Annotated in this window: 96 protein-coding genes, 1 tRNA gene and 1 riboswitch (2 of these 98 running past the window's edge); of the genes, 39 read left to right on the plus strand and 58 right to left on the minus strand. The window is 75.4% G+C overall.

Translation table 11 applies throughout. From position 1 onward, the window contains the following. The 4 genes from purL to GJV82_RS01235 form a co-directional block, all read right to left on the minus strand. Nucleotides 1-1969 carry the 5' portion of a phosphoribosylformylglycinamidine synthase subunit PurL gene (gene purL / locus GJV82_RS01220; RefSeq protein ID WP_155097954.1) on the minus strand. Its footprint begins 383 nt before the window's first position, so the window shows 1969 of its 2352 coding nt (coding positions 1-1969); the start codon lies at nucleotides 1967-1969; the stop codon falls past the left edge of the window. A 136-nt stretch (nucleotides 1970-2105) separates the two neighbouring features. Then, complete coding sequence (locus GJV82_RS01225; protein WP_155097955.1) at nucleotides 2106-2492, minus strand: DUF1304 domain-containing protein; 387 nt, start codon at nucleotides 2490-2492, stop codon at nucleotides 2106-2108. 67 nt (nucleotides 2493-2559) lie between these two features. Further along, entirely contained in the window at nucleotides 2560-3153 is a 594-nt protein-coding gene (locus tag GJV82_RS01230; protein ID WP_155097956.1) for a hypothetical protein, read from the minus strand. Between the two features lie 90 nt (nucleotides 3154-3243). Further along, nucleotides 3244-4140: a LysR family transcriptional regulator gene (locus tag GJV82_RS01235; RefSeq protein WP_155097957.1), complete on the minus strand. Its 897-nt coding sequence runs from the start codon at nucleotides 4138-4140 to the stop codon at nucleotides 3244-3246. A 90-nt stretch (nucleotides 4141-4230) separates the two neighbouring features. Here GJV82_RS01235 and GJV82_RS01240 point away from each other — a divergent pair, with 90 nt between their 5' ends. From GJV82_RS01240 to GJV82_RS01250, 3 genes are all read left to right on the plus strand, one after another. Further along, entirely contained in the window at nucleotides 4231-5286 is a 1056-nt protein-coding gene (locus tag GJV82_RS01240) for an EamA family transporter (RefSeq protein ID WP_155097958.1), read from the plus strand. Between the two features lie 63 nt (nucleotides 5287-5349). Next, complete coding sequence (locus GJV82_RS01245) at nucleotides 5350-6834, plus strand: APC family permease (RefSeq protein WP_155097959.1); 1485 nt, start codon at nucleotides 5350-5352, stop codon at nucleotides 6832-6834. Continuing rightward, on the plus strand, nucleotides 6831-7223 hold the full coding sequence (locus tag GJV82_RS01250) for a YrdB family protein (protein WP_024839058.1): 393 nt from the start codon (nucleotides 6831-6833) through the stop codon (nucleotides 7221-7223). Before GJV82_RS01245 ends, GJV82_RS01250 begins: the two co-directional genes overlap by 4 nt. A gap of 42 nt (nucleotides 7224-7265) precedes the next feature. Here the strand turns inward: GJV82_RS01250 and GJV82_RS01255 are convergent, their stop codons facing one another. The 4 genes from GJV82_RS01255 to GJV82_RS01270 form a co-directional block, all read right to left on the minus strand. Continuing rightward, the gene (locus tag GJV82_RS01255; protein WP_024839059.1) at nucleotides 7266-8054 is read right to left on the minus strand and encodes an ABC transporter permease; all 789 of its coding nucleotides are present in this window, start codon (nucleotides 8052-8054) and stop codon (nucleotides 7266-7268) included. Further along, nucleotides 8051-9115 (minus strand): ATP-binding cassette domain-containing protein, encoded by a 1065-nt coding sequence (locus tag GJV82_RS01260; RefSeq protein WP_318657145.1) that lies wholly within the window; start codon nucleotides 9113-9115, stop codon nucleotides 8051-8053. The genes GJV82_RS01255 and GJV82_RS01260 overlap by 4 nt, the downstream gene beginning before the upstream one ends. A 195-nt stretch (nucleotides 9116-9310) precedes the next feature. Then, entirely contained in the window at nucleotides 9311-9964 is a 654-nt protein-coding gene (locus GJV82_RS01265) for a PadR family transcriptional regulator (RefSeq protein ID WP_312028696.1), read from the minus strand. A 193-nt stretch (nucleotides 9965-10157) separates the two neighbouring features. Next, a complete protein-coding gene (locus GJV82_RS01270; protein ID WP_318657146.1) occupies nucleotides 10158-11666 on the minus strand; it encodes an MFS transporter in 1509 nt (502 codons plus the stop codon). A 181-nt stretch (nucleotides 11667-11847) separates the two neighbouring features. Here GJV82_RS01270 and GJV82_RS19325 point away from each other — a divergent pair, with 181 nt between their 5' ends. Continuing rightward, nucleotides 11848-12960, plus strand: a complete 1113-nt coding sequence (locus GJV82_RS19325) for a DUF2599 domain-containing protein (RefSeq protein WP_196217163.1) — start codon at nucleotides 11848-11850, stop codon at nucleotides 12958-12960. A gap of 237 nt (nucleotides 12961-13197) precedes the next feature. On the opposite strand, the gene GJV82_RS01280 is transcribed toward GJV82_RS19325, so the two are convergent. Beyond that, nucleotides 13198-15324 (minus strand): acyl-CoA dehydrogenase family protein, encoded by a 2127-nt coding sequence (locus tag GJV82_RS01280; protein ID WP_115941867.1) that lies wholly within the window; start codon nucleotides 15322-15324, stop codon nucleotides 13198-13200. Then, the gene (locus tag GJV82_RS01285) at nucleotides 15321-16127 is read right to left on the minus strand and encodes a TetR/AcrR family transcriptional regulator (protein ID WP_162289617.1); all 807 of its coding nucleotides are present in this window, start codon (nucleotides 16125-16127) and stop codon (nucleotides 15321-15323) included. Before GJV82_RS01285 ends, GJV82_RS01280 begins: the two co-directional genes overlap by 4 nt. Nucleotides 16128-16389: 262 nt before the next feature. Between GJV82_RS01285 and GJV82_RS01290 the strand changes: the two genes are divergently transcribed. From GJV82_RS01290 to GJV82_RS01300, 3 genes are read left to right on the plus strand one after another with little or no spacing between them, the layout of a single operon-like run. After that, nucleotides 16390-17790, plus strand: coding sequence for an acetyl-CoA C-acetyltransferase (locus GJV82_RS01290; protein WP_318657147.1), 1401 nt, complete (start codon nucleotides 16390-16392; stop codon nucleotides 17788-17790). A gap of 28 nt (nucleotides 17791-17818) precedes the next feature. Beyond that, nucleotides 17819-19180: a 3-oxoacyl-ACP reductase gene (locus GJV82_RS01295; RefSeq protein ID WP_115941865.1), complete on the plus strand. Its 1362-nt coding sequence runs from the start codon at nucleotides 17819-17821 to the stop codon at nucleotides 19178-19180. Next, on the plus strand, nucleotides 19177-20265 hold the full coding sequence (locus GJV82_RS01300) for a MaoC/PaaZ C-terminal domain-containing protein (RefSeq protein ID WP_318657148.1): 1089 nt from the start codon (nucleotides 19177-19179) through the stop codon (nucleotides 20263-20265). Before GJV82_RS01295 ends, GJV82_RS01300 begins: the two co-directional genes overlap by 4 nt. Before the next feature lie 110 nt (nucleotides 20266-20375). Here the strand turns inward: GJV82_RS01300 and GJV82_RS01305 are convergent, their stop codons facing one another. Further along, nucleotides 20376-20987, minus strand: coding sequence for a GNAT family N-acetyltransferase (locus GJV82_RS01305; protein WP_024839069.1), 612 nt, complete (start codon nucleotides 20985-20987; stop codon nucleotides 20376-20378). 91 nt (nucleotides 20988-21078) lie between these two features. Between GJV82_RS01305 and GJV82_RS01310 the strand changes: the two genes are divergently transcribed. Beyond that, nucleotides 21079-21252: a CsbD family protein gene (locus tag GJV82_RS01310; RefSeq protein WP_034603127.1), complete on the plus strand. Its 174-nt coding sequence runs from the start codon at nucleotides 21079-21081 to the stop codon at nucleotides 21250-21252. Between the two features lie 71 nt (nucleotides 21253-21323). On the opposite strand, the gene GJV82_RS01315 is transcribed toward GJV82_RS01310, so the two are convergent. The 3 genes from GJV82_RS01315 to GJV82_RS01325 all read right to left on the minus strand — a co-directional run bounded on the left by GJV82_RS01315 (nucleotide 21324) and on the right by GJV82_RS01325 (nucleotide 24181). Beyond that, complete coding sequence (locus tag GJV82_RS01315) at nucleotides 21324-21971, minus strand: GNAT family N-acetyltransferase (protein ID WP_318657149.1); 648 nt, start codon at nucleotides 21969-21971, stop codon at nucleotides 21324-21326. Between the two features lie 112 nt (nucleotides 21972-22083). Further along, complete coding sequence (locus GJV82_RS01320; protein WP_155097961.1) at nucleotides 22084-23517, minus strand: aminotransferase class V-fold PLP-dependent enzyme; 1434 nt, start codon at nucleotides 23515-23517, stop codon at nucleotides 22084-22086. A gap of 35 nt (nucleotides 23518-23552) precedes the next feature. Beyond that, a riboswitch (SAM riboswitch) is annotated at nucleotides 23553-23668 on the minus strand. A gap of 45 nt (nucleotides 23669-23713) precedes the next feature. Next, a complete protein-coding gene (locus GJV82_RS01325; protein WP_155097962.1) occupies nucleotides 23714-24181 on the minus strand; it encodes a hypothetical protein in 468 nt (155 codons plus the stop codon). 368 nt (nucleotides 24182-24549) lie between these two features. On the opposite strand from GJV82_RS01325, the gene GJV82_RS01330 reads away from it, so the two are divergent. The 10 genes from GJV82_RS01330 to GJV82_RS01375 all read left to right on the plus strand — a co-directional run bounded on the left by GJV82_RS01330 (nucleotide 24550) and on the right by GJV82_RS01375 (nucleotide 40088). Continuing rightward, nucleotides 24550-25041: a rhodanese-like domain-containing protein gene (locus tag GJV82_RS01330; protein WP_115941860.1), complete on the plus strand. Its 492-nt coding sequence runs from the start codon at nucleotides 24550-24552 to the stop codon at nucleotides 25039-25041. After that, the gene (locus GJV82_RS01335; RefSeq protein ID WP_162289624.1) at nucleotides 25038-26288 is read left to right on the plus strand and encodes an O-succinylhomoserine sulfhydrylase; all 1251 of its coding nucleotides are present in this window, start codon (nucleotides 25038-25040) and stop codon (nucleotides 26286-26288) included. Before GJV82_RS01330 ends, GJV82_RS01335 begins: the two co-directional genes overlap by 4 nt. A 117-nt stretch (nucleotides 26289-26405) precedes the next feature. Continuing rightward, nucleotides 26406-27113, plus strand: a complete 708-nt coding sequence (locus tag GJV82_RS01340) for a DUF6226 family protein (protein ID WP_155097963.1) — start codon at nucleotides 26406-26408, stop codon at nucleotides 27111-27113. A gap of 231 nt (nucleotides 27114-27344) precedes the next feature. Beyond that, nucleotides 27345-30773, plus strand: coding sequence for an exodeoxyribonuclease V subunit gamma (gene recC / locus GJV82_RS01345; RefSeq protein ID WP_318657150.1), 3429 nt, complete (start codon nucleotides 27345-27347; stop codon nucleotides 30771-30773). Next, complete coding sequence (locus GJV82_RS01350) at nucleotides 30770-34312, plus strand: UvrD-helicase domain-containing protein (protein WP_318657151.1); 3543 nt, start codon at nucleotides 30770-30772, stop codon at nucleotides 34310-34312. Before recC ends, GJV82_RS01350 begins: the two co-directional genes overlap by 4 nt. After that, nucleotides 34309-36423, plus strand: a complete 2115-nt coding sequence (recD, locus tag GJV82_RS01355; RefSeq protein ID WP_155097964.1) for an exodeoxyribonuclease V subunit alpha — start codon at nucleotides 34309-34311, stop codon at nucleotides 36421-36423. Before GJV82_RS01350 ends, recD begins: the two co-directional genes overlap by 4 nt. Nucleotides 36424-36652: 229 nt before the next feature. Then, on the plus strand, nucleotides 36653-37717 hold the full coding sequence (locus GJV82_RS01360) for an LLM class flavin-dependent oxidoreductase (RefSeq protein WP_115941856.1): 1065 nt from the start codon (nucleotides 36653-36655) through the stop codon (nucleotides 37715-37717). 150 nt (nucleotides 37718-37867) lie between these two features. Continuing rightward, a complete protein-coding gene (locus GJV82_RS01365) occupies nucleotides 37868-38350 on the plus strand; it encodes a DUF7832 domain-containing protein (RefSeq protein WP_024839080.1) in 483 nt (160 codons plus the stop codon). Then, nucleotides 38347-39186 carry an MBL fold metallo-hydrolase gene (locus GJV82_RS01370; RefSeq protein WP_155097965.1) on the plus strand — a complete coding sequence of 280 codons (840 nt, stop codon included), beginning with the start codon at nucleotides 38347-38349 and terminating at the stop codon, nucleotides 39184-39186. The genes GJV82_RS01365 and GJV82_RS01370 overlap by 4 nt, the downstream gene beginning before the upstream one ends. A gap of 29 nt (nucleotides 39187-39215) precedes the next feature. After that, the gene (locus tag GJV82_RS01375) at nucleotides 39216-40088 is read left to right on the plus strand and encodes an LLM class flavin-dependent oxidoreductase (RefSeq protein WP_024839082.1); all 873 of its coding nucleotides are present in this window, start codon (nucleotides 39216-39218) and stop codon (nucleotides 40086-40088) included. Here the strand turns inward: GJV82_RS01375 and GJV82_RS01380 are convergent. The 6 genes from GJV82_RS01380 to GJV82_RS01405 form a co-directional block, all read right to left on the minus strand. Then, entirely contained in the window at nucleotides 40075-40389 is a 315-nt protein-coding gene (locus tag GJV82_RS01380; RefSeq protein WP_155097966.1) for a hypothetical protein, read from the minus strand. The two genes, GJV82_RS01375 and GJV82_RS01380, sit on opposite strands and share 14 nt — an antisense overlap. Before the next feature lie 59 nt (nucleotides 40390-40448). Further along, nucleotides 40449-41531 (minus strand): GNAT family N-acetyltransferase, encoded by a 1083-nt coding sequence (locus tag GJV82_RS01385; protein ID WP_155097967.1) that lies wholly within the window; start codon nucleotides 41529-41531, stop codon nucleotides 40449-40451. Continuing rightward, nucleotides 41528-42247 (minus strand): phosphoribosylformylglycinamidine synthase subunit PurQ, encoded by a 720-nt coding sequence (gene purQ, locus GJV82_RS01390; RefSeq protein WP_155097968.1) that lies wholly within the window; start codon nucleotides 42245-42247, stop codon nucleotides 41528-41530. Before purQ ends, GJV82_RS01385 begins: the two co-directional genes overlap by 4 nt. Then, complete coding sequence (gene purS, locus GJV82_RS01395; RefSeq protein ID WP_024839086.1) at nucleotides 42247-42534, minus strand: phosphoribosylformylglycinamidine synthase subunit PurS; 288 nt, start codon at nucleotides 42532-42534, stop codon at nucleotides 42247-42249. Before purS ends, purQ begins: the two co-directional genes overlap by 1 nt. Before the next feature lie 177 nt (nucleotides 42535-42711). Further along, on the minus strand, nucleotides 42712-43281 hold the full coding sequence (locus tag GJV82_RS01400; RefSeq protein ID WP_115941851.1) for a hypothetical protein: 570 nt from the start codon (nucleotides 43279-43281) through the stop codon (nucleotides 42712-42714). After that, a complete protein-coding gene (locus GJV82_RS01405) occupies nucleotides 43278-43649 on the minus strand; it encodes a PadR family transcriptional regulator (RefSeq protein ID WP_225872992.1) in 372 nt (123 codons plus the stop codon). Before GJV82_RS01405 ends, GJV82_RS01400 begins: the two co-directional genes overlap by 4 nt. Before the next feature lie 170 nt (nucleotides 43650-43819). On the opposite strand from GJV82_RS01405, the gene GJV82_RS01410 reads away from it, so the two are divergent. Further along, a complete protein-coding gene (locus GJV82_RS01410; RefSeq protein ID WP_155097969.1) occupies nucleotides 43820-44167 on the plus strand; it encodes an HNH endonuclease signature motif containing protein in 348 nt (115 codons plus the stop codon). A gap of 3 nt (nucleotides 44168-44170) precedes the next feature. Here GJV82_RS01410 and GJV82_RS01415 read toward each other — a convergent pair whose 3' ends face one another. Further along, nucleotides 44171-45085 carry a phosphoribosylaminoimidazolesuccinocarboxamide synthase gene (locus GJV82_RS01415; protein WP_155098022.1) on the minus strand — a complete coding sequence of 305 codons (915 nt, stop codon included), beginning with the start codon at nucleotides 45083-45085 and terminating at the stop codon, nucleotides 44171-44173. A 437-nt stretch (nucleotides 45086-45522) separates the two neighbouring features. On the opposite strand from GJV82_RS01415, the gene GJV82_RS01420 reads away from it, so the two are divergent. Beyond that, complete coding sequence (locus GJV82_RS01420; protein ID WP_225872993.1) at nucleotides 45523-47118, plus strand: ricin-type beta-trefoil lectin domain protein; 1596 nt, start codon at nucleotides 45523-45525, stop codon at nucleotides 47116-47118. A gap of 143 nt (nucleotides 47119-47261) precedes the next feature. Here GJV82_RS01420 and purD read toward each other — a convergent pair whose 3' ends face one another. Next, nucleotides 47262-48584: a phosphoribosylamine--glycine ligase gene (gene purD / locus GJV82_RS01425; protein WP_318657152.1), complete on the minus strand. Its 1323-nt coding sequence runs from the start codon at nucleotides 48582-48584 to the stop codon at nucleotides 47262-47264. Between the two features lie 137 nt (nucleotides 48585-48721). Next, nucleotides 48722-50008 carry an adenylosuccinate synthase gene (locus GJV82_RS01430; RefSeq protein WP_115941848.1) on the minus strand — a complete coding sequence of 429 codons (1287 nt, stop codon included), beginning with the start codon at nucleotides 50006-50008 and terminating at the stop codon, nucleotides 48722-48724. A 269-nt stretch (nucleotides 50009-50277) separates the two neighbouring features. On the opposite strand from GJV82_RS01430, the gene GJV82_RS01435 reads away from it, so the two are divergent. Further along, on the plus strand, nucleotides 50278-50712 hold the full coding sequence (locus GJV82_RS01435) for a DUF3151 domain-containing protein (protein WP_024839093.1): 435 nt from the start codon (nucleotides 50278-50280) through the stop codon (nucleotides 50710-50712). A gap of 97 nt (nucleotides 50713-50809) precedes the next feature. Further along, nucleotides 50810-51172, plus strand: a complete 363-nt coding sequence (locus tag GJV82_RS01440) for an STAS domain-containing protein (protein ID WP_024839094.1) — start codon at nucleotides 50810-50812, stop codon at nucleotides 51170-51172. A 6-nt stretch (nucleotides 51173-51178) separates the two neighbouring features. On the opposite strand, the gene GJV82_RS01445 is transcribed toward GJV82_RS01440, so the two are convergent. Beyond that, on the minus strand, nucleotides 51179-53401 hold the full coding sequence (locus tag GJV82_RS01445) for a SpoIIE family protein phosphatase (RefSeq protein WP_155097971.1): 2223 nt from the start codon (nucleotides 53399-53401) through the stop codon (nucleotides 51179-51181). A 139-nt stretch (nucleotides 53402-53540) separates the two neighbouring features. Here GJV82_RS01445 and GJV82_RS01450 point away from each other — a divergent pair, with 139 nt between their 5' ends. Further along, a complete protein-coding gene (locus tag GJV82_RS01450; protein WP_404812908.1) occupies nucleotides 53541-53966 on the plus strand; it encodes an STAS domain-containing protein in 426 nt (141 codons plus the stop codon). Between the two features lie 159 nt (nucleotides 53967-54125). On the opposite strand, the gene fbaA is transcribed toward GJV82_RS01450, so the two are convergent. The 3 genes from fbaA to GJV82_RS01465 all read right to left on the minus strand — a co-directional run bounded on the left by fbaA (nucleotide 54126) and on the right by GJV82_RS01465 (nucleotide 56982). Next, nucleotides 54126-55148, minus strand: coding sequence for a class II fructose-bisphosphate aldolase (gene fbaA / locus GJV82_RS01455; RefSeq protein WP_024839096.1), 1023 nt, complete (start codon nucleotides 55146-55148; stop codon nucleotides 54126-54128). A 110-nt stretch (nucleotides 55149-55258) separates the two neighbouring features. Further along, nucleotides 55259-55972, minus strand: a complete 714-nt coding sequence (locus tag GJV82_RS01460; protein WP_318657153.1) for a TrmH family RNA methyltransferase — start codon at nucleotides 55970-55972, stop codon at nucleotides 55259-55261. Between the two features lie 2 nt (nucleotides 55973-55974). Next, on the minus strand, nucleotides 55975-56982 hold the full coding sequence (locus GJV82_RS01465) for a DUF368 domain-containing protein (protein WP_318657154.1): 1008 nt from the start codon (nucleotides 56980-56982) through the stop codon (nucleotides 55975-55977). Nucleotides 56983-57083: 101 nt separating this feature from the next. On the opposite strand from GJV82_RS01465, the gene GJV82_RS01470 reads away from it, so the two are divergent. Continuing rightward, a complete protein-coding gene (locus GJV82_RS01470; protein ID WP_051471372.1) occupies nucleotides 57084-57824 on the plus strand; it encodes an HAD-IIA family hydrolase in 741 nt (246 codons plus the stop codon). Between the two features lie 142 nt (nucleotides 57825-57966). Here GJV82_RS01470 and GJV82_RS01475 read toward each other — a convergent pair whose 3' ends face one another. From GJV82_RS01475 to GJV82_RS01485, 3 genes are all read right to left on the minus strand, one after another. Continuing rightward, nucleotides 57967-62439 carry an HtaA domain-containing protein gene (locus tag GJV82_RS01475; protein ID WP_155097972.1) on the minus strand — a complete coding sequence of 1491 codons (4473 nt, stop codon included), beginning with the start codon at nucleotides 62437-62439 and terminating at the stop codon, nucleotides 57967-57969. Nucleotides 62440-62608: 169 nt separating this feature from the next. Beyond that, the gene (pyrE, locus tag GJV82_RS01480; protein ID WP_318657155.1) at nucleotides 62609-63184 is read right to left on the minus strand and encodes an orotate phosphoribosyltransferase; all 576 of its coding nucleotides are present in this window, start codon (nucleotides 63182-63184) and stop codon (nucleotides 62609-62611) included. 34 nt (nucleotides 63185-63218) lie between these two features. Beyond that, a complete protein-coding gene (locus GJV82_RS01485) occupies nucleotides 63219-63983 on the minus strand; it encodes an SDR family NAD(P)-dependent oxidoreductase (RefSeq protein WP_155097974.1) in 765 nt (254 codons plus the stop codon). Nucleotides 63984-64032: 49 nt separating this feature from the next. On the opposite strand from GJV82_RS01485, the gene GJV82_RS01490 reads away from it, so the two are divergent. Then, entirely contained in the window at nucleotides 64033-64818 is a 786-nt protein-coding gene (locus GJV82_RS01490) for an exodeoxyribonuclease III (protein WP_318657170.1), read from the plus strand. A gap of 57 nt (nucleotides 64819-64875) precedes the next feature. On the opposite strand, the gene GJV82_RS01495 is transcribed toward GJV82_RS01490, so the two are convergent. Then, nucleotides 64876-67929, minus strand: a complete 3054-nt coding sequence (locus tag GJV82_RS01495) for a carbohydrate binding domain-containing protein (protein ID WP_155097976.1) — start codon at nucleotides 67927-67929, stop codon at nucleotides 64876-64878. 185 nt (nucleotides 67930-68114) lie between these two features. Here GJV82_RS01495 and GJV82_RS20580 point away from each other — a divergent pair, with 185 nt between their 5' ends. Next, entirely contained in the window at nucleotides 68115-68729 is a 615-nt protein-coding gene (locus tag GJV82_RS20580) for a DUF4190 domain-containing protein (RefSeq protein ID WP_155097977.1), read from the plus strand. A 2-nt stretch (nucleotides 68730-68731) separates the two neighbouring features. Beyond that, the gene (locus GJV82_RS20585) at nucleotides 68732-69505 is read left to right on the plus strand and encodes a septum formation family protein (protein ID WP_318657156.1); all 774 of its coding nucleotides are present in this window, start codon (nucleotides 68732-68734) and stop codon (nucleotides 69503-69505) included. 23 nt (nucleotides 69506-69528) lie between these two features. On the opposite strand, the gene GJV82_RS01510 is transcribed toward GJV82_RS20585, so the two are convergent. After that, a complete protein-coding gene (locus GJV82_RS01510; protein WP_047233540.1) occupies nucleotides 69529-70206 on the minus strand; it encodes a TetR/AcrR family transcriptional regulator in 678 nt (225 codons plus the stop codon). Nucleotides 70207-70310: 104 nt separating this feature from the next. Next, complete coding sequence (locus GJV82_RS20375) at nucleotides 70311-71117, minus strand: peptidoglycan-binding protein (protein ID WP_064316246.1); 807 nt, start codon at nucleotides 71115-71117, stop codon at nucleotides 70311-70313. A 296-nt stretch (nucleotides 71118-71413) separates the two neighbouring features. Between GJV82_RS20375 and GJV82_RS01520 the strand changes: the two genes are divergently transcribed. The 4 genes from GJV82_RS01520 to GJV82_RS01535 all read left to right on the plus strand — a co-directional run bounded on the left by GJV82_RS01520 (nucleotide 71414) and on the right by GJV82_RS01535 (nucleotide 75181). Further along, nucleotides 71414-72127, plus strand: a complete 714-nt coding sequence (locus tag GJV82_RS01520) for an ABC transporter ATP-binding protein (protein ID WP_053369348.1) — start codon at nucleotides 71414-71416, stop codon at nucleotides 72125-72127. After that, complete coding sequence (locus GJV82_RS01525; protein WP_155097978.1) at nucleotides 72127-73020, plus strand: hypothetical protein; 894 nt, start codon at nucleotides 72127-72129, stop codon at nucleotides 73018-73020. The genes GJV82_RS01520 and GJV82_RS01525 overlap by 1 nt, the downstream gene beginning before the upstream one ends. A 194-nt stretch (nucleotides 73021-73214) precedes the next feature. Continuing rightward, a complete protein-coding gene (locus GJV82_RS20590; protein ID WP_155097979.1) occupies nucleotides 73215-74525 on the plus strand; it encodes a sensor histidine kinase in 1311 nt (436 codons plus the stop codon). Further along, nucleotides 74522-75181: a response regulator transcription factor gene (locus tag GJV82_RS01535; RefSeq protein WP_318657158.1), complete on the plus strand. Its 660-nt coding sequence runs from the start codon at nucleotides 74522-74524 to the stop codon at nucleotides 75179-75181. The genes GJV82_RS20590 and GJV82_RS01535 overlap by 4 nt, the downstream gene beginning before the upstream one ends. Nucleotides 75182-75208: 27 nt before the next feature. Here GJV82_RS01535 and GJV82_RS01540 read toward each other — a convergent pair whose 3' ends face one another. From GJV82_RS01540 to clpB, 5 genes are all read right to left on the minus strand, one after another. Next, on the minus strand, nucleotides 75209-75955 hold the full coding sequence (locus GJV82_RS01540; protein ID WP_155097980.1) for a YqjF family protein: 747 nt from the start codon (nucleotides 75953-75955) through the stop codon (nucleotides 75209-75211). Beyond that, nucleotides 75952-76746, minus strand: coding sequence for a UdgX family uracil-DNA binding protein (locus tag GJV82_RS01545; protein WP_318657159.1), 795 nt, complete (start codon nucleotides 76744-76746; stop codon nucleotides 75952-75954). The genes GJV82_RS01540 and GJV82_RS01545 overlap by 4 nt, the downstream gene beginning before the upstream one ends. Nucleotides 76747-76760: 14 nt before the next feature. Then, nucleotides 76761-77162: a hypothetical protein gene (locus tag GJV82_RS01550; RefSeq protein ID WP_155097982.1), complete on the minus strand. Its 402-nt coding sequence runs from the start codon at nucleotides 77160-77162 to the stop codon at nucleotides 76761-76763. Nucleotides 77163-77231: 69 nt separating this feature from the next. Then, nucleotides 77232-78212: a diacylglycerol/lipid kinase family protein gene (locus tag GJV82_RS20595; RefSeq protein WP_318657160.1), complete on the minus strand. Its 981-nt coding sequence runs from the start codon at nucleotides 78210-78212 to the stop codon at nucleotides 77232-77234. 118 nt (nucleotides 78213-78330) lie between these two features. Further along, nucleotides 78331-80952 carry an ATP-dependent chaperone ClpB gene (clpB, locus tag GJV82_RS01560; protein ID WP_155097983.1) on the minus strand — a complete coding sequence of 874 codons (2622 nt, stop codon included), beginning with the start codon at nucleotides 80950-80952 and terminating at the stop codon, nucleotides 78331-78333. A 206-nt stretch (nucleotides 80953-81158) separates the two neighbouring features. Between clpB and GJV82_RS01565 the strand changes: the two genes are divergently transcribed. Beyond that, nucleotides 81159-82622, plus strand: a complete 1464-nt coding sequence (locus GJV82_RS01565) for an LppM family (lipo)protein (RefSeq protein ID WP_155097984.1) — start codon at nucleotides 81159-81161, stop codon at nucleotides 82620-82622. A 101-nt stretch (nucleotides 82623-82723) separates the two neighbouring features. On the opposite strand, the gene GJV82_RS01570 is transcribed toward GJV82_RS01565, so the two are convergent. Then, complete coding sequence (locus tag GJV82_RS01570) at nucleotides 82724-83371, minus strand: GntR family transcriptional regulator (protein WP_318657163.1); 648 nt, start codon at nucleotides 83369-83371, stop codon at nucleotides 82724-82726. Between the two features lie 117 nt (nucleotides 83372-83488). Between GJV82_RS01570 and GJV82_RS01575 the strand changes: the two genes are divergently transcribed. Both GJV82_RS01575 and GJV82_RS01580 read left to right on the plus strand, forming a co-directional pair. Next, nucleotides 83489-84214: an alpha/beta fold hydrolase gene (locus GJV82_RS01575; protein WP_155097985.1), complete on the plus strand. Its 726-nt coding sequence runs from the start codon at nucleotides 83489-83491 to the stop codon at nucleotides 84212-84214. A 260-nt stretch (nucleotides 84215-84474) separates the two neighbouring features. Beyond that, nucleotides 84475-85557, plus strand: a complete 1083-nt coding sequence (locus GJV82_RS01580; protein WP_155097986.1) for a ThuA domain-containing protein — start codon at nucleotides 84475-84477, stop codon at nucleotides 85555-85557. Nucleotides 85558-85643: 86 nt separating this feature from the next. Here GJV82_RS01580 and GJV82_RS01585 read toward each other — a convergent pair whose 3' ends face one another. Continuing rightward, entirely contained in the window at nucleotides 85644-86975 is a 1332-nt protein-coding gene (locus GJV82_RS01585) for an enoyl-CoA hydratase/isomerase family protein (RefSeq protein WP_318657164.1), read from the minus strand. 99 nt (nucleotides 86976-87074) lie between these two features. On the opposite strand from GJV82_RS01585, the gene GJV82_RS01590 reads away from it, so the two are divergent. The 3 genes from GJV82_RS01590 (at nucleotide 87075) to GJV82_RS01600 (ending at nucleotide 90394) form a co-directional block, all read left to right on the plus strand. Further along, on the plus strand, nucleotides 87075-88046 hold the full coding sequence (locus GJV82_RS01590) for an alpha/beta hydrolase (RefSeq protein ID WP_318657165.1): 972 nt from the start codon (nucleotides 87075-87077) through the stop codon (nucleotides 88044-88046). Nucleotides 88047-88178: 132 nt separating this feature from the next. Beyond that, on the plus strand, nucleotides 88179-89813 hold the full coding sequence (locus GJV82_RS01595; protein WP_155097987.1) for an AlkA N-terminal domain-containing protein: 1635 nt from the start codon (nucleotides 88179-88181) through the stop codon (nucleotides 89811-89813). After that, complete coding sequence (locus tag GJV82_RS01600) at nucleotides 89810-90394, plus strand: methylated-DNA--[protein]-cysteine S-methyltransferase (RefSeq protein ID WP_318657166.1); 585 nt, start codon at nucleotides 89810-89812, stop codon at nucleotides 90392-90394. The genes GJV82_RS01595 and GJV82_RS01600 overlap by 4 nt, the downstream gene beginning before the upstream one ends. 4 nt (nucleotides 90395-90398) lie before the next feature. On the opposite strand, the gene GJV82_RS19800 is transcribed toward GJV82_RS01600, so the two are convergent. From GJV82_RS19800 to GJV82_RS01655, 11 genes are all read right to left on the minus strand, one after another. Next, on the minus strand, nucleotides 90399-91388 hold the full coding sequence (locus tag GJV82_RS19800) for a CAP domain-containing protein (RefSeq protein WP_225872994.1): 990 nt from the start codon (nucleotides 91386-91388) through the stop codon (nucleotides 90399-90401). A 60-nt stretch (nucleotides 91389-91448) separates the two neighbouring features. Then, nucleotides 91449-92432 carry a cation diffusion facilitator family transporter gene (locus GJV82_RS01610; protein WP_115941825.1) on the minus strand — a complete coding sequence of 328 codons (984 nt, stop codon included), beginning with the start codon at nucleotides 92430-92432 and terminating at the stop codon, nucleotides 91449-91451. A gap of 63 nt (nucleotides 92433-92495) precedes the next feature. Continuing rightward, a complete protein-coding gene (gene mnhG / locus GJV82_RS19805; protein ID WP_081772149.1) occupies nucleotides 92496-93038 on the minus strand; it encodes a monovalent cation/H(+) antiporter subunit G in 543 nt (180 codons plus the stop codon). Continuing rightward, complete coding sequence (locus GJV82_RS01620; RefSeq protein WP_155097988.1) at nucleotides 93038-93445, minus strand: monovalent cation/H+ antiporter complex subunit F; 408 nt, start codon at nucleotides 93443-93445, stop codon at nucleotides 93038-93040. Before GJV82_RS01620 ends, mnhG begins: the two co-directional genes overlap by 1 nt. Then, nucleotides 93442-94041: a Na+/H+ antiporter subunit E gene (locus GJV82_RS01625; RefSeq protein ID WP_155097989.1), complete on the minus strand. Its 600-nt coding sequence runs from the start codon at nucleotides 94039-94041 to the stop codon at nucleotides 93442-93444. The genes GJV82_RS01620 and GJV82_RS01625 overlap by 4 nt, the downstream gene beginning before the upstream one ends. Then, on the minus strand, nucleotides 94038-95627 hold the full coding sequence (locus GJV82_RS01630; protein WP_155097990.1) for a Na+/H+ antiporter subunit D: 1590 nt from the start codon (nucleotides 95625-95627) through the stop codon (nucleotides 94038-94040). Before GJV82_RS01630 ends, GJV82_RS01625 begins: the two co-directional genes overlap by 4 nt. Continuing rightward, nucleotides 95624-96211 carry a Na(+)/H(+) antiporter subunit C gene (locus GJV82_RS01635; RefSeq protein ID WP_162289788.1) on the minus strand — a complete coding sequence of 196 codons (588 nt, stop codon included), beginning with the start codon at nucleotides 96209-96211 and terminating at the stop codon, nucleotides 95624-95626. The genes GJV82_RS01630 and GJV82_RS01635 overlap by 4 nt, the downstream gene beginning before the upstream one ends. Beyond that, on the minus strand, nucleotides 96208-99234 hold the full coding sequence (locus tag GJV82_RS01640) for a Na+/H+ antiporter subunit A (protein ID WP_155097991.1): 3027 nt from the start codon (nucleotides 99232-99234) through the stop codon (nucleotides 96208-96210). Before GJV82_RS01640 ends, GJV82_RS01635 begins: the two co-directional genes overlap by 4 nt. Nucleotides 99235-99453: 219 nt before the next feature. After that, a complete protein-coding gene (locus tag GJV82_RS01645) occupies nucleotides 99454-100527 on the minus strand; it encodes a hypothetical protein (protein ID WP_155097992.1) in 1074 nt (357 codons plus the stop codon). Between the two features lie 65 nt (nucleotides 100528-100592). Then, on the minus strand, nucleotides 100593-101168 hold the full coding sequence (gene dcd, locus GJV82_RS01650; protein ID WP_024839134.1) for a dCTP deaminase: 576 nt from the start codon (nucleotides 101166-101168) through the stop codon (nucleotides 100593-100595). Between the two features lie 127 nt (nucleotides 101169-101295). Beyond that, a complete protein-coding gene (locus GJV82_RS01655) occupies nucleotides 101296-101835 on the minus strand; it encodes a TM2 domain-containing protein (RefSeq protein ID WP_155097993.1) in 540 nt (179 codons plus the stop codon). A 148-nt stretch (nucleotides 101836-101983) separates the two neighbouring features. Here GJV82_RS01655 and GJV82_RS01660 point away from each other — a divergent pair. After that, a tRNA-Gly gene (locus tag GJV82_RS01660) sits at nucleotides 101984-102054 on the plus strand. A gap of 178 nt (nucleotides 102055-102232) precedes the next feature. Here the strand turns inward: GJV82_RS01660 and GJV82_RS01665 are convergent. The 7 genes from GJV82_RS01665 to GJV82_RS01695 all read right to left on the minus strand — a co-directional run bounded on the left by GJV82_RS01665 (nucleotide 102233) and on the right by GJV82_RS01695 (nucleotide 114696). Continuing rightward, nucleotides 102233-103525, minus strand: a complete 1293-nt coding sequence (locus GJV82_RS01665; protein ID WP_115941811.1) for an AGE family epimerase/isomerase — start codon at nucleotides 103523-103525, stop codon at nucleotides 102233-102235. Nucleotides 103526-103678: 153 nt separating this feature from the next. After that, complete coding sequence (locus GJV82_RS01670; RefSeq protein WP_196217164.1) at nucleotides 103679-109099, minus strand: GH92 family glycosyl hydrolase; 5421 nt, start codon at nucleotides 109097-109099, stop codon at nucleotides 103679-103681. Nucleotides 109100-109315: 216 nt separating this feature from the next. After that, nucleotides 109316-110464, minus strand: coding sequence for a LacI family DNA-binding transcriptional regulator (locus GJV82_RS01675; RefSeq protein WP_225872995.1), 1149 nt, complete (start codon nucleotides 110462-110464; stop codon nucleotides 109316-109318). Continuing rightward, nucleotides 110464-111678 carry a sugar ABC transporter permease gene (locus tag GJV82_RS01680; protein WP_024839148.1) on the minus strand — a complete coding sequence of 405 codons (1215 nt, stop codon included), beginning with the start codon at nucleotides 111676-111678 and terminating at the stop codon, nucleotides 110464-110466. The genes GJV82_RS01675 and GJV82_RS01680 overlap by 1 nt, the downstream gene beginning before the upstream one ends. After that, nucleotides 111675-112490 (minus strand): ATP-binding cassette domain-containing protein, encoded by an 816-nt coding sequence (locus tag GJV82_RS01685; protein ID WP_024839149.1) that lies wholly within the window; start codon nucleotides 112488-112490, stop codon nucleotides 111675-111677. The genes GJV82_RS01680 and GJV82_RS01685 overlap by 4 nt, the downstream gene beginning before the upstream one ends. Beyond that, nucleotides 112487-113581, minus strand: coding sequence for a substrate-binding domain-containing protein (locus tag GJV82_RS01690; RefSeq protein WP_115941809.1), 1095 nt, complete (start codon nucleotides 113579-113581; stop codon nucleotides 112487-112489). The genes GJV82_RS01685 and GJV82_RS01690 overlap by 4 nt, the downstream gene beginning before the upstream one ends. Beyond that, a complete protein-coding gene (locus tag GJV82_RS01695) occupies nucleotides 113578-114696 on the minus strand; it encodes an ROK family transcriptional regulator (protein WP_024839151.1) in 1119 nt (372 codons plus the stop codon). The genes GJV82_RS01690 and GJV82_RS01695 overlap by 4 nt, the downstream gene beginning before the upstream one ends. 371 nt (nucleotides 114697-115067) lie before the next feature. Between GJV82_RS01695 and GJV82_RS01700 the strand changes: the two genes are divergently transcribed. After that, nucleotides 115068-115343, plus strand: partial view of an ABC transporter substrate-binding protein gene (locus GJV82_RS01700; RefSeq protein WP_024839152.1) — the beginning only. 1023 nt of this gene lie beyond the right edge of the window; the window shows 276 of its 1299 coding nt (coding positions 1-276); the start codon lies at nucleotides 115068-115070; its stop codon lies off the right edge, out of view.

Consider the following 115343-nt stretch of genomic DNA (forward strand, 5'->3'; position numbering starts at 1 on the left):
GGCTCGCGTTGACGAGCACGCCGGCGAGCGCCTTCTCCGCCGCGAGGTCGACCTGGGGCGGGAGGCCGCCGAGGTGACCGTGCTCGACGTCGGCCCACGCCGAGCCGTCGAGCTCGGCGCGCGTGGTGCCGAGCAGGTAGATGCTCTCGCCCGTCTCGCGCCAGCCGGACGGGGTCGCGTGCGCGACGTCGTCGAGCACGCCGAGCACGCCCACGACCGGGGTCGGGTGGATCGACGAGTCGATCTGCCCCGGCTCGCCCGTGCCGTTGTAGAGCGACACGTTGCCGCCCGTCACGGGCACGCCGAGCTCGCGGCACGCGTCCGCGAGGCCCTCGATCGCCTCGACGAGCTGCCACATCGAGTCCGGGTCCTCGGGCGATCCGAAGTTGAGGCAGTCGGTCACGGCGAGCGGGCGGGCGCCCGTCGTCGCGACGTTGCGGTAGGCCTCGGCGAGCGCGAGGCGCGCGCCCGTGCGCGGGTCGAGCTTGCCGTAGCGACCGTTCGCGTCCGTCGCGAGCGCGACGCCGAGGCCGGTGCTCTCGTCGACGCGGATCACGCCCGAGTCGTCGGGCTGCGCGAGCGCCGTGTTGCCCTGGACGAACCGGTCGTACTGGTTGGTCACCCACTCCTTGGACGCGAGGTTCGGCGACGCGAGGAGGCGCAGGGCCGTCGCGCGCAGCTCGTCGCCCGTCCCCGGGCGGGCGAGCGCGTCGGCCTCGACCGTGCGGGCGTTGAGCCCGTCCTGCCACGCGGGTCGCGCGTACGGGCGGTGGTACACCGGGCCCTCGTGCGCGACGGTCCGCGGGTCGACGTCGACGATGCGCTCGCCGTGGTGGTCGATCGTCAGGCGGCCGGAGTCGTTGACCTCGCCGATGACGGCGGTCTCGACGTCCCACTTGCGCGTGATCGCGAGGAACGCGTCGAGCTTGTCCGGCGCGACGACCGCCATCATGCGCTCCTGCGACTCCGACATGAGGATCTCGCCCGCGTTGAGCGTCGGGTCGCGCAGCAGGACGTCGTCGAGCCACACGTGCATGCCGCCGTCGCCGTTGGAGGCGAGCTCCGACGTCGCGCACGAGATGCCGGCGGCGCCGAGGTCCTGGATGCCCTCGACGACCTTCGCCGCGTAGAGCTCGAGGCAGCACTCGATGAGGACCTTCTCCATGAAGGGGTCGCCCACCTGGACGCTCGGGCGCTTCGCGGGCACGCCGTCCTCGAACGTCTCGGACGCCAGGATCGAGGCGCCGCCGATGCCGTCGCCGCCCGTGCGGGCGCCGAACAGCACGACCTTGTTGCCGACGCCCGAGGCGTTGGCGAGGTGGATGTCCTCGTGGCGCAGCACGCCGAGGCACAGCGCGTTGACGAGCGGGTTGCCCTGGTACGACGGGTCGAAGACGAGCTCGCCGCCGATGTTCGGCAGGCCGAGGCTGTTGCCGTACCCGCCGACGCCGCTCACGACGCCGTGCACGACGCGCGCCGTGTCCGGGTGGTCGACGGCGCCGAAGCGGAGCTGGTCCATGACGGCGACGGGGCGCGCGCCCATGGAGATGATGTCGCGCACGATGCCGCCGACGCCCGTCGCGGCGCCCTGGTAGGGCTCGACGAACGACGGGTGGTTGTGCGACTCGACCTTGAACGTCACGGCCCAGCCGTCGCCGATGTCGACGACGCCGGCGTTCTCGCCGATGCCGACGAGCAGGTGCTTCCTCATCTCGTCGGTGGTGGCCGCGCCGAACTTCGACAGGTGCACCTTGGACGACTTGTAGGAGCAGTGCTCGGACCACATGACGGAGTACATGGCGAGCTCCGCGGCCGTGGGGCGGCGCCCCAGGATGTCGCGGATGCGCTGGTACTCGTCGGGCTTGAGGCCGAGCTCGGCGTACGGCTGGACCTCGTCGGGGGTCGCGGCGGCGTGCTCGACCGTATCGAGCGCGGGGCGTGCAGAAGCCTGGGATGCGGGGGCGGTCATCGGTTCCCTCGGGTGGGCGCTGAGCGGGGAGCGCACGACGGCGCACGGCCAGTCTACCGGCGCGACGGCACGGCCCGGCCGCGCGTCTCGCCCAGGGGGCACGCGCGGCGGGGCGCGGCGGTCGACGCCCGCACGCTCAGGCGGTCAGCCCGACGACGACGGCGAGCACGCCGAGCGCGGGCGGCACGAGCTGGACGAGGGCCGCGCGCGCCTTCGACGGCGACGACACGAGCAGCACGACGCCGGCCGCGGCCATCGACCCCGCCCCCGCGACCACGAGGGTGAGGCCCACGTCCTGCCGGTCCGCGGCGTACAGGACGATGCCGAGCACGACGAGCACCGCGAGGAACAGGTTGTAGAAGCCCTGGTTGAACGCGAGCTCCTTGGTCGCCGCCGCCTCGTCGGGGGACGTGCCGAAGGTCGCGCGCGTGCGCGGGCTCGTCCAGGTCAGCGACTCCATGACGAAGACGTACCCGTGGATCGCCGCGGCGACCCCTGCCAGCACCAGCCCGACCACGATCATCGTCGGCCCCTCCCGGTCCGCGAGGCCGCACGGTGCCGGACCCGGCGCACCGCGCGGGACCGCTGCCTCAGCGCTCCTCAGCGTTCCACAGCAGGGGCTCCGCCGCCGCGAGCGCCACGGCGAGCGCGCCGAGCACGAGCCCGACGCGCGTGTGCGGCAGGCGCGTGCCGCGCGCCCGGAGCCGCTCGCCGCGCCGGTAGGCCCACCGCTCCCCCGCGACGACGGCGGCCGTGGCGAGCGCGAGCCCGGTCGCGACGCCCGCGACGGCGACGCCGGTCGGCACCGGGGCGACCTCCTCGGCGTCCGCCGCCCACGAGTTGTCCTCCTCGGGGCGCCCCGCGACGGCGGACGTCGCGGCGTCCGCACGGTCCCCGATCGGCGCGCCGTCCACGCCGGTCCCGACGTCCGCACCGGTCGTGCCGCCACCGGCCGCGCGGACCGCCTCGCGCAGCGAGCGGACGCCCTCGCGCGCCTGCTCGCCCTCGTCGGTGGACGTGAGCGTGAGCGCGACGCCGGCCGTGGCGACGGCGGTCTTGGCGAGCGCGCGCGCCCAGCGCGGCCCCACGACGTCCGGGACGGCGTACCACGCGAGGGTGGACAGCCCGGCGATCGCCGCGGTGCGCGGGTCGACGGCGCGGCGGGTCGGCGCGTGCTCGGTCATCGTGCCCCTTCGTCGGGTGGCGGGTGCGTCCCTCGGTGCCAACGCCCCGGCGCGGCCGGGAGTTCCGACGTCGTCGCGGGCCCGGGCCGGTCAGCGCCCGGCGGTGCGCAGACGCTCGCGCAGGTAGCGGACCGCGGGCGCGTCGGTCATCGTCGCGCGCCACACGACCGTCACGGGGCGGGTCGGGACGGGCTCGCGCACCGGCACCGCCACGACGTCGGCGGGCAGGGGCCCGCGCCCGAGCCGTGGGACGAGCGCGACGGCGAGGCCCTGGGCCACGACCTCGACCTGCGACGCGAACTCGAGGCACCGGAAGTCGATGCGCGGGACGCGCGGCTCGCGCGCGAACATGTGGCAGAACCACTCGTAGCAGATCGTGCCGTCCGGGGTGCAGACCCAGGTCTCGTCGACGAGGTCCGCGGGCGTGAGCGCCGACCGGCCCGCGAGCGGGCTCGACCGGTGCACGAGCACGTCGGCCTCGTCGCGGAACAGCTCCTCCGCGCGCAGGCTCGGCGGGAGCGCGAGCCCCACGCCCTCCCAGTGGTGCACGAGCGCGAGGTCGAGCGTGCCCGCCGCGACGGCGGCCACGGCGTCCCACGGCTCGGCCTCCTCGACGACGAGCCGCAGGTCGGGCACGTCCTGCCGGACGGCGGCGACGAGCGGCGCGACGACGCCGCGCACCGCCGTCGAGAACGACCCGAGGCGCACGGTCCCGGTGGGGCGGGCGCCGGCGTCGTGGAGGCGGGCCCGCAGGGACTCGACCTGCTCGCGCAGGAGGCGCCCCTCCTCGACGACGCGCCGCCCCGCGGCGGTGAGGACGACGCCGCGGCCCTCGCGGTCGAGCAGGCGCGCGCCGAGGTCGCGCTCGAGGCGCTTGACCTGCTGCGAGACGGCGGACGGCGTGTACCCGAGGTCGCGGGCGGCGGCGTGCACCGTCCCGGTCCGCTCGACGGCGAGCAGCGCGTCCACGGCGGCGAGGTCGATCATGCGTCCAGGCTAACGGGAAGCGGCGCTACCGGGAACCGTGCACGACCGTGCGATGGACGTGCACGGTGCGCAGAGCGCACGCTCGGAGGCATGCCCCTGCGCTCGTCCCTGCTCGCCGTCCTCGTCGCCGTCCTGTGGGGCGTGAACTTCGTCGTCATCGACCTCGGCCTCGGCGACCTGCCGCCCACGCTGTTCGTTGCGCTGCGGTTCGTCGTCGTGCTCGTCCCCGCGATCTTCCTCGTGCCCCGGCCGCGGGCCCGCCCGCGCGACGTCGTGCTCGTCGGCGCGTTCATGAGCCTCGGCCAGTTCGGCCTGCTGTACACCGCGCTCGCGCTGGGCATGCCCGCGGGCCTCGCGTCGCTCGTGCTCCAGGCGCAGGTCGGGCTCACCGTGCTGTTCGCCGCCGCGGCGCTGCGCGAGGTCCCCACGCACTCCCAGCTCGTCGGCGTCCTCGTCGGCGCGGCCGGGCTCGTCGTCGTCGGCGCCGGGCGCAGCGCGTCGACGCCGGCGCTCGCGTTCCTCGTGACGCTCGCCGCCGCCGCGTCGTGGGCCGTGGGGAACGTCGTCGCGCGCCGGGCGGGCAGCCGAGACGCGAGGGTCACCGCGCCGGCCGCGCGCACGGACCGCCCCGCCCGCCCGCCGCGGCCCGGGCTGGACGGCCTGTCGATGACCGTGTGGTCCGCGCTCGTCGTCCCCGGCCCGCTCCTCGCGCTGTCCCTCGTGGTCGACGGGCCGGACGTCGTCGGGCACGCGCTCACCCACCTCACGCCCGCCCCCGTGCTGTCCACGCTCTACACGGCGTGGCTCGCGAGCCTTGTGGGCTACGGGATCTGGAACACCCTCCTCGCGCGGCACCCCGCGTCGGCGGTCGTCCCGTTCACGATGCTCGTGCCCGTCGTCGGGATGCTCTCCGCGTGGATCGTGCTCGACGAGGTGCCGAACCCGGCCGAGCTCGTGGGCGGCGGCGTCCTGCTGCTCGGCGTCGCGACCACGACGGGCGTCCTGCGGCGCCGGGCCACGCCCGCGCGTGCCGCGGCCCTCGCGGCCTCCGCCGTGCCGGACCCGGTGCGTGACGCGGCGGACCGTCCCGCGGCGAACCCCCGGCCCGGCCCGCCCGAGGCGGCGACACGCGCCCGTTCGCGCTGACAGGACGGTCGCGCGGGGGTTCCATGGAGGGCAGGGGACGTCCGGGACGCGAGGGAGCTTCTCATGAGCCAGACCGCGGGTCGCACGGAGGAACGGCAGCCGGAGCTCAAGCGCGTCATGGGGCCCAGGCTGCTCCTGCTGTTCATCGTCGGGGACATCCTCGGCACGGGCGTGTACGCGCTCACCGGCCAGGTCGCGGGCGAGGTCGGCGGCGCGGCGTGGCTGCCGTTCCTGCTCGCGTTCGTCGTCGCGACGATCACCGCGTTCTCCTACCTCGAGCTCGTCACGAAGTACCCGAGCGCGGCCGGCGCGGCCCTGTACACGCACAAGGCGTTCGGCATCCACCTGGTGACGTTCGTCGTCGCGTTCATGGTCATGAGCTCGGGCATCACGTCGGCCTCGACCGCGTCGAACGCGTTCGCGGGCTTCGTCTCCGACGGGTTCGGGCTCGAGCTGCCGACGGGCGGGGACGGCCGCCTGCTCATCGCCCTCGGCTTCATGGCCCTCGTCGCGCTCGTCAACCTGCGCGGCGTCGGGGAGAGCGTCAAGGCGAACGTCGTGCTGTCGCTCGTCGAGCTGTCCGGCCTGCTGCTCGTCATCTTCGTGGGCCTGTGGGCCACGACGCAGGGCCGCGCCGACTTCTCGCGCGTCGTCGTGTTCGAGAGCGCGGACGACAAGAGCGTGTTCCTCGCCGTGACCGCCGCGACGACGCTCGCGTTCTTCGCGATGGTCGGCTTCGAGGACTCGGTGAACATGGCCGAGGAGTGCACCCACCCCGTGCGCGACTTCCCCCGCATGATGCTCACCGGGCTGTCGATCACGGGCGCGATCTACGTGCTCGTCGCGATCACGGCCGTCGCGCTCGTCCCGGTCGGGGACCTCGTCGACGACTCGAAGGGGTCCGCGCTCACGCAGGTGGTCGCCGCGGGCGCGCCGAACCTGCCGTTCGACACGATCTTCCCGTTCATCGGGATGTTCGCCGTCGCGAACTCGGCGCTCATCAACATGCTCATGGCGTCCCGCCTGCTCTACGGCATGGCGAACCAGGGCGTGCTGCCGCGCGCGTTCGGCCAGGTGCACCCGTTCCGCCGCACGCCGTGGGTGTCGATCCTCGTGACGTCGGCGATCGCGTTCGCGCTCATCGTCTACGTCGTGCGGCAGTCGGCGACCCCGGGCGGGGCCAACGCGGTCGCGCTCCTCGGTGGCACGACGTCGCTGCTCCTGCTCGTCGTGTTCACCGTCGTCAACGTGGCCCTCCTCGTGCTGCGTCGCGACGAGGTCGACCACGAGCACTTCCGCACCCGCACCTGGCTCGCGGTGCTCGGCGCGCTCACGTGCGCCTACCTCGCCGGGCCGTGGGCGCGCAGCCCCGAGCAGCAGGAGCAGTACCTCATCGCGGGCGCGCTCGTCGGGCTCGGCGTCTTGCTCTCGTTCGTCACGTGGCTGTACAACCGTGCGGTGCGCCACCGCCAGATCGCCTTCTCCGACGTCTCCCGGCTCGAGGGCGAGATCGACGACCGCTCCGGCGACGACGGCGCGGCCCGGTGAGCGACCCCGCGCCGGGCGGCCCGCCCCGGCCCACCCCGGACCGCGTCGGCCCGGTCGACGCCCTCGCCTTCCTCTGCGAGATCGCGCTCCTCGTCCTGCTGGCCGTGGCCGGTTGGCGGCTCGGCGCGGCGGCCGACGTCCCGGGCGCGGCGCGCGCCGCGCTGTCCGTCGTCCTCGCGCTCGCGCTGCCCGGTCTCGCCGTCGTCGTGTGGGCCCGCTGGCTGGCGCGCACCGCCGCGCGGCGGCTCCCGCAGCCGTGGCGCCTCGACGTGCAGATCGCCCTGTTCGTCGCGGCGGGCCTCGCGATCGCGGGCGTCGGGCTCGTGTGGTGGGGCGTCGGGCTCGCGCTCGTCGGCACGACGGCGTTCGCCCTCACCCGGGACCGCTGACCCCGGACGGGGGGAACGCCGTCGCGCCCGTGCGGACGGGCGTCAGGCCGAGCGCTGCCGCGTCCGGAACGCCTGGGTCGCGACCCAGCCCATGACGACGGCGGCGAGCGCGAGGAGGCCGAGCCGGCCCCACACCACGCCCCAGTCGGGCGACGCGGCGAGCGCCTCGCGCCCGGCCACGACGGCCCAGTCGAACGGGTTGTAGCGCGCGACGTCCGCGACCCACGCCGGGGACAGGCGTGTGTCCATCACGGCCGACGACAGGAACATGAGCGGTAGCGTGATGAGCTGCGAGATGCCGATGAGCGCCTCCTGCTGGCCGGTGAGCAGGGCCGTCGCGTTGCTCAGCGCGGAGAACAGCGCGGTGAGCAGCACGACCGCGAGGAGCAGCGCGAGGACGCCGAGCGTCGTCTCGCCGGGCGTGCTGCCGAACCGGGCCCCGCGCAGCCATGCGACGGCGAGCACGACGAGCGCCTGCCCGACGGCGACGACGGCCTGGTAGCTCATGGTCGACGCCACGAGCGCGCCGCGCGACGTCGGCGACGTGAGGAACCGGTCCATGACGCCGCGGTCCATGTCCTGCACGAACGACGAGCCCGCCCACGCGGCGCCGAACATCGCCGTCATCATGACGACGCCCGGCGTGATGAACTCCAGGTACGTGCCCCCGGTCGAGAACCCGGGGATCTCGACGACGGACCGGAAGAGCTGGCCGAACAGGAGCAGCCAGATCATCGGCTGCACGAGGTTCATGACCATGAACACGGGGATGCGCGCGCCCTGGCGCAGCGCCCGGGCGGTGAGCAGCCCGGTGTGCACGACGGCGGTCATGCGGCCACCTCCTCGGCCGCGGCACCCGCGTGGTCCCCGGCGGCGGACCGGCTGCCGGCCTGGGCCGCGGTGAGACTCCGGCCCGTGTGCCGCAGGTAGACGTCGTCGAGGCTGGGCCGCGCGAGCGTCGCCGACGCGACGGGCAGGCCCGCGGCGTCGAGCCCGGCGAGGACGGCGGGCAGCGCGACCGCGCCGGCGTCGGCCCGGGCGCGCAGGGTCCGGCCCTCGACCCGCACGTCCCGGACGCCGCTCGCGCGGACCGCGTCGGCGACGCGCCCGGCGAGGGAGGCGCCGTCGTCGGGCACGCCCGGGGCGAGCTCGACGACGATCCCGTCGCCGCGGAGCTCGTCCTTGAGCGCGTCGGGCGTCCCGGCGACCACGACGCGGCCCTCGTCGACGATCGCGACGTTCGCGGCGAGGCGGTCCGCCTCCTCCAGGTAGTGCGTGGTGAGGAGGATCGTCATGCTTTCGACCGCCGTCATGCGCTCGATCTCCGCCCACATCTCCGCGCGCGCCTCGGGGTCGAGGCCCGTCGTCGGCTCGTCGAGGAACAGCACCTGCGGGCGGTGGACGAGGCCCATCGCGACGTCGAGCTTGCGGGCCATGCCGCCGCTGTACGTCGTCACGAGGCGGTCGGCCGCGTCCGTGAGGGAGAACCGGTCGAGCAGCTCGGCGGCGCGCGCTCGCGCGTCGCGCGCGCCGAGGCCCTGGAGGCGGCCCGCGAGGACCAGGTTCTCGCGCCCCGTGTCCATGGGGTCGGTCACGGGCTTCTGCGCGACGTACCCGATCGCGCGCCGCACGCGCTCCGGGTGCCGCGCGACGTCGGTGCCCGCGACGTGGGCTGTGCCCGAGTCGGCGCGGCTCAGCGTCGCGAGGATCTTGGTCGTCGTCGACTTGCCGGCCCCGTTGGGGCCGAGCAGGGCGAAGACGGTGCCGGTCGGCACGGCGAACGACAGTCCGTCGAGCGCGCGCACGGGCGGGCGGCCGCGGCCCCCGGGGTAGGTCTTGCGCAGCGCGACGGCGTCGATCGCCGTCCCGGGCGCACGGGTAGCAGGTGGCACGGTAGGGCTCCTTCTGTCAGGAGCCGTCTCGCCGGGGCCGGTCCCTCCCGCGCGGATAGCATGGGAGGGCCCTGGGTGACTGTTGACGCAGCAGTTCCGTCGGTCCGGCGGGACGACTCGGGCTCGGTGGCCCGGATGTTGGCGCATCCGGGCCACCACTCGTCCGGCGACGTCCGGGAGGACGCCGCCGGTGGCTCAGGGTGTGGTGGCTTCGGCCGGCAGGTGCCGGCGCAGGACCTCCTCGATCTGCTCGGGCGACGCCCCGGCGGCACGCAGGCGGGCCATCTCGGCCCAGCCGTCCTGGCCGCCCACCTCGCCGCGCTCGAGCCGGCCCGCGAACCGGTCGATCCACACGCGCTCGGCGCGCAGCATCTCCAGGCGGTAGTCCGCCTCCACGAGGAAGATCTCGGGCAGGCCCGCCCCCGCGGCGCCCGCGAGGCCGCTCGCGCGCGTGCCGATCTCGGCGTCGAGGGACGCGAGGCGCGCGCGCAGGAGCGCCGCCACCTCGTCGGGCGAGAGCATCGCGATGAGCGACAGGCCCGCCTCGACGTCCGGGTACTCCTTCGACGGCACCGCGAGGAGCTCGCGCAGCCATGCGGCCGCCTCGACCTTGCCCGCCTCCGTGATCTCGTAGACGACGCGCTCGGGCCGGTTGCCCTCGCGCTCGGAGTGCGACGGCGTGATGAACCCGTGCTTCTCGAGCGACTTGATCACCGAGTACAGCGAGCCGAAGTTGAGCCGGATGCTGTCGTCCTTGCCCCGCTCGCGCAGGGTCGTCGTGATCTCGTACGGGTACATGGGGCGCTCGGCGAGGCACGCGAGCACCGCGAGCGCCAGCGGGTTCGACACGGGTCGACGGGACATCACTCACCTCCGAATACTTTGCTCAGAGTATTCGTCCGAGGATGCTCGCGCAAGGGGTGTGCGGGAGCCGGCACGGGCGAGATGCACGACGCTCCGCCGGCCGGAGGCTCCGCGGGGCGGGGCGGCGCAGGGACGCCGTCACAGCGGCAGGCCACGTGCGCGCCCGAGGGACAGCGCCTCAGGCGGGGGTCAGGACCCGCTCCTCCTCCCGCGCCGACGCCACGGCGTGCTCCGGCACGAGGGGTTCGTCGGCGCCCACGGGCGCAGGCACGGGCGACGGCGTCGCGGATGCGTCTGGCCCGAGAACCGGGGCAGCGGGCGCGGGGACGCCGGGCGCCCGCCCCGCCGGGCGGGCGCTCCGCCGCGCGAGCAGGTGGTGCCGCAGCCATCCCGCGCCCACGGCCACCACGACGACGGCGCCGCCCACGACGAGCGCGCCCCGCGGGCCGAGGACCTCCAAGAGCAGGCCGAGCAGGGGCGGCCCGGCGAGACCCCACGCGGTGCTCGCGCTGCGCCAGACGCCGAGGACGCGCCCACGCATGTGCGGCGGCGGGTCGGTCTGGAGCACCGTGGTCCCCGCCGTGTCGGAGACCGACTCGACCACGGCCATCGGGCCGACCACGAGCAGGAGGACGGCGAGCGTCGGCGCGAGCCCGGCCACGACCTGCAGGAGCGCGCCCGCGGCAGCGAGGACGCCGACGAGGCGCACGGTCGGGCGCCGCAGCCGACCGGCGAGGACCGCGCCGACGATCCCGCCCACGGCCAGCACGGTCGACACCGTGCCGAACTCCTGCGGGCCGCCGGCGAGCGCCCCGGTGACGAGGACCGCGAGGGTGAGGGTGTAGTTGCGGCCGAGGACCGCGCTCACGGCCGTCACGCCGAGGAGCGCGACGAGCCGGGGGCGGCCGAGGACGTAGCGCAGGCCGCCGTCGGTCCGCCCGTCCGTCGCCGCGTCCCGCGCCGCGCGCGCCGCCGCGGGCCGAGGTTCGACAGGGGCGGACGCGGTGTCCCGACCGGCCGACGTGGCCTCGGCGGGCCGCGGCGCGGCGCTCCCGGCGTCGGGGTGCAGGACGAGGAAGGGGACGACGAGCGCGACGGCGAGCAGCGACACCCCGTTCGCGAGGTACGCGACCGCGGGCCCGGCGACGGCGACCGCGCCGCCCGCGACGGCGACCCCGACGAGGCGGCCCGCGCTGTGCACGACCGACCCGATCCCGATGGCCGACGGGACGTCCTCGACGGGCACGAGATCGTTGCCGAGGAGCGCCGTGGCCGGTCCGTCGACCGTGGCGACGAGGCCCGTCACGGCGGACAGGACGAGGAGCACCGGGAGGCTGAGCAGGTCCAGCGCGACGAGCCCCGCGGTCGTGAGCGCGACGACGCCGAGCACCGCCTGGCTGACCGCGGCCGTGAGCTTGCGCGGCCACCGGTCCACGACGGCGCCGCCCGCGACGCCGAGCAGCAGCGCCGGCGCCGACTGCACCGCGAGGGACAGCCCGGTGAGAGCGGCGGACCCGGTGAGCTCGAGGACGAGCAGGTTCTGGACGGTGAGCTGCATCCAGGCACCGACGTTGGAGACGAGGTTGGCACCCGACCACCAGCGCATCGAGCGGTGACGCAGCGCGCGCCACGGCGAGCGGTCGGGGGTCGTGCGGGCAGGACGGGACAGCAGGGCAGGGAGAGGCACAGGACGCAATCAGGGGTGAGACGGGCGCGCCGTCGCGAGGAAGGGAGGGTGCGGCTCGACGGCCGCAGACAGTTGCCTATTGAAACAACCGCTTCTCGGGCCGCTCCACTTCCGGGCCCCGATCGTGACCAAGATCGCACGGGCCGCACGGTCCGGTGGCCCGCTCACGCATGATGGGTCCATGCAGACCGGGGCCGCCGCGGACGCCGGGCGCGCGCCGCGCCGGCGGTCCGCGGCGACGACGCGGCGTCGGTCCGCGGCGACGGCGCGGCGCCGGCTCGTCGTCGGCGTCCTGCTGCCGCTCGCCCTCGTCGCGTGCACGCCGGGCGACGACGCCTCCCCGGTCGCCCCCGCACCCGCGACGACGCGTTCGGACGAGGCGTCCGACGCGGGCCGGACCTCCGGCGCGGGTGACCCGTCCGGCGCGGGCGACGCGTCCGGCGCGCAGGACCCCGCGGAGGAGTCCGCGGGTGCCGCGGAGACGGTGGTCGTGCCGGTGGGGCCGGCGACCGTCGAGGTCGCCGTGCCCCCGCTCCCCCCGGGCGCACCGAGCGGGTCCGGCCCGGCGGCGGCGGTCACGGCCGGTGACGAGGGCGCGTCGGACGTCACGCTCGTCCTCGCCGACGGCCCGGCCCGGATCTCGGTCGAGGGCGGGTCGCTCGTCCGCCACGCCGACGGCACCCTCACCGTCCTGGACGACGCCGGCACCCCCGTCGCCGGCCTCGGCGCACCGCGCGTGATCGCTCCGCACGCGGTGGGCCCCGGCACGGGCGCGCCCGTCGCGTCCGGCACCGACGGTCCGGGCGGCGTGACGGACCGCGACGACGACGCGAGCGACGGGACGAACCGCGACGACGGCGCGGACGCCGGGGCGAACGGCGACGGCGGGCCGGAGGACGACCCGTCGGCGACGCCGAGCGTGCGCACCGCGCTCGTCGACGCGCGGCACGCGGAGGTGACGCTCGTGCCGACGGCGGGGACGCCGTCGGCGTGGGACGTCGTCGTGCCGCTGGGCACGCAGGCCCTGCGGAGCACCGGCTGGGGTGAGCGCGAGGGCGGCCGGTCGCTCGCCGTCGACCCGACCGCGTGGGCGCGGACCGCCGGGCAGGCGGGCCGGGAGCTCGTGTGGGCGCAGGTCGTGGCCGCCGAGCCGGAGGCCGACTCCCCGACGATGCGCGACCAGCTCGTGTGCCACGCCGTCGGCGCCCCGGGCAAGGCGACGTGGAACCTCGAGCCCTGGCGGCCCGACGTCGGGCTGCTCGACACGATGGCCGCGCGCTGCAACCCGACCTGACGACACCCCAAGCGGCCGAACACGAGGTTGCTGTCGTTCTGGAGCCCAGAACGACAGCAACCCCGTGTTCGACGGTGAGCAACGCCGTGGTCGGCGGGACGGCAACGGCCCGGGCCGCACGACGGCTGGTGGACGTCGTGCCGCCCGGGCCTGACCTCGGCGGCGGTACCGCTCCGCCTGCTGCGCCGAGGACGTTCCGGGGCGGGGGCGGCAGCCGCCCCCGCCGGTCAGGACCGGTCAGCGTGCCTGCGGGCCACCCTTCGAGGCCTTGCGCAGGGACTTCTCGCTGCGCGGCTCGTCGCCGCTCGCGCGCAGGCGCCGGTAGTACTCGCGCGCCTCGTCCTGCCGCTCCTTCTCGATGCCCGTCGCGATCGTCGCCCGCAGGTGCTCGGGGCCGTAGCCCCACGCGTCGACGAGGTCCTGCGCGTGCGGGCGCAGACGGTCCACGAGCCGGTCGAGGTAGCTCGTCACGGTCCGGGCGCGCTGCGCCGACAGGCGCCCGTTGAGCAGGTACCACGCGAGGTGGCGCTCCACGAGGCTCAGGCCGAACAGGTCGCGCAGCGTGGTGAGCACCTCGCGCGTCCCCGCGTCCTCGACGGTCTCGAGCGCCTGCGTGAACGCCTCCCAGCGCAGCAGCTCGGCGTGCGCGCGGGCCGCCTCGACGAGCTCGACCTGGTGCGCGTTGAACAGGTTCGTCGCCGTCTCCGGGTCCGCCTTCTGCGCGGGCCGCAGCGCCTGCGCGACGTCCGCGACCATCGTCTCGACCCGGTCGGTGAGCAGCGCGCGCTGCGTCTCGGGGTCGCGCAGGTGACCGGCCGCACGGCGCGGGTCGCCGACGTCCGCGAGCGCCTGCGCGGCGCGCTTGAGCGGCGTGCGGTGCAGCGCCATGTCGCCCGCGCGCTCGACGACGACGCGCGCCATCTGGCCGGGCGTGATGCCCTTGAACTGCTTGCCGTAGTCGGCGAGGAGGCGCTTCGCGACGAGCTGGAGCAGCACCGTGTTGTCGCCCTCGAACGTCGCGTACACGTCGAGGTCCGCGCGCAGGCTCGTGATGCGGTTGGTCGTGAGGAAGCCCGCGCCGCCGCACGCCTCGCGCGTCTCCTGGAGCACGTCGAGCGCGAACCGCGTGCTCGTCGCCTTGAGCGCGGCGGCCGTCGTCTCGAGGTCCTCGCGCTGCTCGGGCGTGTCCTCCTCGCCGGAGAACACGGAGTGGAACAGGTCGAGCAGGCGGTCGTGCGCGAAGTGCGCGGCGTACGTCTCGGCGACGGGGACGATGAGGCGGCGCTTGTGGGTGCCGTAGTCGAGGAGGACGACCTCCTCCGTCGGCGTCGCCCCGGTGAACTGGCGGCGCTCGTTGGCGTACCGGACGGCGATCGCGAGGCCGAGCTTCGCGGCCGTGACGGCGGCGCCGTCGAGCGAGACGCGGCCCTGCACGAGCGAGCCGAGCATCGTGAAGAACCGGCGGCCCGGGCTCTCGATCGGGCTCGAGTAGGTGCCGTCGGGGGCGACCGAGCCGTAGCGGGCGAGCAGGTCGGTGCGCGGGACCCGCACGTGGTCGAAGTGCAGGCGGCCGTTGTCGATGCCGTTGAGCCCGCCCTTCTGGCCGTCGTCCTCGCCGCCGACGCCGGGCAGGAACGGCAGGCGGCCGAGCTCGTCGCGCTCGCCGTTCGTGTCACGGATCGGCACGTAGAACGCGTGCACGCCGTGGTTGACGTTCTTGGTGATGAGCTGCGCGAACACGACCGCGGCGACGCCGTGCACGCCGGCGTTGCCGAGGTAGTCCTTCCACGCCCCGCGGAACGGGGTGTGGATGACGAACTCCTCGGTCTCCGGGTCGTAGGTCGCGGTCGTCGCGATGCTCGCGACGTCGGAGCCGTGCCCGATCTCCGTCATGGCGAACGCGCCGGGGACCGAGAGGTCCATGGCGCCGGGCAGGAGGCGGTCCTGCTGCTCGGGCGTGCCCAGGTGAAGGATCGCCGCGCTGAACAGCCCCCACTGGACGCCGGCCTTGATCTGCAGCGACGGGTCCGCGGCGACGAGCTCCTCGAACCCGGCGAGGTTGCCGCCCGGGTCGTTCGCGCCGCCGAGGTGCTCGGGGAACGCCCGCCACACCTGGCCCTTGCCGACGAGCAGGCGCATCTGCTCGAGCACGCGCTCGCGGTGCTCGCGCATGCTCAGCCCCTCGATGCGCTGGAACGCCTCCTCGCCGGCGGTCGCGCGGGCGCTCGCGCGCAGGTCGGCCCAGCGGCCGAGGAGGAGCGTCGACAGGGACTCGACGTCGACGCGGGCCTCGGACGTCGACGCCGCGTCGCCGGCGCTCGTCGAGCGCTGCGCGAGGGCGGGACGATCGGACGTGGCGGTCATGAGGTCTCCTTGAGGTCTGAGGTGGCGGCCCGGTGCAGCGGGCGGTCGAGGTCGGGTCGGGCGGCGTCGCGGCGCGCCCCGGTCGGCGCGCGGCGGTCGTCGGGGGTGCGGGCGGCCGGGCTGTGGGAGAGGACGCCGACGGGCCCGGCCCACAGCCAGGCGGCGACGCGCTCGGTGAGCTGCTCGCGGTCGGGCACGTCGGGGCGGTCGCGGTGGGCGAGCCACCACTCCCCGGCGCCCCGCACGAAGCCGACCGCGCCCGCCGCCCATGCCGCGGCGTCCGCGGCCGAGACGTCGGTGACGCGCGCGAACGGCTCGGCGACGAGCTCGATCACCGAGTCGAGGAACGCGGCGAGGGGCGCCCGGTTCGCAGCCGCGCCGTTCGTCGCGGGCCCGCTCGCGGCGAGCTGGGCGGCGGGCTCCTCCGTCCCGGCCACGGCGCTCGTGCGCGTGACGAAGTAGTAGACGTTGGGCGAGCTCTCGATCATCTCGAGGTACACGCCCACCATGGCGCGCAGCGCGCGCTTCGGTGTCTCGGCCGCCTCCGCGGCCTGGGTCAGCGCGTCGTGCATCTGGCCCACGACGGCGGCGCCCAGCGCGACCTGCAGGCCCGTCTTGTCGTCGAAGTAGCGGTAGATGATCGACTTCGACGTCCCCGACGCCGCCGCGATCTCGTCCATGGAGACCCCGGGGCCTCCCCGGTGCACGGCCTTGCTCGCTGCCCGGATGAGCTCGGCGCGGCGCGCCGCCCGGTGCTCGTCCCAGCGGGTCGACCGGCCGTCCACCGCTGCGCCCGGTTGCACCCGCCCTCGGGTGACCGGTCGCGCGTCGGCACCTGCGTTCACGTCGTCCTCCGTCTGCGCCCGACCTCGATGTCGTCGGTACCGCGTCGGTACCGCGCCGGGGCAGGGCGACGCCCTGTGACCCGACTCACGAAACTGAGAGTATCAGGTACTGTTGGTATTGGACACCAGCCGGCCCCCTCCCCTCGTCTCCGCGCGCCTCGCGCCGAGCCGCCGGGCCGGACGACGCAGCGCAGCGAGCACGGACAGGAAGTGAGGCACAGTGGCCAACCGCACCAGCCCCCGCCGGAACCCCGAGCAGGCCCCCGAGACCGAGGCACCAGCCTCGAGCGCCGCGACCGGCGCCCCGCGCGACGCCTGGGTGGTGGGCGGGAACCGGATCCCGTTCGCCCGCGCCGGGAAGAAGTACTCGTCCGCGAGCAACCAGGAGATGTTCACCGCCGCGCTCGAAGGTCTCGTGGCCCGCTTCGGCCTCCAGGGCGAGCGGCTCGGCGAGGTCGTCGGCGGCGCGGTGCTCAAGCACTCGCGCGACTTCAACCTCGTGCGCGAGTCCGTCCTCGGCTCGTCGCTCTCGCCGCAGACCCCCGCGTACGACCTCCAGCAGGCGTGCGCGACGGGCCTCGAGGCGACGATCGCCGTCGCGAACAAGATCCGCCTCGGCCAGGTCGAGTCGGGCGTCGCGGGCGGCTCCGACACCGTGTCCGACGCGCCGATCGCCGTGAGCGAGGGCCTGCGCCGCGCGCTGCTCGAGGCGAGCCACGCCAAGACGCTCGGCCAGCGGGTCAAGGCGTTCGCGAAGGTCCGCCCCGCCGACCTCGCGCCGCTCACGCCCGCCACGGACGAGCCGCGCACCGGCCTGTCCATGGGCGAGCACCAGGCGATCACGACCGCGCGCTGGGACATCTCGCGCGAGGCGCAGGACGAGATCGCGCTCGCGAGCCACGAGCACCTCGCGGCCGCATGGGACGCCGGGTTCTTCGACGACCTCGTCACCCCGTTCCGCGGCCTCGTGCGCGACGACAACCTGCGCACCGACTCCTCGATGGAGAAGCTCGCCGCGCTCAAGCCCGTGTACGGCAAGCGCCTCGACGGCGTGACCCCGACCATGACGGCCGGCAACTCGACGCCCCTCACCGACGGCGCCTCGACGGTGCTGCTCGCGTCGGCCGACTGGGCACGCGAGCGCGACCTCCCGCTGCTCGCGCGCGTCGTCGACGCCGAGACCGCGGCGGTCGACTTCGTGCACGGCCACGAGGGCCTGCTCATGGCCCCCGCGCACGCCGTCCCGCGCCTGCTCGCGCGCAACGGGCTCGCGCTCGGCGACTTCGACTTCTACGAGATCCACGAGGCGTTCGCGTCGACCGTCCTCACGACCCTCAAGGCCTGGGAGGACGACGAGTACTGCCGCACCGAGCTCGGGCTCGACGGCCCCCTCGGCTCGATCGACCGCACGCGGCTCAACGTCAACGGGTCGTCCCTCGCGGCGGGCCACCCGTTCGCCGCGACCGGCGGGCGCATCGTCGCGACGGCGGCCAAGCTCCTCGCGCAGCGGACCGCCGAGACCGGCGCGCCGGCGCGCGCGCTGATCTCGGTGTGCGCGGCGGGGGGCCTCGGCGTCGCCACGATCCTCGAGTCGGTCCCCGCCACCGACGCCACCGCCTGACGGCCCCGACGACCCGAGAGGAACCACCGTGACCGACTCCTACGTCCAGGCCGTCAACTCCGGCTTCACGAAGACGCTCGCGAAGAAGCTCGGCCTGCCCCGCCCGGCCGTGCTGCGCCGCTACCGCGCGGGCGACCCGCTCACCGTCGGGCCCGTGCTCGTCCTCGGCGGCACCCCCGGCGTCCGCGACGACGCCGACCGCGTCGCCGAGGCCCTGCTCGGCTGGGACCTCGACGTACGTCAGACCCCCGACGACACGACGCGCTGGGGGGCGGTCGTCGTCGTGCTCAGCGGCATCGAGCGCCCCGAGGACGCGTCCGCGCCCGTCATGGCGCTCTCCGCGACGCTGCGCCGCCTCGCGCCGAACGGGCGCGTCGTGACGATCTCGCGCGCCCCCGCCGGCACCGACTCCCCCGAGCTCGCCGCCGCCCGCGAGGGCGTCGACGGGTTCCTGCGGTCCGTCGCCAAGGAGCTGCGCTACGGCGCGACCGGCAACGGCGTCCAGGTGACCGACGACGCCCCGGTCGACAGCCCGAGCGTCCTCGCGACCCTCCGCTTCTTCCTGTCCGCGAGGTCCGCGTTCGTCGACGGCCAGCTCCTGCGCGTCGGGGCGTCCGACGCCGACCCCGCCGTGGACGTCGACCTGCCGCTCGCCGGGAAGGTCGCCGTCGTCACGGGCGCGGCGCGCGGCATCGGGGCGCAGGTCGCGCGCACGCTCGCGCGCGACGGCGCGAAGGTCGTCGTGGTCGACGTGCCCGGGGCGGGCGAGGCGCTCGCCGCGGTCGCGAACGAGATCAGGGGCACGGCGCTGCAGCTCGACGTGACCGCCGACGACGCGGGCGCCCGCATCCTCGAGCACGCCCGCGCCCGGCACGGCGGCCTCGACGTCCTCGTGCACAACGCGGGGATCCTGCGCGACAAGCTGCTCGCGAACATGTCCCCGGACAAGTGGGACGCGGTGATCGCGGTGAACCTCGCCGCGCAGCTGCGGATCACGGAGTACCTGCTGGGCGCGAACGGGTTCTCCTCGGAGCCGCGCATCGTGTCGCTCGCGTCGACGAGCGGCATCGCGGGCAACCGCGGGCAGGCGAACTACGCGTTCTCGAAGGCCGGCGTCATCGGGCACACGCGGGCGTTCGCGCGTCTGCTCGCGGCGCCGGGCGGTCCGGGCGGCACGGCGAACGCCGTCGCGCCGGGCTTCATCGAGACGGACATGACGGCGTCGATCCCGTTCGTGCAGCGCGAGGTCGCGCGCCGCGTGGCGTCGCTCCAGCAGGGCGGCCAGCCCGTGGACGTCGCCGAGGCGATCGCGTTCCTCGCGTCGCCCGCGGCCGCGGGCGTCAACGGCCAGGTGCTGCGCGTGTGCGGGCAGAACGTGGTGGGCCGGTGACGGGGCCCGACGCCGCGCGTCCGGCGGACCGCGCCCCCGCGCGCGTCGAGACGCTGCCCGCGGTCCCGGGGCTCGGCGGCCTGTACGTGCGGGGCGTCGCGGCGTCGGGCCGGCTCGCGGCGGCCCACCGCCTGCCGGGCGCGACGCCGCGGCGCGACCTCGCGCTGCCCGACGTCACCTACCGCGTCGCGGGCGTGCCCACGGGAGACGACGCCGCGCCGGGTCACGTCGGGAGCGCGGAGCACCTCGCGCGGTACGCCCGTCTCGTGGGCGAGGCGCCGTCGGACGTGCTGCCCGCCGGGTACCTGCACGTCCTCGGGTTCCCGCTCGCGACCGCGGTCATGGTCCGCCCGGACTTCCCCCTGCCGTTGCTGGGCATGGTGCACCTCGCGAACTCGGCGTCCGCGCTGCGGCCCGTGCGCCTCGGCGACGCGCTGGAGGTGCGGGCGTGGGCCCAGGGTGTGCGGCCGCACCGCCGGGGGGCCCAGGTCGACCTCGTCACGGAGGTCTCGGTCGAGCGCACGGACGCCGAGCGCGCCGCCGGGAGCGGCCTCGCGGCGACGACGCTCGCGTACCGGGGCGTGTCCACGTACCTCGCGAAGGGCGTCACCCTGCCGGGCGACGCGACGCCCGACGACGGCGAGACGGCGCCGGCGCCGTTCTCGCCCCCGCTCCCGACGGCCCGCTGGTCGCTCGGCGCGGGGACGGGCCGCGCGTACGCGGCGGTCTCCGGCGACCGGAACCCCATCCACACGTCCGCCCTCGGCGCCAAGGCGTTCGGGTTCCCGCGCGCGATCGCGCACGGCATGTACACGGCCGCCCGGGCGCTCGCCGAGACGGGCCCGCGGCGCGGCGACACGTACGACTGGACGGTGACGTTCGCCAAGCCCGTGCTCCTGCCGAGCACGGTCGACGTCGCGCTGCGCCCCGCGGCCGAGGTCCCCGCCGCGGCGCGTGACGCCGTCGCGCAGGTCGCGACCGCCGTGCCCGACGGCGCGGGCGACCCGGGCGCCGGGCTCGTCTACCAGGCGTGGGACGGCAAGGGTCGGCTCCACCTCACGGGCCGCGTGACGCCGCGCCCCTGACCGCCCGCCCCGCCCCGGGCCGAACACGGGGTTGGTGTCGTCTTCGTCGGGACAACGACACCAACCCCGTGCTCGCGGCCGTGCAGGCTCGTTCTCGGCGCGCGGCCCCTTCAGGCGGGGCGGGCGAGGCGGGCGAGCAGTCCGTCGCGGACGGCGGGCCACTCGTCGACGAGGACGGAGAAGTAGGCGGTGTCCTGACGCGACCCGTCGGGGGCGACGCGGTGGCTGCGGAGCACACCCTCGGGCACTGCGCCCAGGCGCCGGATCGCGGCGACGGACCGGGAGTTCCGCGCGTCCGCCCGGAGCGCGACGCGCGCCACGCCCAGGTCCTCGAACGCGTGCCGCAGCAGGAGGTACTTGCACGCCGGGTTCGTCGTGCCGCCCCACCACTCGCGCGCGTAGAACGTCGAGCCGAGCTCGACGCGGCCCTGCGACGGCACCCACTCGTAGAGGGACGTCGACCCGCGGACCGCCGGGACGTCGTCGGGCAGCGCTCCGGTCGCCCCGGCCCCGTCCACCCCGACGACGGCGAACGCGAGCCGACCGGGCGCGGCGACGGCGTCGCGGACGTACGCGGTCATCGCCTCCGTGCCGCGGGGCACGGCGCTCGCCATGCCGGCCCAGAGGCCGTCGTCGACGATCGCGCCGAGCGCCGCGGCGTGCCGTTCGGCGAGCGGTTCGAGGCGGACGCCGAAGCCTTCGAGGGTGGTGTCGTGCTGCACCCGCACATCCCACCACACGCGTTGCTGCCGACGGCGTGCGAGCGGGCGGACCCCTGCCTACGGTCGGGCGGTACCGACGAGAGGAGCACCCATGGGACTCGGAGACAAGGCCAAGCACGCCGCCGAGGAGGCGGGCGGCAAGCTCAAGGAGGGCGCGGGCAAGGCCACGGACAACGAGCGCCTCGAGGCCGAGGGAAAGACCGACCAGACGAAGGCCGACCTCAAGCAGGCCGGTGACGACGTCAAGGACGCCTTCGACCGGTAGTCCCGACCGTCGAGCGCTTCGCGAGGGTCCCGCTCCGGCGGGGCCCTCGCGGCGTCTGCGGCCCGGTCGCGCTACGACGCGGCGAGCGGCTGCGCGAGCCCGCCGAGGGCCGGCGCCAGGACGGGGACGACGCGCGGGGCGGTGATCCGCTCGAGCAGGCCCACCTCCACGCCGGGCCACTCGGGCGCGAGGACCGAGAACATCACGGAGTCGGCGCGCGTGCCGTCCGGCGCGGCGCGGTGGCCGCGCATGACGCCCTCCTCGTAGGCGCCGAGACGGCGCATCGCGCCGAGCGAGCGCGCGTTGCGCGCGTCGACGCGGAACCCCACGCGGTGCACGTCCCACGTCTCGAACGCGTGCCGCAGGAGCAGCCACTTCGTCACCGGGTTGACGAGGCTCCCCCACGCCGTGCGCGCGTAGAACGTGCGCCCGATCTCGACCCGCCGGTCCACGAGCGACAGGTCGCGGAACGCGGTGCTGCCGAGCACCGCGCCGGGTCGGCCGTCGGCGTCGACCGCGCGCACGACGAAGCCCGTGAGGTCGGGCGCGGCACGCGTCGCGGCCACGAGCTCGGCCATCCCCGCGACCCCGAACGGCATGGGGACGCTCATGCCTGACCACATCGCCTCGTCGACGAGGCCGGCCAGCGTCTCAGCGTGCTCCGGGGCCAGCGGATCCAGCCGGAACCCGTGCCCCGAGAGGACGACGTCGTGCAGCACAGCGCATATCAGAGCACACGCGGAACACCGCGCCAAGAGGGTCGAGCGACGCGGTGGACAACGCTCGGCGACGGCCCGGTGAACGCGCCGCGCCGCGGTCCGAGGACGCCGGTCAGACGGCCGGTCCGCAGCCCGCGGCGTCGGCGAGGAAGCCCGCCGCGGCGGTCGCGAAGAGGCCCTCCAGACCGGAGCCCGCGGGCACGGGACGGGGGTCGTCCGCGACGGCCCAGCAGCCGTCGACCACCTCGTACCGCGCCGCCGGGCCCTGCTCGACGTACGCGCGCACGGCCTCGACGAGGCGCACGACGTCCGCCCCGGTCGTCCCGACGCCGACCGACGCGCGGATCGCGCCGGCGTCGTAGCCGAGGCGCGCGAGCAGCGGGTGGGCGCAGAACCGGCCGTCGCGCACGCCGATGCCGTGCTCGGCCGAGAGGTAGGCGGCGACGAGGCCGGGGTCGTGGCCCTCGACGGAGAACGTCACGACGCCGACGGGGTCGACCGCGTCGTCCCACACCCGCACGACGCGCACCCCGGGCACGGCCTGCAGGCCGTCGACGAGCGCGGCGCGGAGCGTCGCCTCGTGCGCGTGCAGGTCGGCCGGGTCGAGCGCGCCGAGCGCGTCGCACGCGGCCGCGAGCGCCGCGGCGCCCACGACGTTCGGCGACCCGGCCTCGTGGCGCGCGGGCGCCGTCTGCCACTGCGTCCCGGTCACGGCGACCTGGCGCACGGCGCCGCCGCCCGCGAGGTACGGCGTGCCCCCGTCGAGCCAGTCGCGGCGCCCAACGAGCGCGCCCGCGCCGAACGGCGCGTACGTCTTGTGTCCGGAGAACGCGACGTAGTCCACGCCCGAGTCCGCGAGGGAGAACCCGCGGTGCGGCACGAGCTGGGCGCCGTCGAGCACGACGCGCGCTCCGGCGTCGTGCGCGATCCGCACGACGTCCGCGACGGGCAGCGACTCGCCCGTGACGTTCGACGCGCCCGTCACCGCGACGAGCGCGTACGGGAAGCGCGCGAGCTCCGTGCGCAGCCCCGACAGCGTCTCCGCGACGGACGCGCCGCCCGCGAGGACGGTCGCGCCACCCGTGCGCTGCCACGGCAGGAGGTTCGCGTGGTGCTCGACGTCGAGGACGAGCACGCGCCCGGGCGTGCCGTCCGCGTTCGCCGGGACGCAACCCGCGAGCAGGTTGAGCGAGTCGGTCGTGTTGCGCGTGACGACGGTGACGTCGTCCTCGCGCGCGCCGACGAACGCACCGATCGTGCGGCGCGACGCCTCGTAGAGCGCCGTCGAGACCTGGGACAGGTAGCCCGCGCCACGGTGCACGCTCGCGTAGAGCGGCAGCACCTCGGTCACGCGGTCCGCGACCGACCGCAGGGCCGGCGCCGACGCGGCGACGTCGAGGTTGGCGTACGGGACTCTGCGGCCGTCGACGAGCGGGACGAGCGTGTCCCCGCCGACGACGGGCAGGAGGGCGGGCGCGTCGGCGAGCGCCGCGAGGTCAGGGGCCGGGGCGTCCGTCGGACACGAGACGTCGGCGAGAGCAGTCATGGCACAGTCCTCCGAGGGCGGTCCGGGGACGGTGATCCCCGCGCTTGCCACGCGCCGGTCGGCGTGCGGCCTGGTCGTCACCCGGGGCACCCCGCCGCGAGAGGAGGGTTGCCGGCCAGCAAACCGGGGTTTCACGCTGGCACTCATGACCTGCGTCCCAGGATGTGCGCGCGGGACGCGGCGTGTCAACCGGTGGTCAGGGCGTCTCGGATGGCGGGACGCACTCCACGGGCGGGTCGAGGCGCCACCCGGACTCGTCGACCTCGAACGCGTCGAGCACCGCCCCGGTGCGCGCGTCGAGCACGACGACCGACTGGGGCGGCCACTCGGCCGGGTCTCCAGGTGCCGTCTGGGGAGGACGCTGCAGCCGTACGCCGTTCGTGTGGGCCTCGACGACCTCACCGGTGCGCGTGCTCACCAGCACGACCTCCGGGTGCGCGTCGGCGTACGCGTCGCAGGCCTCACCGTTGCCGTCCGAGCTCCACCAGCCCTCGTATCCTCCGACGACGAGGTCAGCGAGATCGATCGGCTCACCTGTCTCCGCGTCGAGGGCAGCGCGGGAGGGGAAGGGCGAGACGAGGTCCTCGTCGGGTTCGACCTGGACGACCCGCGGCCGCTCGGCGGGCCGCCCGGGCTCGTCCCCCACGACGCGCACGTCGGCCACCGCCCGCGGGCCCTCCTCGTCCCGGGGCGCTGTCCACAGGAGTGCGACACCCGCTGCGGCCACTCCGGCGGCCACAGCCGCACCCACCGCACGTCCTCGCGCGATCCGCATTCGACCCCCCTGCCCGCCGGGACCCCCGCCCGGCCGCGCGCGCCACGCTAGCGCCACCGTCCGGCATCGGCTTACCCCCGGCCTGCGGGACGCTCCACGAGACGGGCGTTCCGCGCGTCGGACACGTGGCGTACGATCCCGAGCAACCATCCGGAGCGGCCGAGTGACGTGGCACGTCGACGCCGCAGCAACCCCCCGGTCCGTCGCGAGGCGGCCGGGCGCAGGGTGCTACTGCCACGATCGATGGAGGAGGACTCATGAGCGACCAGTCCCAGCAGACGTCGGCACCCAGGCCGGCACCGCCCGACGCCCGACCCGCCGTCGGCTACGCCGGCGACCTCACCCCGCAGCAGGCGTGGGACCTGCTCGCGAGCGACGAGCGGGCCGTCCTCGTGGACGTCCGCACCGAGGGCGAGTGGCGCACGATCGGCGTTCCCGACGCCACCGACCTCGGCCGCGAGGTCGTGTTCGACGAGTGGGTGACCCCGGCCGGCCCCAACCCCCGGTTCGTGGACCAGCTCGTCGAGGCGGGCCTGACGCCGGGCGAGGAGCGCCCCGTCGTGTTCCTGTGCCGCTCGGGCCAGCGCTCGATCGGCGCCGCGCGTGCCGCGACCGCCGCGGGGCTCGGGCCGTCGTACAACGTGCTCGAGGGCTTCGAGGGCGCGCAGGGCTTCTCGGGCCTGCGCGACGTCGAGGGCTGGAAGGTCCGCGGCCTGCCGACGACGACGTACGACGAGGCGGCGCGGTGAGCGCGTCCCTGCCCGGGAGCGTGCCCGGCGGCTCCGGCCGCAAGCCCCTGCCCGCGACCGCCCGTCCCGCGACGCTCGCCGTGCGCGGCGGCCACGCGCGCACCGACTTCCAGGAGACGTCCGAGGCGCTGTTCCTCACGCAGGGCTACACGTACGACCGCGCGGCCGACGCCGAGGCCGCGTTCAAGGGCGAGCTCGACCGGTTCGTGTACTCGCGCTACGGCAACCCGACCGTGCACACGTTCGAGGAGCGCCTGCGCCTCCTGGAGGGCGCGGGGGCCTGCTACGCGACGGCGTCCGGCATGTCCGCGGTGTTCACGGCGCTCGCCGCGCTCGTGGGCTCCGGGTCGCGCATCGTCGCGGCGCGCGCGCTGTTCGGGTCGAGCCTCGTCATCTTCGACGAGATCTTCGCGAAGTGGGGCGTGCGCACGGACTACGTCGACGGCCACGTGCTGTCGCAGTGGGAAGAGGCGCTGTCCACGCCCGCGGACGTCGTGTTCTTCGAGACGCCGTCCAACCCCATGCAGGACATCGTCGACGCGCGGCGCGTGAGCGAGCTCGCGCACGCCGCCGGCGCAGTCGTGGTGCTCGACAACGTGTTCGCGACGCCGCTGCTGCAGAAGCCGCTGGAGCTCGGGGCGGACGTCGTCGTGTACTCGGCGACCAAGCACATCGACGGCCAGGGCCGCGTGCTCGGCGGGGCGATCCTCGGGACGGAGGAGTTCGTCCACGGGCCCGTGCAGACGTTCGTCCGCAACACCGGCCCGTCGCTCTCGGCGTTCAACGCGTGGGTGCTGCTCAAGGGACTGGAGACGATGCCCGTGCGTGTCGCGGCGCAGAACGCCGCCGCACAGCAGGTCGCGGAGGCGCTGGAGCAGCTCCCCGGAATCGGGCGCGTGCGGTACCCGTTCCTCGGGTCGCACCCGCAGCGCGAGCTCGCGCAGTCGCAGCAGAGCGGCGGCGGGACCGTCGTGACGTTCGACCTCGCCGTGCCCGAGGGCACCGACCCCGAGACGGCGAAGAAGCGCGCGTTCACGTTCCTGGACGCGCTGCAGGTCGTCGACATCTCGAACAACCTCGGCGACGCGAAGTCCCTCGTCACCCACCCGGCCACGACGACGCACCGCAAGCTCGGCCCCGAGGGTCGGGCCGCCGTCGGGATCGCGGAGACGACCGTGCGCCTGTCCGTCGGGCTGGAGGACCCGCTCGACGTCATCGAGGACGTCGAGCGGGCGCTCGACGCCTGACACCCTCCCGCCGAGCATGTGCTTGTGGCCCGTCCCGGCGTCGGGACGGGCCACAGGCGCATGGTCGGCTGTCAGAAAGCACATGCTCGACGGCGGCGGTCGCCCTAGCCTGACGACGTGACCGCCTACGTCCGCCCGCCGGTCCCCCGCCAGATGTTCCACGACGCCGACGGGGCGCCGTTCGAGTACGGCGGACGTTGGGACCACCTCGACGGCCCGCCCGAGGACACGTACTCCGTGGACTCCCACCCGGAGCGGTTCGCTCCGGTCGTCGACGTCGCCGACGCGCTCGTGCGGCACCTCGCGGCGACCTACGTCGTCACGGTCGAGGACGTCGACCTGCGCGACGCCGACCTGGCGCCGCACACCGCGGACACACCCGCGCACCCGGTGCTCGCGGGGGCGCACGACGTCGGTCCGGGCGCCGTGCGGGCAGTGCGCCTCACGCCGATGTCCGACGACGCCGCGCCGCTGACCCTCGTCGTCACCGGCTACCCGAGCGTCGTGGTGCGCGCCGGGGTGCTGCACGAGGACAGGTTCCCGTCGTGCGGCTGCGACGCGTGCGACGAGACGGCGGAGGGTGCCGCCGAAGGGCTCGAGGACCTCGTGCTGGGCGTCGCAGGGGGTCTCTTCTCCGAGGGGGTCAGCGGACCGCGGTACCTGCTCGGCGAGTCCTGGGTGCGCTACGCCCTCGAAGGACCCGACGGGCGCCGGGAGTCGGGCGAAGGGCAGCGGAGGCTCGCGCGGGTCGTCGCGGCGGCGGCGCACCGCCGGCTGGCGTCCCTCCCCGGCGGCCGCTGGCAGCCCTGGCCCGTCGCGGACTGACCCCCTCGCGCCGAGCATGCGGTTGTGGCCCGTCCGGGCGCCGGGGCGGGCCACGACCGCATGCTCGGCGGGGCGCCCGCTCGGTCGGCGGGGCGCCTGCTCGCGCGGCGGGACTGAGCACCGCTGTGGACGACGGTTCGACGCTGTGGGACGCACCTCGTAGCCTCCTCGTAGCGCCCGGCCACCGGCGGGGTGCGACGACCGGTCCACCACCACCGACAGGGGTCCTCCGTGCTGCACGTGCACCGCTCCGAGCGTGCCGAGGCCCTCGTGGCGCCGCTCGCCGCCGTGCTCGCCGAGGCCCCGGAGGACCCGTTCACCCCGGACGTGGTCGCGGTCCCGACGCGCGGGGTCGAGCGCTGGCTCGCGCAGCGGCTCTCGCACCACCTGGGCGCGGGCGAGTCGTCGGGCGTCTGCGCCAACGTGGACTTCCGCGGGCCGCGCCGGCTCGTCGAGCAGGTGGTCGCCGACCTCACCGACCTCGACCCCGACGACGACCCGTGGCGCCCGGAGCGGCTCGCCTGGTCGGTGCTCGAGGTGCTCGACGCGCACCTCGCGGAGCCGTGGGCGGCGCCGCTCGCGCGCTACGTCGGCGACCCGGGCGACGAGGTGCGCCGGGCCCGGCGCCTGACGCTCGCGCGTCGGCTCGCGGACCTCCTCGTCGACTACGCGCGGCAGCGCCCCGAGGTCGTGCTCGCGTGGTCGTCGGCGTCCCCGACCGGTCGGGCGTCGGACGCCCCGGACGACCTCGCGTGGCAGCCCGAGCTGTGGCGCCGTCTGGTGGACCGCGTGCCCGCCACCGACCCGGCGCGTCGCGTCACGGAGGCCGTCGCGGCGCTGCGCGCCGACCCGGACGCCGTCGACCTCCCGTCGCGGCTGTCCGTGTTCGGGCCCACGCGCCTGCCCGAGGACGAGCTGCGGGTCCTGCGCGCGCTCGCCGAGCACCGTGACGTCCACGTGTGGCTCGTGCACCCGTCGCCCGCGCTGTGGACGACCGTCGAGGACCACGCCGCCCGGTCCGCCGCGGACGAGGACCGGGCGCGGCGGGCCGACCTGCCGACGCTCGCGCGCCACCCGTTCCTCGCGTCCACAGGACGCGACGCGGTCGAGCTGCAGCTCCGGCTCGCGGGCAGCGGGGCGCGCGAGCACCACCACGAGGCGGCGGCCGCGCCGGCGACGCTGCTCGGCGCCCTCCAGCGCGCGCTGCGGTCCGACGACCCGGACGCCGCGCACGTGCTCGACCCGGGCGACCGGTCCGTGCAGGTTCTCGCGTGCCACGGCCGGGCGCGGCAGGTCGAGGTGCTGCGCGAGACGCTCGTCGGGCTGTTCTCCGCCGACCCGACGCTCGAGGCGCGCGACGTCATCGTGCTGTGCCCCGACGTCGAGACGTTCGCCCCGCTCGTCACCGCGACGTTCGGCGCCGTGCCCGAGCTCGGCGACGACGCCCACCCCGGCCAGCGCCTGCGCGTCAGCCTCGCCGACCGCGGCGCGGGCACGACGAACCCGGTGCTCGCGCTGCTCGCGACGCTCCTGCGTCTCGCCGACGGCCGTGTCACCGCGTCCGAGGTGCTCGACCTCGCGGCGAGCAGCCCGGTGCGGCGCCGGTTCCGCTTCTCCGACGACGACGTCGACCGCCTGCGCGGGTGGGCCGTCGAGGCGGGGGTGCACTGGGGTGAGAACGGCGAGCGCCGGACCCGCTTCGGCATCGACGGCCACGTGCGCCAGGGCACGTGGGACGCGGCGCTCGACCGCATCCTGCTCGGCGCCGCGATGGCCGACGAGGACGCGCGGTTCGTGGGCCCGGCGCTGCCGCTCGACGACGTCGGGTCGACGGACGTGGACCTCGCGGGCCGTCTCGCGGAGCTCGTCGCGCGCCTCACGGAGGTGCTGCGCGGTCTCGACGGCGTGCACCCGCTCGCGCACTGGCTCGACACGCTCGACCGCGCGGTCACGCTCCTCGCCGAGGCGCCGCCGACGGAGGCGTGGCAGATCGGCTCGGCGCGGCGCGTCCTGGGCGACGTCCGCGCGGCGGGCGCCGCGCACGGCGGGGTCGCGCTGCGGCTCGCGGACGTGCGCGCGCTCCTCGACGACCGCCTGTCCGGGCGCCCGACGCGCGCCGGGTTCCGCACGGGTGCGCTCACCGTGTGCTCGCTCGAGCCGATGCGCTCCGTGCCCCACCGGGTCGTGTGCCTCCTCGGACTGGACGACGGCGTGTTCCCCCGAACGGCGGCACCCGCGGGTGACGACCTGCTCGCCCGGCACCCCGAGATCGGCGAGCGCGACGCGCGCAGCGAGGACCGGCAGATCTTCCTCGACGCGGTCGCGGCGGCCGGCGACCACCTCGTCGTCGTGCACACGGGCGCCGACGAGCGCACCGGCGCGGCCCGCCCGCCCGCCGTGCCCGTCGCGGAGCTGCTCGACGCGCTCGACCGCCTGGCCACGACGCCCGACGGCCGTCCCGCGCGCGAGCACGTCGTCGTGCAGCACCCGCTGCAGACCGTGGACGAGCGCAACTTCACGCCGGGCGCGCTCGGGGTGCCCGGGGCGTTCAGCCACGACGACGCCGCGTACGCCGGGGCGGTCGCCGCGCGCCGTGAGCGCCGGGCCGTCGGGGCGCTGGTCGCAGCCCCGCTCGCCCTTGCCGGGGCGGTCGGCGGCGCGGGGGGTGTCGGGGCCGGGCGGGCGGGGTCCGACGTCGAGCTCGACGACCTGGTCCGCCTGCTCGAGAACGCGCCGCGGTGGTTCGCGCAGCACACGCTCGACGTGGGCCTCGTGCTCGACGAGGAGGACGTCGAGGACCGGCTGCCGCTCGCGCTCACCGGGCTCACGGGCTGGGGCGTCGGCGACCGCGTGCTGCGGGCCGCGCTCGCGGGCGTCGACCCGAACCGCGCGATGCAGGCGGAGTGGCGTCGCGGGCAGGTGCCGCCGCGCGAGCTCGGGCGGTCCGCCCTGCAGGACGTGGTCCGTTCGGTGGGCCCGCTCCGGGTCGCGGCCGTGGAGGCCGCGCGCGAGGCGGACGTCGCTGCGGGCCGCCCGGTGAGCCAGGACGTGCTGAGCTCGGCCGAGACGGTCGACGTGCGCGCGGCGCTGCCCGGCGGTTGCACGCTCGTGGGGAGCGTGCCCGGCGTGCACGGCGCGCGGGTCGTGCGCACCGAGTACTCGCGGCTCGGGCCCAAGCACCGGCTGCGCGCGTGGGTCCAGGCGCTCGCGCTCACGGCGAGCGACCCGGGCCGGCGGTGGGACGCCGTCGCGATCGGCCGGTCGCCGCGCGGGCCGGGCGTCGCGTGGTCGACGCTCACCCCGCCCGACCGCGACACCGCGGTCGCGGTCCTCGCCGACCTCGTGGCGCTGCGTGACGAGGCGGCGCGCGAGCCGCTGCCGCTGCTGCCCGAGGTGTCGCTGCGCTACACCGAGGAGCGGCGCTCGTCCGACGCGCGCGACGCCCTGATGCGGGCGGGCTGGGCGTGGAACAAGGGCTTCGAGCGCAAGGACCCGTACGTCGTGCTCGCGTGGGGGCAGAACCCGTCCCTGGAGGACGTCGCGGGCCGCGCCACGACGGCCGACCTGGGCCGCTACCCGGACGACCCGACCCGCCTCGGCGCGCTCGCGCGCCGGGTCTGGGAGCCCCTGCTGGAGAACGAGCTGCGAGGTGCCCGGTGAACGGCGCGACGTCCCGGACCACGACCGGCGGCGCCCCCGCACCGGAGCGCACTGCGGGAGGCACTGCGGGAGGCACTGCGGGGACGGGCGGCGCGCCCCGACGCTTCGACCCGTTCGGCGACCTGCCCGCCGGGACGGTCGTGCTCGAGGCGAGCGCTGGCACGGGCAAGACGCACACGATCGCGACGCTCACGACGCGCTACGTCGCCGAGGGCGTGGCCGCGCTGCCCGAGATCATGCTCGTGACGTTCGGCCGCGCCGCGACGTCGGAGCTGCGCGACCGCGTCCGCGAGCGCCTCGTCGCGACCGAGCGCGCGCTGCGCGGGCCCGACCCCGCGGACCACCCGGACGCGCTGGTCGCGTTCCTCGCGGCGGTGGACGACGCCGAGCTCGCCCGCCGGCGCGAGCGCCTGCGCGTCGCGCTGTCCCAGCTCGACGCCGCGACGATCACGACGACGCACGGGTTCTGCCAGCAGATGCTCACGGCGCTGGGGACGGCGGCGGACGTCGACCTGGCGACGAGCTTCCTGCCCGACGTCGCGGACCTCGTCGAGGAGGTCACGGACGACCTGTACGTGCGGCGGTTCGCCGACGAGCGCGAGCCGATCCTCTCGCCGCGCGACGTGCGCGACGTCGCCCGCGCGGCGGTGAGCGACCACGGGGCGGTCGTCGCGCCGTCGGACGCCGCACCGGGGTCGGTGGCCGCGGCGCGGTACGAGGTCGCGGTCGCGGCGCGGCGCGAGGTCGAGGCGCGCAAGCGTGCGATGCACCTGCTCGACTACGACGACCTGCTCGTGCTCCTGCGCCGCGCGCTCACGGACCCCGAGCACGGCGAGACGGCGGCGCAGCGCGTCCGGTCCCGGTTCCGCGTGGTCATGGTGGACGAGTTCCAGGACACCGACCCGGAGCAGTGGGAGATCCTGCGCACCGCGTTCCACGGGCACCGCACGCTCGTGCTCATCGGCGACCCGAAGCAGGCGATCTACGCGTTCCGCGGCGCCGACGTCGTGACGTACCTGCGCGCGGTCGAGGACGCGGGCGACACGGCGACGCTCAGCACGAGCTGGCGCAGCGACGGGCCGCTCCTCGCAGGCCTGCACGCGCTGCTCGGCGAGACGGCGCTCGGCGACCCGCGCATCGTCGTGCGCCCGGTCGAGGCGGCGCACCCGGAGGCGCGCTTCTCCGGCGGCGCGCCCGTGCGGCTGCGGCAGGTCACCCGGCGGGCGTACCGCCTCGGCGGCTCGTCGGCCCCGTCCGCCCCGGACGCGCGCACGCTGCTCGCGAAGGACGTGGCGGCGGACGTCGCGGGCCGGCTCGGGACGGCGGACGGCGGCGGCGACCGCGTGCGCGACGACGCGGGCGGAGGGTCGGCGCGCTGGCGGCCCCTGGAGCCGCGCGACGTCGCGGTGCTCACGCGCACGAACGCGCAGGCGGAGGCGGTGCGCACGGCGCTCGTCGCGCTCGGGGTCCCGGCGGTGGTGTCGGGGCCGTCGAGCGTGTTCGGCTCGGCCGCCGCGCAGGACTGGCTCACCCTGCTCGCGGCGCTCGAGCAGCCGGGGCTGCACCGGCGCGCGACGGCGCTCGCGCTCACGCCGTTCGTCGGGTGGGACGCGCAGCGGCTCGCGACCGCGGGCGACGCCGACCACGACGAGCTCGGCGACACGGTCCGCGCGTGGGCGCGCCTGCTCGCCGACCGGGGCGTCGCCGCGGTCGCGGAGGTCGCGGCCCGGCGCGGTGCCACGGCCCGTGTCATGGCGCGCGACGACGGCGAGCGCTACCTCACCGACCTGCGGCACGTCACGCAGGCCCTGCACGAGGCCGCGGTCACCGAGGGCCTCGGCCCGGCCGCGCTCGCGGCGTGGCTGCGCGCGCGGATCGCCGAGGTCGGCACGGTGTTCACGGACGAGCGCACCCGGCGCCTCGAGACGGACTCCGCGGCCGTGCAGGTCGTCACCGTGCACGCGGCCAAGGGGCTCGAGTTCGGGGTCGTCTACGTCCCGTTCGGCTGGGAGCGGTTCGAGTCGGACGACCAGGAGCTGTTCGCGTTCCACGACGACCACGGGCAGCGCGTGCTGCACCTCGGCGGCGTCGGGTCGCCCGGGTTCGTGGACGCCAAGGCGCGCTGGCGCGACGAGGAGCTCGGCGAGGACCTGCGGCTCCTCTACGTCGCCCTCACGCGCGCCCGGCACCAGGTGGTCGTCCACTGGACCCCGACCAAGCGCAGCACCAGCTCCGGCCCGCTCACGCGACTCCTGCTCGCCGACCGCATGCTCGGCGGCGAGCCGGGGCGGCACGCGCGGCCGGACGCGATGCGCGACGACGCCGTGCGCTCCGCGTTCGAGGCGGTCGCCGCGCGCTCGGGCGGGACGGTCGTCGTCGAGCAGGTGGACGCGCGGCCGAAGGGCGAGCGCTGGTCTCCCGGGTCGCGCGCGACCGCGAGCCTCGTGCGCGCGACGGCCGCGCACCTGCCGGACCGGGAGTGGCGGCGCGCGTCGTACTCGGCGCTCACGGCGGCGGCGCACCACGCGTCGGTCGGCGGGGTCGAGAGCGAGCCCGAGGACCCGGGCGTGCAGGACGAGCCGGAGGAGACGCCGGACGACGACGGCTCCGGCGTGGTCGCGGCGACCGCGGGCGCGCGCCCGGGGGCCGACGTCCCCTCCCCGTACGAGGGCCAGCCGGGCGGCACCGCGTTCGGCACCCTCGTGCACGAGATCCTCGAGTACGTCGACACGGCCGCGGACGACCTCGACGCCGAGGTGCGCGCCCGGTGCGCCCAGGCGGCGACGGTGCGCGTGCCGGGGGTCGAGCCCGCCTCGCTCGCGACGGCGCTCGGCCAGTCGCTGCGCACGCCGCTCGGGCCGGTCGCGGGCGGGCTCACGCTCGCCGACGTCCACCCCCGCGACCGCCTCCCCGAGCTCGAGTTCGAGCTCCCCCTCGCCGGGGGCGACGAGACGGTGGGCGTCCGGCCCTCGACGCTGCGCGACCTCGCCGAGGTGCTGCGCGCGCACCTGCCCGCCGACGACGCGTTCGCCCGCTACCCGGACCTCCTCGCGGCGCTCGCGGACGAGTCGGACGACGCCGCGGGGGCGGGCGGCGTCCCGCTGCGCGGCTACCTCACGGGGTCGATCGACGCGGTCCTGCGCGTTCCCGCGCCCGGTCCCGACGGCGGCCCCGACCCGAGCGGCCGGCGTCGCTACCTCGTCGTCGACTACAAGACGAACCGCGTGGGACCGCCCGGGGTGCCGCTCACGGTGGGCGACTACCACCCCGACGCGACGCGCGACGCGATGCTCGCGTCGCACTACCCGCTCCAGCTCGTGCTGTACCTCGTCGCGCTCCACCGCTACCTGCGGTGGCGCGTGCGCGACTACGACCCGGACCGCGACCTCGCGGGCGGCGCGTACCTGTTCGTGCGCGGCATGGCGGGACCCGACACCCCGCGCGGCCCCGACTGCGCCCCGTACGGCGTCGTGGCCTGGACGCCGCCGCCCGGCCTCGTCGTCGCCCTGTCCACGCTGCTCGACGGAGGTCGCGCATGACCACCACAGCCCCCGGCGCGACCGCTCCCGTCCCGCCCTCCGCCGCCCCCGCCGTCGTGGACCAGGGCGACCCGCGCCTCGCCGTGGGGATCCCCGCGAGGCTCGTGCCGTTCAACGCCGCGCGCGTCGTCTCGGCCGCGGACCTGCGCGTCGCGCTGCGCCTCGGCCGGCTCACGGGCGAGCACGACGACAGGGTGCTCCTCGCCGTCGCGCTCGCGGTGCGCGCGGTGCGCAGCGGGTCGGTGTGCGTGCGTCTCGACGACCTCGGGTCGCTCGAGCTGCCCGAGGACGAGGAGGCGGCGCGCGCCGACGCCGCGGACCTGCCGTGGCCGGACCTCGCCCCGTGGACGGACGCGGTCGCACGCAGCCCCCTCGTCGCGGTCGGGGTCGACGGGCCTGCGGACCGTCCCGCCCGCTGGGTGGGCGGCGCGCTGTACCTCGACCGGTACTGGCGCGACGAGCTCGCGGTGCGCCACGACGTCGACGGCCGCCTCGCCGCAGCCGACCTGCCCGTGGACGCGGACCGTCTCGACGCCGCCCTCGCGCGTCTCTTCCCCGCGGCGGACGACACCCGCCAGCGCCTCGCCGCCGCGCACGCCGCGACGCGACGGCTCACCGTCCTGACGGGCGGCCCCGGCACCGGCAAGACGACGACCGTCGCGCGGCTCCTCGCCGTGCTGCACGACGCCGCCCCTGCTCCCCGGACCGCCGGGGACGGCGCGACCGGCAGCCCTGGCGCGTCGGGCGGCCCCGGAGGGACCGGCGCGGCAGACGGGACCGGCGCGGGAGCGGGCCCCGCCGTCGTAGGCGGCCCCGGTGCCACGGGGCTGCGCGTCGCGCTCGCCGCCCCGACGGGCAAGGCCGCCGCGCGCCTGCAGGAGGCGGTGCGCGAGGTCGTCGCCGGCTTCGCGGACCCGGCCGACCGCGAGCGCGTCGGCACACCGGTCGCGACGACGCTGCACCGGCTGCTCGGCTACCGGCCGGGCAGCACCACGCGGTTCCGCCACGACGCGCAGCACCACCTGCCGCACGACGTCGTCGTGGTGGACGAGACGTCGATGGTCGCGCTGCCGCTCATGGCGCGCCTGCTGGAGGCGCTGCGGCCGGACGCGCGGCTCGTGCTCGTGGGCGACCCGGACCAGCTCGCGTCGGTCGAGGCGGGCGCGGTCCTCGGGGACCTCGTGCACCGCGTGCCCGTCGTCCCGCCCGCGGCCGCACCCGCGGTCGTGGCGGCGGCCGACGTCGCGCTCGCGGACTCGCCGCCGCCGGGCGACGGGGAGATCGACGACCGCGCGGTGCTCGGCAACGGCGTCGTGCGGCTGCGCACGGTCCACCGCCAGGACCGCGACTCGGAGATCCTCCCGCTCGCCGCCGCGATCCGCTCCGGCGAGGCGGACGCGTCGCTCGCGCTCCTGCGCGCCGGTCACGGGTCCGTCGAGTTCCTCGAGACGCCGGACGACGAGCCGGGCGACGCCGTGCTCGCCGCGGTACGCGCGGACGCCGTCGCGGCGGGGACGCTGCTCGTCGAGGCGGCACGCGCCGGGGACGCGTCCGCCGCGCTCGCCGCGCTGGCTCGGCACCGTGTCATGGTCGCGCACCGGCGCGGTCCCGCGGGCCGGGGTCGTTGGGCCGCGCAGGTCGAGGCGTGGGTCGAGGAGGCGACGGGGCACCACGCGACCGAGTCCCCGTGGGTCGCGGGCCGTCCGCTGCTCGTCACGACGAACGACGCCGAGGTGGGCCTCTACAACGGCGACACGGGCGTGCTCGTCGCGGACGCGGACGGCACCGGCGTCGTCGCCGTGTTCGGCGACCCGCGCGCGCCGCTGCGCGTGCGCACCCACCGGCTGCCGCCCGTGGAGACCGTGCACGCGATGACCGTCCACCGTGCGCAGGGCAGCCAGTTCGACCGGGTGACGCTCGTCCTGCCGCCCGCGACGTCGCCGCTGCTCACGCGCGAGCTGCTCTACACCGCGGTGACGCGCGCGCAGTCGTTCGTGCGGGTCGTCGGCTCGGAGGAGGCCGTGCGCACCGCGGTCACGAGCCCGGTCCACCGCGCGAGCGGGCTGCGGACGCCGCTGCTCGGCGGTCCGTCGTCCGCACGCTCCGCCTGATCGCGTCGGCGCACCCCTTCACCCGCGTCCACGGCACGCGCGCGACCCGGGCGACGGACGCGATCACGACGCCCGTGGTCTGGTGGGGCACGCGTGCACTCCTGTCGGGAGCGATCCCGGACGCCGCGTGCGTCGTCGTCCACCGTGGACCCCCGGGGGGATCCGTCGGTCCGCGCCGTCCACGCCGCCCCGGGGGAATGAGGCGTGCCCGTCGCCGGTTGGCACCAGGGTGAGCACCCACACCCCTCGCCTGTCCGTCCTCGACCTCGTGCCCGTCCGCTCCGGCCAGACCAGCACCCAGGCGGTGCGGGCGTCGCTCGACCTCGTCCGCCTCGCCGACCGCCTCGGGTTCGAGCGCTACTGGTTCGCGGAGCACCACAACATGCCCGCGGTCGCGGCCTCGACGCCGCCCGTGATGATCGCCGCGGCGGCGTCCATGACGGACCGGATCCGCGTCGGCTCGGGCGGCGTGATGCTGCCCAACCACGCACCGCTCGTCGTGGCGGAGCAGTTCGCGGCGCTCGAGGCGATCGCGCCCGGGCGCATCGACCTCGGCATCGGCCGCGCCCCCGGCTCCGACCCCGTGGTCACCCAGCTCCTGCGGGTCACCGGCCCGACGGCCGACGTGGACCGCTTCCCGCAGCACGTGACGGACATCCTCGCGCTCATGAGCCCGCAGGGCGCCACCCTGCGGCTCACGAGCGGCCAGGTCTACGACGTGCACGCGACGCCCGCGGCCGAGGGCGCCCCGACGGTGTGGCTCCTCGGGTCGAGCGACTACTCGGCGCGCCTCGCGGCCGAGCTCGGGCTCCCCTACGTGTTCGCGAACCACTTCTCGGGCCAGGGCGTCGACGAGATCCTCGCCCTCTACCGCGAGGGGTACCGCCCGAGCGAGGCGTTCCCCGAGCCGCGCACGTTCCTCACGCTCAACGCGGTCGTCGCCGAGACGGAGGACGAGGCGCGCGCCCGCGCGCTCCCGCAGGCCCGCATGATGGCGCGCCTGCGCACGGGCCAGCCCCTCACCGCGCTCGAGACCGTGGAGGAGGCGCAGGCCGCACCGCTCGACGGCATGGCCGCGCAGATGGTCGAGGACGGCCTGCGCCGCTGGGCCGTCGGGACGCCCGACGCCGCGGCCGCGGAGGTCCGCCGGCTCGCCGAGCGGCACGGGGTCGACGAGGTCATGCTCGTGCCCGTCGCGGCGTCGCGCGCGGACGAGGCGCTCGACTCGACGCCGGGACGGGCTCGGACGCTCGAGCTCCTGGCCGAGGAGCTCGCGGGCGACCTCGCCGCCTGACGCGAGGCCGCCGTCGGGCAGGGCGGTCCGACCGGCCGGACCTGGCCCCGGCCGCCCACCCCCGGTCGGCAGGACCCACTCTCGGTCGGCAGGACCCACCCGTGGTGGGCAGGGCCCCCGTGGTCGGTGCGACGGGGTAGCGTCGCGCGCATGACGACGAAGTTCGACGACGCGTCCTGGCACTCCGAGGGCGAGGGCTACCCGCCCGAGGCCGGCCCGGAGGCGGGCGCGACGCACATCGGCATGTTCCTCGCGTGGGCGGTGCTCGCCGGGCACGTCTCCGACGGGCTCGCCGAGGACGCGGCCGACGACGTCGCGGCGCTGCGCGAGCGCACGACGACGCCGGGCGCGTTCGTGCTCGACCTGTGCGACGGCAAGCTCCTCGCCGAGGACCTCGACGAGGCGGGCGCGGCGTTCGCGAGCGCGTACTACGCGGGGGACGTGGACGAGGGCGGCCTGTACCTCGAGGACTACGTCGACGCGGTGAGCCCGGGCGACGGCGAGCCCGAGGACGTGTACCGCGTCCCCGACACGTGGGAGACGTACGACCTCGTGGGGCCGCTCGTCGACGCGCGCTTCTCCCAGTGGGACGACGAGGGCCGCCCGTCCGTGCTGCGGCACCGCGCCGGATGACGACGGTCCCGGAGCCCGTCACGCGCCTGGCCGCGGTCCTGCGCGCGGACAACCCCGGGCCCATGACGCTCGACGGCACGCGGTCGTACGTGCTGCGCGCGCCCGGTTCGGCGTCGTGCGTCGTGGTGGACCCGGGCCCGGACGACGCCGCGCACCTGGACGCGCTGGCCGCGGCGGGGCCGGTGGAGCTCGTGCTCGTCACGCACCGTCACGCCGACCACACGGCGGGCTCGCCCGGGCTGCGGGCGCGCACGGGCGCGCCGGTGCGCGCCGCCGACCCCGACCACTGCCACGGTGGTGCCCCGCTGCGCGGCGGTGAGACGATCCGCGCCGCGGGCCTGCGGATCGAGGTGCTCGCCACGCCGGGCCACACCGCCGACTCGGTCTGCCTGGTCCTGCCCGACGACGACCCGGGCGGCACGGTGCTCACCGGCGACACCGTGCTCGGCACGGGCACGACGGTCATCGCCGAGCCCGACGGGTCGCTCGGGGACTACCTCGCGAGCCTCGACGCGCTGGAGGCCGTCGCGACCCGGGCGGTGCCCGGGCCGGCGACCGGTCTGCCCGGGCACGGACCGGTGGTCGACGACCTCGGGCAGCGCGTGCGCGCCTACCGCGCGCACCGGCACGAGCGCCTCGCCCAGGTCCGGGCGGCGCTCGCCGGCCTCGGGCTCGACCCGGCCGCGCCCGACGCGGTGGACCGGGTCGTCGCGCACGTCTACGCCGACGTCGACCCGTCGGTCCGCGGCGCGGCCCGGCAGTCCGTCACGGCCCAGCTCGCCCACCTCGCGGCCACCGACGGTCGCCCGGGCACGGGCCCCGCGGACGACCGCTGAGTGTCGGTGGCCGCGGGCAGCATGGCGGGATGACCACTCCACGACTCGGCATCGCGTACGTCCCGACCCACGCCCCCGAGACCCTGCGGCGGCTCGCCACGACCGCCGAGGAGGCGGGGCTCGACGACCTGTGGGTGTGGGAGGACTGCTTCAAGCAGTCGGGCCTCGCCTCCGCGGCCGCGGCGCTCGCGTGGACCGACCGCCTGCGGGTCGGCATCGGGCTCATGCCCGCCCCGCTGCGCAGCACGGCCGTCACGGCGATGGAGGTCGCGACGCTCGCCCGCACGTTCCCCGGGCGGCTCGTCCCGGGCGTCGGGCACGGCGTCCAGGACTGGATGGGTCAGGCCGGGGTGCGCGTCGCGTCGCCGCTGACGCTCCTCCGCGAGCACACCACCGCGCTGCGCCGCCTTCTCGCGGGCGAGGAGGTCACGACGTCGGGCCGGTACGTGACGCTCGACCGCGTGCGTCTCGACTGGCCGCCCACCGAGCCGGTGCCGCTGTGGCTCGGCGGCGTCGGCCCGCGGTCGCTCGCGCTCGCGGGCGAGCTGGGCGACGGCCTCATCCTCGCGAACGCGCTCACCCCGGACGACGTGCGCGGCGCGGTCGAGGCGGCCCGCGACGGCGGCGCCGGGGAGGGCTTCGACGTGCACGCGACGCTCATCGCCGCGACGGGCCCCCACGCGCAGGACCGCGTGGACCGCGAGGTCCCGCTGTGGGGGCGTGAGCCGGGTCAGGGCGTCGGCGCCGCGGGAGACGCGCAGGCGCTCGCGACGGCGGTCGGGGCGCTCGCCGACGCCGGGGCGACGGCCGTGGCGATCCAGCCGACAGCGGACGAGCCCGACGTCGAGGGCTTCGTGCGGTTCCTCGGGCGGGAGGTCGCGCCGCTGCTCAGCGCCCGCTGACGTGCGACGCGCGGGCGTCGGGCGAGGCGTCGTCGCGACGCTCGCGCAGCGCGTGGACCAGGGCGACGACCGCGCACACGAGCGCGACCGCGCCGACCGCGAGCGCGAGGCGACCCGGGAACGCGGCGTAGAGGTCGGACACCTCGCGCACGGGCAGACCCCACTCGACCGCGGTCTGGCGCACCTCGCCGGCGATCACGCCGAGGCGGCCCGGCACGCGGGCGGCGACGGCGGAGACCCAGGCGAGGAGCTCCAGGACGGCCGAGGCAGCGGAGTGGGCACCGTTCGCGAGGGGGAACACGCGCCCACCCTACCGGGACGGGACAGCGCGGGCATATCCGACAGCCCGGTCACATGGCCTCAGGTCAAGGGCTTGGCGAAGCACAGGGCGACGGGGTTGTCCTCGTCGTACGGTGGGAAGGCCCGCACCGCCCGGAAGCCGAGCGAGCGGTACAACGCGATCGCGCCGGGCTGGCGGATGCCGGTCTCCAGCAAGAGCGTCGCTGCCCCGCGCTCGCGCGCGACCCCCTCGAGCCCGACGACGAGCGCTCGCCCCGTGCCCGTGCGGCGGGCCCGCTCCCGCACGAAGACCTTCTTCACCTCGAGCGCGTCCGCAGGCGCCCCCGGTGCGGGGACGCGCAGCGACGCGCACCCGAGCGGGTCGCCCTCCCGGTACGCGACGAGGGTCGCGACGACGTGCTCGCCCGTGCGGGCGTCGAGCGCGTCGAACCCGCCCGCGCTCTCGAGGCCGGCGAACAGCTCGGGGTAGAGCACGGCCGACGACGTCTCGTGCATCTCACGGCGCAGCGCGGCCGCGTCGGGGTCGTCCCACGCGACGGCGCGCAGCTCGACGTCCGTGCGCGGGAGGTCCGGGGCCGCCGCGGGCGCGAGGTCCGGTGCCGGCGCCGCGGGCGCGTCGGTGGGCAGGTCGAGCACGAAGCAGCGCGAGAGCGGGTCGCCCGCGTAGTGTCCGTACGACTCGGTGGGCGCGTAGCCGAGCGAGAGGTACAGGTCGATCGACTCGGGCTGGAGCGTCCCCGTCTCGAGGACGACGCGCTCCAGGCCTGCCGCCATCGCGCGCCGGTGCGCGGCCCGCATCGCGGTGCGCGCGTGCCCGCGCCCGCGGTGCTCCGGCTCGACCCACAGCCGCTTGACCTCACCGGTCCGCGGCGGGTGGACGCCGCCGCGCCCGTCGGGCTCCCCCGAGACGTCGCGCAGCGCGACGAAGGCGACCGGATCGCCCGCGTCGCGAACCACGAGGTTCGCGACGGCCGTCTCCGCCACGAACTCGCCCGCGTCCGGCGAGCCGTAGCGCGCGGCGATCTCGGCCTGCTGCCGCGCGCGCATCCGCTCGGCCGCCGGGTCGTCCCCGGCGACCGCGGTCACGGTGACGCCCGGCGCCGGCCGCGCGACGTCGTCGGGCAGGACGTGCGCCGAGGTCACGCCCGGACGAGCGAGCCCAGGACGGACGTGAAGAAGCCGAGACCGTCGGTCCCGGCGCGGGGCCCGGCCTCGCTCGCGGGGCCGAAGCCCGCCTCGACGGCGTGCTCGGGGTGCGGCATGAGGCCCACGACGTTGCCCGCGGCGTTGGTGATGCCCGCGATGCCGCGGCGCGACCCGTTCGGGTTCCAGCCCTCGTAGCGGAAGACGACCCGGCCCTCGGCCTCGAGCTCGTCGAGAGTCCGGTCGTCCGCGACGAACTGGCCGTCCTGGTTCTTCAACGGGACCGTGATGCGCTGGCCGGCCGCGTAGTCGCGCGTCCACGCCGTGTCCGCGTTCTCGACCACGAGGACCTGCTCGCGGCACACGAAGTGCAGGTGGTCGTTCTTGACCATCGACCCCGGGAGCAGGTGCGCCTCGGTGAGGATCTGGAAGCCGTTGCAGATGCCGAGGACGGGCATACCGCCCTTCGCCGCGTCGACGACCGACTCCATGACCGGCGCGAAGCGGCTGATCGCGCCCGCGCGCAGGTAGTCGCCGTACGAGAAGCCGCCGGGCAGGACGACGGCGTCCACGCCGTGCAGGTCCGCGTCCGCGTGCCACAGCGACACGGCCTCGCCGCCCGCGAGGCGCACCGCGCGCGCCGCGTCGCGGTCGTCGAGGGTGCCGGGGAACGTGACGACACCGACCTTGGCCGTCGCGAGAGCCGAGGCGGTCATCAGGCGAGGCCCTGGGACGTGACGGTCGCGGCGGCGTCGGCCTCGATGTCGGCGACGCGCACGACGTCCTCGATCACCGGGTTCGACAGGAGCGTGACCGCGGCCTGCTCGGCGGCGGCGAGGACCTCCGGCGTGACCTCGCCGTCGACCTCGAGCTCGAACCGCTTGCCCTGGCGGACCGACGTGAACTGGGTGAACCCGAGGCGCGGCAGCGCCCCGACGACGGCCTTGCCCTGCGGGTCCAGGATCTCGGGCTTGGGCATGACCTCGACGACGACGCGTCCCACGGGGGCTCCTTGGCGAGAGTGTTCGGGAGGGCCGGGGCTCCGGGATCCCGGCCCACGTCACGGGCGTCGAGGACGCCCGGTGCGACGGGACGAGCGGGAGCCGACGGCGGGATTCCGCGCCCAGTCTACCGGGCGCGCGCACCCTTCTCGTCGGCCGTCCGCGGCCTGGGCGCGCGCTCAGCCGGCGGCGGCGCGCGGCGGGTCCGGCGGCTCGACGGGGATGTTGCCGAGGAGGACGTGCTTGCGCCACGCCCGCGCGACGTGGGACCGCCGGAACACGAACCCCGTTCCGAGGCTGACCGCGCACCAGACCGCCGCGTACCAGGGCTCCGGCCGGGTCACGTCGTTCGAGAAGAGGACGTGAGACAGGACGGGCCACCCGTAGAAGACGGCCAGCGCGGTCCCCAGGCTGCCCAGGGTCACGCGCCAGGGGTAGAGCGGCCCGTGGATGTCGTCCGCGACCCACCACCAGTACCGCGCGGGGAGGCGGACGTCGAACGCGCGGTAGAGCAGCCAGCGCCCGAACGGGGGGTGCTCGCGCCACCGCAGCGCCCATCCGGCGCGCACGAGGCCCCACGCCTCGCGGGCGCCGATCCCGGCGTGCGCGTCGTCGGCGCCCGACGCGTCGTCGAGGTCGAGGAGGAGCGCGAGCGCCTCCTCGCCGTGGCGGTCGCGCCATCGTCGCGGGTAGGCGTGCAGCCAGAACCGCGCGGACCGCTCGTACCGGCTCGCCCGGCCGGCGGTCATGCTCCGGTCCCCGCGAGGCCCGCGCCGGACGCCTCCGGTCCGCGACCGTCGAGGGACCGCCGCGCGCGCTCCGCGAGCTCGGCGAGGCGCAGCGTCTCGGCACGGGCGGCGCGACGCCCGGTGTCGGTGGCCCTGTAGTAGCGCCGCAGCCGACCCTCCACGACCTCCTCGCCCGCCGCCTCCACCAGCCCGGCCGCGACCAGACGGTCGAGGTTGCCGTACAGGGTGCCCGCTCCGAGGCGGGTCCGGCCGTCGGACAGCTCGCGCACGGTCTTGATCACGGCGTAGCCGTGCAGCGCCTCGCCGCTGAGGGCGAGCAGGACGAGATAGGCCTGCTCGGTCATGCGGAAGGCCGAGGAACGGGTCATGGACGATATATATCGAGTGACGAGTTATAAGGCAAGCCCTCGACCGTGTCGGCAGGTCGGGCTAGAGTCGAACACGTGTTCGAGACGCACGCTCGGCACGGTGCGAGGGCGGGGTCCTGCCCCTTCCCCGCCCTCGCACGAATCCGGCCCGAGGCGCAGGGAGGTCCCGCGTGCCAGCACCGCTCGTCCCCGTCCCGGCGGACCGTCCGAGGACGCGCCCGTCGCCGCAGACCGTCGCGCGCGTGCTCGTGCGCGACGCGACGTGCGTGTTCCCGGGGTGCCGCGTCCCGGCGTTCCGGTGCGACCTCGACCACGTCGTCGCGCCGCGGCCGGGAGCGGACGACGACGTGTGGGAGGCCGCGCAGGAGGCGGGCAACCTCGTCGCGCTGTGCCGGCACCACCGCGTGGTGCGCGCCCGCGACGGCTGGCGCCCGGCCCTGCTCGCCGACGGCGCGGTCCGGTGGACGGCGCCCAGCGGGCACACGTACGTCCGCCCGGGCGCCGCGCGGAGCGCGTGACGCTCAGCCGAGGGGCGAGCCCGTGAGCCGCTCGTACGCCTCGAGGTAGCGCGCGCGGGTCCGGGCGACGACGTCGGCCGGCAGCGACGGCGGCGGGGTGTCCGACGCGCGGTCCCACCCGGAGGCGGGCGACGTGAGCCAGTCGCGCACGTACTGCTTGTCGAAGCTTGGCTGCGCACGGCCCGGCTCCCACTGGTCCGCGGGCCAGAACCGCGACGAGTCCGGCGTCAGCACCTCGTCGCCGAGGACCGTCTCGCCGGTCGTGGGGTCGACGCCGAACTCGAGCTTCGTGTCCGCGAGGATCACGCCGCGCTCGCGCGCGACCTGCTCGGCGCGCGCGTAGACCGCGAGCGTGAGGTCGCGCAGGCGCGTGGCGTCGTCGAGGCCGATCTGCGCGGCGACCACGTCGAACGAGACGTTCTCGTCGTGCTCGCCGACGGCCGCCTTGGTCGCGGGCGTGAAGATCGGCTCGGGCAGGCGCGACCCGTCCACGAGACCGTCCGGCAGCGGGACGCCGCAGACCTCGCCCCGGGCGCGGTACTCGACGAGCCCGGAGCCGGTGAGGTAGCCGCGCGCCACGCACTCGACGGGGAACATGTCGAGGCGGCGGCAGATCATCGCGCGCCCGGCGACGACGTCGGGCACGAGTCCGTCGCCCGGCTCCGACGACACCTCGGTCGACACGACGTGGTTCGGCACGAGGTCGGCGAGCTGCTCGAACCACCACAGGCTGAGCTGCGTGAGGACGACCCCCTTGTCCGGGATACCGGGCGAGAGCACGTGGTCGTACGCGCTGACGCGGTCGCTCGCGACGACGAGCACCACGTCGCCGAGCGGGTGCACGCCGCCGAGCGCGGGCAGGTCCGGCTCGTAGAGGTCGCGCACCTTGCCGGAGTACACGTGCGTCCAGCCGGGCAGGTCGAGCGCCGCCGTGTCGAGGGCGTCGGCCTCGCCGAGCGAGAGGGCCGAGGCAGGGTCGAGAGGGGTGTCGGTCACGGCCCCTAGTCTCGCACCGGCCGTCGCGGGCGCGGCACGATGTCCGACGACCGGTCGGTCAGCCTGTCAGCCTGCCTCGCCGGACCGGCGGTCCGACCTGGCGGCTCGAACCGGCGTCCCGTCCCGGCGGCCCCTCGGACGGCGCCGAGACGCCTCGCCCGACGGCACGGGACCGCGACCACCGCCGAGCCCGGCGCGACGAACGCCGCCGAAGCCGCTACTGTGCCGTCAGGACGGTCGTGGGAGCGCTCCCTCACCGTCGGGGGCCTGCATCGGAGCGACCCCCTCGGGGGCGCCTGCACCGCTGTCCCGGCCCGGCCGACGACGGCGGGGTCGACATCCGCACCGAGGAGGCAACGATGCACCACGGCACGATGCACCATCGCCTGACAGCGCTAGCAAGCGGGATCGGGGTGGTCGTCGCGAGCGTCGGGCTCGCGACGGCCGCGAGCGCGAGCGCACCCGCCGGCACCCCGACGTCCGCCGGGAGCGCGGTCCCCGCGCTGCTCGCCGGGCCCGTCCCGAGTCCTGACGATCTGTCCCCCGGCCAGCTCCACGCGCTCGAGCGCGACCTGGGCCTCGACGCGGCCGGCGTCGCGGACCGCCTCGCGCTCGACGCCGCGACCGGCGCCGTCGAGCAGGCACTGAGCGGCGGCCTGGGCGCGGCGTACGCCGGCACGTGGGTCGACGCCGACGCCGCGACGCCCGTCGTCGCCGTCACCGACCCGGCCGCGGTCCCCGAGGTCGAGGCGGCGGGCGCCGAGGCCGTCGTCGTGGAGCGCGGCCTCGCCGAGCTCGACGCCGTCGCCACCGGGCTGGACCAGGTGTCGACGCCCGACGCCGTCCAGGCCTGGTACGTCGACGTGACGACGAACGAGGTCGTCGTCGAGTCGCTCGACCCGGCCGCTGCGGAGGCGTTCGTCGCGGCCTCGGGGGTCGACCCGGCCGCCGTCCGCACCGAGGTCGTCGACGCGCCGTACGAGCTCACGGCCGACGTGCGCGGCGGCGACCGGTACATCACCCGCGACCCGGGCGCGTCGTCGGGGTCGGCGTGCTCGATCGGCTTCGCCGTCCAGGGCGGCTTCGTCACGGCCGGGCACTGCGGCGCCGCGGGCAAGGAGGTGCTCACGGCGGGCTGGGCGCGCATGGGCACCGTCCAGGCGGCATCGTTCCCCGGCCACGACTACGCCTGGGTGCGCGTCGACGCCGGGTTCTCCCCCGTCCCGCGGGTCAACAACTACGCGGGCGGCACGGTCGACGTCGCCGGGTCCGCCGAGGCGCCGGTGGGCGCGTCCGTCTGCCGCTCCGGCGCGACGACGGGCTGGCGCTGCGGCGTCATCGAGCAGAAGAACATCACCGTGAACTACGGCAACGGCGACATCCCCGGCCTCGTGCGCGGCAGCGCGTGCGCCGAGGGCGGCGACTCGGGCGGCTCCGTGATCTCGGGGAACCAGGCGCAGGGCGTGACCTCGGGCCGCATCAACGACTGCTCCAACGGCGGCAAGTTCATCTACCAGCCCGTCAACCCGATCCTCTCGGCGTACGGGCTGTCGCTCGTCACGACCGGCGGCGGGTCGGGCAGCGCGCTCGTCGGGCTCGCGGGCAAGTGCATCGACGTGCCGGGCTCCGACTTCAGCGACGGCAAGCGGCTGCAGCTCTGGACGTGCAACGGCACGAACGCCCAGCGGTGGACGTTCGAGTCCGACGGCACGGTCCGCGCGGGCGGCAAGTGCATGGACGTGGCCTGGGCCGCCACGGCCGACGGGACCGCCGTCCAGCTCGCGAACTGCAGCGGCCACCCCGCCCAGCAGTTCGTGCTGAGCGGCGCGGGCGACCTCGTGTCCGTCCTCGCGAACAAGTGCGTCGACGTGCCGAGCAGCAACAGCACCGACGGGACGAAGCTCCAGATCTGGACGTGCAACGGCACCGCGGCCCAGAAGTGGCACCGAGCCTGACAGGACCCCCAGGGCGCCGAACACGACATGGCGGTCGTTATCAGCGTGAAAGCGACCGCCATGTCGTGTTCGACGGCGGGAGAGGTCGTGCTCGACGGGCGCCCGGGCGCGTCGGGGTCGGGCGGGCGGCCCGACGGCGGGCGTCAGCCCGCGAGCGTGACCTCGCCCGCGGCGGCCTTGGCGGCGATGTCGCTGCGGTGGTGCGAGCCGGGGAGCACGATGCGGTCGACCGCGGCGTAGGCCCGGCGGCGCGCCTCGGCGAGGTCGGCGCCGCGCGCCACGACCGACAGCACGCGACCGCCCGCGGCGACGAGGCCGCCGTCGTCCGTGCGCGCGGTGCCCGCGTGGAGCACGTGCACGCCCTCGACCTCCTCTGCCGCGTCGATGCCCGTGATCGGGTCGCCGGACCGGACGGCGCCCGGGTAGCCGTGCGCGGCCACGACGACGGTGACCGACGCGTCGTCGTGCCAGCGGAGCGACCCGAGCTCGGCGAGGCGGCCCTGCGCCGCCGCGAGCATGACGGCGGACAGCGGCGTCGCGAGGCGCGTGAGCACCGACTGCGTCTCGGGGTCCCCGAACCGCGCGTTGAACTCGACGACGCGCGTGCCGCGGCTCGTCAGCGCGAGCCCGACGTACAGCACGCCGACGAACGGGGTGCCGCGGCGCGCCATCTCGTCGATCGTCGGCTGCGCGACGCGCGTCACGACCTCGTCGACGAGGCCCTCGGGCGCCCACGGCAGCGGGGAGTAGGCGCCCATGCCGCCCGTGTTCGGGCCGGCGTCGGCGTCGAACGCGCGCTTGAAGTCCTGCGCGGGCGCGAGCGGGACGACGGTCGCGCCGTCGCTCACGCAGAAGAGCGAGACCTCGGGCCCGTCGAGGTACTCCTCGACGACGACGCGCGGGTCCTCGGGCGTGCCGTCCACCGCGCGGCGCGGCGTCGCGAAGCACGCCGCGGCGTGGTCGAGCGCGGCCTGGCGGTCCTCGGTGACGACGACGCCCTTGCCCGCGGCGAGGCCGTCGTCCTTGATGACGTAGGGGGCGCCGAACGCGTCGACCGCCGCAGCGACCTGGTCGACGTCGGTGCACACGTGCGCGAGCGCCGTCGGCACGGACGCGGCCGCCATGACGTCCTTCGCGAACGCCTTCGAGCCCTCGAGGCGCGCCGCCTCGGCGCTCGGGCCGAACACGGGGATCCCGGCCTCGCGGACGGCGTCGCCCACGCCCGCGACGAGCGGGGCCTCCGGGCCGACGACCACGAGGTCGACGCCGAGGCCGGTCGCGAGGGCCGCGACCGCGGCGCCGTCGTTCTGGTCGACCGCGTGGAGCGTCGCGAGCTCCCCGATCCCGGGGTTGCCCGGCGCGGCGTGCAGCTCGTGCGGCTCCGCGCCGGTGCGGTCGGCCTCGTGCGCGAGGGCGTGGACGATGGCGTGCTCGCGGGCACCGGTCCCGACGACGAGGATCTTCACGGGCGTCGAGTCTACCGACGCGCCCCTCTCCCCCGGTCGGCGTCTCACAGCTCCCGGTGCCCGGCCCGGGCCGGACGCGACGGCGCCCCACCGGTCCGGGGACCGGTGGGGCGCGGACGTGGCGCGACGGGATGGCCTCAGTGGATGAGGTCGTGCCGCGGGATGATCGCGTCGCGGCTCGGGCCCACCCCGATGGCCGACATCCGCGTGCCCGACATCTCCTCCAGCGCGTGCACGTAGCGCTGCGCGTTGACGGGCAGGTCCTCGAACGTGCGCGCGCCGGAGATGTCCTCCGCCCAGCCGTCGAGCTCCTCGTAGATCGGCTTCGCGTGGTGGAACGCCGTCTGGTCGAGCGGCATCTCGTCGTAGCGGACGCCGTCGACGTCGTACGCGACGCAGACCGGGATCTTCTCGAAGCCCGTGAGGATGTCGAGCTTGGTGAGCACCATGTCCGTGATGCCGTTGACGCGGGTCGCGTAGCGCGCGATGACGGAGTCGTACCAGCCGCAGCGACGCGCACGGCCGGTCGTCACGCCGTACTCGCCGCCCTGCTTGAGCAGGTACTCGCCGTTCGCGTCGAACAGCTCGGTCGGGAACGGGCCCTCGCCCACGCGCGTCGTGTACGCCTTGATGACGCCGATGACGGACGTGACACGCGTCGGCCCGACGCCGGAGCCCGTGAGCGCGCCGCCCGCCGTCGCGTTGGACGACGTGACGAACGGGTAGGTGCCGTGGTCGACGTCGAGCATCGTCGCCTGGCCGCCCTCGAACAGGACGTTCTTGCCCGCGTCGAGGGCCTTGTTCAGCTCGAGCGCCGTGTCCGCGACCATCGGCTTGAGCCGGTCCGCGTACTGAAGGAGCTCGGACACGGTCTCGTCGACCGTGATCGCGCGGCGGTTGTACACCTTCACCAGCAGGTGGTTCTTCTGGTCGAGCGCACCCTCGATCTTCTCCGCGAGGATCTTCTCGTCGAACAGGTCCCAGATGCGGATGCCGACGCGGTTGATCTTGTCCGCGTACGCCGGCCCGATCCCGCGGCCGGTGGTGCCGATGCGGCGCTTGCCGAGGAACCGCTCGCTCACCTTGTCGATCGTGCGGTGGTAGCCGGCGATGACGTGCGCCGACCCCGACACGAGGAGGCGCGAGACGTCCACGCCGCGCGAGATCAGGTCGTCGAGCTCCTGGAACAGCACCTCGATGTCCACGACGACGCCGTTCGCGATGACCGGCGTGACGCCCGGCGACAGGATGCCCGACGGCAGCAGGTGGAGCGCGTACTTCTCGTCGCCGATGACGACCGTGTGGCCGGCGTTGTTGCCGCCGTTGAACTTGACCACGTAGTCGACCCGGGAGCCGAGGAGGTCGGTCGCCTTGCCCTTGCCCTCATCGCCCCACTGGGCACCGACGAGCACCACGCCTGGCATGGAATCCCCACTTTCGCACTGCCTGTTCCTCGGGCCGGTCATGGTCGTGGGCGCACCGGTGTCCGGAGCGGAGCGGGCAGGTCGTGCCCGACGGCGCTGGGCCCGCGGGCCCGAGGCGTCACCCGGGCGGCAGTCACCCGGGGACCGGCGCCGAGTTTACCGGCCATTGACCTTCGGGGCGTCCGGGGTCCACGGCGCGCCCGCGTCCGTCCCACGACCGGTCCCGGCGCGCCGGTGCCGCGCGACCCGGGGGCGGGCAGAATGGCCCCATGAGCGACACGCACGCGAACCTCCTCGACGGCCCCGCCCCCGTCCGGCTCCCGGACGACTTCGCGCACGTGCGCGACGCGATCGCCGCCGACGGCGACCCGTACGAGATCGCCGCCCGCACGCCCGCGAGCCCGCTCGCGTGGGCGCACCTCGCGGAGGACTACCTGCACGAGAACGGCTCGCGCGGCGCCGTGACGGCGTACGCGTTCGCGCGCACCGGCTACCACCGCGGCCTGGACGCGCTGCGCCGCGCCGGCTGGCGCGGGCAGGGCCCGATCCCGGCCGACCACGTGCCCAACCAGGGCTTCCTGCGTGCGCTGCTCGCCCTCGCGGAGTGCGCCGCCTACCTCGGGGAGGTCGAGGAGGCCGAGCGTTGCGAGCAGTTCCTACGCGACTCCGGGACGTCGGCCGACGAGGTCCGAGCGCTGCGGTGACCGGCGTCGCGGCGGTCTGCGGGCCGTCCCGCGCGCCCCGGCGGCGAGCGACGGCGACCGCATGCAGGGGTCTGCGGCGACGTCTAGAGTCGACAGCATGATCGAGATCGCCACGTCCCCCGCGACGACGACCCTCGTCATCGCCGGAGACCTCGATCTCGCCGAGCGTGACCAGTTCCCGGAGATCGCCGCGCGGGTGGTCGGTCTGCGTCGTCAGCTCCTCGTGATCGACATGTGCCGCGTGACGTTCATGGACTCCACGGGGGCCGCGTTCCTCATCTCGCTCGCCGACTCGGGCCGCAAGCGCGGCGGAGCGACGGTGCTGCGCGGCTGCGACGACCGCGACCTGTTCGTCCTCGAGGTGTGCGGCGCGCTCGAGCTCTTCCGCATCGACGCCGACCACCGCTGCGAGCCCGCGACGCCGCCGTCGGGCTTCGCCAAGGTCGAGCCGCCCGCCTGACCCCGGCTACCGGCTCGTCGGGCGCAGCGTCGCCCACACGAGCTTGCCCGTCGTCGTGGGGCGCCAGCCCCAGTCGGCCAGCCGCTCGACGATCTGCATGCCGAACCCGCCCATGCGGTTCGGGTGCCCGTCCGTGGGCACCGGCGGGGCCGGGTTCGAGTCCTCGACCTCGACGCGGATGCCGTCGCCGGTGTCGAAGAGGCGCAGCGCGAGGTGCCCCCACCCGTGCAGCACGCCGTTCGCCACGAGCTCGGACACGACGAGCTCCGCGTTCGCGCTGTCGCGCACGCCCCACGCCTGGCACGTGCGCACGACGGCGTGCCGCGCGCGCCCGATCGACGCGGGCTCGCTCGGCAGGAGCCACCGGCGGCTGCGCGGGCTGAGCACCACGGCCGTCGCGTCGCGCTGCGGGTCGGGGATGCGCACGACGACGAGCGCGACGTCGTCCTCGGGCGCGTCGGCCAGGCGGGACAGCAGCTCCTCGCCCACGCCCGCGGCGTCGACCGCGGTGACCGCCTCGGACGCCGCGACGAGCGACTCCAGACCGACACGCAGGGCGCGGTCGCGGCGCTCGATGAGGCCGTCGGTGTAGAACACGAGCGTGTCGCCCGGCGCCAGCGAGACCGTCCCCGTCGAGCGGCTGCGGCCGCCGAAGCCGACGAGCGCCCCGCCGGCGTCGTCGAGCTGCGTGACCGTGCCGCCGCGCAGGAGGAGCGGCGGCAGGTGGCCCGCGCGCGAGTACTCGATGCGCCACGCGTCGCCGGGCCGTTCGGCGTCCGGCTGCGTGAGCGCCGCGTAGACGAGGCTCGCGGAGCGCGGGATGCGCATGCCCTGCACGAGCTGGTCGACGCGCTCGAGCACGGGCCCGGGCGTCGTCAGCTCGTACGCGTACGACCGCACGACCGACCGCAGCTGGCCCATCGCGGCCGCGGCTTCGACGTCGTGGCCCACGACGTCGCCGATGACGAGCCCGACGACGTCCGGCGCGATCTGCAGGACGTCGTACCAGTCGCCGCCCACCTGCGCGTGCTCCGAGTTCGGCGCGTAGTAGGTCCACACGTCGAGGCCCGTGACGTCGGCCTGCTCGGGGAGCATCGCGCGCTGCAGCGTCTCGGCGAGCCGGTGCTCGCGCGCGTAGAGCCGCACGTTGTCGATCGCGGTGCCCGCGCGGCGCGCGATGACCTGCAGGAGCGTGTGCACGCCCTCGCGCGCCTCCGCGTCGGTGCCGAGCCCCGACGGCGGCGCGTCGGGGGCGTCGCCCGTGACGAGCAGGCCGAGGATGCGCCGGCGGCCCGGCACGGCCGAGACCGTCACGACGCCGGGACGCTGCGGCAGCCCCGAGAGCCGGTGGTGCAGGTCGCGCTGGAGCCACCCCGAGGCGGACCACTGCGGGTACGTCGCGGACAGGTCGAGCGTCACGGGTCCCTCGATGCGCCCGTCGAGCACGTCCTGGACGCGGTCAGGCACGTCGACGAGGCGCACGCGCGGCACCGAGCCGGTGACGGCGGCCGAGTCGCCGAGCGCGTCCGTCGTCGGCATGCCGGGCACCGCGGGGAGCACGCCGGGCGTGTACCGGCCGTGGCGCTGACCGCGCCCGCTCGGCGGGGCGGCGGTGTCGACGCCCTCGGCGAACCGGAGGCCGTCGTCGTTGAGGTAGAAGCCCGCCCAGTCGACGACGTAGCCCGCGAGGAGCTGCGTGATGTCGCGCAGCGCGTACGGCTGGTCGAGGTCGGCGAGGAGGTCGGAGCTGCGCGACACGACGTCGAGCACAGCGCGCTCGCGCCGTTCGAGCGCGAGCGACGCGACCTGGGCAGCGTAGCGCTCGAGATGCTCCGAGACGTCGACCTGCACCCCGACCCAGTGCGTGACCGCGCCGTCGGGGCCCCGCAGCGGCGCGAGCGACAGCTGCGTCCACACCGGTGCGCCGTCGCGGCGCAGGGCGCGGACCGTGTGGGTGATCTCGCGCTCCTCGACGATCGCGGCGCGCAGCGCCTGCGCCTCGGCGGGTTCGGTGAGCAGCGACTCGAGCACGTGGGGGCTGCGGCCCACGACGTCGGCAGCGGCGAACCCGGTCTGCCGCTCGAACGCGGCGTTGACCCAGACGATCGGCATCTCCTGGGAGCGGGGACCCGTGACGAACATCGCGACGCCGGCGCCCTCCATGGCACGCGTGCACAGCTCCTGGACGTGCGCAGGCAGGTCCGTGCCGAGCCCCGGCGAGCTGCCCATCGTCACCTCCGGCGGTCCGAGCGGTGGTCGTCTGGATACGGACGCCACGGTCGCGTTACTGTCCCGACTGGACATTCAACCGTAGATTGGTGCTTCCCGAGACCGGAACCGGTCGGGATCACGCAGGAGAGGAGCGCCGGTGCGCGAAGGTACACCCTCGGCCGCCGACCGTCCGGTCGGCGTCGCCGGCGACCCCGCCGGGGCGGGCGACCCCGCGAGCGTGCACGTCATCGTCGGGACGACGCGCGCGCGCATCGTCCTGTCGGGCGAGATCGACGCCGACCTCGGCGCCGACCTGCAGGAGGCGACCGCCGCGGCGGAGGACTCCGGCCTGCCCGTCGAGATCGACGCGCACCACGTGACGTTCATGGACTCCTCGGGCGTCGCGTTCCTCGCGCGCCTCGCGTCGCGCGGCCCGCACCGCGTGCGCGTGCTGCGCGCGCCGCCGACCGTACGGTTCCTCCTCGAGGTCACGCGGATCGGCGAGCTGCTCGACATCGTCGACGTCGACCCCGGGTTCGACCTCGACGAGACGCCCGGCAACGGGTCGGGCACGTCCGACTGACGCCGCGCCCGGTGCGACCCCGGTCCGCGGTCCGCGACCGCCAGGGGCCCGGCGCGCTCGGGCCACGGCACGACGAAGGCCCCCGGTCCGCACGGACCGGGGGCCTTCGTGCGTCGCGAGGCCGAGGCGGCCGGCCGGCCGCCTCGGCGTGCGCGGACGTCAGCGGATCTTGTTGCCCGCCGAGCGCAGCTGCTGCGACGCCTCGACGATGCGCGCGGCCATGCCGGCCTCGGCCAGCTTGCCCCAGGCGCGCGGGTCGTACGCCTTCTTGTTGCCGACCTCGCCGTCGATCTTCAGGACGCCGTCGTAGTTCGAGAACATGTGGCCCACGACGGGACGCGTGAACGCGTACTGCGTGTCCGTGTCGATGTTCATCTTGATGACGCCGTAGTCGACCGCGGCCGAGATCTCCTCGGCCGTGGAGCCGGAGCCGCCGTGGAAGACGAGGTCGAACGGGTTCGCCTTGCCGACCTTCGCGCCGACCGCGTCCTGGATCTCCTTGAGGATCTCCGGGCGGAGCTTGACCGCGCCCGGCTTGTACACGCCGTGCACGTTGCCGAACGTGAGGGCCGTGAGGTAGCGGCCCTTCTCGCCGGTGCCGAGGGCCTCGACCGTCGCGAGACCGTCCTCGACCGTCGTGTAGAGCTTCTCGTTGATCTCCGCCTCGTGGCCGTCCTCCTCGCCACCGACGACACCGACCTCGATCTCGAGGATCGTGCGCGCGGCCTGCGAGAGCTCGAGGAGCTCCGCGGCGATGGTGAGGTTCTCGTCCAGCGGGACGTCCGAGCCGTCGTACATGTGCGACTGGAACGTCGGCAGGCCGCCGTTCTTCACCTGCTCCGCCTCGATGGCGAGCAGCGGGCGGACCCAGGAGTCGAGGTTCTTCTTGACGCAGTGGTCGGTGTGGATCGCGATCTGCACCGGGTAGTTCTTCGCGACCTCGCGCGCGTACGCCGCGAGCGCGAGCGAACCGGCGATGCGGTCCTTGACCGTCGAACCCGAGCCGTACTCGGCGCCGCCCACGGAGACCTGGATGATGCCGTCGGACTCGGCCTCGGCAAAGCCCTGGAGCGCGGCGGTGATGGTCTGCGACGAGGTGATGTTGACGGCCGGGTAGGCGAACGAGCCTGCCTTCGCCCGGTCGATCATCTCGGCGTAGACCTCGGGGGTTGCGATGGGCATGCGGAGCTCCTGTGGAGTCGTGCGGGGTGGACTGTCGGGTCAAAGTCTGGCACGGATGACAGCGCGGGCGTCAGGGCCGTTCGACCTGTGGTCGCCGGACGACCACGGGCTCACCCCGAGGCCGGTCCCGGCCCCAGGTGCCGGGCCGCCCAGGCGTGCAGGGCGATCGCCCCCGCGGCGCCGGCGTTGATCGAGCGCGTCGAGCCGTGCTGCGTGATGTGCAGGACGTCGCGGCACGCGGCGAGCGCGTCCGGGGTCAGCCCGGACGACTCCTGCCCGAGCAGCAGCACGCACGACGCGGGCAGCGCGTACCCCTCGATGGGCACCGAGCCGGGCACGTTGTCGACCCCGAGCAGCGGCAGCCCCTCCCTCTCGGCCCACGCGGCGAGGTCCGCGACGGACGCGTGGTGGTGCACGTGCAGGTACCGGTCGGTGACCATCGCCCCGCGACGGTTCCACCGACGGCGCCCCACGACGTGCACGCCCGCGGCGTTGAACGCGTTCGCGGTGCGGACGACGGAGCCGATGTTGAGGTCGTGCGCCCAGTTCTCGATCGCGACGTGCAGCGAGCGCGCGGGGTCGCGGCGCGCGTCGAGGTCCGCCACGACGGCCTCGACGGTCCAGTAGCGGTACGCGTCGACGACGTTGCGCCGGTCGCCGTGCGCGAGCAGCTCGGGGTCGTACCGCGGGTCGAGCCGGGTCGCCCCGGGCGGGCCCTGCGGGTCGGGCACGCGCGGCCACGCCTCGGGGCCCCCGGGCCACGGCCCGACCCCGACCTCGCGCTCCTCGGCCCGCTCGCCGTCGGGGTCGACGGGGCGTCCCACGGTCAGGCTCGCCCGGCCGTGCGCCGCGCGGCGCGCGCCTCCCAGGCCATCGCGACGAGCACGACGGCCGCCCCGGCGAGCGCGAGCAGGACCGGGACGACGACGGACCCCGTCGGCGCGAGGAGGGTGCCGTCGTCCTCCTGCCACGGCCACAGCGCGCGCAGGGAGCCGACCATGAGGCCGGCGAGGACCGCCATCGTGCCCTGCCGCCGGTGGTGCAGGAGCCACTGCAGCACCTTGACGAAGCACCCGAGCCCGACGGCGGCGCCCAGCACGAACACCCCGACGAACGCGAGGTCCCGGTCCGACAGCGCCTGCTGCACGGGCACGTAGAGGCCCATGGCGAGCAGGACGAACGAACCCGAGACGCCGGGAAGCACGAGCGCGTTGATCGCGACCGCCGCGCCGAGGAACACGAACCACAGGGACGGGTCGTCCACCTGCCCGGGCGGCAGGCTCGTGAGCAGGAACCCCGCGACGGCCGCCAGCGCCATCAGCACCCCGTCGAGCACGCGGAACCGCCCGGGCATCAGCCGCAGCGGGACCGCGACCGACACGACGATCATGCCGAAGAACACGGACCGGACGGGGACGGGGTGCGACTCGAGCAGGGGCGCGACGACGCGCAGCGACAGCAGCAGCACCACCGCCATGCCGAGGAGCACGGGGACGAGCAGCGGCCAGTCCACGGCGCGGAGCGCTCGGACGGCGGGCGCGGTCCCGCGTCGGCGGACCAGACCGGAGACGAGCTCGCGCCCTCCGTGCAGCACCTGGCCGGCGGCGTCGATCAGGTCGTCGTAGAGCCCGACGACGAGCGCGATGGTGCCGCCCGAGATGCCGGGGACCGACTCGGCGGCGCCCACGAGCCCGCCACGGACGGCCGAGACCGGCGCCGACCGCCACGAGGTGCGCGGGCGTGCGAGGTGCGCAGGGTGCTCCTCGTGCGTCTCGCGCGTCGTGCGCGTCTCGTGCTCGACGTTCTGGTGCTCCGGGGAGGGCGTGTTCGTCACCCGCGAAGGGTAGCCGGTGGCCCAGTAGGCTGACGGAGGCACCGTCCCAGGAGAAGGAGCGCAGAGTGACCGAGCGGACCATCGCGTCGTGGCTGACCGACATGGACGGCGTGCTCGTCCACGAGGGACACGCCATCCCCGGCGCACCGGAGTTCGTGCGCGCCCTGCGCGACAAGGGGCGTCCGTTCCTCATCCTCACGAACAACTCGATCTTCACCGCGCGCGACCTGCGCGCGCGGCTGGCGACGTCGGGCATCGACGTGCCCGAGGAGTCGATCTGGACGTCCGCGCTCGCGACGGCCCAGTTCCTCCACGACCAGATCCCGGGCGGCAGCGCCTACGCGGTCGGCGAGGCCGGGCTCACCACGGCGCTCTACGAGGCCGGGTACACGCTCACCGAGTCCGACCCCGACTACGTGGTGCTCGGCGAGACGCGCACGTACTCGTTCGAGGCGATCACCAAGGCGATCCGCCTCGTCCTCGGCGGCTCGCGGTTCATCTGCACCAACCCGGACACGACCGGCCCCTCGCAGGAGGGACCGCTGCCCGCGACGGGCGCCGTCGCGGCGATGATCACGTCCGCGACGGGCCGCAAGCCGTACTTCGTGGGCAAGCCCAACCCGATGATGTTCCGCTCCGCGCTCAACCGCATCGACGCGCACTCCGAGACGACCGCGATGATCGGCGACCGCATGGACACCGACGTCGTCGCGGGCATCGAGGCGGGCCTGTACACGTACCTCGTCATGACCGGGTCCACGACGATGGGCGACGTCGACCGCTACCCGTTCCGGCCGAGCCAGGTCGTCGACTCGGTCGCCGACCTCGTCGACCTCGTCTGACGGCCGCACCCCACGCACGACGGCGCNGAGCCAGGTCGTCGACTCGGTCGCCGACCTCGTCGACCTCGTCTGACGGCCGCACCCCACGCACGACGGCGCCCGGTCACCTCGCGGTGACCGGGCGCCGTCGTGCGGGGCGAGCTCAGGCGGTCGCGACCGCCGGCGCACGACCCGACCGACGGCGTCGCACCGTCAGGAGGGCCGCACCCGTGAGCAGCAGCGTCCCGGCGAGGAGTGCCAGGCCGCCCGCGTCCGAGCCGGTCGTCGCGAGGGCGCCCGAGTAGACGTCGCACTCGACGTCGCCGCCGACCGGGAGGCTGACCGTCACCGGCGAGAGCGCGGTGCCCGCCTCGTAGAACCCGGCGAAGGCCTTCGCGCCGGCGGCGGTGAGCGTCGCGGGAGCGCCGCGCCACGTGATCGTCGAGCCCGACGTGGACTTCGTGCCCGAGAGGTCGAGGCTCGCGAACGCGACACCCGAGGACGAGGACGTGTTGCCCTCCATGTCGCTGCTCCGGACGTCGACCACGAGCGTGCCCCGCGAGCCGTCGACCACGACGCGCGGGTTGCTGACGCGCAGGTCGAGGACGCCCTCGTGGCCGCTGAAGGAGACCGTGCCGCCGAAGCTCGTGCGCCCCTTGCCGAGGTCGGTGTTGAACGAGCCCCTCCCGCCGCTCCACGTGAACGCCGAGCCGTCGTCGCGCACGCCGGACGTGGTGACGGAGCCCTTCGCGATCGGGCCGGTGACGTACGCCCGGAACCGGTCGCTCACGCCCCACGCGAGGGTCGCGCCGTTGACGCCCTGCGCGAAGCACTGCTCCGCCGCCGCGCCCCCGGCCGAGCCCGCGCCGGCGTCGGTGGTGCCGGACGCGACGATCGTGATCGGGGCGGACGCGGTGTGGTCCGCGCCGATCAGCAGGAGCGTGTGCTCGCCCGGCGCGAGGTCCGTCGGGACGGTCACGGTCGAGCTCGCGGCACCGCCCGCGTTCGCCGTCACGCCGGTCGCGAGCGTCCGCGGCGTGGAGCGGATCTCCGTGCGGATGCCCTGCTCGCGCGCGCCGAACCCGACGCCGCTGATGGTCACCTCGTCGCCGGGCGCCGCCTGGGACACCGAGAGCGTCGCCCGCGTCAGGTCGACCGAGCCGTCGCCCGTCCCGTCGGTCGGCGTGCCGATCGTGCCGCCGCCGGGCGTCGTGGCCTTCGCTCCGACGGTGAAGGTCACCGGGTCGAGCGCGGTGCCCGCCGGGTAGAAGCCGGAGAACGCGAGGGCGCCGTCCGCCGTGAGCGTCGCGCCGGCGTCCCGGTACGTCACCGAGCCGTCGGCCGCGGTCGACGGCGTGCCGAGCGCCAGCGTCGCGACCGCGACGCCGTCGCGGACGAACGCGGAGCCGTCGAGGCCGGTCGAGCGCGCGTCCACGAGCAGGCGGCCCGAGGTCGCGCCCGTGATCTCGACGACGGGGTTCGTCAGCGCGATGTCGAGCGCGCCGTCGTGCCCGGTGAAGCGGACCGTGCCCGCGTAGCGCACCGTGCCGCGGCCCGTCGACGCGCTCCACGTGCCGCCGTCGGCCTGGCCGAAGCGGAACACGCCGCCGACGACGCTCGCGCCGCCGGACGTCGTCGCACCCCCGTGCGCGACGGGGCCCACGATGTAGCTGCGGAACGACTCCTTGACGCCCCACGTGAGGGCGCCCGCCGTCGTCGGCGCCGTCGGCCTCGCCGTCACCGTGACGCTCACGGGCGCGGACGTGGAGCCCTGGTGGGCGGCGGCGTCCGCCGGGACGAACGTGGCCGTGACGGCGTGCGACCCCACGGCGAGCCCGCTCGCCCGGAACGTCGCGGTGCCGCCGGAGACGGCCGCCGTGCCGAGGGTCGCGCCGCCCGCGGCGAACCGCACGGTGCCCGCCGCCTGCGGCGCGACGGTCGCGGTGAGCGTCACCGCCGTGCCCTGGACGACCGACGTCGCCGAGGCCGTGAGCCGCGTCGTGGTCGGCTGTGCCCCCGTCCCTGGCGCGGGGTCGGCGACGGTGAGCGGGACGCTCCCCGTCACCCCGAGCTCGGACGTGACGACCACCGAGGTCGTCCCGAGGGCCGCGTCCGCGGGGACGGAGAGCACGAGCGTGCTCCCGTCGCGCGTGTACGTCGCCGGCTTGCCGCCGAGCGTGACGCCTGCGACCGCGTCGCCGTCCACCAGGCCCTCGACGTGCAGGGTGACCGCACCGCCGGGCTCGACGGTCGTCGTCGCGGCCGTGACCGCGAGGGGCGCCGGGGCGTCGTAGGCGACGGGGGCGAAGAGCTCCTGCGCCGCGTTGGACACGCCGCCCGCGCCGTAGGTGTAGACACCGGGGCGCCCGCCGTCGAGCGCCTCGGGGTTCCGCACGACGAGGCGCGCCTCGAACGTCCCGTCCTCGGCGAGCGGGGTCCACTGCGCCCGGACCGCCGCCTGGTACTGCGCGGGCACCTGGTCGAGCACGCCCTCGGCGAGCACCCACGCCTGCGACGCGACCTTGCGGGTCCCGGCCGCGGCCCCCGTCGAGGGCTGCCACCGCTCCGCGAAGCTCCCGAACACGACGTACGTGCCCTGCGGCAGCGTCGCCGGGATCGGCACGCCGCGACCGCCGACGTTCGCCGCCGGGTCGAAGCACGTGCCGCGCACGACGATCGTGTCGCCCGGCGAGACCGCCGTGTCGCCGAGCGGCGTGACGCCGTCCGCGGCGAGGACCTCGATCGCGGGCTCCCAGGCCGGCACCTCGTCCTCGCCGACGCCGAGCGTGACCGGGGCGGCCTTCTTCGCGTCGGCGTGGGCGTCGCTCGGGCCGCTCGCGACGAAGTGCGCGCGCTGGCCCGTCGGCTCGAGGTACGCGAGGAACGCGTCGGTGTACTGCTGCGCGGAGGACGTGACAAGGACGCGGCCGCTGCCGAGCTCCGCCGGGTCGACCTCGAAGGTCGCGACGTCGAGGCGCGTCGCGGGGGCCGAGTCCGCGGCGTCGGACAGGTCGTCCCACGACACGTCGGCGGAGAGCACACCGCGGCCGCTCGCGTCGACGCGCACGGCGACGTCCGCGAGCTGGAGCCAGTAGTACGGCACGTTCCCCGCGTACGTGTTCTTCCACGTGAGGCGGACCGCGCCGGAGAGGGCGAGGTCGGTGCCACCGGCCGAGCGCACGACCTCGGTCACCGGGAAGGCGAAGGTGCCGTCGGCGGCGACCCCGCCGGTGACCTGCTTGTCGTTGTAGTAGGCGAAGACGCGGTCCGAGACCTTCCACGAGACCGTGCCGTGCGTCGTTCCCGGCGCGGCGATCTCCGGGAACGGCGCGCTGACCGGCTCCTGCGGCTCGGGCTGCTGCACGACGACCGGCGTGAACGTGTCCAGGCTCCGGTCCGTCGCGGACAGCCGGTGCGCCGCGGACGTCGCGACCACGTACTCCGTGCCCGGCTCGAACGAGCCCGCCGGGACCGTCACCGTCGTCGTGAACGAGCCGTCCACGATCTGCGGCGCCGTCACCCACGCCTGCACGAGCCACCCGCTGGACACCAGCGGGCCGCTGCCGTCCCACAGCGACCTCTCACCGACGAGCACGTACGCGCCGGTGGCCGCGCCCGCGCCCACGAACCCGGAACCTGACACGGTGAACGTGTTCTCCACGGCGGGGTCCACCGCACCCGACGGCGACACCGTCACCCGCGGGTCCGCGACCGGCTCGGGATCGGGCTCGGGCTCGGGCTCGGCCACGGTCACGGTGTGCGTGACGGGCGCCGACGCCGAGGCGAGGAACGCCGCGGGGTCCACGGGCGCGAACGCCGCGGTCAGCCCGTGCGCGCCCGGGGCGAGGGCCGTCGTGACCAGGCTCGCCACGCCGTCGGTGACGGCGGCCGTGCCGAGCGCGGTGCCGCCGTCGCGGAACTCGACCGTGCCGGCGGCCGCCGGGACGACCGTCGCGGTGAGCGTCACCGCCGCGCCGACGGACGACGTGCCGGACGGCGCGACCGCGAGCGACGTCGAGGTCGCGACGGCCGGGGCGACCGGCTCGGGCGCGACGACGCGCGCGGTGAGCGTCGACATCCGCGCGTTCGCGTAGGACGCGAAGTACGGCGAGACGTCGCCGATCGTGGGCACGACGGTCCCGTCCGCGACGAACGTGACCTCGTCGCCGTCGCGCGTCGCGGAGACGGCGACGTCGGCGACCTTGACGTCGTCCCCCGCCCCCGGGTTCACGGTGCCCGCGAAGTCCGCGAACACGGCGCCCGTCCCGGGGCCCGTGAGCTCGAGGCGGACGTCGGACAGCGTCACGTCGAGCGCGCCGTGGTGGCCCTCGTAGCGCGTGGAGCCCCCGAGGCGCACGGAGCCGGTGCCCGACGCGTCGTCGTAGCTGCCGGACGCCGGCCCGTACACGGAACGCCCGCCCTGGAGGGGCGGCGTGACCGTGCCCTGGGCGATCGGGCCCGTGACGTACGAGGTCCACGAGTCGACGAGGTTCCAGGTGGCCGAGCCGGCCTGGACGTCGGCCGCGGCGGCCTGCGCGGGAGCGCCTGCCCCCGCGACGGTGACGCCGGCGGCGAGCGCCGCGGCGAGGAACGAGGCGAGGGCGCGGCGGACGCGCCCCTGCGGGGAAGTGCGCACTAGGTCTCCCGTGCTGGTCCGGGCGGGTCCCGGAAGAGCGGGACCGCGACGCGGAGCGTGACGACGCTCCGTCGCCCCGGACGATATAAGGCACGCCTCACCAAAGCAAGGTAAGGCTGACCTATTTCAGTGTGACACGCGCCTCGTCCCCACCCTGCGCGCGCTCCGGTCAGGCGAGGCCGAGGTCCTCGAGGCTGAAGAGGTAGTGGTACGGCACGCCGAGCGCCTCGATCTTCTCGCCCGCGCCCGTCGCGCGGTCCACGATCGTCGCGACCCCGGCGACCGTCCCGCCCGCGGCGCGCACGGCCTCGATCGCCGTGATGGGCGACCCACCCGTCGTCGTCGTGTCCTCGACGACCACGACCGTCCGGCCCGCGACGTCCGGGCCCTCGATCTGCCGCTGCATCCCGTGCGCCTTCGCCGCCTTGCGCACGACGAACGCGTCGAGGTCCTGCCCGCGCGAGGCCGCGGCGTGCAGGAGGGCGGTCGCGATCGGGTCGGCGCCGAGCGTCAGCCCGCCGACGGCGTCGATCTCCGCGGTGCCGAGCCCGCGCTCCTCGAGGAGGTCGAGGAGCTGGTGACCGATGAGCGGCGCCGCGCGGTGGTGCAGCGTCACGCGCCGGAGGTCGACGTAGTAGTCGGCCTCCTTGCCCGAGGAGAGCGTCACGCGGCCGTGCACGACGGCGAGCTCGCGGATGAGGTCGAGCAGCTGCTCGCGGGGCGTCGAGGAGAGATCCGTGGTCACGACGGCCAAGGGTAGTCCGCCGGGCTGCGGGCTCCTACCGGTACTTGCCGATCGCGCGCACGGCAGAGCGCGGCATCGCGCGCAGCGCGGCCGAGGCGACGCGGTAGCGCACGGAGGGCGTCGAGATGACGACGCCCCGGCGCACGTCCGCGAGCGCCGCGGCGACGACGCGGTCCGCGTCGAGCCACGCGACGTCGGGCAGCGTGGACTTGTCGATCCCGGCACGGTCGTGGAACTCGGTGTGCGTGAAGCCCGGGCACAGGACGGTCGCGGTGACGCCGGTCCCGTGCAGCTCGACGGCCAGACCCTCGGTGAACGAGCGCACCCACGCCTTCGCGGCCGCGTAGGTGCCGCCCGCCGTGAGCGCCGCGACGGACGCGACGTTGAGGATCGCGCCGCGCCCGCGCGCGGTCATCTGGCCCGCGGCCGCGTGCGAGAGCACCATGACGGCGCGGACCATGACGTCGAGCGCGCGCAGCTCGACGTCGAGGTCGCCGCCGACGAAGTGCTGGTGGGTCGCGAATCCCGCGTTGTTGACGAGCAGGCCGACCGGGCGCTCGTCCGGGCCCCCGGTCGAGGCGAGGCGCTCGGCCACGCGCGCGACGTCGTCGGGCACGGAGAGGTCGGCCGGCAGGACCTGGACCCGCACGCCCGCGGCGGCCCGGATCTGGCCCGCGACCTCCTCGAGGCGCGCCTCGTCGCGCGCGACGAGCACGAGGTCGTGCCGCGCCGTGGCGAGCTGCCACGCGAACTCCAGGCCCAGGCCGGCGCTCGCGCCGGTGATGAGTGCTGTCGCCATGGCCACAGCCTACGGGCGGCGGCGCGCCGACGTCGGTACGGTGGAGCCCGTGCGCCTCGCGACCTGGAACATCAACTCCGTCCGTGCCCGCGTCGACCGGGCGGTCGCGTTCCTCGAGCGGACCGGGACCGACGTCCTCGCGCTCCAGGAGACCAAGTGCGCCGACGCCCAGTTCCCCGTCGCGCCGTTCGAGGCGGCGGGGTACGAGGTCGCGCACGTGGGCGTGAACCAGTGGAACGGCGTCGCGGTCGTCTCGCGCGTCGGCCTGGACGACGTCGAGACCTCCTTCCCGGGCCAGCCCGCCTTCGGCGAGCAGGTCGAGGCGCGTGCCCTGGGCGCGACGTGCGGCGGCGTGCGCGTGTGGAGCCTGTACGTGCCGCACGGCCGGGAGGTCGGCGACCCGCACTACACGTACAAGCTGCGCTGGCTCGACGAGCTGCGCGAGCGCGCCGCGGGCTGGCTCGCGGACGACCCGGGGGCGCAGGTCGCGCTCGTCGGCGACTGGAACGTCGCCCCGCTCGACACCGACGTGTGGGACGTCGCGTACTTCGCGGGCAAGACGCACGTGACGCCCGCGGAGCGGGACGCGTTCGCCGCGTTCGGGGCAGCCGGGTACACCGAGGTCACGCGCGAGGCGCTCCCCGCCGAGCACACGTACACGTACTGGGACTACCAGCGGCTGCGCTTCCCGCGGAACGAGGGCATGCGGATCGACTTCGCCTACCTCTCCCCCGCCGCGCGCGCCCGCGTGACCGGCGTGACGATCGACCGCGACGAGCGCAAGGGCAAGGGCGCGTCGGACCACGTGCCGGTCGTCGTCGACCTCGAGGACTGAGCGGCCTTCCCGCCCGCGGCGCACGGCCGCGGGCGGGACGGTCGAGACCCTCCCGAGCTACTTCAGGTACGGCCCCGCCTGCCCGACCTTGCCCGGCGCAGGGTTGCCCGGGAGGTCGAGGACGTAGGCGCGCAGGTTGCCCTTGCCCGGTGCGGGGACCGTCAGGGTCCCGGTCGTCACGACCTTCCGGTCGCCCGTCACGGCGTCCACGTAGGTGCCGTTCGGGACGCGGGCGAAGGTCGCGGCGTCCGTCACCGTGACGAGCACGAAGCTGTCCACGGCGCCCTCGGTGAACCGGCGCTTGTACGCCATGTTCCCCTGCACGCCGACCGTCGAGTACTGCCCCTTCTGGAGCGCCGGCACGGCGCGACGGATCTGGTTGAGCCGCTGCACGTGCTGGACGAGCGGCTTCTGGAGCGTCTGCGCGACCGCGCCCGACGCGGACTCCACGACGCCGAAGTCGCTCGCCACGACGTCGCCCGCGAGGTGGTCGCCGTAGTACGCGCGTCCGGTGGTCGCGAGCGGGCACGTCGGCCCGCAGTCGATCGGCTTGCCCGCCTGGAACTCGATCTCCGAGCCGTAGTAGAGCGTCGGGATGCCCCGGAACGTCCACATGAGGCTCATGTTCTCCGCCCACGCGTCGGTGCCGCCGGCGTAGCGCACGGTCGACTTGTTGGGCCCGTAGTCGTGCGAGTCGACGTACACGACGTTGTACGTCGCGTCGTTGTACGAGTCGTCCGAGTCCTTGCCGTTGTGGTACGCGTTGCCCGCGTCCCCGAAGTTCATGTGCATGCGCATGTCGATGACGTTCATGCCCGAGAACTTCGAGTGGTCGGGCGCGTGGTACGTGTTGCCGTCGGCGCCCCCGAGGAACGCGTTGTCCGACGTCGGCTGGTTGCCCGTGCCCAGGAGGTTCTCGTACTGGAACTGCTCGGCGGCAGCCACGACGTCGTCCAGGGAGTACTCCTTGCGCTCCTTCCACGTGTAGAACTGCGCGGAGTGGTTCACGGAGCCGCGGTTCCACTTGTCGTTGACGAACGCCGCGACCTCGCCGAAGACGTAGAAGTCCTTGCCCTTCTCGCCGTGCGTCGCCACGGCGTGCTCCTGGATCGCGGGCAGGAAGTGCCGGTTCCACATGACGCGCGGGATGTGCACGGCGGTGTCGACGCGGAAGCCGTCGACGCCCATGTCGATGTACCGGTTGTAGGCGTCGATCAGGTACTGCTGCACCTCGGCGTTCTCGGTGTTGAAGTCGGCCAGGTCGTCGTGCAGCCAGCAGTCCTGCGCGTCCTTTCCCTCCCAGTTCCCGATCCAGCACTGGTGGTAGTAGTTCGCCGGGAACATACCGGACGTTGGCGAGGGCCACTGGCAGTTGTAGATCTGGAACCCCTCGGGGCTCTTGTACTGCGTCGGGGTACCGAAGCCCTTGCACGTGTTACCCGCTGGTGCGGTGCTCGACCACAGGTCGCCGTTGTAGGGGCGGCCCTTGGCGAGCGCGTTCTGCGCGGCGGTCAGCGTCGGGTCATTCCCGTCGTGTTCTTCCATGGGGTCGTACTCGCGGCCCTCCTCCTTCTTGGAGTACATCCAGTCCCACTGCCCGTCGCGCGCGCCCCACACCGTCGGGGTGAACAGGCCCTTGGCGCCCCAGCGCGAGGAGTGGTTGTACACGACGTCCTGGTAGATCTTGATGCCCTTGGCGTGCGCGGCGTCGATGAGGTCCTGGTAGGAGGCGCCCGGCGTCTCGAGGCGCGGGTCCACGCGGAAGAAGTCCCAGCCGTGGTAGCCGTGGAAGTCGTAGTCGGACCGGTTGAGCACGACGGGCGTGATCCAGATCGCGGAGAAGCCGAGGCCCTTGACGTAGTCCAGCTTGTCGATCAGCCCCTGGAAGTCGCCGCGGAACATGGGGTCGTCGTTCGCCGCGTTGCCCGACTTCACGTGCTGGGACCCGCCGCGGTTGTTCTCGGGCACGCCGTCGTTGAAGCGGGCGGTCATGACGAAGTAGATCGAGTCCTCGCGCGGGTCACCGCCGAGCGGCTCGCCCGTCGTCCCCGGGTCGACCACGGGCTTCGTGCCCGTCGTGACGGTGACGGGTGCGCTCGCCGCGGAGCGGTTCCCCGCGGCGTCGACGGCCGTCACGGAGTACGTGTACGCGGTCCGCTCGAGCAGTCCCACGTCCGTCGCGGACGGGGTCGTGACGTCCCGCGTCACCGGGCCCGCTCCTCCGGTGCGGGTGAGGGTGTAGCCGGTGACGGCCGTGTCGTCCGTCGCGGCGTCCCACGTGACCGTCACGCGCACGCCGTCGGCCGTCGCGACGAGCCCGGACGGGACGCTGGGCGCCTGCGTGTCCGGCTCCTCGGGGACGTCGGGGCCGCACGGGCTCTGCGCGACGGGCGCGACGACGCCGCCCGAGACGGTCTGCGCTCCCGCGGTGTAGCGGTAGTTGCCTCCGCCGTTGTTGTCCCACCGCCCGGCGCCGTCGTTGAAGACGACCTGGCCGCCGCTCGCGGTGCCCAGGTCGATGGTGTGCGTGAACCAGCCCGGGCACGCCGCGGTCATCGCCGTGCCCGGGACGCTGGTCCACGCGCCCGAGCCCACCTGGTAGTGGATCTTCGGCGCGGCCCACGACGTCGCGTAGTAGATCGTCGCGGTCGTGTCCGCAGGGTCCGTCGGGTCTGTCGGGTCGGTGGGGTCGGTGCCGCACGGCGACGCCCCCGCGGTGAGCACGCCGTCCTGCACGACGACGGTCCCCGCGCCCGCCCGGTAGTTGGCGCCGCGGTTGTTGTCCCAGGTCCCGGCACCGTCGTTGAAGGTGAGCTGCACCCCCGATGCCGCGCCGAGGTCGATCTCGGCCGTCAGCCAGCCCGGGCACGCGTCCGCCATCGGGACGCCCGGGACCGCCGTCCAGGCGGCGCCGTCGACGCCGTAGTGGACGTTCGTCGCCGCCCAGCCCGGGCGGTCCGGGTAGTAGACGGTCGTCGTGGTCGGTGCCGCGCTCGTTGCCGCGCTCGGTGCCGCGACGGCGCTCAGGCCGGCCGCCCCCGGCAGGGCAACGGCGAGGGCCAGGGCCCCCGCCAGGCGTGCCCGCGATCTTGCGAGCCTCGTTGTTCGCATCCGTGATCCTCCGTGTCGTGTCCCGGCGTCGGTGCCGGGACGTCGGCCGCCGGTCCGCGTGCCGCCGTCGTGGAGGACGCACCCTGGCTGTACCGTTGCTGCAAGATGTAGCAATATTTGCGACGGCTTACAAGAGCCTGTTCATACGGCGGACGGCGCGCCGCCCCCGTCGCTACGGTGTGTCCATGACCACGCCCCCCGTCCCGCCGTACGGGTCGCCCGACGAACCTGTCGACCCGTACGCCGCCCCGCGCCCGCACCAGCCGCCGCTCACCCCGTACAACCCGCCGACCGACGCCGGCGCCCCGGCGCCGGAGCAGGGCGGTTTCGTCGCACCGTCCGGGGCGGGCGGCGGGTACCCGGGCACGCCGGCACCCGGGGCGGGAGCCCCCTACGGTGCGCCCGCCGCGCCGGCCGGGCAGGGGTCGCCCTACGGCCCGGGCACCGCACCGGCCTACGGCTCCGCCCCGGGCGGCGGGTACCCGCCGTCGGACCTCTCCACCTACCCCGGGTCTTCCGGCTACGGCGCCTACCCGCCCCCGTACGGGTCCGTGTACACGGCGCCGCCGCGGACGAACGGGCTGGCGCTCGCGTCGATGATCGTCTCGATCGCGAGCCTCGTGCTCTGCGCGGGCTTCCCCGGGATCGTCGGCCTCGTCCTCGGGATCGTCGCGCTCAACCAGGTGATGCGCGACGGGACGCGCGGGCGCGGGTTCGCCGTCACCGGGATCGTCGTGGGGGCCGTCTGCACGGCGTTCGCGATGCTCATCGTGCTCGCCGCGACCCTGAGCGACTCGTAGCCGTGGCCGACGACGACCTCTTCGCCCCGCCCGGCGGCCCGGCCGGCCCGCCCCGGCCGCCCGCCCCGGTCCCGCCCCCGCCGGCGGGGGCCCCAGCCCCGTCGGGCACCCCGGTGCCACCCCCGGCCGCCGCGGCCGAACCGGGCTTCGCACCCGAGACGTACTACGCGCCCGGGTGGCAGCCCGCGCCGCCGCGCGTCGAGCCGCTCGCCGTGGCGAGCGTGCCCGCGGGCGTCGTGCTCGGGCCCGTCGGGATCGGGCTCGGTGCCGCGGGGCTCTCCCGCGTGCGGTCCCGGGGCACGCACGGTCGTGGGCTCGCCGTCGCCGGCATGGTGGTGGGCGCCGTCGTCACGGTCGCGTGGACCGCCGGCGCGCTCGTCTGGTGGCAGGGCGAGCAGGCGCGCACGCCGCTCGCGGGCGACGTCGACGCCCCGCAGACGGTCAACGCGGTCCAGCTCGTGCTCGGGACCTGCCTCGACGAGCTGCCGCCCGACGGCGAGGTGTCGCGGGTGCGGGCCGTGCCGTGCGCGGACGAGCACCGGGCGCAGGTCGTCGCCCGGACCGACCTGGGCGCGGACGAGGTGTGGCCCGGTCAGCAGGCCGTGGACCGCCGCGTCGCGCGCGTGTGCACGCCCGACGTGCTGGGCGCCGACGCGCCCGAGGGCGTCGAGCTCGTCGTGTGGTCGCCGACCGAGGCGTCGTGGCGCGACGGCGACCGCACGGGCCTGTGCCTCGCGGCCGGGACCGACCCGCTGCCCGCCGACCTGCTCGGCTGAGCGCGCGGAGGAGGTCCTCGCGCTCAGCGCGCGGGGGCCTCCTCGGCGAGGATGAGGCCGAGGTAGGCGCGCAGGTCGGCGGGCATGTCGACGCGCTCGGGCCGCGGCCGGTCGAGCGACAGCAGCCACTGGACCTGCAGTCCGTCCATGAGCGCGATGATCTGCCGCGCCGCGACCTGCGGGTCGACGCCGTCCCGCAGGCCCCCCGCGCGCGCCCGGCGGACGAGCTGCTCGCTCGTCCGCGCGACCGCCCACCGGTACCGCCGGACGAAGTACTCGTGCGCCGGGTGCTCCGGGGACGTCGCCTCGGCCGAGAGCGCCGTGAACAGCTCCACGATGTGCCGGCGGACGGCGTTGCGCTCGACCAGGTGCACGAGCGCGTCGAAGTAGTCGGTGCCGCGAGCGAGGTCGTCGTCGAGGTCCGCCTGGTCGACGGTGTCGCGGTGGTCGAGCACCGCCTCGAGGAGCGCGACCTTCGTCGGGAAGTGGTGGAGCAGGCCGGGGTGCGACATGCCCACGCGCGACGCCAGCTCGCGCAGCGAGGCGGCGTGGAAGCCGACCTCGCCGAAGAGCACGATCGCGGCCTGCAGGATCTCCTCGCGCTTGGCGCGACCCTTCGCGTACCCGCGCCCGGGGTCGGGGCTCGCGGTGCGACGGGGAGCGCCACGGTCGTGGCCGGCTCCGAGGGCCGCGCTCGTCATGGGTCGTGCTCCGTCCGTCGTCCGAGAGAGAGAACCCTACCGACCGCGGCAGGCCCCCGACGCGCGCCGAACGGCTTTCACCCGCCCGGCCCTGCCCGCGGCGCTCAGGACGTCGGAGCGAGCGTGGCCTCGGCCTCGTCCTCGGTGCTCGGGGTCGGCCCCGGCACGGTGCCGGACGGCCGGTCCGTGGCCGACGGCGGCGCGGGCTCGGTCGGAGCGGTCCCGCCCGGGTCCGCGGACTCCTCGTCACCGCCGTCCGGAGCGGCCGCGAGCGCCTCGGCCGTCGCGGCGGTCACGGCGCCGTCGCCAGGAAGGCCGTTCGCCTCTTGGAAGGCGCGCAGCGCTGCCCGGGTCGCCTCGTCCAGCGTGCCGGTGACCGCGACGTCCGCGCCGTGCACGCGGAGGCGTTCCTGGACCCAGGAGACGGACGCCGCGTCGGGCTCGGTCGTGGGTGCCGGGGTCGTCGGCGCAGGCTCCGGCGCGGTGCCGCTCGGCGCGGCGGAGGGCTCCGTGGTCGGCGCGGGGTCGGCCGACGAGGGCGGCGCGTCCGTCTCGTCCACCGAGGGTCGGGGCGCCGGCGTCGTGGCGGGGTCGGCGCCGTCCGCCGGGTCGTGGGTGTGGTCCGGCGGCGGGATGCGCGTCACCTCGGGGCGGGGAGCGTCGGGGCGGGGCGTGACGGCCGGGACGCCGTCCTCGACAGCGGTCCCGCCGTCGGCCGAGGCACCGACGACGACGGCCTCGCCACCTCCGGTCGCGGCGCCCACCATCCCGGCCACCGCCACGACGAGGGTCACCGCGCCGGCCCCCGCGGCGACCGTGACCCACGGCGTGGCGGCGCGGCGCTCGACGGACGTCGTCGGGGCGACGCGGCCGTCCTCCGGGGATCCGGTCAGGCCATGACGTCGGCGCACGTCGCCTCCTTCCAGGGCGGTCGAGGACCGGCGGACGACGCGTGGCGCTGCCCGCCAGAACGGTCGGGTGGACGTCCACCCTGCCCCATGGCCCGGCCGGATGTCACGCCCGGCCCCCTCACCTGCGACGACACGGCGCCGGCGGTCGCGGGTCCACGTCCGGACCGACCCGGTTGCGACGAAGGTCGCAACCCAGGTTCCGCCCTGCGCCGCAAGACCCGGGGACCGCCCGCGCGACAGCCTGGTGGGGCACCGCGCGGGAGGCCCGTGCGGCACGCATCGAGGAAGGGACCGGCATGACCACCATCCACGTCTCCGGGCTGCGCAAGACCTACGGGGCGTTCGACGCCGTGCACGACGTGACGTTCACGGCCGCGCCGGGCCGCGTCGTCGGGCTGCTCGGGCCGAACGGCGCCGGGAAGTCGACGACGCTGCACGTCCTGCTGGGGCTGGCCGCCGCGACCGCGGGGAGCGCGACGTTCGACGGTCGCGCGTTCGCGGACCTGGCGCATCCCGCCCGCACCGTCGGCGCCCTGCTCGACGCCGGCGGCCTCCACCCCGGGCGCACGGGCCGTGACCACCTGAGGGTGCTCGCCGCGGCCGGCCGGATCCCGTCGGGGCGCGTCGACGACGTGCTCGCGCTCGTCGGCATGGCGCCCGCCGCCGACCGGCGCGTGCGGACGTACTCGCTCGGGATGCGGCAGCGCATCGGCATCGCCGCCGCGCTGCTCGGCGACCCGGAGGTGCTCGTGCTCGACGAGCCCGCCAACGGGCTCGACCCGGCGGGCATGCGCTGGCTGCGCGACCTGGTGCGCGCGTTCGCCGACGACGGCGGCACGGTGCTCCTCGCGAGCCACGTGCTGTCCGAGGTGCGGCAGGTCGCGGACGACCTGGTCGTCGTCGGGCAGGGCCGCGTCGTCGCCGACGGGCCGCTCGACGACCTGCTCCGCGGGGAGTCCTTGGAGGACTTCTACCTCGACCTGACCGCCACGACCGAAGGGGTGCGCTGATGTACCGCGCCGAGATGCTCAAGCTCCGCACGACCCGCGCGACGTGGGTCGTCGCGGCCGTCGCCGTCGCCGGGATGCTCGTCGTCCAGGCCTTCACCCTCCTGCTGCCCACGATCCTGCGGGGCACCGAGGCGCTCGGTGGCGGCCCGACCGTCGGGTTCCAGGCGTCGCCCGAGATGCTCGAGGACCTGGCACCCGACCTCGGCGCGCTCACCGACGCCGCCCAGCCCGCGTTCCAGCGCGGCATGCTCGACCTGCTCGGCAACGGGCTCAACGGCTCGGGGTCGGTCGGCGTGGCGACCATGTGCATGCTCCTGCTCGGCGTGCTCGCCGTGACGACGGACTTCCGCACGGGCGGCATCGTGCCGACGGCGCTCGTCCAGCCGTCGCGGCTGCGCATCCTCGCGGCCAAGGCCGGCGCGACGGCGACCGTCGCCCTCGGGGTGGGCGTGGTGCTCGCCGTGGTCGGCGCCCTGGGTCTCACCGTCGCGATCGTCACGACCCCGGGCGCGACGCTCGCGCTCGGTCCCGGCGAGGTCCTCGGCGTGTGGGCGCGCGGCCTCGCGGTCCTCGTCCTCCTCACCTGGTTCGGGCTGGGAGTCGGGACGCTCGTGCGCGGCCAGGTGGCCGCCGTCGTGACCGTCGCGGCGCTCGCGCTCGCCGAGCCCATCGTCCGGGGTGCCGTCACCCTGCTGTCGGGCGGCGAGTCCGCCGCGGCCGAGTGGCTGCCTCTGGGCCTGGGCGCCCTCGCCTCGACGGGCCAGTCCGGCGCGGCGCTCCTGGGCGGTGCCGCACCGCTGGGGACGCTCGCCGCGCTCGCGGGGCTCGTCGCCTGGGTCGCGGTGCTCCTCGGGAGCGGCGCCCTCACGCTCCAGCGCCGCGACCTGGTCTGACGACCGCCGAGGCAGAGGCCTGGTATCGCGAGGTAGAGGCGTGGTCACCCTTCCGGTCGACCACGCCTCTACCTCGGTGGACCGGGCCTCTACCGCGGTGGACCAGGCCTCTACCTCGCGGCCGGGTCGGCGCACCCCCGTAGGGTGGGCAGGCCCACCGACCCGTCCGTCCCCGTCGCCCCTTGGAGGAGATCGTGACCGAGGCCCTGCGCCGCGCGCTCGACCGGGTCGGCGTGCGCACCGACACCGGTCGCGACGCCGTGCTCGCCGGGGTCGTCGCCGTCGCGACCGTCGCGCTGTTCCTCGGCATCGAGCGCGTCCTCGCGACGGACGTCGGCGCGACGTTCGGCGCGGGGCCGGGTGCCGTGATCGTCACCCCCGGGGCCCGCGCGACCGTGCTCGCGCTCGTCGTGCTCCAGGCGGCGACCCTGACGTTCCGCCGTCGGGCACCGCTGGCGTGCCTCGGGCTCGCCGTGGCGGCCCAGGTCGCGATCACCGTGCTCCTGCCGCCGTACGTCGGCTTCCAGGCCCCCGCGACCCTCGTCGCCGCCTACTCCGCCGGGGCGTACGCGCCGCGCCGCACGCGCCTGGCCGCGCCCGCGGCCGCGGCCGTCGCGCAGGTCGTGCTCGTCTTCGCGCTCGGGGGGTTCGCCGTCCCCGCCGTGACCGGGCCCGCGCAGCACGCGCTCCAGGTGGGCGGCGCGCTGCTCTCCGCGCTGCTCACGTTCGTCGGGGCGGCGCTGGTCGGCTCGTACGTCGCGACGCGCCGCGAGCTCGTCGCCGAGCTGCGCGACCGGGTGCGGCGCGCCGAGCGCGAGCGCGAGGCGCTCGCCGCCCAGGCGGTCCTCGAGGAGCGGGCGCGCATGGCCCGCGAGCTGCACGACGTCGCGGCCCACCACCTCTCGGGCATCGTGGTCCAGGCGTCCGCCGCCGAGCGGCTCGTCGACGCCGATCCTGAGCGTGCCAAGGAGTCGGTGCGCTGGATCCGCGCGCAGGGGCGCGAGACGCTCGACGACCTGCGCCTCGTGGTCGGCATCCTGCGAGGCCGCGACGACGAGGACGGCGCCGAGCGCGAGGCGCCGCAGCCGACGCTCGCCGAGGTTCCGGCCCTCCTCGACACGGCGCGCTCCGCGGGCACCGTCGTCACGGTCGAGACCGACGGCAGCCCGTGGGAACCGACGCCGAGCACCCAGATCGCCGTCTACCGCGTGCTCCAGGAGGCGCTCGCCAACGCGCGCCGGCACGCACCCGGCCGGCCCGTGGCCGTGCGGTTCGCGTGGTCTGCCGCGGACCTCGTCCTCACCGTGCGCAACCCGGCGGCGGGCACGGTGCCGGCCGCCGACCCGCAGACCGGTCACGGGCTCGTCGGCATGCGCGAGCGGGCGGTCGTGCTCGGCGGCTCGCTCGACGCACGGCGCGCCCCGGACGGGGCGTGGCTCGTGCGCCTCACCGTGCCGCGCGCACCAGCGCGCGACTCCCGCACCGCCGACCAGGAGGTCTCGTGACGCGCGTCGTGCTCGTGGACGACCAGGCCGTCGTCCGCGCCGGGTTCACCGTCATCCTCGAGAGCGAGGGGATCGAGGTCGTCGGCGAGGCCTCGAACGGCGCCGACGCCGTCCGCGTCGCGCGTCGCGAGCGGCCCGACGTCGTGTGCATGGACGTGCGCATGCCGGGCGGCGACGGCATCACGGCGACGCGGGCGCTCGCCGGCCCCGACGTCGCCGACCCGGTACCCGTGCTCGTGGTGAGCACGTTCGACCTCGACGACTACGTGTTCGGCGCCCTGGAGGCGGGCGCGAGCGGGTTCCTGCTCAAGGACGCGGAGCCGGACGTGCTCGTCGACGCGGTGCGGCGCGTCGCGGCCGGGGACGGCCTCCTCGACCAGTCCCTCACGCGCCGCGTCATCGACGAGCTCGCGCGCCGCCGGGCCCCCGTCGCGCGCGACGACGACGCGGCCGCGCTCCTCACACCGCGCGAGCTCGACATCGTGGGCCTGCTGTGCCGCGGCTCGTCGAACGCGGAGATCGCGACGGCCCTGTTCCTCGAGCCGAGCACCGTGAAGTCGCACCTGAGCCGCGCCATGACGAAGACCGGCACCCGCGACCGCGTGCAGCTCGTGGTGTGGGCGTTCCGGCACGGCGTCGTGGACCCGGCGGGCTGACCCGGTGACGTCGGTCGGCGCGCCCGGTCACGGGCCGGCCGCGGTCGGTGGGACCGGTCGCGGGACGGCGAACCGCGCCGCGACCGGCGCGGCGACGTGCACGAGCGGCGGCTCGCCGCCGGGCAGCCCGAGGCGCTCGGGCAGGTCCGTCTCCAGGACGTCGAGCGTGCCGCGCCGCAGCGTCCACGGCTCGTGCGCGACGGGGAACCGCCACGGTCGCCCCGCGCGGAACCCGTACCCGCTCCAGCGCGCCGTGAGCCACGACGCAAGCCCCGACGTCGCGTCGACCTCCTCGTGGGCCCGCACGACGGCGGTCAGGCGACCGCCCGTCAGCGCCGGGTGCTCGTGCGCGACGCGGAACGGGCCGCGGCGTCCCGTGGCACGGAACCGGTAGCGCACCACGTCCGGACCGTCGGCCTCGACGACCCCGGCGGCCGGGTGGTAGGGCACACCGGCGGCCCGCGCGGCCGCGACGAACGCGCGTCGGGTCGCCCACAGTCCCCCGAACCACACGCCCTCCGTCCCCGCGCGGTCGCGGACGTAGACCCGGACGTTCAGCTCCGCGAACCGGGACCACCCGCCGAGCGCGGGCAGCGGCGGGACGCGCACGTCCGCCATGAGGAACGGCACGACGCCCACCCACGTCGCGCCGCCGACCGTCTGGACGACGAGGCCGGGCGGCAGCCACCGCTGCACGAGACCCGGCTCGACCGGCCAGTGCAGGAACGTCAGGTCCTCCCACCGCTGGGCGGAGACCGCGAGGCGCGCGCTCACGTGCTGCGGGCGGCGGCCGCGTCGCCCGCGAGCCGGAGGTCGTCGACGAGCGCGGCGAACGCCGCGTCCCGCTCACCGCGGTCGCGCACGCGCAGCAGCGCGGACGGGTGGGTGGTGAGCACGACGCGCGGTGCGTGCACCGACCGGGGCGGGCGACCGTCGTCGGACGCGCCCGACGACGTGCCGTCGTCGGGCGCTCCCCCGGCGAACGGCGACGCGGCCTCGGCGTCGTCGAGGTCGAGGACGCGACCCCGCTCTGCGGTCACGCGCACGGGGCGCCCGAGCACGGCGCGTCCCGCGGTCGCGCCCAGCGCGACGACGACGCGCGGCGCGACGGCGGCGACCTCGGCCGCGAGCCACGGCAGGCACGCGCGGACGTGCGCGACGTCCGGGGTCTTGTGCAGCCGCCGCGCGCCGCGCTCCTCGAACCGGAAGTGCTTGACGGCGTTCGTCAGGTAGACGCCCTCGGCCGGCAGCCCCGCGGCGTCCAGCGCGTCGTCGAGGAGGCGGCCCGCCGGCCCGACGAAGGGCTCGCCCTCACGGTCCTCGTGGTCCCCCGGCTGCTCGCCGACGAGCACGAGCGGCGCGTCCTGCGGCCCGCGGGAGAACACGACCTGCGTCGCGTCGGCCCAGAGCTCGCACCCTCGGCACGCGTGCGCCGCGCGCGCGAGCGCGTCGACGTCCGCGGCGTCGCGCGGGAGCCACTCCTGCGCGCCCGGGCGGTCGGGCGCGGGTCGTCGTGGGCTCATGGGCCCACGGTGCGCCGCCGCCGACGACCTCGCACGTCGCACGACGGCCCGTCGGCTCAGAACAGCTGGTAGAGCCCGCCCTGCACCAGACCGAGCACGACCCCGAGGAGCGTCGACGCACCGAGTGCCGTCCCCGCACCCGCGAGCGCCGCGCCCGGCTGGCGCCGCACGAGCGCGACGGACCCCGTGACGACGGCGGTGATCGCGAGAGCGCTGCCCAGGACGCCGTTCACGAGCTGCAGCGCGCCCAGCGCGCCGTACGAGAACCCGGACGTCGAGAGGACCAGCGGGACGGCGAGCGTGAACAGCGCGCTGACGAGCGCGGTCGCCACACCCGCGACGAACGCGACGACGGCGAGCGGCGAGCGGCGCGCCGCGGGGGCCGAGGGGGCCGAGGGGGCGGACGCGGGCGGGGCGGGCGACGACCAGGTCGCGGGGCCGGTCTCAGGAGCGCTCATGCGCTCATCCTCGCGGACGCGGCCCCGCCGCGACAGCGGCGTCCACCGGCCCGCCGTCCGCCGGTCGGCTCAGTCGCCCGTGGGTGCACCGGTGGTGAGGTCCTCGGACTCCTCCGGCGGGTACACGCAGACGTGGAGCGCGCGGGAGCGCACGCTCACGTCGAGCCGCTCCGACGGATCGACGACGTCGCCGTCGAGCTGGCGGGGCTGGGGGCGGTCGGAGACGACGGAGACCTCGCGGCCGCGCACGACCTCCCGGCTCGGCACGCGGCTCTTGCCGCGCACGACGCCCCACAGGAGCTGGAACCAGTGCTTGAGGTTCCGGGGCGCGATGACCGCGACCTCGAGCTGCCCGTTGTCGGGCTCGGCGTCCGGCAGCAGGTTCGTCCCTGCCCCGAGGCGCCCCACGTTCCCGACGACCACCGTGCGCGCACGCCGGCGCCGGGTCTGCCCGTCGACCGTGACCTCCACGTGCATCTCGTCGTCCGCGAGGTGCTTGAGCGCGGAGAACACGTACGCGACCGACCCGGCCTTCGCCTTGAGGGCGGTCGGGGCGTCCTCCATCATCGCGGCGTCGAGGCCCATCCCGGCCATGATCGCGAACGTCTGCCCGTCCGCGACGCCGACGTCGATCGTGCGGCGGCCGCCCCGGAGCACGAGACGGATCCCCTCCTCGGCGTCCGTCGGCACGCCGAGGTTGGTGGCGAGGAGGTTGCCCGTGCCGCCGGGGAGGATCGCGAGCGCCGCGTCGGTGCCGACGAGGCCCTCGACCACCGCGCGGACCGTCCCGTCGCCGCCGCTCACGAACACGACCTCGGCGCCGTCCTCGACGGCCTGGCGTGCCTGGCCGGTGCCCGGGTCCTCCGCCGTCGTCTCGAGCCATGCCGGCTCGGGCCACCCCGCCTCGGCGAGGCGCTCGACGATGAGGTCGCGCAGCGCGTCGAGCCCCTCGACGCGGTTCGGGTTGACGATCACCGCCGAACGGCGGGGTGCGTCGTCGGGCCGCTGCTGCGCGGCGGTCTCGGGGTCGGTCGTCTCGTCGGTCGGCACGGACCGAGTATGTCCCGGCCCGGCCGTCGTCGCTCAGCGGTGGCGCCCGGATCGGACGCGCGACGGGGCCGTGCCGTCGCCGGCACGGCCCCGTCGCCCGCGTCGTCAGGCCGCGTCGTCAGGCCGTGAGGACCTCGGTCGTCAGGGTCAGCCCCTCGGCCTCGGGGTCGCGGTCCACGGCCACGACGTCGCCGTCGCTCACGTCGCCCGCGAGGAGCATCCGCGCGAGGCGGTCGCCGATCTCGCGCTGCACGAGGCGACGCAGCGGGCGCGCCCCGTACGCGGGGTCGAAGCCCTCGAGCGCGAGCCACTCGCGGGCGGCGGTCGTCACGTCGAGCGTGATGCGCCGGTCGGCGAGGCGACGCGCGAGGCCGGCCACCTGGATGTCGACGATCCGGCCGAGCTCGTCGAGCGTGAGCGGCTCGAACACGATGACGTCGTCGAGGCGGTTGAGGAACTCAGGCTTGAAGGACGCCCGCACCGTGCTCATGACGGCCTCGCGCTTCGCCGCGTCGTCGAGCAGCGGGTCCACGAGGAACTGCGAGCCGAGGTTCGACGTGAGCACGAGGATGACGTTGCGGAAGTCGACCGTGCGGCCCTGGCCGTCGGTGAGACGGCCGTCGTCGAGCACCTGCAGCAGGATGTCGAAGACCTCCGGGTGCGCCTTCTCGACCTCGTCGAGCAGCACGACCGAGTAGGGCCGGCGCCGCACGGCCTCGGTGAGCTGGCCGCCCTCCTCGTACCCGACGTACCCCGGGGGCGCGCCGACGAGCCGGGCGACCGAGTGCTTCTCCGAGTACTCGGACATGTCGATGCGCACCATGGCGCGCTCGTCGTCGAACAGGAAGTCCGCGAGCGACTTCGCGAGCTCCGTCTTGCCCACGCCCGTGGGGCCGAGGAAGAGGAACGAGCCCGTGGGGCGGTCCGGGTCGGCGACCCCCGCTCGCGAGCGGCGCACGGCGTCGGACACCGAGCGCACCGCGGCCTGCTGGCCGATGAGGCGCTCGCCGATGACGTCCTCCATGTGCAGCAGCTTCTCGCTCTCGCCCTGGAGCATGCGGCCCGCGGGGATGCCGGTCCACGCGGAGACGACCTCCGCGATCTCGTCCGCGCCGACCTTGTCCGCGATCATCGGGGCGGGCTCCTGGCCGGACGCGGCGAGCGCGTCGTCCGCGCGCTCCTCCGCCTCGGCCGCGTCGAGCTCGCGCTGCACCTGCGGGATCTCGCCGTACTGGAGGCGGCCCGCGGTCTCCAGGTCGCCCTCGCGGATCGCGCGCTCGACCTGCACGCGCAGCTCGTCGAGCTTGGCGCGCAGCTCGCCGACGCGGTTGTGCCCGGCCTTCTCGGCCTCCCACCGCGCCGTGAGCGCGGCGAGCTCCTCGCGCCGGTCCGCGAGGTCGGCGCGCAGCTTCTCGAGCCGCTCGAGCGACGCCGGGTCGGTCGACTCCGAGAGCACGACCTCCTCCATCTCCAGGCGCGTCACGGCCCGCTGGAGCTCGTCGATCTCGACCGGGGACGAGTCGAGCTCCATGCGCAGGCGCGACGCCGCCTCGTCGACGAGGTCGATCGCCTTGTCCGGGAGCTGGCGCCCGGTGATGTACCGGTCGGAGAGGGACGCCGCAGCGACGAGCGCCGAGTCGGCGATCGTCACCTTGTGGTGCGCCTCGTACCGCTCCTTGAGGCCGCGCAGGATCGCGACCGTGTCCTCGACCGAGGGCTCGCCCACGAACACCTGCTGGAACCGGCGCTCGAGCGCGGGGTCCTTCTCGATGTACTCGCGGTACTCGTCGAGCGTCGTGGCGCCCACGAGGCGCAGCTCGCCGCGCGCCAGCATCGGCTTGAGCATGTTGCCCGCGTCCATGGCACCCTCGCCGCCGGCGCCCGCGCCGACGACCGTGTGCAGCTCGTCGATGAACGTGACGACCTCGCCGTCGGAGGACTTGATCTCCTCCAGGACGGCCTTGAGGCGCTCCTCGAACTCACCGCGGTACTTGGCGCCCGCGACCATGCTCGCCAGGTCGAGCGACACGAGCCGCTTGCCCTGGAGGGACGTCGGGACGTCGCCCGCGACGATGCGCTGCGCGAGCCCCTCGACGACGGCCGTCTTGCCGACGCCAGGCTCGCCGATGAGCACCGGGTTGTTCTTGGTGCGGCGGCTCAGCACCTGCACGACGCGCCGGATCTCGGCGTCGCGCCCGATGACGGGGTCGAGACGGCCCTCGGCGGCAGCGGCGGTGAGGTCGGTGCCGTACTGCTCGAGCGCCTTGTAGGTGCCCTCGGGGTTGGGGCTCGTCACGCGCGCGCTCCCGCGCACGGCCGGGAGAGCCGAGCGCAGCGCGTCCACCGTGGCGCCTGCCTGCTGGAGGATGGTCGCGGCCTGCGACGACCCCGCCGCGATGCCGAGCAGGAGGTGCTCCGTCGAGACGTACTCGTCCCCGAGCGCCTGTGCCTCCTTGGCGGCGTTGTCGAGGGCGGTGGACGTGGCGCGCGACGCCGTCGGCTGCGCGACCGCGGACCCGCTCGCGGTGGGCAGCGCGACGAGGGCCGCGCGGACCTTCTGCCCGACGGCCTGCTTGTCGGCGCCGACGGCGTCGAGCAGCCCGACGGCGACGCCGCCCTCCTGGGTGAGCAGCGCGGCGAGGAGGTGGGTCGGCTCGAGCTGCGGGTTGCCGGCGGCCGACGCGGTCTGGATCGCCTCGCCGATCGCCTGCTGCGACATGGTCGTGAACTTCGTTTCCATAGGTGCTCCCGTGTGGTGCGCGAAAAGATGGTCTGACCAGTGGAACGACTCCTAAGTTGAGTGTATTCCGCTCAACTTCCCTCGGCACGTCTCCCGCCCTCCAGGGCGCCGCGAGACGCGCGAGGAGCGGATGAACTCCGGCCGCATTCCGTCTCAAATCGGCATCGACCCTCGCCCCGGGCGACGATCCGCGACATGCTGAGCCGGTGAACTCCACACCCTTGCGCAGACGACTCGGCCTCGGCGCCCTCCTCGCCACCCTCGCACTCCTCCTCACGGGGTGCATGCGGATGGACATGGCCATCACCCTCAACGAGGACGACACGTTCGACGGCAGCGTCGTCATGGCGTTCTCGGACGAGCTCGCGCAGTCCCTCGACATGGACCCGCAGGAGATGTGGGACCAGATGGGCTCCGAGATGGAGTCCGACCTGCCCGAGGGCGCGACCCAGGAGCCGTACGCCGAGGACGGCTACACGGGCACCCGGATCACGTACGCCGACCAGCCGATCGCGCAGCTCGACTCCGGCGCGGCGGACTCGATCTCCGTCACGCGCGAGGGTGACGAGTACGTCGTGAGCGGGTCGATGGACATGACGGACGAGGAGTTCAACCCCGACACGGGCGACGCCACGAGCGACGAGATGACGCGGCAGATGATGGAGAGCCTCGACATCCGCATCGCCATCACGTTCCCCGGCGAGGTCACCGAGTCGAACGGCGAGATCGACGGCAACACCGTCACCTGGACGCCCGTCGTGGGCGAGACCAACGAGATGACGGCGCGCGGCTCCGCGGTCGCGGGCGGCTCGGCGGGCTCGGGCGACGAGGGCTCCGACGAGGAGACGTCGGACTCCGACGGCGCCGCGGTGCCCGACACCGGCGACGGCTCGGCGGACGCGTCGGACTCCGGCTCGTCGGCCTGGATCTGGCTCGTGCTCGGCGGCGTGGTGCTGCTCGGGATCATCGGCCTCGTGCTGTGGCTCGTGCTCCGCTCGAAGCCCGGCACGCAGGACGGCCAGGCCGCGGGCTTCGGGCAGGGCGGCCAGCCGGGCGCGTACGCCGCCGGCCAGCAGCCGGGGCAGGGCCAGTACCCCGGCCAGCCGGGCCAGTACCCGGGTCAGCAGGGTCAGTACCCCGGCCAGCAGGCCGGCCACCCGGCGCAGCCGGGCGCGTACCCGGGTCAGCCCGGCGCCCACCCCGGCCCGCAGGGACCCCAGCAGGGCCAGTACCCCGGCCAGCAGCAGCCTCAGTACCCCGGACAGCAGCAGTCCCCGTATCCCGGCCAGCAGCCGGGCCAGTACCCGGGCCCGCAGCAGCCCGGCCAGCCGGGCGCCCACCCCGGCCAGCCGGGTCCGCAGGGGTACGGGGCACAGCCTCCGGCACCGGGGCAGTACGCGCCCCGGCCGCCGGCCCCGCCCCAGCAGGGCGGGCAGCCGGGTGCGGCGCCGTTCACCCCTCCGGGCGCGCCGCAGCACCCGCAGTCCTCGCCGACGACGCCCCTGCCGGCCCAGCCGGGCGCGACCCAGCCGCTGCCGCCGTACCAGCAGCCGGCCCCGACGCAGCCGCTCCCGCCCCAGCCGGGCGGCGCGGCACCGGACACCGGCGCGCCGGGCGGCCCGGACGACGAGATCGACGACGCGACGCGCCTGCGCCCGCCCTCGGAGTGACCTCCGCGCGGGGCGTCACCGCGCGCCGGTGACGCGACCCCGCTGACCGACGCCACGGCGCCGGGCCGACCCTCACGGGGTCGACCCGGCGCCGTCGTGCGTCAGCCGGCGTCCGGCAGGCTCGACCAGAGCCCGGCGACGACGGCCGCCGCGCCGTCGGCGTCCCCGGCGGCGCACAGGCGGACGAGCTCGTCGTGGCGCTCGAGCGACCCCTGGGCGTCGGGTGCGGCGAAGCGCAGCCGCTCGGCCCGGCGCAGGACCGGCGTGAACTGCTCGAGCACGGCGACGACCGCCCGGTTCCCGGCCACCTCGACCGGGACGCCGTGGAGGTCGTCGTCGGCGGCGATCGCCGCGTCCACGTCGCCCTTCTCGACGGCCGAGGCGAAGCGGCGTGCGGCGTCGCGCATCGCGTCGAGGTCCGCGTCGGTGAGCAGGGGGACGGCCTGGCGCACGGCGAGCTGGTGCATCGCGGCGACGACGTCGCGCGCCTCGCGCAGGGCGCGCAGGTCGAGCGAGCTGACGACGGTGGACCGGCCGGGGCGGGCGACGACGAGGCCGCCGCGCGCGAGCCGCAGCAGGGCCTCGCGCACCGGGGTCCGGCTCACGCCGAGCCAGGCGGCGAGCTCGACGTCGCGCAGCTGCTCGCCCGGTTCGAGGGTGCCGTCGATGATCGCGTCCCGGAGCCGGGTGTAGACGTCGTCGCGCAGGAGCGTGCGGCCGACGGCGCGCGGGTGGGCAGGAATGGGCACGGGCCCATTCTTCCCTTCTTCCCACCCGCTGTCGCTTGCATGGAATATATTGCATACCGGCGAGGTTGGAGGCGCGTACCGGGACGGACCCGGACCCGATGGGAAGGGAAGATCGTCATGACCACCACCACGCAGCAGACCGTCGTCCTCGTCCACGGCGCGTTCGCCGACTCCTCGAGCTGGAACGGCTCGATCCCCGCCCTCCAGGCCGCCGGGCACCGCGTGATCGCCGTCGCCAACCCCCTGCGCGGCCTCGAGCACGACGCCGCCTACCTCCGCAGCGTCCTCGCCGGCGTCGACGGGCCCGTCGTCCTCGTCGGGCACTCCTACGGCGGCACGGTCATGACGGTCGCCGCCGAGGGCAACGACCAGGTGACCGCGCTCGTCTACGTCGCGAGCTTCCTCCCCGAGGTCGGCGAGAGCACGGGCGAGCTGGCCGCGAAGTTCCCCGGCGCCGAGCTGGGCGCGGCCCTCGAGGCCGTCCCCGCCCCGACCCCGGACGGCGGCACCGGGGACGACCTCTCCATCCGCCAGGACCTGTTCCGCGAGGTGTTCGCCGCGGACGTCCCGGCTGACACGGCCGCGCTCATGGCGGCCACGCAGCGCCCGATCATCGGGCAGGCCCTGGCGGACGCCGCGAGCGCCGCCGCGTGGCGGACGATCCCGTCGTGGAGCCTCGTCGCGCGCCAGGACCTCGCGATCCCGCTCGAGTCGGAGCGCTTCATGGCCGAGCGCGCCGGGGCCACGACCGTCGAGGTCGACGCGTCCCACGCCGTCTCCGTGTCACGGCCCGACGCGGTGACGGACATCGTCCTCGCGGCCGCGCGCGCGACCGCCCGCTGACCGCTCGACGTCGCGTCGCCCGAGGACCCGGGCGCGGCTCGCACGTCACGTGCGGCCGCGCCAGGGCCGGGGCGCCGCCCACGGGCGTCCGCGAGCGTCGCCCTCGGAGGCGCCGAGGAGGACGACCATCTGGTCGGGATCTTTTTGTTCAATGGCATTGCCTTTTGCGCGCAGAGCGGGATATCGTCGCCCGAAGCCGTCAGGTGCCCCAGGCACCCGACGGCCGGGGGCGTTACCGGTTCACTCAACGAGGAGTCACCATGAAGCATCACGCCTGGCGCCTGGCCACTGGTCTCACCGCAGCAGCGAGCGCACTTGCCGTCGGGGTCGCCGCGATCCCGGCGAGCGCGAGCGACGACGAGTACAAGGTCCTCGTCGTCGGCGAGACCCTGGGCTTCCGCCACTCCCACATCGACGAGACGACCGAGGCGGTCATCGCCATCGGCGAGGAGCGCGGGTTCACCGTCGACGTCTGGGACTCGCGGCAGCCCGAGCTGACGCTCACCTCGACGCCGTTCACGAGCGCCGAGGACCTCGCGCAGTACGCGACGATCGTCTTCGCGTCCCCGGTCGACGGCACGAACAACCAGGACCCGGCGCGCCCGCGCCTGCTCAACGACTCGGAGCTCACGGCCCTCCAGGGCTACATCCGCGACGGCGGCGGGTACGTGGGCCTGCACGCCGCGACCGACACCATGCACGCGGTGCCGTGGTACAGCCAGCTGAGCGGCGGCTCGGCCCGGTTCGCGAGCCACCCGGCCCAGCAGACGGCCACGATGCGGGTCGAGAGCCCCGCGCACCCGTCGACCGAGATGCTGCCCGCGGAGTGGACGCGGTTCGACGAGTGGTACAACTTCACGAGCAACCCGCGTGAGGACGTCCACGTGCTCATCACCCTGGACGAGTCGACCTACAACCCCGGCCGTGACGCCATGGGCGCCGACCACCCGATCGCCTGGTGCCACAACTTCGAGGGCGGACGGTCGTGGTACGAGGGTGCCGGCCACGTCGACTCGTCGTACTCCGACCCGGTCTTCCTCGCGCACCTCACGGGCGGCATCGAGTGGACGGCCGGCAAGGTGAGCGGCGGCGGTGACTGCGTCACCTTCAAGGAGGTCGACGGCATCGTCACGTCGCTCTCCACGGGCTCGAACCGCGCGGAGAAGCTCGGCGGCGACGTGGCGGACTACCTCGACCGGGCCGAGGCCGCTGCCGACGCGGGCGACCACGCCGGGGCGATCAAGGTCCTCAAGCAGGCCAAGGGCAAGGCGCACGGTCTCCAGGACGACACGCTCGTCGAGAAGATCGCGGACCTGATCGAGTGGCAGCAGGCGCTCGTCTGACCACCGGTCCCTGACCCCGACCCGAAGCGGTCACGCCTGCTCGGCGTGACCGCTTCGGCGTCCTGGCGGGACGGCACCGCGGGCGGTCAGGACTCGACGGTGACCTCGACGACGTCGCCCACGGCGTCGAACCGCACCGCGGGCCAGTAGCCGTCGAGGAAGTGCCCGCCGCACGAGTCCGCGAGGTGGACGATCATGCCGCCGTCGTCGTGCCGTTCGACGACCTCGACCACGAGGTCGTCGATCAGCTCCGTCAGCTCGGCCGGCGTCGGCTCGTCCTCGCTGAACCGCCGCGCCACGGCCTCGACGGCGCGGCGCGCGAGCCGCGGGCTCAGGGCGTCGTCCCACAGCGCCTCCGCGGGCTCGTACGCGAGCGCCGTGGCGCCGACGCCGGGGTCGACCTCGGCGAGCGTCGCCGGCCGCCACGACGGGTCGCGGTCCTTGTCGACCACCTGCGCGCGGATCCCCTCGACGAGGTCGGGCTGGGTGTCGACGAACCACGAGACGAGCCGGTACTCCTGCTCGAGGGCCGAGCGCAGGTCGGGCAGCGTGCGCGCGCTGCGGACCGCGGCGAGCGCCACGGTCACCGCGGTGGGCGACAGGCGCTCGAGCTCGTCCGCCTCGGCGCCCGCGCGCTCGTCCCCGTCCGCGGCGGCCGCCCGCAGGCGCGCCACGACCTCCGGCACCGTGGGCGCCGAGTAGACCGCGTCGATGACGGACCGGCGCGCGACGAGCCCGGACACGGGCGCGGGCAGCGCGTGGCGGCGCACGACCTCCCGCACGTCCTCGACGTCGAGCGGGTCGACGCCCGCGGTCGCGAGAGCGGCGAGGTCGGCGGCGAGCACGGGAAGCCGCTCGCTCGGCACGTAGTGGTCGGCGAGCCCGGCGACGATCGCGTCGGCGGCGTCCATCGTCACGGCGCCGAGCGCGAGCATCTCGCCCAGGCGCCCGGGCGCGCGCGCGAGCAGCCACGACCCGCCGACGTCGGGCGTGAACCCGATCCGCGTCTCGGGCATCGCGACGCGCGACCGCTCCGTGACGACCCGCACCGGCGCGTGCGCGCCGAGACCGACGCCCCCGCCCATCGTGATGCCGTCCATGATGGTCACGACGGGCACGGGCAGCTCCGCGAGCGCCGCGTCCACGGCGTACTCACGGCGGAAGTAGCGCCGTGCGTCGGCCTGCCGCCCGGCGACGACCGACGCGTGCAGCTCACGGACGTCGCCGCCCGCGCAGAAGCCGCGGTCGCCCGCGCCGTCGAGCAGCACGAGCCGCACCGTCGGGTCGAGGCGCCACGCGTCGAGCACGTCGGCGATCTCGCCGAGCATCGAGTACCCGAGGGCGTTGAGGGCCCGGGGCCGGTCCAGGGTGAGGTGCCCGACGCCGTCGTCGACGCGGGCGATGATCTCGCTCGTCACGCGCGCCACGGTACCTCCGCACCCGCCCGTCGGCCCTCCACGGACGCGCCCGTCGTGGGACCCTGGCACGTCGGACGGGTCGGCGGCGAGGAGGCTTCGGTGGACGGGACGCGACGAGCGGGCGGGTGGCGCCCCGACGTGCTGGGCGGCGACTGGGTCGCGCGCGACCTCGACCTGCCGGACGGCGCGGTCGCGACCCTCGTGCGCCGCGAGACGGAGCTCGCCGGGGACCGCCCCGCCGTGCTCTACGTGCACGGCTTCATCGACTACTTCTTCCAGACCCACGTCGCGGAGGCGGTCGAGGCGCGCGGGTACCGGTTCTACGCGCTCGACCTGCGCGGGTACGGGCGCTCGATCGGCAAGGGCTCGGGGGCGCCGTCGCGGCCCGACGACGACCCGAACTTCGTCACGGACCTCGCCGTCTACGCGCAGGACCTGGACGCCGCCGCGCGGGCGGTCCGCGCCGAGGGGCACGAGCGGCTCGTCGTGCTGGGGCACTCGACGGGCGGGCTGGTCGCGAGCCTGTGGGCCGACGCGCGGCCCGGCCGGCTCGCGGCGCTCGTGCTCAACAGCCCGTGGTTCGAGCTCAACAAGCCGTGGGTGTACCGCGGGCCGGTGACGTGGGTGGTCGACGTCGTCGGGCGGGTCGCCCCGCGGTTGGTCGTGGGCGGGCTCGACCCGCACTGGGCGCAGGCCCTGCACTCCAGCACGGGCGGGGAGTGGGGCTTCGACCTCGCGTGGAAGCCGCTCGAGGGCTTCCCCGTGCGCGCGGGGTTCCTGCGGACCGTGCGCCGGGCGCACGCGCGCGTGGCCCGCGGGCTGCACGTCGACTGCCCCGTGCTCGTGCTCGCGTCCGCGCGCAGCGGCCCGGCGACGGGCTGGCACCCGGAGCTGCTGACCACCGACAGCGTGCTCGACGTCGGGCACATCACCTCGCGCGCGGCGCGCCTGGGCGACGACGTCACGGTCGTGAGCGTCGAGGGCGGCGCGCACGACCTCGCGCTGTCGCCCGAGCCCGCGCGCTCGACGTACCTGCGCGAGGTGCTCGACTGGCTCGACGCCCGCGTCTGACGGTGGCTCGCGGTGCGGGATCCAGGGGCCCGGCACCCGGGCCGACGACGCACCCACCCGCCGACCGCCGTCGTTCACCGCCGTGTCCGAATCCCGCTAGCCACGGCGTGCCCGGCGGGTGAGGATCGAGTCATGACCGCGACGACCACGGCCGCGCGCACAACGCCGCAGACCGCACCGGACCCGGCCCGGGACCCTGCGTTCACCGAGCGCTACCGCGCGATCGCGTCGCGCGACCGCCGGTTCGACGGCCAGTTCATCACCGCCGTGCGCAGCACGGGCATCTACTGCCGCCCGTCGTGCCCGGCGCGCACGCCCAGGCCCGAGAACGTCACGTTCTTCCTCACGTCCGCGGCCGCGCACGAGGCGGGGTACCGCGCGTGCAAGCGCTGCCTCCCCGAGGCCGTGCCTGGCACCCCGTCGTGGGACCTCGGGCACGACCTGTCCGCCCGCGCGATGCGGCTCGTCGCCGACGGGGTCGTGGACCGCGAGGGCGTCGACGGTCTCGCCGCGCGCCTCGGCTACTCCGCCCGCCACGTCCACCGCGTGCTCGTCGCGGAGCTCGGCGCGGGACCGGTCGCGCTCGCGCGCGCCCTGCGGGCCCAGACCGCCCGCGCCCTGCTCACGGGCACCGACCTGCGACTCGCCGACGTCGCGTTCGCGGCGGGCTTCGGGAGCGTGCGGCAGTTCAACGACACGATCACCGAGGTCTTCGACACGACGCCGAGCGAGCTGCGCCGCCGCGCGCGGCCCGACCGCGCCGGCCGCACCGGCCCGGGCGCGCGGCCCGGCACGACCTCCCCGCTCCCGGACGTCCCGGAGACCGTCGGCGCGACGACCGCGGTCCTCGACCTCACGCTCCCCCTGCGCGAGCCCTACGACGCGCCCGGCGTGTTCGCGTTCCTCGCGGCGCGCGCCGTCGACGGCGTCGAGGTGGCCGACCTCGCGGGGCCCGTGCTCTCCTACGCGCGCACGCTCGCCCTGCCGCACGGGCCGGGCGCGTTCCGCGCGACGTACGGCCCGCCGCCCGGGCGCCCGCGCGGCGCCGCACGGTTCCACGTGGAGCTCGAGCTGACGTCGGTCGCGGACCTGCCCGCGGCGATCGCCCGGGTCCGCCGCCTGTTCGACCTCGACGCCGACCCGGCCGCCGTGGACGCCGCGCTCGCGGCGGACCCCGCGCTCGCCGCGTCCGTGCGCGCCGTGCCCGGGGTCCGGGTGCCGGGCGCGGTCGACGCCGCCGAGATCCTCGTGCGCGCGCTCGTCGGCCAGCAGATCTCCGTCGCCGCCGCGCGCACGCACCTGTCGCGGCTCGCGGCAGCGCTCGGGACGCCGTTCGCCTCCCGGTTCGGTCCGACGCTCCTGTTCCCGACGCCGGCCCGGATCGCCGAGGACGGCGCCGCCCACGTGCGCGGGCCCGCCCGGCGGACCGCGGCGGTCCTCGGCGCCGCGCGCGCCCTCGCCGACGGCACGCTCGCGCTCTCCCCCGCCGACGACCCGGCAGCCCAGCGCGCGGCGCTCGAGGCGCTGCCCGGCGTCGGGCCCTGGACGTCCGGGTACGTCGCGCTGCGCGTCCTGCACGACCCCGACGTCCTGCTCGACGGGGACCTCGCGCTCCGCGCGGGCGCCGCCGCGCTCGGGCTTCCCGACGACCGCCGGGCGCTCGCCGCGCACGCCGCGCGCTGGGCGCCGTGGCGCTCGTACGCGGCGATGCACCTGTGGCGCGCCGCCGCCCCCATGACCACCGCCCCCGCGAAGGAGACACCGTGACCACCGCACCCCGCACCGCCGCCCCGGCGACCGACGCGCGCGCAGCCGCCGCCGTCACGACGACGCTCGCCACGCCCGACGGCCCGTTCACGGTCGTCGTCGACCCCGAGGGCACCGTCCTCGCGTCCGGGTGGACGTCCGACCCGGCCGACCTCGTCGCGCTCGTGCACCCCGGGCTGCGGCCCGCGGAGGTGACCCCGGTCGCCGACGACGACCCTGCCGTCGCCCCGGCCGTCGCGGCGGTGCGCGCCTACTACGCGGGCGACGTGCACGCGATCGACGCGGTTCCGGTGCGGCAGGCGTCCGGTCCGTACCGCGCGCACGCCTGGGACGTGCTGCGGACGGTCGAGCCCGGCGACCCCGTGACGTACACGCGGTACGCCGAGCTGTCCGGCCGCCCCGCGGCGGTGCGCGCCGCCGCGGGCGCGTGCGCGACGAACGCCGCCGCGCTGTTCGTGCCGTGCCACCGCGTGCTGCGCACGGACGGCAGCCTCGGCGGGTTCCGCTACGGCCTCGCGGTCAAGCGCAGCCTGCTCGAGCGCGAGGCGCGCGCCACGGGAGCGCCCGCGCTGCTCGCCTGAGCCGTCATCCCCAGCCGAAGAGCTGCGTCCACGCGCCGTCGGCGTGCCCGACGCCGATCTCCCGCAGGTCGCAGCTGAGGATGTTCGCGCGGTGGCCCGGCGAGTCCATCCACGCCCGCACGACGTCCTCGGCGGTGCGGTACCCCTTCGCGACGTTCTCCGCGCCGGGGTTCGGGTAGCCCTGGGCCTTGGCGCGGTCCCACGGGGACCGTCCGTCGAGGCTCGTGTGGTCCATGTAGTCGTTCGCCGCCATGTCCTCGCTGTGCAGCTGCGCCGCGGCGACGAGCCGGTCGTCCACGGCGAGCGGGGCGCACCCCGCGGCGGCGCGCTCCGCGTTCGTCAGCGCGACGACGGCGTCGGCCTCGGTGCCTGCGGCGGTCGCCGTCCGCGTCGCACCCGCCCGGGGAGCGGGCCGCTCGGGAGCCGGCGCCGTGCTCGGCGCGGCGTCGTCCGGAGCGTCCGCGGGCTCCGTGGACGGCTCGGGGTCGGTCGCGTCCTCGGCGGGCGGGGTCTCGGCCGCGTCCCGCGCGTCGGCGGTAGGGTCGGTGGGGTCGTCGGGCGCGGGGCTCTCGTCGCCGGGCGTCGGCGCCGCGTCCGGCGACGGGGCGTCGACCGGGCCGAGCGCGTCCTCGTCGCGGCCGTGGGCGAGCGTGCGCGACGCGCGGTCGTCGCGCGGGTCGCGCCCGTCGAGCCACGTCTGCGCGTCGGCCTCGTGCCACGGGAGCGCCGCGACGACCGGCCCGAGCGGACCGACGTGCTCGGGCCCCACCGCACCCGTCATCGTCGCCGCGGTCAGGCCGAGCGGCGGGCCGAGCAGCAGCGCCGCGACGACGCCGCCCGTCACCGCGGCGCGCGGGCCGGAGCGCAGGTGCCGCGCGAACGGCCCTCCCGCCCGTCGGGTCGTCGACGTGGGACGCGCCGGCGCGGCCGCCGCGCGGGACGTGGTCGGGGCGGGCGCCGCGGCCCGGTGCCGGGGCGTGGGCTGCGAGGACATCGCTCGACCCTACCGACCCGGGCGGCGGATGTGTACCGCTTCGTCCGATCCGCCCGATGCTCAGGAGATCGAGGGCTCCTCGGGAGCCGAGACCGTGAACACCGCGCCGGCGATGAACGGCACCGCGGTCGCGCGCCGCTCGAGGTCGTCGAGGCGGCGGGCGACCGACGTCTCCGACTCGTCCCCGCGCAGGTCCACGCTCGCCACGAGGTACAGCGCGCGCGGACCCACGTACTCGAGGCGCAGGTACGTGACCCGATCGACCTCCGGCATGTCGCGGATGCCCTGCAGCACCGCCGCGCGCGTCCCCGGCATCGCGGCCTCGCCGACGAGGAAGCGACGGTTGCGGTCGATGAGGACCACGGACACGACCGCGAGCACGACACCGACGACGATCGAGCCGATCGCGTCCGGGACGGGCGACCCGGTGAGCTGGTGCGCGAGCACCCCGCCGAACGCGACGACGAGGCCGACCAGCGCCGCCGCGTCCTCCGCGTACACCGCGCGCAGCGTCGGGTCGGACGTCACGAGGACGTGGTGCAGCGTGTCCCGGTCCGCGGCTCGCGCCTCGTCGCGGGCCTGGCGGCGCGCGCGGAGGAACGACACGCCCTCCAGGACGAAGGCGACCGCGAGGACCGCGTACGCGACGCCGTAGCTGCCGGCCGGCTCGGGGTGGACGAGCTCCTGCACGCCGTGCGTGATCGACACCCCCGCGCCCACGGCGAACAGCCCGATCGCGGCGAACATCGACCACACGTACGCCTCGCGCCCGAACCCCAACGGGTGCGCCGCGTCGGCGGGGCGCCGCGAGCGGCGGTCCGCGACGAGGAGGAACACCTCGTTGCCGGTGTCCGCCCACGAGTGCACCGCCTCGGCGAGCATCGAGGCCGAGCCGGTGATCGCCGCCGCGGCGGTCTTGGCGACCGCGACGAGCGCGTTCGCGACGAACGCGACGACGACGGTGACGGTGCTCTCGCCGCCGTCCTCCGGCTGCGCGACGCGCGGGTTGCGCGACTCCGGCTGCGGCGGGGTGGCGTCGGCCATGCTGCCGGTCTACCAGCACGCCGCACGGCCCGCGCGCGCAACGGCCGCGGCGCGTGCGAGACGTCAGCGCTCGGGGTCTGCCGCGTCGTCGGGCTCGCCCGAGCCGGTGTCGCCGACGACGCCCGGGTCGCCGGCGTCCGCCTCGCCCGGGGTGGCGTCCCCCGTGTCGGCGAGGTCGACGTCGCCACGGGCCCCCGGCTCAGCAGGACCGGCGGGCTGCTCGTGCTCGCCCACGTCCTCACGCTCGGCCGCCTCCTGGTCGCGCGTGAGCTCGTCGACCACGAGCAGGTCGGTCCGCACCTTCCCGGTCCGGTACCCCGCGCGGCCCACCATGTGCGCGGCCACGGGCGACGTGAGGAGCTGGAAGACGACGACGAGGAAGAGCGTCGCGACGGCGCCCCACGAGCGCAGCCGCAGGCTCAGCCCCGCGAGCACGAGGATGAGCCCGAGCACCTGGGGCTTCGTCGCGGCGTGCATGCGGGCGAGGAGGTCGGGGAAGCGCACGACGCCCACGCCCGCGGCGAACGCGAGGAACGCGCCGCACAGCAGCAGCAGGGCCGAGACGACGTCGGCCACCGTGTCCCACAGGCCGGTGCTCGGGTCCATCAGCGCACCTCCCCCTCGGGAGCCCCGCCGTGGTGCTCCGCGTCCACGGCCGCGTCCCGCTCGCTCTCCTCCGCCTCGCGGCGGGCCGCGTCCTCGGCCGCGATCTCCTCGGCCGTGCGGATGCGCCCCTCGTCCTCGGGCTCGACCGAGGCGAACCGCGCGATCGTCACCGACCCCACGAACCCGACGAGGGAGAGGACGACGAGGATCGGGATGGTGTCCGTGCGCCGGGAGAACGCGGCCTCGAGCGCGATCGCCCCGACGAGCGTCGTCGTGAAGACGTCGAGCGCGACGGTGCGGTCGAGCATCGACGGGCCGCGCTCGGCGCGCACGATCGCGAGCGTCGCCCCGACCGCGAGCAGGACCCCGCACGCCACGACGATGACGAGGTACACGGTGTCGGTCATGCCTCGGCCGCCTCTCGCGCGGGCTCGACGTGGTACAGCCCCGCCGCGCGCAGCTCGTCGTTCGACGCGAGCGCGCGCAGCACGCGCGCCTCGAGCGCGAGCGTGTCCTGCCGGACCTGCTCGACCCCGCCCGCGGTCTCGACGTCGAGCACGTGCAGGTAGAGCATGCCCGTGAGGCGGTGCGCCTCGACGACGATCGACCCGGGCACGAGCGACGAGAGCTCGGCCGTGATGGTGAGGTAGATGTCGGACGGGTTGCGCAGCCGGACGCCCACGACGGCGCCGCGCGGCGTGTGCCGCGGGTTGAGCGCGAGCAGGCTCACCTGGAACGAGGCGACCACGAGGTCGGACACGAAGCGACCCACCAGCACGAGGAACGGCCACGGTCGGAGCTGACCGCGCGCCGCGATCGACGGCAGCGGGAAGAACGTGATGACCGCGGAGCCGATGACCACGCCCGCGAGGACGTTCCCCCACGACAGGTCGCCCCAGAGCATGACCCACACGAGGGTGAGCCACAGGATGGTGCGCCACTGCGTCGTGACGCGCGCGAACCACCCGGACGCGAGGGCGCGACGGCGGCGGTGCAGGCTCATCCGTCCTCACCTCCCGTGACGGGCTCGGTGCCGGTCTCGTCCTCCGCGACCTCGTTCGACTCGCCCTGCCCCCGGTCGGAGTCGCCCGGGAAGACCGCGTCCACGTACGTGTGGCCGTCGAGCAGCGTCGTGGCCGCGCGCTCGGTGTACGCGTAGAGCGGGCCCGCCACCACGGTGAGGGCGAGGCCGAACGCGACGAGCGCCGTCGCCGGCCCGACCATGCCGCGCGGGAGCCGCGCGTCGGCCGGGATCTCGACGGGCGCCGTCTGCCAGAACGCCTTGTTCCACGCCTTGACGATCGCGTAGAGCGTCAGCAGGGACGTGACGACCGAGCCGACGACCAGCGCCCACGTCAGCGGCGTGCCCTGCGCGACGCCCTCCTCGAGCAGACCGACCTTGCCGAGGAACCCGGACAGCGGCGGGATGCCCGCGAGGTTCATCGCGGGGATGAAGAACAGGATCGCGAGGCCCGGCGCGAGCCTGGCGAGACCGCCCAGCCGGTCGAGCGACGTCGACCCGCCGCGGCGCTCCACGAGGCCGACGACGAGGAACAGCGTCGTCTGGACCGTGATGTGGTGCACCACGTAGAAGATGGCGGCGGCCATGCCGGGCTCCGACGCGAGCGCGATGCCGAAGATCATGTAGCCGATGTGGCTCACGAGCGTGAACGACAGCAGACGCTTGATGTCGTTCTGCGCGACGGCGCCGAGGATCCCGACGACCATGGTCAGCAGCGCGAGCCACATGAGGACGTCGTCGACCACGCTGCCCTCGGGGAAGAGCAGCGTCTGCGTGCGGATGATCGCGTAGACGCCGACCTTGGTGAGCAGGCCCGCGAACACGGCCGTGACGGGTGCGGGCGCCGTCGGGTAGGAGTCGGGCAGCCACGCGGACAGCGGGAAGATGGCCGCCTTGATGCCGAACGCGAGCAGCAGCAGGAGCTGGATCGTCAGCGCCATGCCGGGCTCGATCTCGGCGTAGCGCTCCGAGAGCTGCGCGAGGTTGACCGTGCCCGTCGCCGCGTAGGTCAGCGCGATCGCGACGAGGAAGACGATCGAGGACAGCAGCGCGACGACGACGTAGATCGACCCGGCGCGGATGCGCTCGCCCGTGCCGCCGAGCGTGAGGAGCACGTAGCTCGCCGCGAGGAAGATCTCGAACCCGACGTAGAGGTTGAACAGGTCGCCCGAGAGGAACGCGTTGAACACGCCCGCCGCGAGCACCATGAACGTCGGGTGGTAGATCGCGACCGGCGCCTCCTCGTCGCCGTCCGCGACGCCCTGCGCGAGCGAGTAGAGCAGGACGCACAGCATGACGAAGCTCGACACGACGAGCATGAGCGCCGACAGCCGGTCCGCGACCAGGTCGATGCCGACCGGCGCGGCCCACCCGCCGACGTCCACGACGATCGGCCCGGAGTCGGCCGCGACCAGCAGGCCGACGGCCGCCGCGAGCACGAGCGCGAGCGCCGCGACGGTGATGAGCCGCTGCGCGCGCGGGTGCCGCCACAGCGCGAGCGCGAGGCCCGCCGCGACGAGCGGGAGGACGACGGGCAGCGGGACGAGGGCCGCGGCGGTGAGGCTCATCGCGGCTCCTTCCCGTCGCGCGGTCGTCGGTCGTCAGGTCGTGCGTCGGGTGCCGGTGCGCCGGCGGGACCGTCCGCGGTCGCGTCCGGTTCCTGACCGTCGGTGACCCCGTCGCCGTCGCCGTCCGTCTCGTCGCGGACCTCGGCGGCCTCGTCGTCCAGGCTCGCGCCGCTCTCCTCCGTGTCCGCGTCCTCGAACGCCGGGGCGTTGCGCGCGGCGTGCCGCGCGACGCGGCGGTCCTCCAGGTCGTCCTGCACCTCGTCGTGGCCGTGGAGCTGCCACGACCGGTACGCCATCGCGAGCACGAACGCCGTGATCCCGAGCGTGATGACGATGGCGGTGAGGACCATGGCCTGGACCAGGGGGTCGCTCATCTCCCCCTCGGGCGTCTCCCCGATGATCGGCGCCCCGCCCGCGCGGCCGCCGGCGACGAGGAAGAGCAGGTTCGCGCCGTTGCCCATGAGGATGAACCCCAGCAGCACGCGCGTGAGGCTGCGCTCGAGCAGCAGGTAGACGCCCGCGGCGAAGAGCACGCCGATCGCGAGGACCAGGACGACGCTCGGGGTCGTGTCGATGACGCTCACCGGCGGCCACCCCCGATCGCGTCGGGCTCCATGGCCTCGAACGGCCCCGTGTCCTCGCCCGGCTCGCGGCCGGCCGCGGCGCGCTCGGCGTGCCGGTCGATCTCCGCCCCGAGGGTGCGCAGGATGTCGAGGACGAGCCCGACGACGACGAGGAACACGCCCACGTCGAAGAACAGCGACGTCACGAGGTGGATCTCGCCGACGAGCGGGAGCGCGATGTCGTACGCGTCGCTGCCGAGCACGTTGCCGGTGAGGAGGAACGCGACGAGGCCCACGCCCGCGGACAGGAACAGGCCCGTGCCCAGGAGCAGACCGGGGTGCACAGGTGCCGCCTCCCCGAGCTCGTACCGCCCGCCCGCAAGGTAGCGCACGATGAGCGCGATGCCCACCACGAGCCCGGCCGCGAAGCCGCCGCCGGGGGCGTTGTGCCCGGAGAACAGCAGGAAGAGCGCGAACACGATCATCGCGTGGAACAGCACGCGCGTGACGACCTCGAAGATCACCGAGCGTCTCTGCGGTGCGAGCGTGCGCCCGGCGCTCAGCCACACGAGCATGCGCGGCTGGTCCTGCTCCGTGACGCCGCGACGGCGCAGCGCCGCCCCCGGGTCCTCGCCCTCGCTCCACACGCCGGACCCCGCGGCCGTCGTCACGGGCCGCGCGCCCGAGGCCCGCAGGATCTCGCCGCTGCGCGTGCGCAGGAACACGAGCGACGCGACGCCCGTCGCGGCCGCGAGCAGCACGGAGATCTCGCCCATCGTGTCCCACGCACGGATGTCCACGAGGGTCACGTTGACGATGTTCTTGCCGTGGCCGTACTCGTACGCCTCGGCCGGGAAGTCGACGGAGATCGGCGTCGCGACGCGCGCGAGCGGCGCGACGACGGCGAAGCCCATCATGACGACGGCGACCGCGAGGCCCACGCCGAGCCGCACCCACCGGCTCGCGGCGAGCGGCCGGTTCGAGAAGTACGCGGGCAGGCGGCGCAGCACGAGCACCATGACGACGAGCGTGATGGTCTCGACGAGGACCTGGGTGAGCGCGAGGTCGGGCGCGCCGTGCAGGAGGAAGAGCACGGCGTTGCCGTACCCCGCGATGCCGACGAGGATCACGGCCTTGAGCCGCCGGCGCGAGCGCGCGGCGAGCACCGACGCGACGCAGATCGCGGCGACCGCGACGAGCTGCGCGGGGCGGTCCCAGGCCTTGAGCTGCTCGGGCCACGCCGTCTGCGCGACCATGACCGCGCCGGGCCCGAGCACGAGGACCACGAGGATCGCGCCGAGGTAGAACGGGAGCGAGCCACGCTGCGTGACGGCGGTGACGTCGGCAGCGGCGTCGTCGAGCTTGCGCATGATGCGGCGGTAGGTGACGTCCGCCTCGGGCCCCGTCCACAGCGACGCCTGGAACCGCTCGACCCGCGCGCGCTGCCAGAACAGCGCGACGCCCACGACGAGCACGAGGACGGTCAGCGCGAGCGCGGGCGTGAGACCGGCCCACAGCACGAGGTGGCCGGGCTCGCCGACCGGGTACGTGTCGGCGTACGGCGCGAGGAGCTCCTCGCCGAAGTGCGGCACGAGGGCCGTCGCGAGCCCGAGGACCGCGAGCACCACGGCCGGGCCGACGAGCAGGAACGGCTGGCGGTGGATGCGCGCCGGGTCGATCGGCGGCTCCTCGGCCTCGACCACCGGGCGGCGGGCGACCACCGCCCGCAGGTCCTGGTGCGCGTTGGCGCGCGCGGGGGGTGCGCCGAGGTGCGGCTTCGACGCGAACGCGCCCCACCAGAAACGCAGGCCGTACGCGACGGTGAACATGGACCCCACGACGACGGACCACAGGACCACCGTGTCGACCCAGACCGGGCCCTCGCCGTGCAGGAGGGACTCGAGGCCCGCCTCCTTCGCGACGTACCCCGCGAACGGGGGCAGGCCGATCATCGACGCGGTCGCGAGCCCGCCCGCGACCGCCGTCCACGGCAGCGCCCGGCCCACGCCCGTGAGGCGTCGCAGGTCGCGCGTCCCGGCCGCGGCGTCGACCACGCCGACCACGAGGAACAGCGACGCCTTGAACATGGCGTGCGCGCCGATCATCGCGAGGCCGGCGAGCGCGGCCCCGCGCGTGCCCAGGCCCACGAGCAGGATGATGAGGCCGAGCTGGCTCACGGTGCCGAACGCGAGGACGAGCTTGAGGTCGTACTGGCGCAGCGCGCGGTAGCCGCCCACGAGGAGCGTGCCCGCGCCGAGCGCGATGACCAGCGACCGCCACACCGTCGTCTCGGAGTACGCCGGGGCGAAGCGCGCGACGAGGTAGACGCCGGCCTTGACCATCGCGGCCGCGTGCAGGTACGCGCTCACCGGCGTCGGGGCGGCCATCGCCGCGGGCAGCCAGAAGTGCAGCGGGATGAGCGCGGACTTACTCGCCGCGCCCACGAGGAGGCACACGATCGCGGCCGTCACCGCGCCGCCCGCGGGCGGGTCCGCGACGATCTCCGAGACCCGGAACGTGCCGCCCTGGACCCCGAGCACCACGACCCCGACGAGCATCGCGAGGCCGCCCGCCGTCGTCACGACGATGGCCTGCATGGCCGCGCGGCGGCTCGCCTTGCGGTCCGCGTAGTGCCCGATGAGGAGGTAGGAGAAGACGGTCGTGAGCTCCCAGAAGACGAACAGGAGCAGCATGTCGTCCGCGGTGACGAGGCCGACCATCGCGCCCGCGAAGGCCGTCAGCACGCCGCCGAACCGGCGCAGGCCCTGCGCCGTGGGCGAGAAGTACGCCGAGCAGTAGACGAGGACGAGCGCGCCGACCCCGCCGACCAGCAGGAGCATGAGCCACGACAGGGTGTCCATGCGGAACGCGAGCTCGAGCCCCAGGCCCGGCACCCACTCGACGACCTGGGTCGGGTGCTCGCCGTCCATGACGCGCTCGGTCCAGGCCAGCGCGTACGCCGCGGCCGACGCGGGTGCGAGCGCCATCACGAGGAACGCCCGACGACCGAGGAGCGAGACGAGTGCGGGCGCGCCCAGTGCCATCACGAGATGGGCAACGAGCACGTAGAGCACGGGCCGCTCCGTCCGGGTCGGGGGCGGGTGGGCGAGTTCCTGCTGGACTTGTCATCGTCGCACCCCGAGGGACCCCGGGGCACGACAGCGCACGGCGCCGGCGAGACCGGGCCGAGAACCATTTTACCGACTGCTCAGCCGTGCCCCGGTCCCCCCTGCCCGGACCGTGACCGATTCCTCAGTCCGTCGTCACAGATCCTCGGGGTCGACGAGGAAGTCCGCCTCGTCGGCGATCTCGCCGCCGACCGCGTCGTAGAGCGTGCGCGCGACCTGCGCGACGACCTGCGCCGCGCGCTTGCGCGCGACCTGGTGCTCGAACGACGGCTGCTCGCGCTGCGACTCCACGAGGTCGTGCGGCTCCCACCGCACGCGGTAGCTCACCGCGCCGTCCGCCGTCCACGGCAGGCCGCGCAGCAGGAGCGGCAGCGCCTCCTCGCCGCCGACCTCGACCGCCACGAGGCCGTCCATGCCGAGGTCGAGCAGCAGCCCGTACCCGTCGAGGACGGCGCCCGTCGTCAGGGTCTTGATGTCCACGTCGTCCGCGGCGGCGTGGATCGCGCGGCGCAGAGCGGGGTCCATCTTCTCGCCGGGGTAGAGCGGGAGCTCCGCGATGCCCTTCGGCGGGCCGCCGTACGACTTCCCCTCGGTCGCGAGCCGCGTGCGGGGGTGCAGCCGGGCCACGAGCGCGAGCGCCGCGTTCGGGTCCAGCCACACGTCCGAGTACAGCGTCATGTCGACCGCGACGCCCGGGTCCGGGGTCAGGACGACGCCCGGCGCCGCCGGGTTGCCGACGTCGGTGCGCACCGACCCGCCGAGCCGGCGCGCGGCCGCGACGAGGAACGCGACGACACGCTCCTCCTCGCGCACGGGCAGCCCGCCCGGGAACGCGCGCCCGACGCCGTCGCGGTCGCCACCGCCGGGGTACGGGACGTCGCCGCGCTCGCGCGGGCACACGACGTCGAACACGAGCGTCGTGCCCGGCGGCAGCCCCGCACCGGTCGCGGCGTACGGGCCCGTGAGGACCGTGTGGCGGGACGTGCGCAGCACGCCCGGCTCCCCGGCGCCCGCGGTGCGCGCGGGCGGGACGAGCGGCTCGGTCCCCTCGGGCGCGACGTCCCAGCGCGCCCCCGCGAAGCGCGAGAGCGCGAGCGTCTCGACCTCGTCCACGAGGACGTCGGCCGGGAGCCCCAGGAGGTGACGCGCCTGGTACTGCTGCGCGGCGCCGGACCCGTCCGGGTGCGGCAGGGTCGGGAGCGGGCTCATGCGGTGCGGTCCTCCGGTCCTGGGGGTCGGCGGGGTCGTCCGGCGTCCGACGCGACGCGCGGCGCTCAGACCTCGGTGCGGTGGAAGCTCTGCCACGACCGGGACGCCGTCGGGCCGCGCTGGCCCTGGTAGCGCGAACCGTAGACGCTCGACCCGTAGGGGTTCTCCGCGGGCGAGGAGAGACGGAAGAAGCAGAGCTGCCCGATCTTCATGCCCGGCCACAGCGTGATGGGCAGGGTCGCGACGTTGCTCAGCTCGAGCGTCACGTGCCCGGAGAAGCCCGGGTCGATGAAGCCCGCCGTGGAGTGCGTGAGGAGGCCCAGGCGGCCGAGGCTCGACTTGCCCTCGAGGCGCGCCGCGACATCGTCGGGCAGCGTCACCGTCTCGTACGTGGACCCGAGGACGAACTCGCCCGGGTGCAGCACGAACGGCTCCGCGGGGTCCACCTCGACGAGCCGCGTGAGGTCCGGCTGGTCCTGCGACGGGTCGATGAACGGGTACTTGTGGTTGTCGAACAGCCGGAAGAACCGGTCGAGGCGCACGTCGATGCTCGACGGCTGGAGCATCGACGGGTCGTACGGCTCGAGCTGGACGCGGCCGGCGTCGAGCTCGGCCCGGATGTCGCGGTCGGAGAGCAGCACGGGCCCACGCTAGCCGACGCCGGCGCTCCCCCGGACCGGCCTCCGGAGCGTGGTCGCGCGACGCCCGGGCGGGGCCGCGCGTCGGCCCGGACGGCTCGACGACGCGCGACCCCGGTCCCGCCGGAGGTCAGGCGCGCAGCGGGCGGCCCGTCGAGTCGACGGAGTAGTAGCCGGACTTCGAGGTCAGGTAGAGGATGCCCTCGACGAGGCCCCAGATCCCGACGATCGGCGCGAGGAAGCCGAGCGACAGCACCGAGACGAGGAGCATCGCCAGGCCGATGCCGGTGTAGCCCAGGTAGAACCGGTGGATGCCGAGGCTGCCCACGAGGATGCCGAGCAGACCGGCGGCGAGGCGGGACTTCGCCTGCGGGTCGTACGCGGGGTCGACGCCGGGCTGGCCGTACGGGCCGGGCTGGCCGTAGCCCGGCTGCCCGTACCCCTGCTGCGGGTAGCCCGGCGCGGGCGTGCCATACGCCGCGCCCTGCGGCGCCTCGCCGTAGCCCGGCTGCGCGCCCGGGGTCCCGTACGGCTGCTGACCGTACGCCTCCCCGTACGGGGCCTGCTGCGGGTCGTGGCCCGGCGCGGCGCCCGACGCCGGTGCGGCGTCCCCGGAGGCCGGGTAGCCCTGCGACGGGTCGGGCTGCTGCTGGTACGGGTTCTCGGACAAGGCGGCTCCTCGGGCGGCGCGCCGCGGCGGCGCGGACGGGACGTGGGTCGGGTTCTGGCGTCACCGGCGACGTCCGCTATGATCGGGGCGCGCGCTGGTTCGCCGAGGATCCTCCCAGAGGCTCCGGGGCGGACGCCACCAGCGCCACGCGGGTGTAGTTCAATGGTAGAACTTCAGCTTCCCAAGCTGACAGCGCGGGTTCGATTCCCGTCACCCGCTCAGCAAGCGAGAGCCCCGCACCGGTCCGGTGCGGGGCTCTCGTCGTCCGTGCGGCGACCCGCGGGTCGTGCGGCAGTGGTCACGGCACGGGCGGGTCGGGCGAGGGTGCCGGACCCGAGGTCGCGCGCCGCGGCGACGGTGACGCGGCGCGCGACCCCGGGACCGGCGATCCGGAGGCTCAGCCCAGGATGCTGCCGGCGGCCTTGGCCGAGGCGGCGAGCGAGCCGGTGAGGGGCAGGTCGGGAAGGATCACGGCCTGCGCCGCGTGGTAGACGTCGGGCTTGCCGACCCACGTGACGCCGTCGGGGCGGTTGGCCGTGTCGAGCTCGTGGTGCCAGGACCCGCGCTCGTGGTCGACGAGGTACCGGTCGACCCACTCCCACCAGCCCGCGGCGGCGTCGCCGAACCGCGCGTCGCCCGTGACCCGGCCGAGCACGTCCGCCGCGGCGACCGCCTCGGCCGCGACCCAGTGGTAGCGGCGCGGCTCGACCGGGGCGCCCGACCAGTCGACCGTGTAGACGAAGCCGCCGCCGTGCTCGCCGTCCCAGCCGTCCGCGACCGCGCGGTCGAACAGCGCGACCGCGGCGTCCGTGCGCGCACCGGGCGTGCCCGCGGCGACGTCCACCTGGAGCAGGAGCCGCGACCACTCGAGGCCGTGGCCCGGCGTCGAGCCGTACGGCTTGAACGGGTCGCGCGGGCGGTCCGCGTTGTAGTCCGGCAGCGGGTTCCAGCCGGCGTCGAAGTGCTCGGGGATGCGCCACGCGTTGTCGCGGGCCCAGCCGATGACGCGGTCGGCGATCGACACGGCCCGCTCGAGCCACTCGGGGTCGCCCGTCGCGTCGTGCGCCGCGAGCAGCGCCTCGACGGAGTGCATGTTCGCGTTGACGCCCCGGTACTCGTCGAGGACCGACCAGTCGCGCGACCACTCGTCCGCGTGCATGCGCGGCCCGGGCTCCCAGAACCGCTCGTCGAGCACCGCGAGCGCCGCGTCGAGCAGGTCGCGCGCGCCCTCGCGGCCCGCGATCGTGCCCGAGGCCGCGGCGAGCACGACGAACGCGTGCGCGTACGCGCTCTTCGTGCCGTCGACGGGCTCGGTCTCGCCCGCCGCCGGGTCGTGGCCGTCGCCCGGTCGCGGTGCCGGGCCGCGCGAGGCCACCCAGCCGCCGTTCGCCGCGTCGACGAGCACCGCGCGCAGGCCGTGCAGGGCCGCGTCGGCCCGCTCGCCCGCGCCCGGCACCCCGAGCAGCGATGCGAACGCGTACACGTGGGCCATGCGCGCCGTGATCCACGTGTGGACCGGTCGCGACAGGTCGGGGCGCCCGTCGTCGTCGAGCCACTGAGCGGCCCCGTCCGCACGCAGCGACGCCTCGCCGAAGCGCAGCAGGTCGGCAAGCTGCTCGCGGCGCCACGCCGTGCGATCGACTCGCAGGTCGGTCGTCGGCGCGGTCCGCTCGGTCGGGTGCTCGGTCATGTGTCGGTCCTTCTCGTGCTGGGTACGTGGCGCCGCACCGGGCGCGGGGCCGGGACGGCGCGGTGCCCCGGGACGATCATCCCGGGGCACCGCCGGTGGTGCATGCTCACCTCACGCCTCGGTCGGCGAGGTCGTGGGGCGGGCGGGTGAGGTTCAGCCGCAGGTCACGGCGGCGTAGTCGCTGTCGATCGACGCCGTCACCTCCTCGTCGCCGCTCCCGCGCGTCGCCTCGACCGTGACCGTGCCGGCCTCGACCGACGTGGCCCGCGTCGCGAACGACTGGTAGGCGTTGGCCCCCGGCGCGACGGCCGCGAGCTCCTTGGTGCCGAACGGGGTGACGAGCCGCACCGCGACGGGCGCGTCCTCGCCGTTCTCCGCGCGGACCGCGACGTACACCTTGCCCGCGAGGCACCGCGTGCTCACGGTGACGTCGATCGCGAGCTCCGCCTGGCCCTCGGTCACGGTCACGGGGACCTCGACCACGCGGCTGGTCCAGCCGTCGTCGACCACGACGTACGCCGTGTACGACCCTGCCGCCGCGTAGGCGTGCGAGCCGGTGACCGACCCGTCCGCCACGACGCCCGCCTCGACGTCGGACCCGTCGCCCCACGTGACCGCCGCGCGCAGCTCGGCGCCCTCGCGGCCGCCGGTCACGTGCGCGAGGACCGCGTCGGTGGACTGGCCGACGGCGAGGCTCACGCCCTCGGCCGCCGTCACCTCGAGCGCGGGCTGCTCCGCGAAGGTGCCGTCGTGCGCGATCGCGACGACGTGGATGCGCCCGTCGCGCGCGAGCTCGCCCGGCTGGTCCGGGAGCGTGAGGCTCACGGGCCGCTTGCCCTCGGGGAGCGTGATCGGCGCCGTCGCGAAGAACGCCGCGGGGGTGCCGGTCTGCGGGCTCCCGCCGCGCAGGCGGTGGTCCGTCACCGCGACCGCGATGTTGCCGAACACCGGGTTGCGGGCGGCGCCCGACCAGTCGCCGAAGCTCAGGTCGATGGGCTGGGACGAGCCGTCGTCGAACGTCAGCGTGCCGGTGGCCTGCTGGTTCTTCTCCGTGCCCGTGCCGATCACCGAGAGCTGCTCGGCGTCCGCGGGGACGTCCAGCTCGATGGTCTGCCCGTCGCCCGTCGCGTTGTCCGGCTCGCCCGCGGGGACCGCGGGGACGTCGAACGCGAGGTCGGTGCCGGGCACCGTGCCGCGCTCGCCCTGGACGAAGCCCTTCGCCTCGAGCTGCGCCCGGTCGAAGAACACGCCCTGCCCGTCGCACGAGCCGACCGTGGTGCCGACGTCGCCGATGCACACGTTGTCGTACGCGGCGAGCAGCGATCCCTCGCGCAGGAGCGAGACGCTCACGTGGGACGTCGCCGTGACCGGCTCGACCCCGTCGCCGGAGACCGTCACCGTCACCGGGTACACGCCCGGGGCGGCCCACGTGTGCGCGGCGTGCACCGCGTACCCGCCGAACGCGCCGGCCACGAGCGTCCCGGCGACCGGGTCGGCCCCGTCGCCGAACGTGACCTGCGCGTCGAGCGCGGCCACGTCGCCCCCGACCCCCGTGAGGGTCGCGAACGCGCCGGTGACCTCGCGGCCCGTGACGGCCTCGCGGTCCGGGGCGGCCGAGAGCGTGAGCTCCTGGGCGCCCGACTCCCGCGGGTCGGCGAGCAGCTCGACCTCGGCGAGCGACAGCGCGCCCTCGCCGGCCGTGGCCGTGACCGTGACGCGGTACTGCGCGAACGCCGCCGGGTCGGCGACGGTGAACGGCCGCGTCTGCAGCGCCCAGCGGAACTGCTCGCCCGACCGCTCGTCGAGCGTCGTCCACGTCTCGCCGTCGTCCGAGCCCTCGAGGGTCCACGCGGACGGCGAGGCCGTCCCGCTCGCCCCGGAGGTCAGGGTGTACGTCGCGACCGTCGGCCGGATGCCGTTGCCCGCCCACGTGATCGACGGGGTCGACGTGGCGAACGTCGTGCGCGAGGCGGACGTGTTGTCCGTGAGCGCCGTGGCGCTCGTGGACGCGTCGCCGTCGCTGACGGTCGTCGTGCCGAGGCCCACCGTGGTGGCGTCCTTCGCCGGGACCGGGGGCTCGTCGCCCTCTGTGAGCGACGGCGGCGCGTCGTCCTCGCCCGTGCCCCACGCCGACGGCTCCGGACCCATGACGAAGTCCAGGGTCGCGCCGCCCGAGAGGTCGGCCTGCGAGAGCGACGTCGACGTGCGCGCCTCGCCATCCACGGCGAGGGACTGGACGTAGACGTTGTCGACCGAGTTGTTCTCGGCGTTGACGACGAGGTCGCCGTCCGGCAGGTGCACGGTCGCCGTGTCGAACAGCGGCGAGCCGACCGCGTACTGGTCGGAGCCGACCTGCAGCGGGTAGAAGCCGAGCGAGGCGAAGATCCACCACGACGACATCTCGCCGTTGTCCTCGTCGCCCGGGTAGCCCTGGCCGATCTCGCTGCCCACGAAGAGGCGGCGCATGACCTCGCGGACCTTCTCCTGGGCCTTGGCCGGGGCGCCCGCGGCGTCGTACAGCCACGGGATGTGGTGCGACACCTGGTTGCTCATGCCCCACATGCCCATGCGCACGTCGCGCGCCTCGCGCTGCTCGTGGATGCCGCCGTTGCCGGCACCCCGCTCCGGGGTGGAGAAGAACAGGTCGAGCTTGTCCTCCAGGCCCTGCTTGCCGCCGTAGAGGTTCGCCAGGCCCTGGCCGTCCTGCGGCGCGTGGAACGCGAAGTTCCAGCCGCTCGTCTCGGTGTAGCCGCCGCCCCACGCCTCGGGGTCGTACGTCTCCGGGTCCACGGCCCACGAGCCGTCCGCGTGGCGCGGCACGAAGAAGTCGACCTCGGGGTCGAACAGCTCGACGTAGTGCGTGGCGCGCTCGAGGAAGTACGCCGACTCCTCGCGCAACGTCTCGCGACGCTCGTCCGGCGTGGCCGGGTCCTCCGCGAGGGCCGCGGCCATGTTGCCGATGCCGAAGTCGTTGATCAGGCCCTCCAGGCCCCACGACACGGACTCGTGCGTGGACTCCGGCGTGAACCCGAGGAACGGCGACGTCTGCAGGCCCTTGCGGCCCACGGCGTTGTTCGGCGGCGCGACGGTCGCGTTGCGCAGCGCGGCGTCGTACGCCTCGAGCGCGGTGCCGGTCGGGAGCGAGCCCTTGAGGTACGCGTCCGCGAACGCGACGTCGGAGCTCGTGCCCGTCATGAGGTCCGCGTAGCCCGGCGAGGACCAGCGCGCGATCCAGCCGCCGTCGCGGTACTGCTGCACGAACCCGTCGATGAGCTCGCCCGCGAGCTCCGGGTAGAGGAACGAGTACGCCGGCCACGCCGTGCGGTACGTGTCCCAGAACCCGTTGTTCACGTAGATCTTGCCGTCGACGATCTTCGCGTTCGTCTGCGTGTCGGTCGCCGAGCCGGTGGTCGCGGAGACCGGGCTCGCGTACTGGTACCGGGGCTCGTCCGCCGTGCCCGTGTTCTCGAACTGCGAGTTCGGGTACAGGTTGAGGCGGTAGAGGTTGGAGTACAGCGTGACGAGCTGGTCCTCGCTCGCGCCCTCGACCTCGATGACGCCCAGGCGGTCGTTCCACGCCTCGGCCGCGGCCGCCTTGACCTCGGTGAAGGTCTTGCCGGTCACCTCCAGGTCGAGGTTCTTGCGCGCCTGGTCGAGGCTGATGAACGACGTCGCGACGCGCAGCTCGACCGTGTCGTCGGACGACGTGTCGAACGTGGCGAACCGCGCGTCGGCCCGGTTGCCCGTCGCCGTCCCGACCGCCGTCGGACTACGGTCGAAGGAGCCGGCGACGAACATCCGCGTGCGGCCCACGGAGAGGCCGGACCCGTTCTCGACCCAGCCGGAGATCGTGCCCGTGGCCTGGTCGAGCGTGAGCTTGGACGAGCCGTCCACCTTGTCCACGATCACGTGGCCCGTGCTGCCGGGGAACGAGAAGCGCAGCACCGCGCCGTGGTCGCTGGGCGTCGCCTCGAGGGCGGAGCCGTTGGTGAACCGGACGCCGTAGTAGTCGGGCCGCGCCGTCTCGTCGGCGTGGTCGAACTCGAGACCGCGCGTCGAGAGGGTCGCGTTCGGCGTGCCCGCGACCGTCGACGGCAGGAACGTCAGCTGGTTGCGGTCCCCCATCCACGGGCTCGGCTCGTGCGAGACGCCGAAGCCCTGGAGGACGGGCTTGTTGTTGCCGTTGTTGGCCTTGTGGTACTCGTACAGCCAGCTCTGCGAGGACGCGTTGGTGTACGGCACCCAGAAGTTGAACCCGTTCGGCAGGGCCGCCGCCGGGATGTTGTTCCCGCGCGAGAACGAGCCCGACGCGTGCGTGCCGCGGCGCGTGTCCACGTAGTTGACGAGGCTCGACCCGTCGATCGTCGCGGGGTCCGCGGTGATCGCCACGTCGTCGAGCCAGCCCGCGAACCGCGTGCCCGCGTGCCCGGCCGGGTTGTCGTACCCGACGAGGAGCTGGTCGACGGTCTTGCCCGCGGCGACGTCGCCCAGGTCGATCCGGACCGAGTTCCACTGGTCGGCGTAGAGGATCTTGCCCTCGCCCTGCGCCTGCGCGCTCGCGACCGTCTCGTGCGCGTCGCGCGCGCCGAGGTCGGACAGGAAGGTGCCGTCGGTGAAGCGGACGTCCACCGCGGCGTACGTCGACGGGTACTGCAGGTCGTCGAGCAGCTCGGGGAAGATCGTGTAGCTCAGGCGCGTGTCCTCGCCCACGACGACGTCCACGTCGTCGTAGAGGACGTTCGTCGCGTACGCCTCGCCGTCGGCGATGTGCGAGCCGTCGTAGCGCAGGGAGCGCAGGCCGGTGAACCCGACGCCGGCCTTGTTGGTGAAGTTCACGCGCGGCCCGGTGCCGACCTCGGTCGTCATGGGCGCGGGCGGCTGCGCGGCGGAGAGGTCGGACGAGAGGTCCCAGCCGGCGAGCTGCACGATGTTGTCGCCGGAGTTCGCGGTGATGTTCAGGCGCAGGTAGGCGTAGGCGGCGGTCGGCTCGTCGAGCTCGAACACGCGCTGCTGCTGGCGCTGGGGGAAGTCCTCGTCGGTGCGCTGGTCGAGCGGCGTCCAGGTGGTGCCGTCGGAGGAGCCCTCGATCGTCCAGTTCTTCGGGTCACGCCCGGGGGCGTCGTCGCCCGACGTCATCGCGTAGGCGGAGATCGAGACGGGCTCGGCGAACTGGTACGTGACCCAGCCGGTCGAGGCGAAGGCCAGCCACTTGGTGCCCGAGCTGCCGTCGGCGAGCTTGGCGGCTCCCTCGTTGGGCAGGTTCTCCGCGCTCGCGGTGATGCTCTGGAGCCCGCCGAGCACGCTGCCGGGCAGGCCCGCGGTGAAGGCCCCGACGTTCGACTGCCAGGGCTCGCCGTCGCGCTCCGCCACCGTGGTGGACAGCGGGGCCGGGTCGCCGGACTCGAACGAGGAGAAGAAGTCGCCGGGCTCGGCGGCGGCCGCGGGCGCCGCGGCGAGGACGCCCACGGGTACCGCGAGGGGTACGGCGAGGGCCACGGCGAGCGCGAGCCCGAGCGGGCGCGCGCCGCCGCCGGAGCGCGCGACCGCGCGTCCGGGCGGGAGGGGTCTGATCATGCTCGCGATCTCCTTCGATCATCTGACAGCGCTGTCAGGCTGCAGGGGTGCCCCTGACAACGCGCAGGGGGGAAGCGTTGTCAGGGGCGACCTGAACTTATGCGGCGGCTCCTCGCTTTGTCAACGCGACCTCGGCGGGGTCGAACGGCGCCCGACGAGGGGCCCCCGGGGGCGCGCACGACGTGCCCGACGGGGGTTCGCGCCGCCCGCGCGCACCTAGGCCCCGGGGCCGGGAACCTCCCCCGTGCCCCGCACGACGAGCCGCGTCGGCACCACGACCAGCCGCGGCGCGAGCTCGGGGTTCTCGGCGCGCGAGACCGCGAGCGCCGCGGCCTGACGACCCATCTCGACGACGTCGTAGCCCACGACGGTCACGTGCAGGAGGTCGGCCAGCTCGAAGTCGTCGAAGCCCACCAGCGCGACGTCGGGGGCCTCGCCCCCGGAGACGCGGTCGCGCAGGGCGTGCAGCGCGCCGACGGTGATCTTGTTGTTCGCGGTGACGAGCGCCGTCGGCGGCTCCGGCAGGGCGAGGAGCTCGGTGACGAACGCGCGCGCGAGGTCCGCGTCGTGCGCGCCGTCGCGCACGTACCGCGCGGGGTCCTCGACGCCGGCGGCCCGCAGCGTCGCCACGAACTCGTCGCGGCGCTCCTGGAACGTCCACAGGCGCGAGACGTCGCCCACGAGGGCGATGCGGCGGTGCCCGTGCGCGAGCAGGTGCGTCACGGCGTCGCGCACGCCGCCGCGGTTGTCGATGACGACGGTGTCCGCCTCGACGCCCTGCGCGGGGCGGTCGATGAACACGACCGGGAGGCCGTCGTCGAGCTCGCGGCGCAGCGACGAGTGGTCGGTCGAGGTCGGCGTGACGACGAGCGCGCCGACGCGCCGCTCGACGAGCGCCTCCGTGAGCGTGCGCTCGCGCTCGGGCTCCTCGTCGGAGCTCGTCGTGATGAGCTGCAGCCCGTGGTGGCGCAGCTCGCGCTCGATGCCGCTCGCGAGCGCCGAGTAGAACGGGTTCGCGAGGTCGCCGGTCACGAAGCCGACGAGCCGCGACGAGCCGCCGCGGGCGAGGTCGGCCGCGACGGCGTTGCGCCGGAACCCGAGCCGCTGCGCGGCCTCCTGGACCTTGGCGCGCGTCTGCGGCGCGACGTTGGGTTCGTCGTTGAGGACGCGGGACGCCGTCTTGAGGCTGACGCCCGCGGCCTCGGCGACCGACGCGAGCGTCGGGCGCCGTCCTCCGCGGCCCGCGTGCGGTCGCGCGACGGCGTCGGGCGCGACGCGCGTCGCCGCGGCCGGTCCTGCCACCGTCGTGACCGGGGCCCCGCCCGGCGGGAGCATGTCCGCGTGCTCCCCCTGCACCACCATCATCAGATCTCCCGTCGGCCGCGGATGAGCATGTCGACGACGATAGCGAGCAGGAGCACCGCTCCGGTCACGATGTAGCGCGTCGCCGTGTCGAGGTTGAGCAGGGTGAGGCCGTTCGCGATCGACTGGATGACCAGCACGCCGAGCAGCGCGGACCACGCGCTGCCGCGCCCGCCGAACAGGCTCGTGCCGCCGATCACCGCCGCGGCGATGGCCGTGAGGTAGGTGTCCGCCCCGCCCGTGCCCTGGTTCGCGGCGGCGAGGCGGCCGGCAGCGAGGACGCCGCCGAGCGCGGCGAAGGTGGAGCAGGCGACGAAGCACGAGACGACCGTCCGCCGCACGGCGACGCCCGCGAGGAGCGCCGACCGGCGGTTGCCGCCCACCGCGCGCACCGAGCGGCCCCAGCGCGTGCGGCGCAGGAGCACGTCGACCACGACGACGAGCGCGACGAAGAGCACGACGGTGTAGCCGATGCCGCGCGCCGTGCCGAGGTAGGCGACGGTCGCGACGAGGACGGCGGCGAGGAGCCCGGTGCGGACCGCTGCGCGGCCCAGGCCCGGGCTGGGGAGCCCCGCGCGCACGCGGCGCACGTGGTCGGCAACGCGCAGCGCCGCGTACCCTACGACGACCGCGGCCACGAGCCCCCACGCGACGGCCGGGGCGAGGAAGCCCTGCTGGACCGTGCGCACGAGCCACGACTCGAACGGGAGGTTGATCGACCCCTTGGGCCCGAGGACGCGCAGCTGCACGCCCGCGAGGACGAGCAGGCCGGCGAGCGTGAAGACGAACGACGCGAGGCCCAGGCGCGTGGACAGCAGCCCGTACCCCATGCCCACGACGACGCCGACGGAGAGGGCCGCGACGATCGCGAGCCCGACCGGCCACCCGAGGCCGACCGTCCCGACCGCGAGCACCGCGGCCGCGAGCCCGCTCACCGACCCGACCGACAGGTCGATCTGCCCGACGAGCAGCACGATGACGACGCCGAGCGCGATGATGCCCGTGGGCGCGCTCTGGAGCGTGAGGTTGACGAGGTTCTCCGCGGAGAGGAACGCCGGGTTGACCGCGCCGAGCACGACCCAGATGAGCAGGAGCGCGCCGACGATCGGCAGCATGCCGAGGTGCGCGCCGCGCAGCTGCTGCACGACGGTGCCGGACAGGGCGCCGGTCGTCGTGCGCTCGAGCGCGGCGCCGGGGGTGCGGCCGGGGACGCTCATCGGTGCACCGCCCCCGTGCCGCCGGCCCGCCGCTCGCGGGGCTCCGGGCCGGACGCGGCGCGCGCGGGACCGCCGGGACGCGCGGGCCGGACCGCGCCGGTCATCGCGGCGAGCAGGTCCTCGTACGAGGTGTCGCCCGAGAACTCGCCGTGCACGCGCCCGAGGCGCAGCACGACGATGCGGTCCGCGACGGCCTGGAGGTCGCCCGCCTGGTGGCTGATGAGCACGACGGCGTGGCCGCGCTCGCGCAGCTTCTCGATGAGGTTGAGCACCTCGGCGGTCTGGCGGACGCCGAGCGCGGCCGTCGGCTCGTCGAGCACGAGGACGCGCGGCGCGCCGAGCAGGGCCCGGGCCACCGCGACGACCTGGCGCTGGCCGCCGGACAGCGTGCGCACGGGCTGGCGCACCGAGGGGACGGTCGCCGCGAGCTGGTCGAGCAGACCCCACGCCTCGCGCTCCATCGCGATCTCGTCGAGGAACGGCCCGCGCAGCGTCTCCTGGCCGAGGAACACGTTCTCGACGACGTCGAGGTCGTCGACGAGCGCGAGCTGCTGGAAGACCGCCGCGATCCCGTGCGTGCGGGCCGCGGCGGGCGAGTCGAGCACGACGGGCGCGCCGTCGAGCAGGACCTCGCCGCCGTCCGGGCGGAACGCGCCCGCGATGACGCCCGCGAGCGTCGACTTGCCGGCGCCGTTGTCGCCCACGACGGCGAGCACCTCGTGCTCGCGCACGTCGACGTCGACGTCGACGAGCGCGCGGACGCCGCCGAAGTTCTTCGAGACGCCGCGCAGGGACAGGACGGGTGCGCTCACGGTGCGGCCTCCAGGAGCCCGGCCTCGACGCACGCGTCGACGTAGTACGGGGTGCAGATCTCGTCCAGCGAGTGGACCCCGCCGTCCACGACGACGCGCTGCACGTCGTCGACCCCGACGGCGCGCGGCGCGAGCAGCAGGCTCGGGACGCCGTCGATGACGGCCGTCGCGCGCGGGTCCTCGCCGCGCAGCACGCGCACGGCGAGCTCGGCCGCCGTCCGCGCCTGCTGGGCGGTCGCCTTGTAGACGGTCATGTACTGGTCGCCCGAGACGATGCGCTGGACGGCCGCGAGCTCGCCGTCCTGGCCGGTCGTGGGCGGCACGGGGTCGAGACCGGCGGCCTTCATGGCCGCGATCGCGCCGCCCGCGATGCTGTCGCTCGCCGCGAAGACGCCGTCGACGCGACCGGGGTACTGCGTGAGCTGTCCCTCGACCCACTCGGTCGCCTTGTCGGGGCTCCAGTCGGGCGTGTCGTACTCGGCGAGCACGTCGATGTCCTCTCCCTCGAGCGCACGGTGGGCGCCGGCGGCGAGCTCCGCGGCGTTCGGGTCGGTGGGCGAGCCCTGGACGAGCAGGACGCCCGGCCGCCGGCCCTCGCCCGGCGGGTCCTGCTCCGCGCGGTCGAGGACCGCGCCGACGAGCGCCTCCCCCATGAGGTACCCGATGAGCTCGTTGTCGAACGAGACGTAGTAGTTCGCGCCGTCGACGAAGCGATCGTAGGCGATGACGGGCACGCCGAGGCGCTGGGCCTCCGCGACGATGCTCACCGCGGCGACGGCGTCGACCGCGTCGAGGACGAGCACGTCGGCGCCGCGCGCGAGCATCGACTCCGCCTGCTGCTGCTGGTTCGCCGCGTCCTGCGCGGCGTTGGCGTACAGCACCTCGCACGTGGGGCACCGTCGCTCGACGACGCCCACGAAGGTGGGCCGGTCCGTCGTCTCGTAGCGCGCGGTCTTCGCCTCCGGCAGCAGCAGCCCGATCGTCCCCTCGGACGGGCCGGCCGGCGCCTCCTCGGGCGCGGCGCACCCGGCGAGGGCGAGCAGCGTGACGACGGCGGCCGCGACGGCGCGGCGCACGCGCGCGGCGGTCATGCGCTCACCCCCAGCGACCCGCTCACGCGGGCCAGGTCGAGCGCGACGGCGAGCGCCCCGCGCACCTCGGCGGCGGAGCCGAGCTCGGACGCGACCACCTGGACGGGTCCGGCGGTGCTCGGCACGGTGCGCTGCTCGAGCGCCGTGCGCAGCGGGCCGAGCAGCGCCTCGCCCGCCTCGGCGAGCTGCCCGCCCACGACGACGATCTCCGGGTCCACGAGGTTGCAGAGGTTGGCGGCCGCGACCCCGAGGTGCTGGCCGGCGTCGAACAGGACGCGGCGGCAGCCCGGGTCGCCCTCCTGCGCGCGCGCGATGACGTCGCGCAGCGTGAGGTGCCCGCGGCTCTCGGAGAGCATGGAGAGCAGCACGCCCGCGCCGACGTACATCTCGAGGCACCCGCGGTTGCCGCACCGGCACACGGGGCCGTTCTCGTCGATCGTCACGTGCCCGATCTCGCCCGCGACGCCCGCCCGGCCGTGCACGACGCGCCCGCCCAGGACGAGCCCGCCGCCGACGCCGTGCGACACGCGCAGGTAGGCGACGGCGTCGTGCCCGACGGCCGCGCCGAACCGGGTCTCGGCGAGCGCGCCGAGGTTGGCGTCGTTGTCGACCGTCACGGGCGCGCCGAGCTCGGCCTCGAGCACCTCGGGGACGACGACGCCGTCCCACCCGCGCATCATCCCGACCGTGGCGATGCTGCCCGCGCGCACGTCGACCGGTGCGGGGACGCCCACGCCGACGGCCAGCAGCTCGTCCGGGGCGGCGTCGACCGACGCGACCATCTCGGCGACGAGGAGCGCGGCGCGCTGGAGGCCCGTGTCCGCGCGGTGGTCCGGCGCGAGGGGCATGCGCTGGTCGGCGAGGACGCGCATCGAGGCGTCGGCGAGCGCGACGCGCATCGACCGGCTGCCGAAGTGGACGCCGGCGACGAGCCCGAGGTTGCGCGCGAGGGTGACCTGGAGCGCGCGGCGCCCGCTGCGCGTGGACGGCGAGGTGTGCAGCACGCCCGCGCCCGTGAGCTCCTTGACGATGTTGGAGACGGTGGCCGGGGACAGCCCGGTGACGCCGGCCAGCTCGATCTGCGTGAGGGAGCCACGCTGCTGGACGGCGCTCACGATCCGAGCTCGGTTGGCCTCACGCAGTGAAGTCTGCGAGCCCGGGGTCACCCGGTCAGCGCGCACGTCCGCCAGAATACCGCCGAGGCACCCCGGTCCAGGTGGGGCGCCCCGGCTCGGTCCCGTGCGGGTTCCCTCGGCCGCTGGTCGATAGCGCTGTCATCCGAGGCGGTCCTCAGCGGAGCCGCAGGTTGGATCCACGACCTGACGTGAAGATCACGATTGGGCGACGCTTGAGTTCACTTCTTGACACCAAGCGTGGGTCGCCGTTGGATGGGCACCGGGTTCGAGGGCGCGCCGGTGCGCCCGGCCGGCGCGACGTGGTCGTCCCGCTGGTCCCCAACGACCGAAGAAGGCGTAGGGAAATCACGATGCGAATCGATCGCAGGACGAGCGCGACGGTGGCGACTGCCGCCCTCGTGGGTCTCGCACTCGCCGCGTGCAGCGGCGGTGGTTCCGGTGACGGGGGCACCGGTGACGGTGGCGCTTCCGGGGGCGGCGACGAGGTCGAGGTCTTCACCTGGTGGGCCGCCGGCTCCGAGAAGGCGGGTCTCGACGCGCTGGTCGGCGTGTTCGACGAGCAGCACCCCGACGTGACGTTCATCAACGGCGCGGTCGCCGGCGGTGCCGGCTCGGCCGCCAAGGAC

Source organism: Cellulosimicrobium composti (assembly GCF_009711085.1).
GTDB classification, from domain to species: domain Bacteria; phylum Actinomycetota; class Actinomycetes; order Actinomycetales; family Cellulomonadaceae; genus Cellulosimicrobium; species Cellulosimicrobium composti.

Bases quoted from the DNA above. Each gene is read 5' to 3' on its own strand.
- GJV82_RS19800 (WP_225872994.1), bottom strand. From the start codon at position 91,388: ATGTCCTCGCAGCCCACGCCCCGGCACCGGGCCGCGGCGCCCGCCCCG.
- GJV82_RS01445 (WP_155097971.1), bottom strand. From the start codon at position 53,401: ATGGGCAGCTCGCCGGGGCTCGGCACGGACCTGCCTGCGCACGTCCAG.
- GJV82_RS01580 (WP_155097986.1), top strand. From the start codon at position 84,475: ATGAAGCATCACGCCTGGCGCCTGGCCACTGGTCTCACCGCAGCAGCG.
- recD (WP_155097964.1), top strand. From the start codon at position 34,309: ATGACCACCACAGCCCCCGGCGCGACCGCTCCCGTCCCGCCCTCCGCC.
- GJV82_RS01645 (WP_155097992.1), bottom strand. From the start codon at position 100,527: ATGAGCCCGCTCCCGACCCTGCCGCACCCGGACGGGTCCGGCGCCGCG.
- GJV82_RS01435 (WP_024839093.1), top strand. From the start codon at position 50,278: ATGAGCGACACGCACGCGAACCTCCTCGACGGCCCCGCCCCCGTCCGG.
- GJV82_RS01330 (WP_115941860.1), top strand. From the start codon at position 24,550: ATGAGCGACCAGTCCCAGCAGACGTCGGCACCCAGGCCGGCACCGCCC.
- GJV82_RS01670 (WP_196217164.1), bottom strand. From the start codon at position 109,099: ATGATCAGACCCCTCCCGCCCGGACGCGCGGTCGCGCGCTCCGGCGGC.
- mnhG (WP_081772149.1), bottom strand. From the start codon at position 93,038: ATGGACCCGAGCACCGGCCTGTGGGACACGGTGGCCGACGTCGTCTCG.
- GJV82_RS01675 (WP_225872995.1), bottom strand. From the start codon at position 110,464: ATGATGGTGGTGCAGGGGGAGCACGCGGACATGCTCCCGCCGGGCGGG.
- GJV82_RS01640 (WP_155097991.1), bottom strand. From the start codon at position 99,234: ATGGCACTGGGCGCGCCCGCACTCGTCTCGCTCCTCGGTCGTCGGGCG.
- GJV82_RS01520 (WP_053369348.1), top strand. From the start codon at position 71,414: ATGACCACCATCCACGTCTCCGGGCTGCGCAAGACCTACGGGGCGTTC.
- GJV82_RS01680 (WP_024839148.1), bottom strand. From the start codon at position 111,678: ATGAGCGTCCCCGGCCGCACCCCCGGCGCCGCGCTCGAGCGCACGACG.
- GJV82_RS01595 (WP_155097987.1), top strand. From the start codon at position 88,179: ATGACCGCGACGACCACGGCCGCGCGCACAACGCCGCAGACCGCACCG.
- GJV82_RS01510 (WP_047233540.1), bottom strand. From the start codon at position 70,206: ATGACGAGCGCGGCCCTCGGAGCCGGCCACGACCGTGGCGCTCCCCGT.
- GJV82_RS01665 (WP_115941811.1), bottom strand. From the start codon at position 103,525: ATGACCGAGCACCCGACCGAGCGGACCGCGCCGACGACCGACCTGCGA.
- GJV82_RS01610 (WP_115941825.1), bottom strand. From the start codon at position 92,432: ATGGCCGACGCCACCCCGCCGCAGCCGGAGTCGCGCAACCCGCGCGTC.
- GJV82_RS01625 (WP_155097989.1), bottom strand. From the start codon at position 94,041: ATGAGCCTGCACCGCCGCCGTCGCGCCCTCGCGTCCGGGTGGTTCGCG.
- GJV82_RS01495 (WP_155097976.1), bottom strand. From the start codon at position 67,929: ATGCGAACAACGAGGCTCGCAAGATCGCGGGCACGCCTGGCGGGGGCC.
- GJV82_RS20580 (WP_155097977.1), top strand. From the start codon at position 68,115: ATGACCACGCCCCCCGTCCCGCCGTACGGGTCGCCCGACGAACCTGTC.
- GJV82_RS19325 (WP_196217163.1), top strand. From the start codon at position 11,848: ATGCAGACCGGGGCCGCCGCGGACGCCGGGCGCGCGCCGCGCCGGCGG.
- GJV82_RS01400 (WP_115941851.1), bottom strand. From the start codon at position 43,281: ATGACCGCCGGCCGGGCGAGCCGGTACGAGCGGTCCGCGCGGTTCTGG.
- GJV82_RS01470 (WP_051471372.1), top strand. From the start codon at position 57,084: ATGGACGGCGTGCTCGTCCACGAGGGACACGCCATCCCCGGCGCACCG.
- GJV82_RS01235 (WP_155097957.1), bottom strand. From the start codon at position 4,140: ATGATCGACCTCGCCGCCGTGGACGCGCTGCTCGCCGTCGAGCGGACC.
- GJV82_RS01255 (WP_024839059.1), bottom strand. From the start codon at position 8,054: ATGACCGCCGTCGTGCACACCGGGCTGCTCACCGCCCGGGCGCTGCGC.
- GJV82_RS01320 (WP_155097961.1), bottom strand. From the start codon at position 23,517: ATGACTGCTCTCGCCGACGTCTCGTGTCCGACGGACGCCCCGGCCCCT.
- clpB (WP_155097983.1), bottom strand. From the start codon at position 80,952: ATGGAAACGAAGTTCACGACCATGTCGCAGCAGGCGATCGGCGAGGCG.
- GJV82_RS01525 (WP_155097978.1), top strand. From the start codon at position 72,127: ATGTACCGCGCCGAGATGCTCAAGCTCCGCACGACCCGCGCGACGTGG.
- GJV82_RS01405 (WP_225872992.1), bottom strand. From the start codon at position 43,649: ATGACCCGTTCCTCGGCCTTCCGCATGACCGAGCAGGCCTATCTCGTC.
- fbaA (WP_024839096.1), bottom strand. From the start codon at position 55,148: ATGCCCATCGCAACCCCCGAGGTCTACGCCGAGATGATCGACCGGGCG.
- GJV82_RS01690 (WP_115941809.1), bottom strand. From the start codon at position 113,581: ATGACCGCCGCGCGCGTGCGCCGCGCCGTCGCGGCCGCCGTCGTCACG.
- GJV82_RS01240 (WP_155097958.1), top strand. From the start codon at position 4,231: ATGCCCCTGCGCTCGTCCCTGCTCGCCGTCCTCGTCGCCGTCCTGTGG.
- GJV82_RS01620 (WP_155097988.1), bottom strand. From the start codon at position 93,445: ATGACCGACACCGTGTACCTCGTCATCGTCGTGGCGTGCGGGGTCCTG.
- purQ (WP_155097968.1), bottom strand. From the start codon at position 42,247: ATGACCGCCTCGGCTCTCGCGACGGCCAAGGTCGGTGTCGTCACGTTC.
- GJV82_RS01440 (WP_024839094.1), top strand. From the start codon at position 50,810: ATGATCGAGATCGCCACGTCCCCCGCGACGACGACCCTCGTCATCGCC.
- GJV82_RS01375 (WP_024839082.1), top strand. From the start codon at position 39,216: ATGACCACTCCACGACTCGGCATCGCGTACGTCCCGACCCACGCCCCC.
- GJV82_RS01225 (WP_155097955.1), bottom strand. From the start codon at position 2,492: ATGATCGTGGTCGGGCTGGTGCTGGCAGGGGTCGCCGCGGCGATCCAC.
- GJV82_RS01245 (WP_155097959.1), top strand. From the start codon at position 5,350: ATGAGCCAGACCGCGGGTCGCACGGAGGAACGGCAGCCGGAGCTCAAG.
- GJV82_RS01485 (WP_155097974.1), bottom strand. From the start codon at position 63,983: ATGGCGACAGCACTCATCACCGGCGCGAGCGCCGGCCTGGGCCTGGAG.
- GJV82_RS01550 (WP_155097982.1), bottom strand. From the start codon at position 77,162: ATGAGCGCTCCTGAGACCGGCCCCGCGACCTGGTCGTCGCCCGCCCCG.
- GJV82_RS01630 (WP_155097990.1), bottom strand. From the start codon at position 95,627: ATGAGCCTCACCGCCGCGGCCCTCGTCCCGCTGCCCGTCGTCCTCCCG.
- GJV82_RS01230 (WP_155097956.1), bottom strand. From the start codon at position 3,153: ATGACCGAGCACGCGCCGACCCGCCGCGCCGTCGACCCGCGCACCGCG.
- GJV82_RS01365 (WP_024839080.1), top strand. From the start codon at position 37,868: ATGACGACGAAGTTCGACGACGCGTCCTGGCACTCCGAGGGCGAGGGC.
- GJV82_RS01370 (WP_155097965.1), top strand. From the start codon at position 38,347: ATGACGACGGTCCCGGAGCCCGTCACGCGCCTGGCCGCGGTCCTGCGC.
- GJV82_RS01280 (WP_115941867.1), bottom strand. From the start codon at position 15,324: ATGACCGCCACGTCCGATCGTCCCGCCCTCGCGCAGCGCTCGACGAGC.
- GJV82_RS01310 (WP_034603127.1), top strand. From the start codon at position 21,079: ATGGGACTCGGAGACAAGGCCAAGCACGCCGCCGAGGAGGCGGGCGGC.
- GJV82_RS01575 (WP_155097985.1), top strand. From the start codon at position 83,489: ATGACCACCACCACGCAGCAGACCGTCGTCCTCGTCCACGGCGCGTTC.
- GJV82_RS01430 (WP_115941848.1), bottom strand. From the start codon at position 50,008: ATGCCAGGCGTGGTGCTCGTCGGTGCCCAGTGGGGCGATGAGGGCAAG.
- GJV82_RS01420 (WP_225872993.1), top strand. From the start codon at position 45,523: ATGCACCACGGCACGATGCACCATCGCCTGACAGCGCTAGCAAGCGGG.